This window comes from Halomonas fontilapidosi, assembly GCF_014192285.1.
Taxonomy (GTDB): Bacteria; Pseudomonadota; Gammaproteobacteria; order Pseudomonadales; family Halomonadaceae; genus Halomonas; species Halomonas fontilapidosi.
On the sequence record NZ_JACHXQ010000007.1, the window covers coordinates 112381 to 205808 of the forward strand.

The following is a 93428-nucleotide window of genomic DNA, read 5'->3' on the forward strand; positions in this document are numbered from 1 at the left end:
ATCCCAGGCGCGACATCATCATTGCCATCGATGCCGGCCATGGCGGCGAGGACCCCGGGGCGATCGGTCCCTCGGGCACCCGTGAGAAGGATGTCGTGTTGGAGATGGCGCGGCGCATGGCGCGGCTGGTCAACGCGGCAGAGGGGTTCCGGGCGGTGATGATCCGCGATGGCGACTACTACGTCGGGCTGCGCCAGCGGACCCGCATCGCCCGCGAGCAGAAGGCCGACTTCTTCGTGTCGATTCATGCCGATGCCTTCAATAGCCCGCGGCCCAACGGCAGCTCGGTGTATGCGCTGTCTCAGCGGGGTGCCACCTCCGAGACCGCCCAGTGGCTGGCTGCCAGCGAGAACCAGGCCGACCTGATCGGCGGCGTCGATGGCAGCCTGTCGCTGGACGATAAGGACGAGGTGCTGCGCGGGGTGCTGCTCGACCTGACCATGACGGCGACCCTCAATGACTCCCTGACCATCGGCGGGCAGGTGCTCGACCAGCTCGGACGAGTCAACCGGCTGCACAAGTCGCGGGTCGAGCAGGCCGGCTTCATGGTGCTCAAGTCGCCGGACATTCCCTCGCTGCTGGTCGAGACCGGTTTCATCTCCAATCCCGACGAGGAGCGCCGGCTGCGCGATGGGGCCTATCAGCAGCGGATGGTCGAAGCCGTGTTCGGCGGGATCCGCAGCCACTTCCAGCGCAACCCGCCGCCGGCCAGCCTGCTGGCCTGGCGGCGCGACCGCAATCGCAGCCCCGAAGGCAACGAGTATCGTATTCAGCCCGGCGACACCCTCTCCGAGATCGCGGCCCGTCACGGTGTCCCGGTGGCCCAGCTCAAGCAGGCCAACGAGATCAACGGCGACGTGATCCGGGTCGGCCAGGTGCTGCGCATCCCCCGCTCATGACCCCTTCGGGGAGCTGTAATCTTTAAGCTGTAAGAAAAACCTTGTTGCGAGTTTGGGTGGCAACAGACTCACTTACGGCTTACGGCTTACGGCTTACGGCTTACGGCTTAATTTTGGAGTCCCATGTCAGTGAAGCGACACATCCAGATCCTCGATCCCCGCCTGGCCAACCAGATCGCCGCCGGCGAAGTGGTCGAGCGGCCGGCCTCGGTGGTCAAGGAGCTGGTGGAGAACGCCATCGATGCCGACAGCCGGCGCATCGAAGTTGAGCTGGAAAACGGCGGCGCCCGCACGATCCGGGTCAGGGACGACGGCAGCGGGATCGGCGAGGAGGACCTGCCGCTGGCGCTGTCGCGCCATGCCACCAGCAAGATCATCTCCCTGGAGGAGCTCGAGGGCGTGGCCAGCCTGGGATTTCGCGGCGAGGCGCTGGCCTCGATCAGCTCGGTGGCGCGCCTCGAGCTGACGTCCAATACCGACCAGGACCCGCGCAGCGGCTGGCGCGTGGTGGCCGAGGGGCGGCGCATGGAGCCCCGCGTGACTCCGGCGCCGCATCCTCGCGGCACCTCGGTGACGGTGCGGGATCTCTTCTTCAACACCCCGGCACGCCGCAAGTTCCTGCGCACCGAGAAGACCGAGTTCGGCCACGTCGAGGAGGCCTTCCGACGCCAGGCGCTGTCGCGCTTCGATATCGGCTGGGTACTGCGCCACAACCACAAGACGCTCCACCAGCTGCCGCCCGGCGATGAGCCGGTGGCTCGTGAGCGACGTCTTCAGTCGCTGCTCGGCAAGGCGTTCCTGGAGAATGCCCTGCACCTGGATCTGGAGGTAGGCGGTCTGCGGCTATGGGGCTGGGTAGGGCTGCCGACCCACTCCCGGGCCCAGGCCGACCAGCAGTACTTCTTCGTCAACGGTCGCGTGGTGCGCGACCGGCTGGTGGCGCATGCCATTCGCCAGGCCTACCGCGACGTGCTCTTCCATGGCCGCCACCCGGTCTTTGTGCTTTACCTGGAGGTCGATCCTCGGGTAGTGGACGTTAACGTCCATCCCACCAAGCACGAAGTGCGCTTCCGCGACGGGCGCATGGTCCACGATTTCCTGTTCTCGAGCCTGCATCGCGCGCTGGGTGATGCTCGGCCCGGCGAAGGGAGCGAGCGCGAGAGTCAAGCCGAGGCGTCCGAGGCCGCCCAAGGGGTTCAAGAGGCGGCGCCGGTCTGGCAACAGCAGCCGATGTCGTTGCCCGGCCGTCAAGATGCGGGTGGCGGGGCCGATGATGGCGGTCGCGATCGCGTGACGCCCGACCGGGTGCGCGCCTTTATGGAAGGCTACCGGGCGCTGCATCCCGAGCACGAGGAGAGCCTGCTCACCCCGCAGCCGGCCGCCCCGCCCCCGGGTGGCAGCGCTGCGGGCGTGGCCCTCGAGGAGCGTCGCGCCACGCAGGCGGCTCGGGCTCCGCGCCCGGCAATGGCCGAGGAGGACGCCACCCGTGCGCCGCCGCTGGGTTATGCCGTGGCTCAGCTGCATGGGGTCTACATCCTCGCGCAGACCGAGCGCGGCCTGGTGGTAGTGGACATGCACGCCGCCCATGAGCGCATCGTCTACGAGCGGATGAAGACCCAGGTCCACGGTGACACCGGAGCCGAAAGGGGGCTACAGGCCCAGCCGCTGCTGGTGCCGGTGTCGCTGGCCGCGAGTCCCGCCGAGGTCGCCACCGCCGAGGCCGAACATGACGCCTTCGCGCGCCTCGGCGTGGAGCTCGACGTGGCCGGCCCTGAGACCCTGCTGGTGCGCCAGGTGCCGGTACTGCTGGCCGATGCTGATGTCGAGCCGCTGGTGCGTGACATGCTCGCCGACCTGGAGCGCTACGGCCGCTCGGATCGGCTCGAGGCGCGCATCAACGAGCTGCTGGCGACCATGGCCTGTCACGGCAGCGTGCGGGCCAATCGCCAGCTGGGGCTCGAGGAGATGAATGCTCTGCTGCGCGACATGGAACGCACTGAGCGCAGTGGCCAGTGCAACCATGGCCGTCCCACCTGGACCGAAATGAGCATGAAGGAGTTGGACCGCCTCTTCCTGAGGGGACAGTAGCCCCATGATCGATTCGCGACCCCCCGCCATCCTGCTGATGGGGCCTACCGCCGCCGGCAAGACCGACCTGGCCATCGAGCTCCACGAACGGTTGGGCTGCGAGCTGGTCAGCGTCGATTCGGCGATGGTCTACCGCGGCATGGACATCGGCAGCGCCAAGCCCTCGCCCGAGGAGCTGGGCCGGGCGCCGCACCGGCTGATCGACATCCGTGACCCGGTCGATCCCTACTCTGCCGCCGACTTTCGCGAGGATGCCCTGCGCGAGATGCGGCGGATCAGCGCGGCCGGCCGGGTGCCGCTGCTGGTGGGGGGCACGATGCTGTACTTCAAGCACCTGCTCGAGGGGGTGGCCAACCTGCCCGCGTCGGACCCCATCGTGCGCGCTGAGCTGGAGCGCACGATGGCAGAGCAGGGGCTGGCGGCGCTGCACGAGGCGCTGGCCCGGGTCGATCCGGCCTCGGCAGCGCGCATCCATCCCAACGACCCCCAACGCCTGGTGCGGGCGCTGGAAGTCTATCGGCTGACCGGGCGGCCGCTCAGTGAGCTGTGGGGCGAGCAGCGCCGCGAAACCTTTTCCTGGCGCACGCTGTCGATAGGCCTCGCACCGGCGGATCGCGGGGTGCTGCATGCGCGGATTGCTCAGCGCTTTACGGCGATGCTCGATGCCGGGTTCATCGACGAGGTGGCAGCCCTCAAGGCGCGTGACGATCTCGCCGCGTCCCTGCCCGCCATGAAGAGTGTGGGCTATCGTCAGGTCTGGGCCTACCTTGAGGGGGCGTTCGAGCGTGGCGAACTCGAACAGCGCGGTATCATCGCCACGCGCCAGCTGGCCAAGCGCCAGCTGACTTGGATGCGCCGCTGGCCGGGACTGCAGTGGGTCGACAGTCTGGGCGCTGCTCCCCTCGGGGAGGTGCTGAAACTGGTGCGTGAATTCGGCACTTAGCGTAAGATGGGCCTTTCGGTGGCCGGGTGAAAAGGCCCCTCCGGGTATCCAGCGTTGCCCCCTGGCGGGCGCGACCAAGACCGACATAACATCAACCCCAAGAGACACTTCAGGGAGAGCAACATGTCCAAAGGGCAGTCCCTTCAAGACCCGTACCTGAACATCCTGCGCAAGGAGCGCATTCCGGTATCGATTTTCCTGGTCAACGGCATCAAGCTGCAGGGCCAGATCGAATCCTTCGACCAGTTTGTCATCCTGCTGCGCAACACCGTCAGCCAGATGGTCTACAAGCACGCCATCTCCACCGTGGTGCCGTCGCGCAATGTGCGTCTTCCGGCCCCGGATGCGGCGGCGCAGCCGGAACATGACGCGTGAGGTATTGATTGTTTTTTGAACGACCCGACGCCGGCGAAACGGCGGTCCTCGTCCATGTCGACTTCCAGGACGAGCAGGAGCGCGAGGATGCGGGAGAGTTCCTCGAACTCGTGCGCTCGGCTGGCGCTGAGCCGGCGACGCTGATCACCGGCAGTCGCAAGCGCCCCGATTCTCGCACCTTCGTGGGCTCGGGCAAGCTCGAGGAGCTGCGCGAGGCGAAGGCGGTGCACCAGGCCGAGCTGGTGATCTTCAATCATGGCTTGAGCCCCTCTCAGGAGCGTAACCTGGAGCGCGAGCTCAAGTGCCGTGTGATCGACCGCACCGGCCTGATCCTCGACATCTTCGCCCAGCGTGCCCGAACCCATGAGGGCAAGCTGCAAGTCGAGCTCGCCCAGCTCGAGTACATGTCGACCCGACTGGTGCGCGGCTGGACCCACCTGGAGCGCCAGAAGGGCGGCATCGGGTTGCGCGGACCGGGCGAGACCCAGCTCGAGACCGACCGCCGCCTGCTGCGGGCACGCATCAAGGCGATTCACAAGCGGCTCGACAAGGTGCGCAGCCAGCGCAGCCAGAACCGTCGAGCCCGCTCCCGGGCAGAGATTCCCAGCGTCTCGCTGGTGGGCTATACCAACGCCGGCAAGTCCACGCTCTTCAACGCCCTGACGTCCGCCAAGGTCTATGCGGCCGACCAGCTGTTCGCTACCCTCGACCCCACGCTGCGTCGCCTCGAGATCGAGGACGTGGGGCCGGTGGTAGTGGCCGATACCGTGGGCTTCATCCGTCACCTGCCCCACAAGCTCGTCGAGGCCTTTCGCGCCACGCTGCAGGAGGCCGCCGAGGCGTCGTTGCTGGTGCACGTGATCGATGCCGCCGACCCTGACCGCGAGCTCAACGTCGCTCAGGTCGAGGCGGTGCTCGACGAGATCGGCGCTCTCGAGGTGCCCAGCCTCAAGGTCATGAACAAGATCGACCTGCTCGACAGCGCACCGCGCATCGAACGCGACGGTGAGGGTCGGCCCGAGGTTGTCTGGCTGTCGGCCCGCGACGGCAAGGGCCTCGACCTGCTGGAGCAGGCGCTATCGGAGCGCTTGGCCGATGACATCATCGACTTCGAGCTCAGTCTGGCGCCGGAGCAGGGTAAGCTGCGTGCTGCCCTGCATGAGCTGGGCGCCGTGCGCGAAGAACGTTTCGATGACGAGGGACATACGCTGCTGGAAGTGCGCCTGCCACGGCGCGACTTCCTGCAACTGATGGCGCGACTGGGCGAGCACGCCGACGACTATCTGCCCGCGACGCTACAGGCGCCGCCGGTGTGGGAGGCGTGAGGCCAGTAGCCACAACACGATGACAGGGGCGCCGGGCCACGCCGGGCGATACCCGCAGGTTCGCAACCGATGTCCGTCGCCGGCACGTCCGGTAGAGGGATGCAACGCATAGTGGAGACGACGTATGGCCTGGAATGAGCCTGGTGGTGGCAACCAGCACGACCCCTGGAGTGGGGGCGGCCGCGGTGGCAGTGGCGGCGGAGGCAAGGGCGGTGGCAATCAGGGGCCGCCCGACCTCGATGAGGCCCTGAAGAAGTTTCAGGACAAACTCAACAACATGCTGGGCGGTCGCGGCGGCAAACGCGGTGGCTCCGGCGGTGGCAAGGGGGGCGGCAGCAAGCCGCGTAATCCCTTCACGCTGCCGGGCCTGCTGGTGGTGGTCGCCCTGGCCATCTGGGCGGCTTCGGGCTTCTATCTGGTCGATCAGTCTGAGCGCGGGGTGGTGTTGCGCTTCGGCGAATTCCAGGAAGTCGTCACGCCCGGTCTGCAGTGGAATCCGCCGCTGGTCGATGACGTGCGCATGGTCAACGTGACCCGCGTTCGCTCGGTCACCCAGACACAGTCGATGCTGACCCAGGACGAGAACATCGTTTCTGTCGAGATCTCGGCGCAGTTCCAGGTGGCCGATCCGCGCAACTACGTGCTCAACGTTCGCAATCCCGAACTCAGCCTCGAGAACGCCCTCGACAGCGCGCTGCGCCACGTGGTCGGCGGGACCGACATGATCGACATCCTGACCTCCGGGCGCGAGATTCTCGGCAGCTCGGTGGCCAGCCGCCTGCAGTCCTACCTGGATAATTACGGTACCGGTATTCTGCTGCAGACGCTCAACGTCGAGTCCACCGCGCCACCCGATGCGGTTCAGGACGCCTTCGATGACGTCATCCGGGCCCGTGAGGACCGCCAGCGTACCATCAACCAGGGCATCGCCTACGCCAACGCCATCATTCCCGAGGCTCAGGGTCAGGCCCAGCGTCTCGTCGAGCAGGGGCAGGGCTATCGCGAATCGGTGGTCGCCGAGGCCGAAGGTCAGGCCAGCCGCTTCAACGCGCTACTCGGGCAGTATGAACAGTCTCCGTCGATCATGCGCGAGCGCCTCTACCTCGATGCTCTCAGCGAGGTGTTCGGCAATACCGCCAAGGTGATGGTCGATGTTTCCGAGAACAGTCCGCTGATGGTCCTGCCGCTGGATCGCCTCAATGGCGCCGGCACGGCCGGTGGTGCTGCCCAGTCGGGTAGCAACGAGGGGCTGGATCCCCGCGTGCTCGAACGCATGCGCTCAAGCCAGTCGAACAGCAGTAACAGCAGTAACAGCAACAGTGGTATCAGCAGGGAGGGCCGCTAAATGATCAATAATCGTTCCCTGCTCATCGTCGGTGGCCTGGCCGCCGTGGCGTGGCTGGCCAGCAATAGCCTCTACGTGGTGGACGAGACCGAGCGCGCCGTCAAGCTGCGCTTTGGCGAGATCGTCCAGGAGAACATCCAGCCCGGTCTGCACGTCAAGGTGCCGATCACGCAGACGGTACGCACCTTCGATACGCGCCTGTTGACGCTGGATACCGACCCCAGCCGCTACCTGACGCTGGAGCAGAAGGCGGTGATCGTCGACTCCTACGTCCAGTGGCAGGTGGTCAACCCGACCCAGTACTATGAGGCCACGGCCGGTGATGAGCTGATGGCCAGCCGACTCATCCAGCCGCGGGTCGACGAAAGCCTGCGTAACGAGTTCGGCCGTCTGAACCTGCAGCAGATCATCGCCGAGCGTCGCGATGACCTGATGACGGGCCCCACCGAAGACCTCGACCAGCTGATGCGGGAGGAACTGGGTGTGGCGGTGCGCGACATCCGCGTCAAGCGCATCGACCTGCCGGACAATGTCTCGTCGGCGGTGTACGAGCGCATGCGCTCCGAACGTGAGCGCCAGGCGCGCGAATGGCGTGCCCAGGGTCAGGAAGAGGCCGAACGCATTCGCGCCAACGCTGAACGCCGTCGCCAGGTGCTTCTGGCCCAGGCCCGCGCTCGCTCGGAGACCCTGCGCGGTGAAGGTGACGCCGAAGCCGCCGCAATCTTCGCCGATGCCTACGGCAAGGACGAGGAGTTCTTCAGCTTCTGGCGCAGCCTCAATGCCTATCGCGAGAGCTTCGAGGCTGATGACAACATGCTGGTGCTGGATCCCTCCAGCGAGTTCTTCCAGTATCTCAAGAGCCCGCAGGGCGCCGACGAGTGACCCACTCGGCGGGCGGTGCGCCGCCCGCCGGTCGGGGTTCAACCCGCCAGTAAACGTGGTAGAATCCTTCAACCGGGCGTGGCCCGGTTTTTTTGTGGCCTCTCCATCCCCGGCGCTCCCGTTCGCCAGCACGCCTCGCGCGACTCGGGCATCGTCGCAGGCCAACCATCGTCTTGCAGGATGAACGACATGACCATCGCTGACCGCTGGCTGCTTCCCGACGGCATGGACGAGGTACTGCCGCCTCAGGCCAGCCGCATGGAGGAGCTGCGCCGTGCGCTGCTCGACCTCTATCACCGCTGGGGCTATGACCAGGTGATGCCACCGCCGGTGGAGTTCCTGGACTCCCTGCTCACCGGCACCGGCACCGACCTCGATCTGCAGACCTTCAAGCTGACCGACCAGATGACCGGCCGCATGATGGGCGTCAGCGCCGACGTCACGCCCCAGGTGGCGCGCATGGATGCCCACTCCCTGCGTCGCCAGGGTCCGGTGCGGCTCTGCTACTGCACCAACGTGCTGCGCGCCAAGGCCGATCAGCATCAGGGCGGGCGCAGTCCGGTTCAGGTTGGCGTGGAGCTGTTTGGCCATGCCGGACTGGAGGCCGACCTCGAGATCCTGCGCCTGGCACTGGCCAGCCTCGAGACCGCCGGGGCGACGGAGATCCACCTGGCGCTGGGCCATATCGGCATCTACCGCAGCCTGGTGCAGGTCGCGGGACTCGACGCCGACCAGGAGCGCGCGCTGTTCGACGCCCTGGCCCTCAAGTCGCCGGGCGAGCTTGCCGCACGCGTGGAGGAGAGCGTGCGCGACCCGGGGCTCGCGGCGATGTTCCGCGCCCTGGGAGACCTGCACGGCGGGCTTGAGGTGCTGGAGGCGGCCCGTGAAGTCTTCGAGGAGGCCCCACAGCCCGTGGGGGCCGCGCTGGACCAGCTTCGCGCCCTGGTCGATGGGGTGCTCGCCGAGTACCCCGGGATCGCGCCCTACTTCGACCTGGCCGAGCTGCGCGGCTACCAGTATCACACCGGCATGATGTTCGCCGCCTATGTGCCGCGCTACGGCCAGGCGCTGGCCAAGGGCGGGCGCTACGACGATACCGGCCGCGCCTTCGGCCGCGCCCGGCCCGCCACCGGCTTCTCCATGGACCTCAAGCTGTTGGCCACCCTGGCCCCTGCGGAGCCCGCAGCGGATGGTATCTGGGCCCCGGCCGACGGCGAGGGGCTGACGGAGGCCCTGCAGGCGCTGCGCCAGCAGGGCGAGCGGGTCGTGCAGGCGCTGCCCGGGCAGCGTACCGGGCCGGCGGAACACCGCTGCGATCGCCAGATGGAACGTATCGACGGTCGCTGGGAGCCGCGCCTCCTGGGGACGCTACACAACCGGGCCTGAAGGCCCGCGGTCAATGACCTCGGCCCTGGGCCTTTTCACGGGCGCGGTGCCGCAACGAGAGACGAGAGACCAATGGGCAAGAACGTAGTCGTACTGGGCACCCAGTGGGGTGATGAAGGCAAGGGCAAGGTGGTTGACCTGCTCACCGAGTCCGCGTCGGCGGTGGTGCGCTTCCAGGGCGGGCACAATGCCGGCCATACCCTGGTCATCGACGGCGAGAAGACCGTCCTGCATCTGATCCCCTCGGGGATCCTGCGCAATGACAAGACCTGCGTGATCGGCAACGGCGTGGTGTTGTCGCCCGAGGCGCTGATGGAGGAGATCCGCGAGCTGGAGAGCAAGGGCGTGCCGGTGCGCGAGCGCCTGCGCCTGTCGCCCGCCTGCCCGCTGATCCTGCCCTATCACGTGCGCCTTGATAAGGCCCGCGAGAAGGCTCGCGGAGAGGCCAAGATCGGCACCACCGGCCGCGGCATCGGCCCGGCCTATGAGGACAAGGTGGCGCGCCGTGGCCTGCGTCTCGGCGACATGCTGCACCGCGAGCGTTTCGCCTCCAAACTCGGCGAGCTGCTTGACTATCACAACTTCGTGCTGACCAAGTATCACCGCGAGGAAGAGCCGGTGGACTTCCAGCAGGTCCTAGACCAGGCGATGGCCATGGCCGAGGAACTGCGCCCCATGGTCTGCGATACTGTCTCCCTGGTGCACGAGTATCGCCGTGCCGGTGAGAACATCCTCTTCGAGGGGGCCCAGGGCTCGCTGCTGGACATCGACCACGGCACCTACCCCTTCGTGACCAGTTCCAACACCACCGCCGGCGGCACCGCGACCGGCTCCGGCGTCGGCCCGCTTTACCTGGACTACGTGCTGGGCATCACCAAGGCCTACACCACTCGGGTCGGCTCCGGCCCCTTCCCGACCGAGCTGTTTGACGATCACGGCCGCCACTTGGCCGAGAAAGGGCACGAGTTCGGCGCGACCACCGGCCGCGCGCGCCGCTGTGGCTGGTTCGATGCCGTGGCCCTGCGTCACGCGGTGCAGATCAACTCGGTCTCCGGCATCTGCCTGACCAAGCTCGACGTGCTCGACGGCCTGGAGAATATCCGCGTCTGCGTGGGCTATCGCGGCAAGGATGGCGAAGTACTCGATACTCCCGTGGACTCCGAGGGCTACGCCGCCATCGAGCCCGTGTACGAGGATCTGCCGGGCTGGAGCGAGTCTACCCTGGGGGCGCGTCGCATCGAGGACCTGCCGGCCAATGCGCGCTCCTACATCAGCTTCCTTGAGGAGCGAGTGGGCACCTCAATCGACATCATCTCGACCGGCCCGGACCGCAACGAGACCATCGTGCTGCGCAATCCCTTCGAGGGCTGACCGACGGCGCGGCGGCTCGCGAAGTCGCAGATACAGGAAGGCCCCACCTCAGGTGGGGCCTTCCTGCGTTCGGGTGGCGGTTGCTCAGAAATCGATGCCGCGGCGGGCCTGGAGGCCGTTGTTGAAGGCGTGGCGCACTTCCTGCATCTCGGTGACGGTATCGGCCATGCCGGTAAGCTCCCGGTGGGCATTGCGCCCGGTAATGATCACCGTCTGCTCGGCGGGACGCTCGGCCAGCGCCTGCTTCACGGTGGCGATGTCCAGATAGCCGAACTTGAGCATGTAGGTGATCTCGTCGAGTACCACCAGATAGACGCCCGGGTCAGCGAGCATCCGCTCGGCCTCGGCCCACACCTCGCGGCAGGCTTGGGTATCCGCTTCGCGGTTCTGGGTGTCCCAGGTGAAGCCGGTGGCCATGATGGCGACTTCGAGGTTGGGATCCTCGACCAGCCGCTCGCGCTCGCCGCACTCCCACAGGCCCTTGATGAACTGCACCACGCCGACCTTGTAGCCGTAGCCCAGGGCGCGGGTCACGGTGCCCCAGGCGGCAGTGGTCTTGCCCTTGCCGTTGCCGGTGAAGACCAGCATCAGCCCGCGCTGCTCGGTGGCCTCGGCGACTTTCTCATCGACGCGAGACTTGAGCTTCTGCATGGCCTGCTGGTGGCGGGTATCGCGATCGCTCATCGGAGCTCCCTTCTTTGTACAAGGCTTGTCGAGGAAAGCGATAGCATACGTCACAATCGCACGGGCGTCAGCCTCCGCGGCTTACGTCCGTTCGCCTACGCGGGCCTCCATGCGCGCCAGGAAGACCCGCATGATGCGCTCGTAGAGGGCACGGCCGAGCACGGCATCCTCGATGCCGGCATCCACGTTGGGGTTGTCGTTGACCTCGATTACCACCACCCGCTCCCCGGCCTGCTTGAGGTCCACGCCGTAGAAGCCGTCGCCGATCAGCCGAGTGGCCTTGAGCGCCGCCTTGATCACGGCCGCGGGGACCTCGTCGGGGGCATGGGTGGTGAAGCCGCCGCTCTTCACCCGGGCGCCGGAATGATCGTAGATCTGCCAGTGGCCGCGGGCCATGTAATAGCGGCTGGCGAAGAGCACCTGGCCGTCGAGTACGCCGATTCGCCAGTCGTACTCGGTCGGCAGCCACTCCTGGAGCAGCAGCAGGGCCGAGGTGGCGAACAGACGCTCGGCCTCGTGTTCGAGCTGCTGTATGGATTCGACCTTGACGATGCCTCGTGAGAAGGCGCCGTCGGGAATCTTGAGGACCAGCGGAAAGCCCAGGTTGGCGATCTGTTCGTCGAGCGGGCGGCGGTCGCCGCGCTTGAGCAGGATGCCTCTCGGCGCCGGCACGCCGCGCGCGCGCAGCAGGGCGTGCAGGTAGACCTTGTTGGTGCAGCGTAGGATGTCGCGGGGCGCATCGATTACCACCAGCCCCTCGTGCTCCGCCCGCCGCGCCATGCGATAGGTGTGGTGGTCGAGGGCCGTGGTCTCACGGAGGAACAGGCCGTCGAATTCGGCGAGCCGACCGGCATCCTTGCGGGTGATCAGCGAGACATCGATGCCGAGCTTGCGTCCGGCGCGGATGAAGGCCTTCAGCGCCCCGCGGTTGCTGGGCGGCAGGGCCTCCTGCGGGTCGATCAGGACCGCCAAGTCGAAGCGGTAGCGGCGCCGCGCCTTGGGGGTGCGCCAGACCTTGCGCGAGTGGCGGTTGAGGGCCGTGGCGAACAGGTCCTGCTCCTCGCGCGCCAGGTCGCGCAGTCGCAGTGGCTTGAGACGCGCCAGGCGCCATACCTGGTGGCGACGCACCAGGCGTGCCTCGAGCAAGGGGCAGGGCAGACGCTCGAAGAGCCGTCGCGCCAGCGGTGCCAGGGCCGGCTCTCGGCACTCGCCGAACAGGACCCGCAGCGTCAGCTGGTCGCCAGGCAACGAGCCTCGGCGGGCCAGGTCACCCAGCAGCGGGACCAGGCCATCCAGCTGCAGGTCGACCAGCGCCTTGCGCCCCAGGGCGTTGAGGGTCTCGACCGCGGGCAGGACTCGCTGTCCCCGCGCTTGCGCCAGTAGCGAGACATAGTAGCCCGTGCCAAGGTAGTCGAGTTCGCCGCACAGGTTGATCACGTGGGTGGTGCGATCCTGCTCCTCGCCGCTGCGGTGTTGTCGGTCCTGGGCGAGGAAGTCGTCGGCGGTGACCAGGTCTTCGGAGGGGTAGTAGGGTCGCCAATCTTCTGGTCGGTCGACGACGATGCGCAGCGGGCACATGGTTGGGGGTCCGATTGGGGCGGCGACGTGCCGCCGGAATGCGGCCAGCATGCGCCTGAGCCCGCGCCCGGACAAGCCGGAATTCGAGTGAAAAGATTTCATCTTCAACGCCGGTGACAGCGATATTGGCCATGATCACAATCGTCTCGAACTTGCTGGAGAGTCGCGATGACCGCCACCCTGCGCCGTGCCCTCGGCCATGATCTGGATGCCCTCTACCGCCTGGAGCAGGTGGCCTTCAGCGGCGATCGCTTCAGTCGCCGCCAGCTATGGCATCTGCTCAACCGCGCGCATGCCCTGACGCTGGTAGTCGAGCAGCGGCCACCCGATGGCGGGCTTCCGAGGCTGCTGGGTTACGCTACCCTGCTGTTCCGTCGCGGCACCCGCCGTGCCCGGCTCTACTCCTTCTGCGTGCACCCCGATGCGCGCGGCAGCGGCCTGGGCCGGCGGCTGCTTGAGGCGTTGGAGGCCGAGGCGTTGACGCGTGATGTCGAGGTGCTGGGCCTCGAGGTACGCGTCGACAACCGCGTGGCGCTGGGACTCTACCGGCGGATGGGGTTTCGCCCCGAGCGCTGGTTGAGCGACTACTACGAGGACGGCTGTGCGGGCTGGCAGATGGCCAAGCCGCTGGGCGTCGTTCAGGAGGCCGCGCGGGCACTTGAGGGCTGATAGAATCATGCCTGAGCGTCTTCCTTTACCCGTCACCTTCTACCAGGATATTCCATGCCCTCGTTCGACATCGTTTCCGAATTCGACAAGCACGAAGCCAGCAACGCCGTGGATCAGGCCAACCGGGAGATTCAGACCCGTTTCGATTTCAAGGGCGTGACCGCGAGCTTCGAGCTCAATGGCGAGACCGTCTCGCTGGAGGCCGAGGTCGACTTCCAGCTCAAGCAGATGCTCGACGTGTTGCGCAACAAGCTCATCGCGCGCGGCATCGATGCCCGCTGCATGGACGTCCAGGAACCGCAGCTCTCCGGGGTTCGGGCCCGCCAGGAGGTGATCCTCAAGCAGGGGCTCGACCAGAAGGAGGCCAAGGACGTCGTCAAGCGCATCAAGGAGAGCAAGCTGAAGGTCCAGGCCCAGATCCAGGGCGAGAAGGTCCGGGTCACCGGCAAGAAGCGTGACGATCTCCAGGCCGTCATGGCCTTGCTGCGCGGGGAGGGCGGTCCGGATCTGCCGCTGCAGTTCGACAATTTCCGCGATTGAGCGTCGCCTTGGATTCCCTGATCCAGGTCAGTCCGATGGCGTCCATAGCCGACTGCGATTGGCATTGCGTGGCAGAATGCTCTTCAATGTGAGTGATAACCGACTATCGGGAGTAAGCCCCTGATGCCCGTCGTTCGTCGTGTCGCCTTCCTTGCCTTGGCCTGGGTCAGCTTCGGGCTGGGCGTAGTGGGTGCCTTCCTGCCGCTGCTGCCGACCACCTGCTTCATGCTGCTGGCGGTCTGGGCGGCTTCCAAGGGCTCGCCGCGTTTCGCCGCCTGGATCCGCGAACATCCGCGCTTTGGTCCTGCGGTGGTGGCCTGGGAGTGTGAACGGGCCATTCCCCGCCATGCCAAGTGGCTCGCCTCCGCCATGCTGATCGTCTCGATGCTGGTGCTGGCGCTTACCGTGAGCCTCTGGTGGCTAAAGCTGTCGCTTATCGCCGGGTTATGCCTGGTCGGCGTCTGGATCCTGTCGCGCCCTGAGCCGGTCGTGGCGCGCTGATCGCGACGACGCATCGCATTGCTTTGAGCTACTGGCGCGGGGCGCCGTACAATGGATGGCAATCACCGACAGGAGCCATCCTTGATGTCCGAACCGCAGCCGATCTATCTGAGTGACTATCGCCCTCCCGCCTACCGTGTCACTCGCACCGAACTGACCTTTGATCTCGACCCGAGCGCGACCCGAGTGAAGGCGCGCCTGCACCTCGAGCGTCATCCGGATCGTGAGGCAGAAAGCCCCCTGGAGCTCGACGGCGAGCAGCTTGCGCTCAAGGCCATCGCCATCGATGGCCAGCCGCTGGCGCCGGGCGAGTACGAGGTCGGTGAGGCCGGCTTGGTCGTGCATCGGGTGCCGGCAGCCTTCCTGCTCGACACCGAGGTCGAGATCGCCCCCGACGCCAACACGGCGCTGTCGGGGCTCTATCGCTCCAGCGGCATGTTCTGCACCCAGTGCGAGGCCGAGGGCTTCCGCCGCATCACCTTCTATCCCGATCGTCCCGACGTCATGGCGACCTTCTCTACCACGCTGATCGGACGCGCGGAGCAGGAGCCGGTATTGCTCTCCAACGGCAATCCGGTGGAGCGCGGCGAGCTTCCCGACGGCCGTCACTTCGTCACCTGGGAAGACCCTCATCCCAAGCCCAGCTACCTCTTCGCGCTGGTGGCCGGGGACCTGAAGAACGTCGAGGATAGCTTCACCACCATGAGTGGGCGCGACGTCACGCTGCAGATCTGGGTCGAGGAAGAGAACCTGGACAAGACCGAACATGCCATGGCCTCGCTCAAGCGCGCCATGCGCTGGGACGAGGAAGCCTACGGGCGCGAGTACGACCTGGATCGCTTCATGATCGTGGCGGTCAACGACTTCAACATGGGGGCCATGGAAAACAAGGGGCTCAACATCTTCAACTCGGCCGCGGTGCTGACCCATCCGCAGACCGCTACCGACGCGGCCTTTCAGCGCGTCGAGGGGATTGTCGCCCACGAGTACTTTCACAACTGGTCCGGCAATCGGGTCACCTGCCGCGACTGGTTCCAACTCTCCCTGAAGGAAGGCTTCACGGTATTTCGTGACCAGTGCTTCACGGCGGATATCAACTCGGCGCCCGTCAAGCGCATCGAGGATGTTTCCTTCTTCCGCACCGCCCAGTTCGCTGAGGACGCCGGCCCCACGGCCCACCCGGTGCGACCCGACCACTACATCGAGATCGGCAACTTCTACACCCTGACGATCTACGAGAAGGGCGCCGAGATCGTGCGCATGCTCTCGAACCTGGTGGGGCAGGAGGCCTTTCGCCGCGGCAGCGATCTCTACTTCGCGCGCTTCGATGGCCAGGCGGTGACCATCGAAGACTTCGTGGACTGCATGGCCGAAGCCTCGGGCCAGGACCTTTCGCAGTTCATGCGCTGGTACGCCCAGGCGGGAACCCCGGAGATCGATGCCCACGGCGAGTACGATTACGCCAACGCCGAGTATCGTCTGATCCTGCGCCAGCGGACGCCGGCGACACCGGGGCAGCCGGATAAGCAGCCCCTGCATATCCCGGTGCGCCTGGGCCTGGTGGGCACCAAGTCCGGTCGTGATCTGCCGCTGACCCTAGAGGGTGAGAGCCTGGGCAGCGATACGGTGATTCACCTGCGCGAGGAAGAGCAGGAGTTTCTCTTCACCGATGTCAGCGAGGCCCCCGTACCGTCGTTGCTGCGCGGCTTCTCGGCGCCGGTCAAGCTGCACTTTCCCTTTAGCCGCGAGGATCTGGCCTTCCTTCAGGCCCATGATTCCGACGGCTTCAATCGCTGGGATGCCGGGCAGCGCCTTGCCCTGTTGGCCCTGGACGACCTGATCGCAGCCCACCGCAACGGCGTCGAGAAGGTGATGGATGCGCGAGTGGTCGAGGCGTTTCGCGCGCTGCTGGCGGCGGATATCGACGACAAGGCGGTGCTGGCCCAGATGCTGACGCTGCCCTCCGAGGCCTATATCGCCGAGCAGCAGCCGCTGGTCGACGTGGATGCCATTCATGCCGCTCGCACCTTCGTCAAGCAGAGCCTGGCCCTGGCGCTGCGTGATGACTTCCTGCGCCTCTACGAGGAGAACCGCCTCGATGCCCCCTATGCGCCGGAACCCGAGCAGATCGCCGCACGCAGCTTGAAGAACGTGGCGCTCTCCTACCTCATGGCCATCGAGGACGAGACAGGCCTGGAGCTTGCCCGCGCGCAGTTCGAGGCCGACGACAACATGACCGATGTGCGCCATGCGCTGACCCTGATGGTGCACGGCTCGCGCGGTGATATTGCCGACCCGGCGCTCAAGGTCTTCGGCGAGAAGTGGGCCCACGACCCGCTGGTGATGGATCAGTGGTTCGCCATCCAGGTGACCCGTCCGCAGCCGGACGTGCTTGACCGCGTCGCCTTCCTGATGGAGCACCCGGCCTTCTCGTTGAAGAACCCCAACAAGGTGCGGGCGCTGATCGGCACCTTCGCCAATCAGAACCCGGTGAATTTCCACCGTATTGACGGGTCAGGCTATCGCCTGCTGGCCGATACCGTGATCGAGCTCAACCGCCTCAATCCGGAGATCGCTGCTCGTCTGGTCACTCCCTTGACGCGCTGGGCGCGCTTCGACGAGACGCGCCAGGAGCTGATGAAGGCTGAGCTCGAGCGTATCCGTGCCGAGGAGGATCTCTCGCCGAACGTGTATGAGGTCGTCGAGAAGGCCCTCGCCTGAGAAAGGGCGATAGCCTGCCCGACCGCAAGGCGCCGCCTCAATGGGCGGCGCCTTGCGGTCAGTGAGCGGCGACGCTCATCGGATCAGCCAGCTGAGCACGGTCACCCCCAGCAGCCACCAGATCAGGGTGGCGACGAAGGCGCGACGCATCAGGGCGGCCAACCCCTTCCACAGCAACCACAGGCCGACCACCAGCACGACCAGGTTGATCAGGGTCAGCGGAATGCCCAGCGACTCGGAAAGGCCCTGCATGAAGCTGCGCGCGGCGCCACCGATATTGGCAAAGAAGCCGGTCAGGCCATCGACGATAAAGCGGATGAATTCCCCGAAGGCGGAGCCGATAAAGGCGAAGGCGTCGTCCATGGGTGGCGAGTTCCAGTCTGAGAGCGAACGGTCGTGTTGGAGCCCCTGCGGCATGCTTCATGCTTGAGGGGATGGGCGGGGGTATCTCCGGTACCGAGTATCGCGAGAAGGGCCACGGCGAGGCAAGTCATTCACCCCAGTTGACTGGCGCGGGAAACGATCCCGGCCTCTTCGGCGGCGCTGTCCGCCAGCGCTCGGCCCGCCTCGTCGTAGACGTGGAAGACGGCATTGGCACCCAGCTCACGGATTGGCTCGATCTCCTCGGGGTATTCCACCACGGCGGTGATACGACCGGGAAACTTCCTGGAGCGCAGCTGCTTTAACGCGAAGAGGTTGCCGGCATGGTGGGGCATGGCGAGTACCACCATCTTGACGCCGGTGGACATCAGTAGCTTGTCCCAGAAGTCCGAGTCGACGGCATCGCCCTCGAGGATATTGAAGCCCCGTGCCCCCAGCTTCTTGACGCTCTGTGGGTTGCTGTCGATGCCCAGTACGCGAAGGCCATACTCCTTCTGCAGCCGACGATAGACGCTGCGGCCGATACGGCCCATGCCCAGCACGACGGCCTCGGCGCTGCCTACCTCGATCGGGCGGTCACTCGGCGATAACTCTTCAATGTCGATCGGCGGGAGGCGGGGTTCAAGCCAGCGATAGACCCGCTCGCTAAAGCCGTTGAGTACCGACGAGAAGCCGAAACTCAGTGCCACCGCCAGTGAAATGACCACCAGCCACTCAGCCGTGAGCCATCCGCTGGAGACCGCGATAGCGCTCACGATAAGACCGAACTCCGAGTAGTTGGTCAGGCTGAGGGTGGCCAGCAGCGAGGTGCGGTGCCGCATCCGGAAACGCATGAAGACGAGCTGGTAGGCCAGGCTCTTGATCGGCAGGATCAGTACCAGCAGCATGGCGATTCCCAGCATCTCGATGCTGGGCATTGCCGTCAGCCCGATACTCAGGAAGAAGCCCACCAGCAGCAGTTCCTTGAGGCTGAACATCGAGCGTGCCAGGGTCTGCGCCGCCGGATGGGGGGCCAGCAATAGCCCGATGATCAGGGCTCCCAGGTCCCCCTTCACGCCGACCGCTTCGAACAGCGCGTAGCCCAGCACCAGCGCCAGCAGCACGCCGAACAGCATCTGCATCTCGCCGTGGCCAAGCCGGTCGAGCAGGGCACGCAGGGCTGGCGCCAGGGGAATCAGCAGCAACAGGCCCAAGGCCCAGGGGATGGGTAATTTCCCGGTTGAGGCGGTGATGAAAATGACCGCAAAGATGTCCTGCATGATCAGCACGCCGATGGCCAGGCGACCATAGGCGGTCTGGGTCTCGCTGCGCTTCTCCAGAACCTTGACCACAAAGACGGTACTGGAAAACGATAGCGCAAAGCCGAGCAGGCCCAGCGTTTGCCAGCCCGCGCCCTCCAGCAACCCCAGGCCCAGCCACTTGAGCAGCGAGAGCAATGCCACCATCAGCAGCGTCGAGGTCAGCATGTGCAGGGAGGCACCTCCCCATACGTCTCCCCGGAGCAGGGTGCGCACATCGAGTTTCAACCCGATGGTGAATAGCAACAAGGTCACGCCGATGTCGGAGATCACCCCGAGTAGCGGTGTTACATGGAAGCCCAGGGCGTTGAGCACAAAGCCGCCAACCAGAAAGCCCACCATGGGGGGCAGACGCAGCACCATGGCGACCAGGCCGCCCAGAAAGGCGGCAAGCAGAAAAGCCGGTTCGATCATGCACACTCCCTGTTCGGCACGCGTCGACGAGACAGATAGTGTAGGGAAGTCGTAAGGTGATTGGCATTGAAGATTGGGCGTATGCCGTTATCCATTGACGGTCCCAGGGTCGGGACAGGACGAAGCGGGCGAGAGGAGCGTGAATGGCCAGGCTGATCCTCAATGGTAAATCGGCGCAGCTGCCGTCGGTGAGAGAGGCCGTCTTGGCATGCCGCGAGTGCGGGAACGAGATCGAGGTTCGCGTCACCTGGGAGCGAGGCGATGCCGCCCGCCTGGCGGAACAGGCCGGGCACGACGGAGTCGAGCGAGTGATCGCCGGGGGTGGGGATGGCACGGTCAACGAGGTGGTCAATGGCCTGATGGGGCTGACGCCCGAGCGGCGCCCCGGGCTGGGGATCCTGCCGCTGGGCAGCGCCAACGACCTGGCCACCTCGCTGGGCCTGCCGCTGGAGAGTGAGCCGGCGCTGGCCTCGGCTCTGGATCTCCCGCTGAGGCGTATCGACGTGCCGCGAGTCGACGACTGGCACTTCCTCAACATGGCTACCTGCGGGTTCGGCGCCGAGATCTCGTCCGCCACGCCCAAGACCCTCAAGCGGCTGCTTGGCGGCGGCGCCTACTCGCTGATCGGCGCCGTCAAGGCATGGAACTTCCAGCTCTACCCCGGGGTGCTTCACTGGGAGGGGGGTGAGCGTCGCGTCGAGGTCTTCATGTTGGCCATCGGCAACGGACGTCAGTCGGGCGGTGGCCAGGCGCTGACGCCACAGGCCACCCTCGATGATGGCCTGCTCGATGTGCTGCTGCTGCACGATGTTGCCTCCGTGGCGGGGCTTCGCGCGATGCGCCGTGAGCTTGCGACGCGCCCTGCTCGGGGCCACTACGTTGATGTCTTCCGCACCGAGGGCCTCGCCTTCGAGGCAGAGGAGAGGCTACCGGTGACCCTGGATGGTGAACCCTTGCATCGGCACGGGTTGCAGGTGGGCATCAGCCCCGGCGCCCTGATGCTGGCGGCGCCGCGGGATTGCGCGCTTTTCTCGCGCCCGCCATGAGGCAAGGGGGCGCGGTCAGACCTAAGGTTAACGGCAGCGAACTCTTCCCCTATCGACAAGGAATCACCACACCATGGACCTCTCGCTGATCATTCCCCTCGTGTTGCTGGGCGCCCTGCTGGTCTACGGCGTCTCTATCTACAATCGCTTGGTGACGCTGAAGAATCGCTTCCAGAATGCCTTCGCCCAGATCGAGGTTCAGCTCAAGCGTCGCCATGACCTGATTCCCAATCTGGTCGAGACCGCGCGGGCCTACATGAGTCACGAACGCGAGACCCTGCAGGCGGTGACCGAGGCGCGCAATGCCGCGGAGGTCGGCCTGCAGCGGGCAGCAGCGCATCCCGGCGAGCCTGGCGCCATGGCCGAGCTGGCTGGCGCCGAAGGCGCACTGGGTTCGGCCCTCGGGCGCCTCAACGTGGTCATGGAGGCCTACCCCGATCTCAAGGCCTCCGACAACATGCAGCAACTCTCCGAGACCCTCACCAGTACCGAGAACCGCGTGGCGTTCGCCCGTCAGGCCTTCAACGATGCGGTGATGCAGTACAACACCTACCGGCAGAGCTTTCCGCCCGTGCTGCTGGCCGGCTCCTTCGGCCACAAGCAGGATGCGGCCCTGCTGGAATTTGCCGACAGCGCCGAGATCCAGACGGCGCCTCGGGTGAGCTTCTGAGCCGGCCCGCATGGATTTCTTCACGGCTCAGGATCGCGCCAGACGCCTGACCGGACGGCTGATTCTGCTGCTGGCCCTGGCGATCGTGGTGTTGATCGGCATTACCTCCCTAGTGGTGGCGCTGGCCGTGGTGTTCCTCGACGGCGCTTCCTTCACCGGCGAGACGCTGGCGCGGGCGCTGCAGCCGCAACTGCTCGCCGGCGTGGCGATGGTGGTGATCCTGGTGGTGGGGCTGGGTAGCCTCATTCGCCACCTTCAGCTGAGGGCCGGTGGCAGCGCGGTCGCCGAGGCCCTGGGGGGCCGCTCGCTCAACCTGGAAACCCGCGATGCCAACGAACGCCGCTTGCTCAATGTGGTGGAGGAGATGGCCATCGCCTCCGGCATGCCGGTCCCGCTGGTCTATCTGCTCGAGGATCCGGCCATCAATGCCTTTGCGGCCGGGCACGAGCTCGACGACGTGGCCATCGGGGTGACGCGAGGCGCCATCGAGACGCTCGACCGCGACCAGCTGCAGGGGGTCATCGCCCATGAGTTCAGCCACATCCTGCACGGCGACATGCGTCTCAACCTGCGGCTGGTGGCACTGCTCCATGGCATTGTGGTGATCGGCCTTATCGGTCGCATGCTGCTGCATGCCTCGACGAGCGGGCGTCGTACTCGCTCTCGCAAGGGTGGCGGACATGTCGCGGTGCTGGGGCTGGGCGCGGGGCTGATGGTGGTGGGCTATGCCGGTACGCTGTGCGGTAACCTGATCAAGGCGGCAGTGAGTCGCCAGCGCGAATTTCTTGCCGATGCCAGCGCCGTACAGTATACCCGCAACCCCGAGGGTATCGGCGGGGCGCTGAAGCTGCTGGCCGCCCATCGCCTGGGCTCGCGTCTGCTCGCCAGCCAGGCGGCAGAATTCAGCCACCTCTACTTCGGCAGCGGTGTCCGTTCCCTGTCGCGCTTGACCGCGACCCACCCCCCGGTGACGGCACGGATTCAACGAGTGCTGCCTCACTGGGACGGCAGCCTGCCGCCAGCGCCCCCGGTCCGGTCGACGCGACGCCAGGCCGAGCCCGCCTCATCCGATGGGGGGCAAGGCGGCGAGCGCCTGGCCGCCGGGGCGCTCGCCGCTGCGGTGGTGGCAAGTGTCGGGCGGCCGAGTAGCGAGGATATCGCCCGTGCCCGTCGCCGTCTCGGCGAGATCGATGCGCGCCTGTTCGAGTCGGCCCATGAGCCCTTTGCCGCCCGGGCACTGGTCTATGGCATCCTGATGGGTGCCGATCCCCGCAGCCGCGAGGCGCAGCGTGATGCCCTGCAAGGCCAGGCGCTGCCGGAGGTGCTGGCCGAGCTCAAGACGCTCGAGGCTCCACTGTCCAGATTGACCCCCGGTCAGCGTCTGCCGCTGATCGAACTGGCCCTTCCAGCACTTCGCCAACTCTCCACGGCGCAGCATGCTCGCTTCCAGGCCTGCCTGCGCCGGCTGATGGCCCTGGAAGTGCACGCCGGTGCCTTGCAGTGGGCTCTGCACCGGCTTGTCGTGCAGGGCATCGAGGGAGCGCGGCGAGCGCGCCGCGATCGTCATCTGGCGGACCTGGGCGGGCCTTTGTCACTGTTGCTCTCGACGCTGGCGCGGGCCGGCCAGCAGGACGAGGGGCAGGCCCGGGCCGCCGTCGAGCGGCTCGGCTCGGTGCTGGGCGTGCCGCTGGACTTCGTGGGTGAACCTGCCCTGGCCTCGGACCTCGACTGGGCGATGGCACGGCTGGTGCGCCTGGTTCAGGCCGAGCGTGCCCCCTTGCTGGCGGCCATGACCTGTTGCGTGGAACATGACGGTCGGATCGCGCCCGAGGAGGGGGAGCTGTTGAGTGCCGTGGCCTGGACCCTGGGGTGCCCGCTGCCGTCCACGCAGGGAGCGGCTGGCCAGACGGGAGTCGGGTCGGCATGATGAAGCATTCCGATACTCAGACCCACCGGAGGACTCCGTGATGCTTACCCCCTTTCATCTGGCCGTGCAGGTCCGCGACCTGGCCGAGGCACGCCGCTTCTATGGTGAACTGCTGGGTTGCCCGCAAGGGCGTTCCAGCGATACCTGGGTCGACTTCAACCTCTATGGCCATCAGTTTGTCTGTCACCTGAATCCCGCCCTGGGGGAGAAGGGCATCGACGATCATCGCAATCCGGTGGATGGCCATGGTGTACCGGTGCCCCACTTCGGCGTCGTGCTGGAGATGGCTGACTGGGAAGCCCTGGTCGACCGGCTCACGGCCTCCGGCGTGCGCTTCGAGATCGAGCCCTATATCCGCTTTCGTGGCGAACCCGGCGAGCAGGCCACCATGTTCTTCCGCGACCCCAGCGGCAACGCCATCGAATTCAAGGCGTTCCGTGACATCGCCGGCCAGCTGTTTGCCACCTGAGTGGTGACGCCGCCTTGCGAGCGGGTAGGGGCTCTGGTGCAATGGCTTCCTTTTCGTCAGGAGCAAGACAATGGCAATGAAACCCTGGATGCCGCTGGTGGCGGCCATGGCGTTGGCCACGGGGCTCGCCGGTTGCGGCAACGGTGATGACGAGCCAGCGCCGGCCGAGGTCGAGGAGACGCAGGAAGCGGCCGCGCAGCCGGCCGAGGTAGCGGAGAGTCAGCAAGAGACGGATCAGCCGGCCGCCGAGCCCGATGAGGCGGACGTCAGCGACGATCAGAGCTCATCCGCCGAGGCATCCGAGGAGGGGCAAGCGTCCGCAGCGGATCAAGCAGGCGGCGATCTTGAGGAACCTGGCGAGCTAGATATCGGCACGCAAGGCGAGGTTGACGCCGAAGCCGAGACCCTCGGCGAAACGCCGGCCGATACCCTGGAAGAGGGCGCAGCGCTGCCCGGCGAGACAACCCGCTCCGATGTCGATGCCATCATCGAGGAGACCGAGCGGCGCTTCCAGGAAGCGAGTCGCCGGATCGACGAGCAGTTCGAGAGCGCCGAGGAAACGGCACCCGGGGTCGAGCCGATGGAATCCTCACCGGCGCTCGAGCCGATGGAAACGCCCGAGCTTGAGCCCATGGAATCGTCCGATCTCGAGTCGGAGATCGGCCTTGATACTTCGCCGGGAAGCGAGATGGCCGAAGGCGATGCGATGCCGGGGGAAAGCACCCGCTCGGATATCGACGCGATTCTCGAGCAGACCGAAAAGCGCTTCGAGGAGGCGAGTCGCCAGATCGACGAGCAGTTCGAGGAGGCCGAGCGGCAGGCACCCGGCGCCTCGTCGGAGCTCGATTCGCTTGAACTCGACGGCACCGGCAGCGCTGGCGAGTGACGCGCTGCCTGCCGATGCTGGAATGAAAAAGGCCCGCCGGATGGCGGGCCTTTCTCTGCGGCGACCGGACAGCAAGGCCGGTGGGTCGCCTCCGTGTCAGCCGAGGATCAGTCGGCGGCGCGGATGTTGGAGGCCTGAAGGCCTTTCTTGCCCTGGGTCACTTCGAAAGTGACTTTCTGGCCGTCCTGCAGGGACTTGAAGCCTTCAGCCTGAATCTCGGAGAAGTGAGCGAACAGGTCATCACCGCCGTCGTCCGGAGAGATGAAGCCGTAGCCCTTGGTATCGTTGAACCACTTGACAGTGCCAGTTGCCATCGTCGATTTCCTTTACTAACTAAATATATGGTGCTGGGTCAGGCAGGTGATGCCCTCGCCATAGACCCGTAATGCGTGGGCAAGGCAAGAAGGAAGTGCGCACCGGGTGTATCGAAGAAATCGAAGTACAACAGACGACTTTTCTGCTTGCTGACCAACGCAGCGGATAGTGCAACAGCGCCAGAGTTGCGTCAACCGAGTGTCACAGGGAGACTGGCGCTATGCCCGCAAAGTCACTGTAGATGCAAAGCCGGTAAGCGTCCAGCCTCCACCCTGGCTGTTTCCCCAAGAAAGAGAGACCCATGACCCACACCCGTATCGCCTCCCGAGACACCCACAGCAAGCTGATCGGCTACCTGCTTTGGTTGTTCGGTTTTCTCGGTGCTCATCGCTTCTACTACGGCAAGCCGGTGACCGGCACGATCTGGTTCTTTACGCTGGGGCTGCTGGGCATCGGCTGGCTGATCGACCTCTTCCTGATCCCGTCCATGGACCGTCAGGCTGACCTGCGTTTCCAGGCTGGCCCGACCAACTACTCCCTAGCCTGGCTGCTGCTCACCTTCTTGGGCGTATTCGGCATTCATCGCTTCTACCTCGGCAAGTGGCTGACCGGGTTGCTCTACTTGCTGACTTTCGGTCTCTTCGGCCTCGGCGTGCTCTACGATTTCTGGACCCTCAACGACCAGATCTCCATGCGCCATGCCCGTCGCGGCATCTTCAACGACTGAGAGGGCCCCATGTTCTTCGATGCGCAGTTCTGGCCCTTCCTCGTGGCCATCACCCTGCTGAGCATGAGCCCGGGGGTCGACACCCTGCTGGTGATTCGTAATACCGCTCGCGGGGGCTGGCGCGACGGTGTGACGACCAGCCTGGCCATCTGCTGCGGGCTTTTTGTTCACGCGGCGGTGTCGGCGCTGGGCATTTCGTTGATCCTGCTGCAGTCGGCCTGGGCGTTTGGCCTGCTCAAGCTGGCCGGTGCCGCCTACCTGGTGTGGCTGGGCATCAATGGCTTGCGTGCGGCTCGACGGGGCCAGGGGCTTCCCGTGGGCGGCGTGCAGGCCGAGCGGCAGGTCGTGCCGCTGTGGCGACCCCTGCGCGAGGGGCTGCTCTCCAACGTGCTCAATCCCAAGACGGTGATCTTCTACATGGCCTTTCTGCCCCAGTTCATTGCGCCCGGTGACCCGGCGCTGGCCAAGTCGCTGTGGCTTGCCGGGGTGCACTTCGTGGTGGCCAACCTCTGGCAGATCGCCATCGTGCTGATGGTGGGAAGCGCCGGCCGCTGGCTGGCGAGTCCGGCGTTCTCGCGCTGGCTCAATGGCATCACCGGCGCGGTGCTGGTCGGCTTCGGCATCAAGCTGGCACTGACGCGTCAACCGGGCTGAGGAGTTGCCGCAACGCAAGCGGCCCTGGCATCACCAGGGCCGCTTGCGCGGGAGGCGCTGCAGGGGCTCAGTTTCTGGCGAGCAGCGAGCGGTCGTAACGCACCGTCTTCTCCGCGGGGCTCAGCATGCTGACGCCCTCGCTCTCGCCGTCTCTGGAGAGGCTCTCGAAGATCACCCGATAGGCCAGCACCGCCTGCACGTAGTTGCGGGTCTCGCGGAAGGGGATGCTCTCGACGAAGAGGTCGAACGCTTCCGGTGCGTCACGCAGCCAGCGGTCGACCCGACTGGGGCCGGCATTGTAGGCGGCCGCCGCCGCCAGGCGATTACCGCTGTAGCGGTCGATCAGCTCGCCCAGGTAGGTGCTGCCCAGGCGGATGTTCACCTCGGGGTCGAGGACACCGTAGGGACCGGGGTCACCGATGCCCAGACGCCGGCCAAGCTGGGCCGCGGTGGCCGGCATCAGCTGCATCAGTCCTCGCGCGCCGGCGGGGGAGAGGGCCACGGGATTGTAGGCGCTCTCGCGCCGGGCGATCCCCATCAGCAGGTAGGGGTCGACGTCCATCTCACCGCCCCAATGCAGGAAGTCATCACGATAGGCTTCAGGGAAGCGCCACGCCAAGGCGTCCCACATCTGGCCGACGATGGTGGTCTGCACCAGTTCCGCGAGCCAGCCCTGCTGCGCGGCATAGTCGGCTAGCGCGCGTGCCTCGTCGGGCGTTGCCCGGGCCACGGCCCGGTACCACTCGCTATTGGCCAGGCCAGGTTCGTCGATTCGCCGCAGTGCCTCGGTGCGCTGCACCACCGGCCAGTCGGCGATGCGCTGTCGAGTGGCCGCATCGACGACGTTGCGCTCCAGGTTCAGCGCATAGGGGCGGCCCAGCCGGTCGGCGGCGGCAAAACCGAAGAAGTTTCGCTCATCGGCGGCCGCCGCGTAGGCCTTTTCCGCCGTGGCCGGGTCGCCGAGCTGCTCCAGGGCACGACCCAGCCAGTACTGCCAGCGCGCTTCCTGACGGGTCGCGTCGGGCATGCGATGGACCCAGTCGATGACCCCTGACCAGTCCCGTTCGGCCAGCGCCGAGCGTACGCGAAGCTCCAGCAGATCGGTATCCCCGAGCCGCGCCACAACGTCGTCACGCCAGGCGCCATGCTGGTCGATGTCGCGCACCATCGCGTAGAAGGCCAGGTCATGCTCGATGGCGTCACGCTGATCCGATTCCAGTGCGAGGTGCGGCGCGACCTTGCGCCAGGCCTCGAGCGCCGCCTCGGTGTTGGTGCGAGTGAAGCCGTGCATGGTCGCGGCGAACAGCGGACCGCTGCCCTGGCAGCCGGGGCCGATGCAGGCCGGCACCCGGGTCACCGCCGAGTAATCCTTGCGTAGCCGCGCCAGGCTGGCCCTGGCGGACTGCCAGTCAGTGCTCAGCTGCCGGCCCAGGTAGCTCATCAGCCCGGTCTCGCCGGCCTGCCAGGCGAGCATCATGCGTTCCCAGATATGGGCCTGGCCGATCTCGCCTCGGGCGCGCAGGGTGTCGAAGAGGGTATCGCAGGCATCCGGCTGGGAGTGGCCGACGCGCCAGAGCTCTCGTCCGCCTTGGGCGGCATCCTCCGGCACGCGATCGAGCAGCGCGGTGTAGTAGTAACACTGGCGGGCAGTGCCCTCGGGCACGCTATCGGCGACCGCCAACAGGCTAGCCGGCCGCCCCGCCTGGCCATACTGGGCGATGGCCTGTCCGCGCATCCAGTCGCTGAGCGGGGAGTCCGCATGGCGTTCTATGAAGGCCAGCACCCGCTCGGGCTCCACGTCCGGCAGGCGCTGGCGCAGGCGGTGGTAGTCGACGTAGCCGGCGAGCACATGCGTTTCGACGGCCTCCCGGTCGATCTCTTCCCACTGTGCGTTGCGGGCCGCCTCCAGGGCATCTCGCATGGCGCGGTCGTCGGCCAGGCCGGCCAGCGGCAGGCAGCACAGGGCCGCGGCGATCAGGGCCTTACAGCGACCCAATGACAGGGACATATCGTGACCTCTTGCGGTTCGCGCTCGTCAATCTGCCATGGTGGCCGATGGCGGCTCTCTTGAGTAGTGTCGTCGCCGCCCGACAGGCAGCGATTGTTCGTCAGGGTGGGGATACCCTATCGTTTAGCGGTATTCTCGTCTGTCGGCAAGGAGATCGAGATGGCCAGATTCCGCGGCGGCTTCCTGGTGGCGCGACTGCGGCGTCGCGCCCGCGTACTGGGCCATATCGGCCGCGCCCTGAAGCTGTTCCTGCCCATGACCCGCGATGTGCTGCTGGGACGCTACCGCCCGGTGCCATGGGGCGCCTTCCTGTGGATGCTGACGGCCCTCGCGTATCTGGTCTCGCCGCTCGACCTGATTCCCGACATGCTGGTACTGCTGGGGCTGGTGGATGATGCGGTGATCGTTGGCTGGCTGCTGACTCGGGTGGATCGGCATCTGGCGGGCTATCGTGCCTGGCGCGAGCCTGGTGAGGAAAAGAGTCCAGCCTCCGGCAAAGGTCGAGGCGACGACCTGCCACCGTCCTGATACGATCGTTTGAAATCTTCCTTTTGCCGCTGCCTGCGAGACCCGAATGATCCACGGCCAGACTCCCGGTGACGCTGATTGGCGTCGTGCCCTGACGCGCTTCGTCACCGTGATCCCGCACACTCGAGAGCTGGGCCTCGAGGTGCTCGAGGTCACCCCCGAGGTGACCACCATGCGCCTGCCCTGGAGTGACGACCTGCTCGGTGACACCGCCCGTGGTCTGGTGCACGGCGGGGTGTTGACCATGCTGCTGGATACCGTCTGCGGCTCGGCCGTATTGCCGGCCCTGCCGGCGCCGGAGGTCTGTCCGACGCTGGACCTTCGGGTTGACCACTTTCGGCCGGGCGTGGCAGGCCTGGCCATTCTCGCCGAGGCGCGCGTGGTCCGGGTCACCGAATCGGTCGTCTTCACCGAGGGCAGCCTCTGGCAGGAAACGGGCCGCCCGCTGGCGCGGGGTATCGGCAACTTCGTGCGCCTGGGGCCCCGCAACACGCCCCCGGGCTTCGCCGAGGCGCTCTTCGCCGATGTGGCGATCGATGAGGAGGGCGACCATGCGTGAAGGTTTCGAGAATGTCGACTGGCTGGAGAGAACCCGCGCCGAGGGCGACGTCGATGCCTGGCTGGCCCTGATACCCTACGCGCGGCGCATCGGGGTCTCGACGCTCCCGGATCCGCAGGGCGAGGGGCTGCTGTTTCGCCTCGATCCCCGCGAGGGCAATGTCGGCAATGTCCTGCTGCCGGCGCTGCATGGCGGCGTGGTAGCCGCCTTCATGGAGACCGCGGCGACCCTGGACCTGATGCTCGCGACCCGCATGCCGCGCCTGCCGCGCATCGTCGACATCTCCATCGACTATCTGCGCACGGCGCGGCTGGCGCCGACGCTGGCCCGCTGCAGCCTGCAGCGCGAGGGGCGGCGCATGGGCAACGTGCGGGTCTGCGCCTGGCAGGAGAGCGAGACGACGCCGGTTGCTACCGCACGGCTGCATTTCGTGCTGGGCGATCCTGGCGATGCAGGCGCTTGAAAATCCGTCAGCGGGCCCCATATCGACGTCAATCCTGAACCGGTGGCCAGGCCACCATTGTCACGTCGAAAGAGGGGTCCCAGCCAGATGACGACCGCGACTCATGAGGAAACCCTCGGCTTCCAGACCGAGGTCAAGCAGCTACTGCACCTGATGATCAACTCGCTGTACTCCAACCGCGAGATCTTCCTGCGCGAGTTGATTTCCAACGGCGCCGATGCCTGCGACAAGCTGCGCTACGCGGCCCTGGACAACGACGCGCTCTATGAAGGCGACAGCGAACTGCGCATCGAGATCGATCACGACGCCGAAGCGGGTACCGTGACCGTGCGTGATAACGGCATCGGCATGAGCCGCGATGACGTGATCGAGAACCTCGGCACCATCGCGCGCAGCGGTACCGCCGAGTTTCTCAAGCAGCTCTCCGGCGAGCAGCAGAAGGATGCCCGGCTGATCGGGCAGTTTGGGGTTGGCTTCTACTCCGGCTTCATCGTCGCCGACGAGATCACCGTGCGTACCCGCAAGGCCGGCAGCGACAAGTCGCAAGGGGTCGAGTGGCGCTCCAAGGGCGAGGGCGAGTTCACCGTCGCCGATATCGAGCGCGAGGCGCACGGCACCGAGATCGTGCTGCACCTCAAGGAGGACGCCCGAGAGTTCGCCGACGATTTCCGCCTCAAGAGTCTGGTGCGCAAGTACTCCGACCATATCGAGGTACCGGTATGCATGCCGAAGGTCGAGACCGCCAAGGACGAGGACGGCAACGACATCGAGGGCAGCGAGACCGTGACGTGGGAGACCGTCAACGAGGCCACCGCCCTCTGGGTGCGGCCCAAGAGCGAGATCTCCGACGACGAGTACAAGGCCTTCTACAAGCATGTGGCCCACGACTTCAACGACCCGCTGACCTGGAGTCACAACAAGGTCGAGGGCAAGCTCGAGTACACCAGCCTGCTCTATGTGCCCGGTCGGGCGCCCTTCGACCTTTACGAGCGCGACGGCGCCCGTGGCGTAAAGCTCTACGTCCAGCGCGTGTTCATCATGGACGACGCCGAGCAGTTCCTGCCGCTCTACCTGCGCTTCATCAAGGGCGTGCTGGATACGCGCGACCTCTCGCTCAACGTCTCACGCGAAATCCTCCAGCAGGACCCCAAAGTCGACAAGATCAAGTCGGCACTGACCAAGCGCGCGCTGGACATGCTCAAGAAGCTGGCCAAGGACAATGAGGCCTATCAGACCTTCTGGAACACCTTCGGTAGCGTGCTCAAGGAAGGTCCGGCTGAGGACCACGCCAATCGCGAGAAGATTGCCGGCCTGCTGCGCTTCTCCACCACCCATACCGACAGCGCCATCCAAGACCAGTCGCTGGCCGACTACGTCTCGCGCATGAAGGAAGGGCAGGAGAAGATCTACTACATTGTCGCCGACGGCTTCAATGCGGCCAAGTCGAGCCCTCACCTGGAGATCTTCCGCAAGAAGGGTATCGAGGTGCTGCTGCTGCACGACCGCATCGACGAGTGGCTGATGAGCCATCTCGACGAGTTCGAGGGCAAGCACTTCGTCGATGTGGCCAAGGGCGAGCTCGACCTCGGCGATGTCGAGGATGAGGAAGAGAAGAAGGCCCAGGAGGAGACCGCCAAGGCCAAGGAAGACCTGGTCAAGCGTGTACAGGCGGCGTTGGGTGACGAGGTCCAGGAAGTCAAGGTGACGCATCGCCTTACCGACTCGCCGGCCTGCGTGGTGCTGCCCGAGCACGAGATGGGCTTCCAGATGCGCCGTATCATGGAGGCCGCCGGTCAGAAGATGCCCGAGGTCAAGCCGATCCTCGAGCTCAACCCCGACCATGCGCTGGTCGCGCGCCTCGAGAGCGTCGAGGGTGAGGGCTTCGATGATCTAGCGCGGATCCTGCTCGACCAGGCGATCATCGCCGAGGGCGGTCATCTCGATGACCCCGCTGCCTACGTCAAGCGGCTCAACGCCCTGCTGAGCGCCTGATATACTCGGCGCCCAGGCGTTCTTTAAGTGAGTCGCCACTAACCCCACCGGCCCTAGAGGCCGGTGGGGTTTTTGATTGCTTCAAACCGGTAGTCGCGTCAACGGGATCGACGAAACCTTTCCAGGGCGCCATTCAAATGGCTGGTCATCGCCGCTTTAGCCCATTCCTCATTGCCAGCCTGGAGAGCCGCGATGATTTCCTGGTGCTGGCGGACGCTCTCATCCATTTCCTCGCGGCTGTAAATGAAGAAACCGCTTACCATGGGAAGGTGCAGCAGGGTGCGCGCGAACATGCGCAGATAACCCTGGCCTGACGCATCAAGCAGGCCTTCGTGGAAGCTCTGATTCGCCCGAGCAATTCGTTCGATGCGGTCGCTGCGGTTGCCCGCGATAGCTTCCCGCATCTGGTCGTTGGCGGCGACGACGTCGGCAAACTGCTCTGAGGTGATCTGGTGTGCGGCAAGTGCCGCGGCATGCCCTTCCAGCAGGATGCGCAGCTTGAAGATGTCCTCGGTGTCCGACTTCCGCCAGCCGGTAACGATCGCTCCACGTGTCTTTTCGTGGCTCAGAAGTCCCTCGGAGATAAGCCGCTGAAAGGCATTGCGCACCGGGGTCCGGCTCACCCCTAGCTGCTCTGCCACGACCTCCTCACGAAGATGTGCGCCGGGTTCGTAATGATTGACCATGAGCTGACGCCGAAGCGTCTGATAGACCCGTTCACCGATTTTCATTGCAGGCTCGACGCATAAGGGAAAAATGGAAGCCGGAGTGAAAGCGGCCAGCCCAAGATGGTAACTGACCTGTCGCCGCCGGGCACCTTGACCGATGTGTCCACTGAGGCTCTCACTCCCTCATCGGCGTCACTCCTGATCGCCACGGGAGGGCTTAAGCCTGCGAAATCGCTTCCACATCGGCACGATAAGCGTCATCGCCGTCATGGCGATGATGATCCATGAGATCCAGCTCTGTACCAGGTAGTCGAAGGAGCCGCCGGAGATCAGTAATGCCCGGCGCAGTGACTCTTCTGCCATGGGGCCGAGAATGACGGCCAGTACGGCGGGTGCGGTCGGTATATTCAGGCGCTCCATGCCATAGCCGAGCAGGCCGAAGAAGAGCATCAGCCAGACTTCGAACATGCTGTTATGAATCGAGTAGATGCCAACCACCGCAAGGGCAATGATCATCGGCGCCAGAAGCATCGTCGGTGCCTTGAGCACATGAACGAAGGCTCGGGCGCCCACACGGCCGATCACGAACATCAGGATTGCCGTGACAAACATGGTCAGCATGAAGCCGAAGACGATTTCCGGATCATCCCGAAAGAGTTGAGGGCCGGGGCGAAGGCCGTGCACCAGCAGGGCGCCGAGGATCACGGCGGCAACGGCACTTCCCGGGATGCCAAGCGTGAGCGCAGGGATCAGCGTAGCCGCCGTATCAGCGTTGTTTGCGCACTCCGGGGCTGCAACCCCCTTGGGCTCGCCTTTGCCGTATTGATCGTTATCGGGGTCTGAGCGGCGCTGCTCATTCCATGCCAGGACAGCGGCGATATTGCCGCCCAGCGCTGGAATGATGCCGATCACGACACCCATGATGGAAGACTTGATCCAGACCGGGATGAAGGGGCGCCACCGAATGCGGGCCTTCTTGTTCTCGATCGGGGCCTCTTTCTGCTGGGATAAGTGCTGCACCGCCAGGTCAATAGCCGGTGGTATGGCGAAAAGGCCTGTCAGCAAGACAATGATGTTGATGCCGCTCAGAAGATCCATGCTACCAAAGGCGAATCGTTCCGCTCCCGTCATGGCGTCGATTCCGACAATGCCGACCACCAGGCCCAGGCAGGTGCTGAGCAGTCCCTTGACGGGGTTGCTGCTGAGCAGAACCGCTATCGTCGTCATGCCGAAGAGGGCGAGCCAGAAGTAGTCGGCTGGGCTGAACTTCAGGGCGATAGCTGCCAGGGGAGGTGCCAGAGCTAGAAGAGCGATAGCGCTGACGGCACTGCCGATGGCGGAAGAGATAAGCGATATCTTCAGCGCCAGAGGCGCTTGGCCTTTCTGCGCCATGGGATAACCGTCAAAAACGGTGGCGATGCCTGCTGGCGTGCCGGGAATGCGCAGGAGAATGGCAGGAATGGAACCCCCGTACATGGCCCCATTATAAATACCGGCGACCATGCCGAGCGCCACCAAGGGCTCCATGCTGAAGGTCAGGGGGATCAGCACGGCAATTCCCATCGTCGCCGATAGGCCTGGCAAGGCGCCTACCGTAATGCCGACGGCCGTGCCGATGATCATGGCGATGATGACGTCGATGGAAAATATCAGCGGCAAAGCCGACAGGATATGATTGAGTATGTCCATTAGCGAATACCGATAAGTTGCAGCAGTGGCTCGTCAGGCAGCTGAACCTGCAAGATGAGACTGAACAGGATGTACAAGGCGAGCACGAAAATTATGGGGGCTCCCAGCAAGATGCGAAGCTTTCGGTAGCCTAGGGCACTCGAGACGGCGGGTATGAATACCAGCGTGGTCGTGAAATAGCCGATGAAGGGAATCGTCACGACATAAGCAAGGGAGGCACCTGTGAACACGGCTATTCTCGACAAGCTTGCCGAGTCCGCAGTGGATTCGCTCTCGCTCTTTCGCAGCCACAAGACGCTCTGGAGTGCCCAGATCAACGAAAGAAGTAGCGCTAGAAGCATGACAGCCTTCGGCAGGTATCCCGAAGGTCCCATATATTTCGTGGCTTCCACGAATCCCGCAATACACAGTCCGCTTACGAGAAGCGCGCATATCAGCTCAATCAAGGGCCTTGGCATAGTGGTTTCCAGGTTTCCAGAGGGGGGGGTGAACGCAGGCCGATATCTCGGCATGCGCTCACCTTTCAGACTTAGTTGGTTTGCGCCCAGGGTTGCTCTTTCCAGAGCTCCTGCAGTTCTGTATTTAGCGTTTCCAGCTGAGCGGCGAACTCGGCCGGCCCCTGATAGGCGATAGGCAGGCCCTGCTCCAGTGACTTTTCCTGGAACTCGGGGTCGGCTACGGCTTGTTCCACGGCGTTACTCAGCGTGGTGAATACCTCCTCCGGCAGTCCCGCCGGGGCACCGATACCACGGTGTGAGCCCATGACGAGGTCGTAGCCCAGCTCCTGGAACGTTGGCACATCGGGAGCTGCTTCCCAGCGTTCTTCCGCCATCTGGCCAAGAATTCTCAGGTTCCCGGCTTCCATATCGTCGACGGACTCGCTCATGTTCATGCTGGCCATGGTGATGTGCCCCCCCAGAGTGGCAGCACGCAGGTCGGCTGCCCCGGGGAAGGGGATATGGCGAAGCTTGATACCGGCCTTTCGCTCGAAGGAAAGCACTGCCAGATGGTCGTCAGATCCAATGCCGGTGGTGCCATAGGTGACGGCACCCGGGTTCTCTTTCGCTTCTGCGACCAGCTCCGCGAGCGAATCGATCTCGCTGTCCGTGCGCACACTCAGGGCACCGGCGTCGTAGACGATCTGGGCGATCGGATCGATATCCGCCATGGAATAGCGGGCATCCCGCTGAATGGGAATGGCCAGCATATTGGGAATGTTGATAAAGCCAAACGTGTAACCGTCCGGCTCTGCCTGTGCGAGGCCGGTGAATCCGATTTCCCCGCCGGCTCCCGGCTTGTTGAGCACCGTGATGGACTGGCCGAGATTCTCCTCGATGTAGGGGGCCAGGGTGCGAGCGGCAACGTCCGTTCCGCCACCGGCGCTGTAGGCAACGATCATGGTGACCGGACGTTCAGGGTAGTCAGCCAAGGCGCTGCTCATGCCTGCCATTCCTAGCAGACCTGCTGTGAGGAGGGTAATGGGCATCTGGGCTTTCATTGGAGTTATACCTTAGTAGCGAGAGATTGGGCATCCAGTCTTTGGATACAGAGAACAGTGATTCTATGGTGCTTCCTCGTCAAGCGGAAAAGCTTCTCGGAGCGGTGTCTAGGTGTTTTTTAATAAAAAAATAATAAAAAACAGTAATTTAAACGTTTATATTCTTTAGTATTATTCATGAATAATGGCTTATGTACAAAAATACTCTTGTCGCCCGCCCGTTCTGTATGTATTTTTTCTGTACTCATTCAGGTGGTTTTTTGATCGCCATCCCGTACCGAACGGTCAGTGTTCGGTGCCGCTCGCGCCTGACGCGAAGCCAATGGAGATTGATCAACCATGCCCGATGATCTGCAGAGGTTCGGCAGGCCGCGAGACGGCCTCGCCCCAGCCTCTCCCCTCGAGCACGACAGGAGACCATTAGATGAATGGCCCCGATAAGGCGGGAAAACCCACCGTTTACGTATTGGAGCCCATCCACGAAGAGGCTGTGGAGGGGTTGCGTGCAAAGGTAAATCTGGTCACATGGGAGGAGAAAGAGGTCTCCCGGTGGCACGAGGGTGCAGACGCGATCATTGTTCGCAGCCACCCGGTGAGTGCTGCTGACATTTCTTTGGCAAGCCGATTGCAAGTGGTCGGGAAGCATGGGGCAGGAACGGACACCATCGATGTGGAGGCGGCAGCGAGACAAGGTGTTGCAGTGATCTCTACCCCAGGGGTCAATGCGCCCTCGGTCGCCGATCTTGCTCTTGCTATGGCGCTATCGCTGTCACGGAACCTGGTCGGACATACCGAGGCTTTGCGGCATGGTGTTCCACTCACCGGACGACAGCGAGTGGGATATGAGTTAGCGGAACTGCCGGCCGGCATTATCGGGCTTGGTGCTATTGGAAAGGCGGTCGCCTCGCGATTGCGATGTGGCTTCGGCGCCACGGTGAAAGCCTATGATCCAGGCATTGCCGATGCGGATTGGCCGGAAAATATCGGGCGTGCCGACAGCTTGCACGAGATTCTTGCCGCCAGTCGGCTGCTTTTCCTGCACGTCGGCCTTAATGATGCCACTCGAGGCATGATTAGCGCCGCAGAGCTGGCGATGCTTCCCGAGGGTGCTTTCCTCATCAACTGCGCAAGGGGAGGGGTCGTTAATGAGTCCGACTTGGCTAATGCGTTAGCGAACGGCCATCTCGGCGGAGCAGCTTCCGATGTGTTCGAGCAGGAGCCTCCTTCGCCGGATCTTCCCCTACTTCAGCATCCCGGATTCATCGCCACTCCCCATATCGGGGGGTCGACCCATGAAGGGTTGCGAAGAACGGGATTGGAGGTCGTCAGCAAGGTGCTGGCACAACTCGGTGTCGAATGACATGGGCCTTTTGGTCCCCGGATCTCGGCGCCCGGCGCCAGACAGTAAAACAAGGTGATAAAGTGATGAGCATAGGATTTCGCGTACTGGCGCGCACAGCTGCAGTAGCCCCCGAACTGGCCAAAGCCTTTGATGAGGTTCCGGTTGCCAATGTCAGTGATTCGATGTTTCGGATGACGTCTGCAGGCACCCGACTGCGTCCCTATCATGGAGGAGGGAGGCGTCTCTCCGGTGCGGCGTTGACGGTCAAGACACGGCCGGGTGACAACCTGATGTTCCACAAAGCGCTGGACATGGCCGTTCCTGGTGATGTCATTGTCGTGGACGCTGGCGGAGATCTGACCAACGCCATGATGGGCGAGCTGATGGCCCACCATGCAGCAGCACTGGGTCTTGCAGGCATCGTCATCAATGGCGCTATCCGAGACCTGGACGAGATTCGTCAGCTCGGTCTTCCCGTATATGCGGCCGGCGTGACACACCGGGGGCCTTACAAGGACGGACCCGGCGAGATCAACGTACCGGTTTCCGTCGATGGCATGGTGGTGATGCCCGGTGATCTGATCATTGGTGATGAGGACGGTGTGCTCTGTGTCCCTCAAGCTCAGGCGGAGGAGCTCCTCGAGGCGGCGCAGGCCAAGCAGCGTGCCGAGCTAGAAGAACTAGGGCAGATCCGCGCGGGCAACAGCGATCGTAACTGGATCGACCGGGTGCTGGCGCAGAAAAATTGCAGTTTCGAACCCTAATGCGCATTGCTTGATGGGGCCAGGGTCATCTGGCCTCGATCAAGTCAAGGGTGAGGGCTTCGATTATCCGCCGACACGTCAAGCGGCTCAACGCCCTGCTGAGCGCCTGACCGTCTCTGCGGCTACGCCTATTGACGCCACCTTCGGGTGGCGTCGTTGTGTCGGGTCCGGCCTCTGGCGAACCGCAGCGGGTACGATGCCGCCCGGGCTGCTGTCATGCACAAATGTTCTTTCCGGGTATAACAGCGGCTTGTTTCGTGCTGCGATGCAGCAAAAACCTGGGCTCGGGCCTTGTGTCGGGAGGCCGCAAAAGGTAACACTGATGAGCTTGATCAAAACCTCACTCTGACAATCAATCGTAACAAACGTTGGCCACATGGGGGATCCATTGTGAAGATAGGCGCACCGAAGGAGAGTGCCCGGGGGGAAGCGCGCGTCGCGCTGACCCCCGAGAGCGCGAAACAGATCCAGAAGCTGGGGCATGAATGCCTGATCGAGGCCGGGGCCGGGGTGGCTGCGGGCTTCAACGATGAGGCCTATCGCCAGGCGGGGGTGACCGTCGTCGATGGGGCAGAGGCGCTCTGGCACGAGGCCGAGATGGTCATCAAGGTCCGCGAGCCCTCCGAGGAGGAGGCCCACCTGCTGCGCGAGGGGCAGACCCTGATTGCCTTCTTCTGGCCGGCCCAGAACGAGGCCATGCTCGAACTGTGCAAGGCCCAGGGTGCCACCGTGATCGCCATGGATATGGTGCCGCGTATCTCGCGGGCGCAGAAGATGGATGCGCTGTCGTCGATGGCCAACATTGCCGGCTACCGGGCGGTCATCGAGGCGGGTAACAACTTCGGACGCTTCTTTACCGGCCAGGTGACGGCCGCGGGCAAGGTGCCGCCGGCCAAGGTGCTGGTGATCGGCGCCGGTGTGGCGGGGCTCTCCGCCATCGGTACCGCCACCAGCCTGGGTGCGGTGGTGCGCGCCTTCGACGTGCGTCCCGAGGTGGCCGAACAGATCGAGTCGATGGGGGCCGAATTCCTGTTCCTCGACTTCGACGAGAGCCAGGACGGGTCGGAGAGCGGCGGCTATGCCGCGCCTTCCAGTCCCGAATTCCGTGAGAAGCAGCTCGAGTGTTTCCGCGAGCAGGCTCCGGACGTCGACATCGTCATCACCACGGCGCTGATTCCCGGCAAGCCGGCGCCCAAGCTGTGGCTGGAGGACATGGTCGAGGCCATGAAGCCCGGCTCGGTGATTGTCGACCTGGCCGCCGAGAAGGGCGGCAACTGTGACCTGACCAAGCCCGACGAGAAGGTGGTGACCGACAATGGCGTGACGGTCGTCGGCTACACCGACTTCCCCTCGCGCATGGCCACCCAGGCCTCGATGCTCTATTCCACCAACGTGCGCCACATGCTCACCGATCTTACGCCCGAGAAGGACGGCAAGGTCGTGCACAACATGGAAGACGATGTGATCCGCGGCGCCACGGTGACCCACGAGGGCGAGATCACCTTCCCGCCGCCGCCGCCCAAGGTCAAGGCGATCGGCGCGGCCAAGGCCAAGCCCAAGGAGAAGGAGCCGACGCCGGAGGAGAAGAAGGCCGCGGAGCATGCCGCCTTCAAGGCGCAGACCAAGCGCCAGGTGACCCTGCTCGCCGTGGGCGGCGCACTGATGCTGTTGCTCGGGCAGGTGGCCCCGGCCTCCTTCATGCAGCACTTCATCGTCTTCGTGTTGGCCTGCTTCGTCGGCTTCCAGGTGATCTGGGGCGTCAGCCACTCGTTGCACACGCCGCTGATGGCGGTGACCAATGCGATCTCCGGCATCATCATTCTCGGGGCGATCCTGCAGATCGGTACCGGCAGCGTCGTGGTCGGCGTGCTCGCGGCGATCTCGGTGCTGATTGCGTCCATCAATATCGTGGGTGGCTTCCTGGTGACACGCCGGATGCTGGCCATGTTCCAGAAATCCTGAGCGGCGGAGACACGACATGTTGGGTCAAGGATTCGTATCTGCCGCGGCGATCGCGGCAAGTGTATTATTCATCCTCTCGCTGGGGGGGCTGAGCAACCAGGAGAAGGCCAAGCGGGCCGTCTGGTACGGCATCGTGGGCATGGCCGTGGCGGTCTTCTTCACCGCCTTCGGACCGGGCATTGGCGGCTACTGGTGGATGATCCCGATGATGCTCATCGGGGCAGGCGTGGGTGTCTATGTGGCCGGCAAGGTCGATATGACCGAGATGCCCCAGCTGGTCGCCGCGCTGCACAGTTTCGTCGGCCTTGCGGCGGTCTTCGTAGCCTGGAGCGCGGACCTGGAGCGCCGTCGTGTCGCGGCGGCGCGGGCCATGGATGCCTCCATGGAAGAGTTCTCGGCGTTCGCCGCCCTGGTGGCCGAGAAGACGCCCGCCGAACTGACGTTCCTGCAGGTTGAGGTAGTGCTGGGCATCTTCATCGGCGCGGTGACCTTCACCGGCTCGGTGATCGCCTTCGGCAAGCTGGCCGGCAAGGTCGACGGCAAGCCCAAGCAGCTGCCCGGCGGGCATATGCTCAATGCCGGGGCGGCGGCCCTGTCGCTGCTGCTGGCCATCCTCTATCTCAACGGGGCCGGCTTCTGGACCTTGCTGGTACTGGCGGCGCTGGCCTTCTTCATCGGCTATCACCTGATCATGGGCATCGGCGGTGCCGACATGCCGGTGGTGGTCTCGATGCTTAACAGCTACTCCGGCTGGGCCGCGGCGGCCATCGGCTTCACGCTCTCCAACGACCTGCTGATCGTCACCGGTGCGCTGGTGGGCTCCTCCGGTGCCATCCTGTCGTACATCATGTGCAAGGCGATGAACCGCAACTTCATCAACGTCATCCTCGGCGGCTTTGGCGGCAGCCAGGGCCCCGCGGCGGAGATCGAGGGCGAGCAGGTGGCCATCGATGCCGGCGGTGTGGCCAGCGCACTCAACGATGCCGACAGCGTGATCATCGTGCCGGGCTACGGCATGGCGGTGGCCCAGGCCCAGAATGCGGTCAGCGAGCTGACGCGCAAGCTGCGCGCCGCCGGCAAGAACGTGCGCTTCGGCATCCACCCGGTGGCGGGTCGCCTGCCGGGGCACATGAACGTGCTGCTCGCCGAGGCCAAGGTGCCCTACGATATCGTGCTGGAGATGGACGAGATCAATGACGACTTCCCCACTACCGACGTGGTGATCGTCATCGGCTCCAACGATATCGTCAACCCGGCCGCCCAGGAGGACCCCAACAGCCCGATTGCCGGCATGCCGGTGCTCAAGGTCTGGGAGTCCAAGCAGGTCTTCGTCTGCAAGCGTGGCCAGGGTACCGGCTACTCCGGTATCGAGAATCCGCTGTTCTTCAAGGAGAACACGCGGATGTTCTACGGCGATGCTAGGTCGAGCATCGACTCGCTGCTGCACCTGATCGACTGACCCGGTCGCGCCCGGGCCGATTGTTGGCCCGGGCCTCTGCCTACCCTGATACGTCCCTTCATGGGGCGTTTTTTCGTTACACTCTCTCTCATTCATTCACTTTTTCCGGGGCGACCATGTCAGATCAATCCCTGCGCGTGGCGGTGCTCGGTGGCGGCAGTTTCGGTACTGCCCTGGCCAGCATCGCGGCCGACAACGGCGCCGAGGTGCGCCAATGGATGCGCGATCCCGAACTGGCCGCACAGATCACTAACGAGCATCGTAACGGCCGCTACCTGCCCGACTACGCCATCAATGCCGCGGTGGTGGCCTCCACCCAGATGGCCGAGGTCCTCGAGGGCGCAGAGCTGGTGCTGGTGGCCATTCCCTCCAAGGCCTTTCGCGAGGTGGTGCGTCAGGCGCGGCCCCTCCTCCATGAGGCACAGATCCTGGTCAGTACCACCAAGGGCATCCAGGAGGAGGGCTTCAAGCTGATGAGCCAGATCCTCGAGGAGGAGACCGGTTTTGCCCATATCGGCGTGATCTCGGGCCCGAATCTGGCCTCGGAGATTGCCGACAAGCAGCTGACCGCCACAGTGATCGCCAGCGACGACCCGCAGACCCGGACACGCGTGCAGACCGCACTGGGCTGCGACTACTTCCGGGTCTATGCCAGCAACGACCGCTATGGTGTGGAGCTGGGCGGAGCACTGAAGAACATCTACGCCATCGCCGCCGGCATGGCAGCGGCGCTGGGCATGGGCGAGAACACCCGCAGCATGCTGATGACCCGCGCGCTGGCTGAGATGAGCCGCTTTGCGGTGGACCAGGGCGCCAACCCCATGACCTTCCTGGGGCTCGCCGGAGTGGGCGACCTGATCGTCACCTGCTCCTCGGCGCTGTCACGCAACTACCGTGTGGGGCAGGCGCTGGGCGAGGGCAAGAGCCTGGAAGAGGCCGTCGAGGCCCTGGGCCAGGTTGCCGAGGGGGTCAATACCGTGCGCCTGGTGCGCGACAAGGCCCACGAGGACGGTGTCTACATGCCGCTGGCCGAGGGCCTCTACCAGGTGCTGTTCAAGGGCGTGCCGGCCCGGGACATGGCGCGCTTGCTGATGCTCGGTGAGCAGAGCAGCGACGTGGAGTTCGTGCTGCCCCGTAAGGACGTGCAGCAGGATCGTCGCGAGGGGGGGGAGCCTCATGGCTGAACGGCTGCTGATCATGCGACATGGCGAGGCCGGCCAGGGGATGCCTGATGCCGCCCGGACCCTCACGGCGCGGGGCGAGCAGGAGGCGGCCCGCATGGGGCGCTGGCTTGCCGAGCGACGTGACCTGGATCTCACGCATCTGCGCCTGTTGGCCAGCCCCTATGTGCGGGCACGGCAGACGGCGGTGCGCATCGCCGAGCCACTGGGCGTGGAAATCGAGCCCCTGCCGCTGATTACCCCCGACGATCCTCCCGAGGCGGTGGTCGAGTGGCTGCTCGGCGAGGCCAATGGCCGGCCCATGATGCTGGTCAGCCACATGCCGCTGGTCGCAGCGCTGACCGGTCTGCTGGTGGAAGGGCGCGGCGATCGCGGCCCCGGCTTCCCAACGGCCGCCTTGGCCGAACTCGACGCCGAGGTGTGGGCAGCGGGCTGCGCTCGGCTGCACGGGCTCATCAGTCCGGCTGATGAGCTTAGATAAGCCCGGCTGCCCTGAGACCGAAGACGCCCAGGGTGATCGTCAGGCTGGCCATCAGCGTGGTCAGGGCGACGATGTTGGCGGTGAGGGCGGCATTGCCGCCCATCGCCTTGGCCATCACGAAGGCCGCGGCAGCGGTGGGGCTGGCAAAGAACAGGAACATCACGCCGAGTTCGCGGCCCTCGAAGCCGACCAGCCAGGCGGTGCCGGTGGCCAGGGCCGGCAGGATGACCATTTTCATCAGGCTGGCGCTGATCGCCAGCCGTCCCGAGTCGCGAATCTCGCCCAGCGACAGGGTGGCGCCGATGCAGATCAGCGCCAACGGCAGGGTCAGCGAGGCGAAGTAGTCACCTGAGGTCATCAGCCAGCTGGGCAGGGGCAACCCCACAGCGGCGACGGGCACGGCGGCGACCACGGCGAGGATCAGCGGGTTGGTGGCGATATGCCCGAGCATGCTGCGCCAGTCAGTGTGCTGGCCCTCCTGGTAGCTGGCCAGGGCGATCACCGAGAAGGCATTGTAGGTGAGGATCACCACCCCCAGCAGCAGGCCACCGGCGGAGAGCCCATAGTCGCCGTACATGCCGGCGGCGAGCGCCAGGCCGACGATGCCGCAGTTGCCGCGAAAGGCGCCCTGGACATAGACACCGCGCTCCTCGCGGGGCACCCGCAGGATCGCCCAGCCCCAGCTGAACAGGAAAGTGGCCAGCGTCGCTAGGGCAAAGGTGGCGAGAAGGGCTGGATTCAGGGTGGCAGCAAGGTCGGCACGGATGATGCTAAGAAAGATCAGCGTCGGCAGGGTGGCCTTGAAGACCAGCAGCGAGGCGGTGGCGACGAAGGCCCGGTCGATCCAGCCGGCGCGCTTCAGGCCAAGGCCGATGAACACCATGGCGAAGACCGGCAGGGTGGTCTCCAGGGTCTGCAGGAAGAGGGCGGAGAGCTCCATGGGCGGCCTGACCTAACGCGCCAGCCAGAAGCCGACGAGTATGGCCGCCACGACGGTCACCAGGAACACGCGGTTGCGGGTTCGCGTATCACGCACGGGCTTGCGAGGGTCTGCCATGAGGAGCTCCGGTTGGTTGGCTTGCCGCCGACGGGCGACTTGGCGGATCATGGTAATCCCGTTAGCCTGCTATCGCCAGAAGGGTGCCGGCTGGGCGCCCGCCAGCCGCAAGAGTCCAAGAGCATGACCGACCACGCCTCACGCATTCCTCTCGTCTTTGCCCACGCCAACGGCTTTCCGGGGCACAGCTACCGTAGCTTCCTGGCGCCGCTGGCCGAGCATTTCGATGTTCACCCGCTGGACCGTCTGGGCCATCATCCTGACTTTCCCGTCGGGCACAACTGGCTGGCGCTGCGCGATGAGCTACTCGAACACCTGGCCCGCTTCCCGGAGCCAGTGGTCGGCGTCGGCCACTCGATGGGCGGTGTGCTGATGGCCATGGCCGCTGAGCACTCACCCGACTACTTTCGTTGTGTGGTGATGCTCGACCCGCCGCTGATGCTGGGCCTGGACGCCCAGTTCATGAAGCTGGCCAAGCGCCTGGGCCTGGCCGACCGGGTGACCCCGGCAGGCAGAAGCCTGGGGCGTCGCGACAGCTGGCCCGATCGCCAGGCCATGGTCCACTACCTGCGCCGACGGGGGCTCTTTCGGCGCTTCACCGAGGCCGCCCTGCACGACTACGTGGATGGTGGCACCCGTGAGCTGGATGACGGGAGTGTGGTACTGCTCTATGACCCCGACATCGAGGTGCAGATCTTTCGCCACCTGCCGGATCACCTGGGGGAGTTGCCCGGCCGGGTCAGGGTGCCTCTGGGGGTGCTGGCCGGTGACGAGTCCGACCTGCTCACCCGGCGCCGACGTCGCCGTCTGACGCAGCGCGGCGTGAGCCTGGCAGAGGTTCCGGGCGGGCACATGTTCCCCATGGAGTATCCCGACCAGGCCCGCTCGGCCCTGCTGGCCATGCTCGACGGCCTGCTGGAGCGCCCGGCATGACGGAGCCTCGCTCCCTCCAGCTGGCCGCCGGGCGCCTGGCCGCACTGGTCTGGGGCGATGATCAGGCGCCTACCTGGCTGGCACTCCACGGCTGGCTGGACAATGCCGCCAGCTTTTCTCGCCTCGCTCCTCGGCTGGTCGACGCCCTCGGCATCCGGGTGGTGGCCATCGACTTTGCCGGCCATGGCCTGTCTCGTCATCGTCACGGCGACTATGCGCTGTGGGACTACTGTCACGACATCCTCGACGCCTGCGACGCGCTGGACATTTCGCGGGTGCCCTTGCTGGCCCACTCCATGGGGGCCGGAGTGGCCTGTCTGACGGCCGCCGCCCTGCCGGAGCGGGTCGAGAGGCTGGTGCTGCTCGACGGCCTGGGGGCCCTGACGACCGAGACCGACAAGGCACCCGAACAGTTGCGCAAGGGCCTGCTCGCCGATCGACGTCCTGTCTCGCGAGCACCGCGCTACCCTGATAGTGAGGCCGCAGTGGCGGCACGGGTCGCCGGCGGGGCGACGCCCATCGATGCCGAGACAGCGCGTCCGGTGGTGTCACGCAACCTGGAGGCACTGCCCGATGGCCATGTGCGGTTGCGTACCGATGCCCGCCTGTTGCGCCCCTCGCTGGTGCGGTTCGCTCCCGAGCAGGTGGTGGCCATGCTGACGGCGCTGCGGTGTCCGATACTGCTGGTGGAGGGAGAAACCGGCATTCTCGGTGAGCGGCCGCGGGCGCGCCAGGCCCGGGCAGCGGTGACGCAGCTGACCCGCCGCGTGCTGCCGGGCGGCCATCACCTGCACCTTGAGCCGTCGGCCGTCGCTGAGGTCGCCGAGGCCATCGTTGATTGGCATGACCATTGACGCTTAGATGAGAGAGGGAGGCGCGGGATGAGCCAGCAGCAGGAACCCGATCATTCACGGGACAAGAGTGTGTCGTTGGTGCTGGGCAGCGGAGGCGCCCGTGGCTACGCCCATATCGGGGTCATCGAGGAGCTCGAGGCGCGCAGCTACAAGGTGGTGGCGATCTCCGGCTGTTCCATGGGGGCCTTGGTGGGCGGCGTCTACGCGGCGGGGAAGCTGGCCGCCTATCGCGACTGGGTCTGTCGGCTGGACTACGTCGACGTGCTCAGGCTGGTCGATGTCACCTGGAGCCCCATGGGCGCGATGCGCGCCAACAAGATCATGGGCAAGCTCGAGAGCCTGATCGGCGATACCCGCATCGAGGACCTGACGATTCCCGTGACCACGGTGGCGACCGACATGACCCGTCAGCGCGAGGTGTGGTTCCAGAGCGGCTCGCTGCTCGAGGCGATCCGTGCCTCCATCGCCGTGCCCGGGGTGATCACCCCGGTCCATCGCGGCGACCAGGTGCTGGTGGATGGCGGGCTGCTCAATCCGTTGCCCATCATTCCCACGGTGTCGGCACAGGCCGACTTCGTGCTGGCGGTCAACGTGACCGCGCATAGCCCGCGCCCGGTGAGCCTGGAGGAGTTGCTGCCCCCCGAGGAGGTGGCCGAAGAGCAGGCGCGCGAGCAGTCCCGGGACGCCGATGGCGTCGACTTCGCCAGCTGGATCCATGGGGTCCGTGGGGCGGCCCGACGGCTGATCGATGGCCTGGGCAACAGCGATGCCGACACCCAGAGGGGCAACAGCGAGGAGGAGGCGCTGGAGCGTGACCGCCGCGAGTGGGGGCGCCTGGATATGGTGCTGGCTTCCTTCGACATCACGCAGGCGGCCCTGGCCAAATACAAGGTGGCAGGGTACCCGCCGGACGTGTTGATCGAGGTGCCCAAGACGGTGTGCGGTGCCTACGAGTTTTACCGTGCCGAAGCGCTGATCAGCCTCGGCAGGCATCTGGCCGTGGAGGCCCTGGACCGCTTCGAGGGGCGCACCCACCCGGGCTGGGGCAGCTCTTCCATCGTCGTGGAGGCGCCGACCCAGCAAGGCCAGCAAGGCGAGGACGTGTCCTGACCTGACCTGACCGGTGTCAGGCGTGGCTGCCCCGGCGCTTGAGCAATACGTAGACCGCCCCAGTACCGCCGTCGATCGTAGTCGCCGAGCAGAAGGCCAGTACGCTGGGCCATTCCCGCAGCCAGGCATTCACGTGGCTCTTTATCACCGGATAGTCGCTGGTCGTGCCCCACGCCTTGCCGTGCACGACCAGTACGCAGCGTCGTCGCAGGGCCGTGGCGTCGCGCAGGAAAGCCTCCAGCTCCGAGCGGGCTTCCTCGAGGGTATGGCCATGCAGGTCGAGCCCTTCCTCCCAGCCGATGCGGCCGCGCTTGAGCTGCTGACGGGTGCGCCAGGGCAGGTCGGGCAGCGCGAAGTCGAGAAACTCGGAAGGCCTCACCGGCTCGACCCGGCCGTCCGATGTGCGACCGCTGGCCGCGAGATCGTCACTGGCCGACGTTGCCGCGGCCCGACGCTCGGCCGCGGCGAGGTCACGGCGGCGCCTGCGACCGGGGTCGGCCCGGTTGCGGGCGATCGGGCGCACGCCGGCCTCGCGCAGGGCCTGGCGAAAGGCGCTGATCTCGTCCTCGTCCGGTGGCTGGCGATCTCGACTCATGGGGTATTCGGCTTATGACGCAAAGCGCCAGTATACCGCCCCTGCCGTGGCTGTGAAGCGCGGGCCCGGGTACAATCGGCCTTTGTTTTCCTCCGAATTCTCCGACTCCAGGATGCCCCGTGGCTGAATCTCTCCCTGATGCGTCTTCCTCCACCCTGGTGCTGAGCGACGAGGCCCTCGCCGAGGGCCTGATCACCCTGCGTGATTGCCTGCGCTGGGCCGCCAGCGAGTTCCACCTGGCGGGCCTGTTCTACGGTCATGGCACCGGTTCTGCCTGGGATGAGGCCGTGGCGCTGACGCTGGGCGCCCTGCACCTGCCCTGGAACGTCGACCCGGCGGTGCTCGAGGCGCGGCTACTGCCCATGGAGCGCGCCCGCATCGTGGCACTTGTGCGCGCCCGCATCGAGACGCGACGTCCGCTGCCCTACCTGCTGGGCGAGGCCTTCTTCGCCGGTTTCCCCTTCAGCGTCGACGAGCGGGTGCTGATTCCCCGCTCACCCATCGCCGAGCTGATCGAACATGGCTTCGCCGCCTGGTTCCCCGACGAGCCGCCAGCACGGGTGCTCGACCTCTGCGCCGGTTCGGGCTGCATCGGCATTGCCACGGCACTGTATCTGCCCGGCTGCGAGGTCGACCTGGCCGACATCAGTGGCGAGGCCCTGGCCGTGGCCCGTGAGAATATCACCCGTCACGATGTGGGCGAGCGGGTGCGTGCCGTCGAGTCCGACCTCTTCAATGGGCTTGCCGGCCAGCGTTATGACCTGATCGTCTGCAACCCGCCCTATGTAGATACTCGCGACCTGACCACCATGCCCGCCGAGTTTCGCCATGAGCCGTCTCTGGCGCTGGGCGCCGGCGCCGATGGCCTGGATATCGTGCGGCGCATCCTGCGCGAGGCCCGCGACTACCTCACCGATGAGGGCGTGCTGATTGTCGAGGTCGGCAACTCCGACCACCATCTGGAGGCTGCCTTCCCCGAGGTACCCTTCCTCTGGCTTGAATTCGAGCGCGGCGGACAGGGCGTGTTTGCCCTTGGTGCCGCTGAACTCGACGCCCATGCGGCGTCCTTCGCCTGATTCCCATCCCCCGACCCAGGAGGAGCGCCCATGTCTGGCAACACCTTCGGCAAGCTGTTCACCGTTACTACCTTCGGCGAAAGCCATGGCCCCGCACTAGGCGCCATCGTCGATGGCTGCCCGCCGGGACTGTCGCTCAGTGAGGAAGATCTGCAGCACGACCTGGATCGCCGTCGCCCCGGCAGCTCCCGCCATACCACTCAGCGGCGCGAGGCCGATCGGGTGCGGATCCTCTCCGGCGTCTTCGAGGGGGTGACCACCGGCACGACCATCGGCCTGATGATCGAGAACACTGATCAGCGCTCCAAGGACTACTCGAAGATCAAGGATCAGTTCCGCCCGGCCCATGCCGACTACAGCTACCACCACAAGTACGGCATCCGTGACTATCGCGGCGGGGGGCGCTCCAGTGCCCGCGAGACCGCCATGCGCGTGGCCGCCGGTGCCATCGCCAAGAAGTACCTTGCTGCCCGGGGGATTACCGTTCGAGGCTACATGAGCCAGCTCGGTCCGATCGGCATCGATTTCAAGCAGTGGGAGGCGGTGGATGACAACCCCTTCTTCTGCCCCGACCCGGACCGCGTGCCGGAGCTCGAGGCCTACATGGACCAGCTGCGGCGCGACCAGGATTCGGTGGGGGCACGCATCAGCGTGGTGGCCGAGGGTGTGCCGCCGGGGCTGGGTGAGCCGGTGTTCGACCGCCTCGACGCCGAACTGGCCCATGGGTTGATGAGCATCAATGCCGTCAAGGGCGTCGAGATTGGCGACGGCTTTGCCTGCGTGGCCAGCCGCGGCAGCGAGCATCGCGACGAGATGACCCCGCAGGGCTTTCTTTCCAACCATGCCGGCGGCGTGCTTGGTGGCATCTCCAGCGGCCAGGCGATCATCGCCCACCTGGCGCTCAAGCCCACCTCCAGTATCACCACGCCGGGACGCGGGATCGACGTCCACGGTGAGCCGGTCGAGGTGGTCACCAAGGGACGCCATGATCCCTGTGTGGGTATCCGGGCCACCCCCATCGCCGAGGCGATGATGGCGCTGACGCTGATGGACCACCTGCTGCGTCACCGCGGCCAGAATGCCGACGTTCGGGTGTCGACTCCCCGGCTGCGCTGAACCGCGCGCGCTGGAATGGCTGCTACACTTTCCCTGACCATCGACAAGAGTAACGCCATGAAGATCAACGTCGAGTTTGACCTGACCCCCGAGGAGTTTCGCCAGGCGCTTGGCCTGCCCGACGTGGAGGCTTTTCAGAAGGACCTGCTCAACCGTATCTACAAGCAGATGGAGTCGGGTACGGAGGGGTACGACCCGATGAGCCTGATGCAGCCTTTCCTGCAGCAGCCCGGTCTGTCGCAGAATCTCTCGCAGGGGTTGTCCAGTTTTGGCAACTATCAGCAGATGATGCTCGACATGCTGACCAAGGCGGCCAGCTCCGTGGGAAGTGGCGGCGGAGCAGCGAGCAAGGCTCAGGAGAGCAAAGAGGAGGGGACCTCCAACTCGGGAACGTCATCTTCTGGTTCCGCTGACAAGTCTGGCTCCGGCGGCAGTTCCCGAAAGTCCACGGCGACGGCCCGTTCTCGCAGCAAGCGCGACAGCTGATCGCGGCAGGGCCCTGTGTCAACGGCCGTGTTCGACCTTCGCCGGGGGAAAGGGTAATACGTTTGCAATGGGAAAGGTGGCAGACTAGGCTTTGTGCAGTGCAACAAATTGTGCATCACCGATTCTCGAGGAGGGATTTGACATGCAGGACAAGATGACCGAGGCATTGAACGAGCAGACCCGTCAGTTCTTTGAGCCGATGCGCAAGCTCAACTCCATGATGTTGAAGAACATGGAGAAGATGACGCAGTACCAGATGGAGTCCATGAAGCGCTACAGCCAGATGGGCACCGAGCGCATGCGGGACGCCAGCGAGGTTACCGATGCCGAGAGCATGCGTGACTTTGGCACTCGCCAGGCCGAGATGATGAACGAGCTCTCTAAGCAGATGCTCGAGGATGCCAAGGCGATGAGCGAGATGAGCCTGGAGTTCAAGGCCGAGCTCGAGAAGCTCTACGCCGAATCCGGCCAGCAGCTCGCCGAGCAGGCTGAAAAGGCCGGCCAGGCAGCCAAGGGCGAGGCAGCGAAGTCCGACGAGCCCGCCAAGGCGACCAGCCAGTCCACGTCGCGCAAGCGCTGAAATCACGTTATTCTCATTGCGCCTGTCCGGTGCCCGGTTCCCGGGGGCCGGGCAGTGCTGTTGTTGGCCATGCCCTGGCCGGCGCAAGGTGGCGTGGCAGTTGCCGGATCCAACCCTGGCTCGGTGCCGATGTCCGGCCGTCAGGATGTCCGGCCGTCAGGATTAATAGGAGGGGTCAATGCAGTCAGGGGTGCAAGCACCGACACAGGTCGAGCTCGAGGCGTGGAACGCCCAGCTGGCCGCCATCAGCGAGGAATACAAGGCCTTGATGCAGGATCTGCTGGAGCGCATGGTGCCCAGCGATGCTGCGGAATCGGTCTATGACGACATGCACCGGAGCTTCCAGGCCGGTGCCCAGTCGCTGATGCAGAACCCGCCTCTGCTGTGGCAGACCCAGTCGCGGCTGCTTCAGGACCAGTTCCAGCTTTGGCAGCAATCCCTGCGCAGCGCCGCCGGTGAGGACGTCGAGCCGTTGATCACCCCGCACAAGGGAGATCGCCGTTTCAAGGACGATGCCTGGCGCGATGACCCCTACTACCTGGCGATCATGCAGCAGTACCTGCTGTTCTCGCGCATGGTGGAAGAGCTGATCGAGAACCTCGAGGGCCTTTCGGAGGACCAGAAGCGAAACCTGGGCTTCTACGCGCGCCAGCTGGTCAATGCCATGGCACCGAGCAACTTTGTCACCACCAACCCCGAGGTGATGCGCAAGACCATGGAAACCCGCGGTCAGAATCTGGTCGAGGGGCTGGCGCGTTTGCGCGAGGACCTGGCCAACTCCGCCGAGGGCCTCAATGTCACCATGACCGATCGCAGCGCCTTCGAGATCGGCGATAACATCGCCGTGACCCCGGGAGCGGTGGTCTACGAGAATGAGCTGATCCAGCTGATCCAGTACACGCCGGCCACCGAAGAGGTCTACAAGACGCCGCTGCTGGTGGTGCCCCCCTGGATCAACAAGTACTACATTCTCGACCTGCGCAAGGACAACTCCCTGGTGCGTTGGCTGGTCGAGCAGGGGCATACCGTCTTCCTGATCTCCTGGCGCAACCCTGGCCCCGAGCAGCGTGACCTGACCTGGGCCGACTACATGCAGATGGGCCCCATTGCGGCCATGGAGGCCATCGAGCAGGCGACCGGCGAGAAGTCGGTCAACCTGATGAGCTACTGCATCGGCGGGACCCTGGCCGCCTCGACCATGGCCTACCTGACCAGCACCCGGCGCGGGCGCAAGGTCAAGTCGGTGACCTACATGGCCACCCTGCAGGACTTCCGTGACCCCGGCGAGATCGGCGTCTTCCTCTCGGAGCCGGTGCTCGAGGGGATCGAGGCCAAGCTCGAACGTGACGGCTATCTCGACGGCCGCGTCATGGCCTACTCCTTCAACCTGTTGCGCGAGAACGACCTCTTCTGGTCCTTCTACATCAACAACTACCTGAAGGCCAATGCGCCGGCGCCCTTCGACCTGCTCTACTGGAACACCGACGGTACCAACCTGCCGGCCGGGACTCACGCCTGGTACCTGCGGCACATGTACATGGAAAACCGTCTGGTCCAGCCAGGTGGCATCGAGCTCGACGGGGTCAAGATCGACCTGCGCAAGATCTCCACGCCTAGCTACTTCATCTCCACGCGCGAGGACCACATCGCCAAGTGGAACAGCACCTACTACGGCGCGCTCCTGCCCAAGGGTCCCGTGAAGTTCGTGCTGGGTGGTTCCGGCCATATCGCCGGCATCGTCAACCCGCCGAGCAAGAACAAGTACGGTTTCTGGACCAATGACGCACTTCCCGATACTGCTGATGAGTGGCTGGAGGGTGCCGAGCCCCATGAGGGTTCCTGGTGGCCGCACTGGCAGCAGTGGATTACCGAGAACGGCTATGTGGACACCGAGAAGCTGGTGCCGGCGCGACAGCCGGGGGATGGCGAACTCGATATCCTCGAGCCGGCGCCGGGTCGCTATGTGCGCATGACCATTCCCGAGGTGCTGGGCGAAGCCCCGGCTTCGCCGGACGCTTGAAGCGATAAGCTGTAAACCGTAAGAAGAACGCCCCCGTCGTCATCCCGGCGGGGGCGTTTGCGTAGACAGTTTTCGGTTTACGCTGGCTTCGAGGTTCGAGGTTCGAGGTTCGAGGTTCGAGGTTCGAGGTTCGAGGTTCGAGGTTCGAGGTTCGCGCTTACGTCTCTCGCCGCAGGTGCAGCCCTGGCACCACCAGCAGGGCGGCCAGCAGCCAGCTCGGCCAACTGCCGGTGCGGGTAAAGGGCGTCAGGCCTTTCATGGGTGTGATCTCCCCGGTGAGAACCGTGGTCTCGAATTGCGGTGCCCGGGCAGTGATCCTGCCCCGGGGGTCAATGAGGGCGGTGACGCCATTGCTGGTGGCGCGCACCACCGGACGTCCGTTCTCCAGGGCGCGCAGCCGGGCCATCTGCAGGTGCTGCAGCGGCCCGATGGAGGCACCGAACCAGGTGTCGTTGGAGACCGTGAGCAGCGCATCGGCCTCGCGGGCGCGTGATGCCACCAGGTCGGCATAGATGATTTCGTAGCAGATGGCGTTACCGAGCACCAGTTCACCGGCGCGGATCGGTGACTGATTCGCGGGTCCCGGCGTCATGGTCGGCGCCGGCAGGTCGAAGAAGGCGATGGCCCCACGCAATAGGCTTTCCAGCGGCAGGTACTCGCCGAAGGGCACCAGATGGGCCTTGCGATATTCGCCGTTGACGTCGCCTCGGCCAACGACGCTATTGAAGTAGAGGCCGCTGTCATCACGCTGCAGGATGCCGGTGAGCAGTTCGGTGCCCGCCGGCAGGCTGGCCCGGGCGCGGTCGAGGTAGGGGGCGGCCTGGTCCTCGAACATGGGCAGGGCCGCCTCGGGCCAGACCACCAGGTCGACCTCCGCCTCCAGCGTGCGCGTCATCGAGAGGTAGGTGTCGACCGCGCGTCGCTGGCCCTCCGGGGTCCACTTGATCAGCTGAGGCAAGTTGCCCTGCAGCAGGGCGACACGCACCGGTTCGCCGGCGGGCAGGGTCCACTGGGCAGGCAGTAGCTGCGGTACCAGCCACAGCAGGGCGATGGGTGCGGCGGCCCACCAGCGACGGCGCAGGAGCTCGACGCCCAGGCTGCCCGTCAGGGCGGTGATCAGGCTCAGCAGATAGACGCCGCCTACCGGCGCCCAGGGGGCGAGGGGGGAGTCGATCTGGGCGGTGCCCAGCAGTAGCCAGGGGAAGCCGGTGAACAGCCAGGTGCGTAGCCACTCGCCCAGTACCCAGGCGCCCGCAAAGCTCAGCGCCGCCAGATGCGATCCGCACAGCCGCCGATAGAGCCATAGCGTGGCAGCGAAGAAGAGTGCCAGGCCGGCAACGAACAGCGCCGTCAGAAACAGTGCCAGGGGGACGCCGGTATAGCCGTAGTCGTGGATCGAGACGTAGACCCACGAGGCCCCCGAGCCGAACAGTCCCAGCCCGTAGCACCAGCCGCGCAGTGCCGCCTGGGCGGGTGTCAGCGCAGGCAATCCGACATAGACGAGACCGGCAGCCACCGGGCCCAGCCACCAGAGCGAGAAAGGCGCGGCGCTGAGGGTGGTCAGGCCGCCGGCAAGCAGGGCGGCCAGGCAGCCCAGCGTCGCGGTCAGCCGGGCGTCAGCCATGGTGTCCATCCGTGGTCATGGGGCCGCGTCACTCCTCGCTAGTCTCCTCGCAGGGTTCGGCTTCGAGCAGGCGGATGCGACGGTTGTCGGCATTGAGCACCGTGAAGCGCCAGCCGCCGATCTCGGTGTGCTCGCCGCGGCCCGGCAAGTGGCCGAAGCGCTGCATCACCAGGCCACCGAGAGTATCGAACTCGTCGTCCGAGAAGCGGGTGCCGAAGCGGTCGTTGAAGTCCTCGATGGTGGTCAGGGCGCGAATCGCATAGCGCTCGTCGCCCAGTTCGCGGATATCGATCTCTTCGTCGATATCGTGCTCGTCCTCGATCTCGCCGACGATCTCCTCGAGGATATCCTCGATGGTGACGATGCCTGCCGTGCCACCGTATTCGTCCACCACCACCGCCATGTGGTTATGGGTGTCCTGAAACTCCTTCAGCAGGCTGTTCAGACGCTTGGATTCCGGCACGAACATCACCGGGCGCAGAACTTCGTCGAGTTGGAAGGGCGCGCCATTCCCCTGATCGGCACGTAGCAGCGGCAGCAGGTCCTTGGCCAGCAGGATACCCTTGACCTCGTCGAGGTTCTCGCCGATCACCGGATAGCGGGAGTGACCGGTCTCCAGTATCACCGGCAAGTATTCCTCGAGTGGCTGGTCGAGGGCGATGGCGGTGATCTGGGAACGCGGGATGAGGACCTCGCGTACCTGCTGATCACTGATGTTGAGGGCGCCCTCGATGATCATCATGGCGTCCTGGTCGAGCTTGAGACGGGAGCCTGCCTGACGCAGGAACTCCAGCAGTTCGTCGCGGGAACTGGGTTCATCGCTGTCGCTGGACAGGGCGCTGAACAGCTTGTCGAGCCAGGACTTGCTGGCCTGGCTGCTCGATCGGTCTTCGCTCATGCGTCGGCTCTCTCGTCCTCGGTATCGGAATCACGGTATGCCGGACTGGGGGGGAGATACGGATCGTCGATGCCCAGGCCTGCCAGGATGTCACGCTCGAGGGCCTCCATGGCCTCGGCCTCGCTCTCCTCCAGGTGGTCATGGCCCAGCAGGTGGAGCGTGCCGTGCACCACCATGTGAGCGTAGTGAGCGCGCAGCGATTTTGCCTGTTCGGCAGCTTCGCGAGTCACCACCGGGTGGCAGACGACCAGGTCGCCGAGTAACGCTAGATCGATGCCGGGTGGGCTCTCGAAGGGAAAGGAGAGCACGTTGGTGGGCCTGTCCCTGCCGCGATAGTCGCGATTGAGGGCCTGGCTTTCGGCGTCATCGACGAAGCGGATGGTCAGCTCCTGGCGCGTTTCATTGGCGTGGTGCGACAGCACGGCGGCCACCCAGGTCTCCAGATCGGCCTGAGTGGGCAGGTCGTGAGCCTCGAGCGCAACCTGGCGGTCGATGAGAGGAGAGCTCATGACTCGGTGCTTCCCGGGTCGTCGTGACGCGGCTTGTCATGCCGCGCGCGCTCCAGGCGTTCCTGGCGCAGTGTTTCGCGCTCTTCGCGACGGGCGCGCTCGGACGCCTCCTGTTCGGCCTCGAAGTGGTCGTAGGCCTCGATAATGCGCTGCACCAGGGGGTGGCGTACCACGTCCTTGGCGGCGAAGTGGGTCACGCCGATGCCCGGCGTTTCCTTCAGCACCTCGAGCACCTGGATCAGTCCCGAGGTCTGGCCGCGGGGCAGGTCGACCTGGGTGACGTCACCGGTGATCACCGCCGTGGAGCCGAAACCGATGCGGGTCAGGAACATCTTCATCTGCTCTCGGGTGGTGTTCTGACTTTCATCGAGGATGATGAAGGCATTGTTGAGCGTGCGCCCGCGCATGTAGGCCAGCGGGGCGATCTCGATCACCTGGCGCTCGATCAGCTTGGCCACCTGCTCGAAACCGATCATCTCGTACAGGGCGTCGTAGAGCGGGCGCAGGTAGGGGTCGATCTTCTGGGCCAGGTCGCCGGGCAGGAAGCCGAGCTTCTCGCCGGCTTCCACGGCCGGGCGCACCAGCAGGATGCGGCGCACCTCCTGCTGGTTGAGCGCCTCCACCGCCGCCGCCACGGCCAGATAGGTCTTGCCGGTACCCGCCGGGCCGATGCCGAAATTGATGTCGTGGGCGCGGATGCTCTGCACGTAGCCCTGCTGGTTGAGGCCGCGAGGCTTGATCAGCGTGCGTGGGGTGCGCAGCAGCACCTCATCGTCCGGCTCGCCACCCTCTTCCTCGTCCAGTGCCTCGAGGCCGGACTCCTGCAGGAAGAGGTGAACGGTGTCCGGTTCCAGGTCGCTGGCCTCGGTCTCACGGTAGAGGTGTTCCAGCACATTGGCGGCCGCCTTGACGCGGGGTGTCGGGCCGGCAAGCTGGAAGATGTTGCCGCGATTGCGAAGCGTGATGCCCAGGCGCGACTCGACCAGCTTGAGATGCTCGTCACGCTGGCCGCAGAGGTTGGCCAGGCGACGCGGGTCGTTGGGCTCGAGGTTCAGGGTGACGATACGATTGGCCGTGGAAGATGGCTGGCTCAAGTCAGGGAAATCCGTGCTGAGTGAATGTGGGTTCAGCTTACTGCCCCGGCACTGGCCGGGGCAATCGTGGCACTCAGAAGCGTGCGGGCGAGGCCAGCTCGCCACGCAGCGAGTTGGGCAGCGCCTCGCTGATCTCGACGTCGACGAAGTAGCCGATCAGCTCGACCGGATTGGCGGCCCGGAAGTTGACCACGCGGTTGTTCTCGGTGCGCCCGGAGAGCTGGCCCGGATCCTTTGGCGAGAAGCCGGTGACCAGGATGCGCTGGGTGGTGCCCACCATGCGCCGGCTGATCTGCATGGCCTGTTGGTTGATGCGCTCCTGGAGAATCGCCAGGCGCTGCTTCTTGGTCGCTTCCGGCGTGTCATCCTCGAGGTTGGCGGCCGGCGTGCCGGGACGTGCCGAGTAGACAAAGCTGAAGGAGTGATCGAAGCCGATGCGGTGGATCAGGTCCATGGTGGCCTCGAAGTCCGCCTCGGTCTCGCCCGGGAAGCCGATGATGAAGTCCGAAGAGAAGCTGATGTCCGGGCGCAGGGCACGGATACGTTCCATCTTTTCCACATACGCCTCGACGGTGTGGCCACGCTTCATGGCGGCGAGCACGCGATCCGAGCCGGCCTGCACCGGCAGATGCAGGTGGCTGACCAGCTCGGGGATCTCGCCGTAGGCTTCGATCAGGCTGTCGGAGAACTCCACCGGGTGGGAGGTGGTGAAGCGGATCCGGTCGATGCCTTCCACGGCCGCCACGCAGCTGATCAGCTCGGCCAGATCGATCTCGTCCCCCAGCTGGTTTTCGCCTCGGTAGGCGTTGACGTTCTGGCCCAGCAGGTTGATCTCGCGCACGCCCTGGTCGGCGAGATGGATCACCTCGTCCATCACCGCCTCGAAGGGGCGTGAGACCTCTTCGCCGCGGGTATACGGCACCACGCAGAAGGTGCAGTACTTGGAGCAACCCTCCATCACCGAGACAAAGGCAGTGGCGCCGTCGGAGCTCGGTTTGGGGAGGTGATCGAACTTCTCGATCTCGGGAAAGGTGACGTCGACCACCGAGATCTGGTCCTGGCGTCGCGAGTCGAGCATTGAGGGCACCCGGTGCAGCGTCTGGGGCCCGAATACCATGTCGACATGCGGGGCGCGCTTGCGCAGCGCCTCGCCCTCCTGGCTGGCCACGCAGCCCCCTACGCCGATCACCAGGTCGGGGTTGGCCTCCTTGAGCTTCTTCCAGCGCCCCAGCTGATGGAACACTTTCTCCTGGGCCTTCTCGCGGATAGAACAGGTGTTGAGCAGGATGACATCGGCATCGCGCTCGTCGTCGGTGAGCTCGAGCTGGTGGGATTCGCCGAGCAGATCCGCCATGCGCGCGGAGTCGTACTCGTTCATCTGGCAGCCGTGTGTCTTGATGAAGAGTTTCTTCGCCATAAGAATAGGTCGCGGCAGATGGCGCGACGATGCACCGGTGGATGGACGTTGGCAGGTGACCGAACGGCCACCTGGGACAGGACCAATAATTATACGCCCCGGCCGCCACCGGGGCCAGCGGTCGTCCGGCCCGTCTATGGTACGCTTGTGCCTTCAAGCAGCGGGCGCGGCGGCGCGCCCTGGTCAGAAAGTGACCGGCAGCGGCCAGGGGCGGTTGGCATGCCGGTTGCCGATGGCTTTCCAGCGGTTTTCCCGATGGTTGTCCACAGACGCTGTGGGTAACCCGAGACCATGAATCACTGCACCGCTGCCGCGGCCGGCAGGGACGGCCGCAGGTGGCATGCCTCCCGCCACAGAGCCGCGACATGCGGGCATTGCACAGCCAGGACAACGGCATGACGATACACAGACTCAAGATTCTGACAGTGGGTGTGGCACTCGCGACGCTCCCGACCCTGTTGCCCGCTCAGCAGGCGCCTGACGGCGCCGCCTGGGTGTCGGACGAACTGACGACATACGTGCGCAGCGGCCCCACCGATGGTTACCGGATCATTGGCACCCTGACGGCCGGCGAGCCGGTGACGGTACTGGAGACCAGCGGCGACTACAGCCGGGTGGAGGATGCCGACGGTGATGTCGTCTGGGTGCTCACCCGCGAGTTGCAGGAGGATCCCAGCGCCCAGGAGCAATTGCCGTTGCTGGAAGCCCGGGTGGAAGCGCTGACCGAGGAGCTTTCCGGCATCAACGCCACCTGGGAGAAACGCACCGCATCGATGACCGAGACTCTCGAGCTCCGTGAGCAGCGCATCGCCGAACTCGAGTCGCGCAATGCCGCGCTGGCCAGGGAGACCGATCAGTCGCGTGCCACCATTCGTGAGCTCCAGGCCCGCCTGGATACCCAGGAGGAGGACCTGCTGATGCGCTACTTCATGTATGGTGGCGGCGTCGCCGGTGCCGGCCTGCTGGTGGGGCTGATCGTCCCGCACCTGCCGCGTCGTCGGCGCAAGCGCGATCGCTGGTTCTGATGCCGCTAGGGCAGGGGGCATGATGGCCAACGAATGGCTTGAGCGCTGGCGCGAGGGGCGCATCGGCTTTCACCGTGACCAACCGCATCCGGCGCTGGTTCGCCATTGGCCTGGCCTGGGCGTGCGGGCCGGCAGCAAGGTGCTGGTGCCGCTGTGTGGCAAGAGCCTGGACATGCGCTGGCTGGCGCGCCATGACCATCCTGTGCTGGGCATCGAGCTGGCCGGGCAGGCCATCGAGGCGTTCGTCGCCGAGGGCATGGGAGAGGTGGCCCGCTACCGCCAGGCTGGCTTCGACATCTGCCGCCAGGGCAGTGTGGAGCTATGGCACGGTGACTTCTTTCACTTCCATATCGAGCAGGCGGCGGAGGTCGGCGCCTTCTATGACCGTGCCGCCTTGATCGCCCTGCCGGCAGCCACCCGACAGCGCTATGCCTTCCACCTGGCCCAGCTGATTCCCCCCGGCGTTCGAGGGCTGCTGATCAGCCTGACGCGTGGCCCTGGTGGACCACCCTTCCATGTGTCGGCCGACGAGGTGCGCGAGCTGTTCGCCCCGAACTTTCGCGTGACCCACCTGGGGGACGGCGAGCCGGAACCCAATGGATTTCGCGAGAGCGCCTGGGCGCTGGAGCGCCGCGGCCCGCTGGCCTCCTAGCGCGCCAGCAGGCGCCCCAGCTCCGGGTCGCGGAAGGCGCGGTCGAGACCGTCAGCGAGCAGCCCATTGACCATGCGGGTATTGGCCTCCTTGTCGGGGCGCACGGCATAGCTCTGGGTGCGGCGCGAGGTATAGGTGCCGGAATAGGTATCACCGTCGTTGATGGCTTCGGCGATCAGCACCGCCTCGAGCCTCGCCTCGTCGATGAGCGGGCGGCTCTCGCCACGCTCGTAGCCCAGGTGATCGAGGGTAAGCGTCAGGCTGGGGCGGTCCTCTGCGTGTTCGGTGGTGGGCGTAAAGCCCATCTCGCGCACGGCACGTTCCGCTTCTGCCTGCAGCCGCGGTACCAGTTGGTGGGCCTCGACGGTGATCACGGCCGTGGACATGGCACTGCCGGTGCGGGTGCCGATCACCTCGCTGTCGCGACCATCCACGGCCGTCACAGTGACCGCCTGACCGCTGCCGGTCTGTGGCACCGGCGCAGTGCGCTTGGGGTCGAGCTGCAGGTAGTGGGGGCTGGCACAGCCGGCCAGCCAGCCGCTGGCGAGAAGCAGGGCACAGGCGCCCAGAACGTGACGACGCTGCATGGAAGGTCTCCCGAGGGTGGCAGGGCCCAGAGTATATCCCCCGGTCCTGGTGGCGGGAACCGATGGCGGGAACCGGTGGCGCTCCCGCCCCTTCGAGAGGTTACACTTCAGGGAGTGCCACAGGAGTCGCCCATGATCCGAACCGCCACCCGTGAGGAGTTTCCGCAGCTTGTCGATATCTGGCTGCGTGCCTCGCAGCGCGCCCATCCCTTCATCGCCGAGGCCTTCTGGAACGCACGGGCCGATGACATGGCGCGTCGCCGCCTGCCGGCTTGCAAGGTGCAGGTGCTGGAGGCCGGGCGACGCGTGATCGGCTTTTGTGCCATGCGCGGGGAGCACCTCGAGGCGCTGTTCATCGACCCCGAGGTGCAGAGCTTCGGGCATGGCTCTGGCCTCATGGCCCACGCCATGGCAGGTCATCGGCACATCACCCTGTGGGTCTATTCCCGTAACGTGCGCGCCGTCTCCTTCTACCGACGCCTGGGCTTCAGCGTCGTCGATGAGCGGGAGGACGCGGAGACCGGGGAGCAGGAGTCGTTCATGGCCTGGTCTCGCTGACGACAGGGGGCATGGTCGCGAACGCGTATCCGTCTGCGCTGTGGGGTGGCGCGAACCGGCATGAGGGGTGAGGTCCTGACCCTCGCAGCGCTCTGGTAGAATGCCTCGCGATCGTGCCACTGCCTCCATACCCTGATGACGGATGACCCCATGAACGACACGACCCGCGACTTCCTCATCGCGCCTTCCATCCTCTCCGCCGATTTCGCCCGGCTGGGCGCGGAAGTGGATGATGTCCTGGCCTCGGGCGCCGACATTGTCCACTTCGACGTGATGGACAACCATTACGTTCCGAACCTCACGATCGGGCCGATGGTCTGCGAAGCCCTGCGCAAGCACGGCGTGACGGCGCCCATCGACGCCCACCTGATGGTCAGGCCGGTGGACCGGCTGATCGGCGACTTCGCCGACGCGGGGGCCAGCTACATCACCTTCCACCCTGAGGCCTCTGACCATATCGACCGTTCGCTGCAGCTGATCCGTGACGCGGGCTGCCAGTCGGGCCTGGTCTTCAACCCGGCCACGCCGCTCTCCTACCTCGACTACGTGATGGACAAGGTCGACATGATCCTGCTGATGAGCGTCAACCCGGGTTTCGGGGGGCAGTCGTTCATCCCCGGGACCCTGGACAAGCTGCACGAAGTGCGCCGCCGAATCGACGCGTCGGGTCGCCCGATCCGCCTGGAGATCGACGGCGGGGTCAAGGTGGATAATATCGCCGAGATCGCCCGGGCCGGCGCCGATACCTTCGTGGCCGGCTCGGCGGTATTCAAGGCGAGAAACGACGCGGATCCGAACCGCTACGACAGCGTGATGCGCGAGTTCCGCGATCGCCTGGCCCGGGCATAGGCGCCGTGGAAGAGGCGGCTGCCGCTCCCCGTTGGCATCTCTATGTGGTGGAGACGGCGGGCGGTGCCCTGTATACCGGGATTACCACTGACGTGGCCCGACGCCTGGCCGAGCATCGTGCCGGTCGAGGGGCCAAGGCGCTGCGCGGCAAGGGGCCGCTTAGCCTGTGCCATCACGAGCCGGTGGGCAGCCAGAGCGAGGCGCTGCGCCTCGAGGCCGAGATCAAGCGGCTTTCCGCCGCACGCAAGCGGGCCTGGCTGGCAGGCCGACAGGCCGGACGCGACGAGTGAGCAGCACAAGGAGAATACATGCACCCCATTCTTGACGGCATCGAGCTCGTCACCTTCGACCTGGACGGCACCCTGGTCGACTCCGTGCCGGACCTGGCCATGGCGGTGGATGCCGCCCTGACCGACCTCGGTCTGCCGCCCCCGGGCGAGGCGAGGGTGCGTGACTGGGTGGGCAATGGCTCACTCAAGCTGATGGAGCGCGCCCTTGAAGACGCCCTTGGCCGGGTGTCCTCGGACGCCCTGCTGACCCGGGCCCATCAGGGCTTCCTCGACCACTATGCCCGCGACCCTAGCGCCCATACCCGGCTCTATGGCGGCGTGCGTGAAGCGCTGGACGCGCTGCGCGACTGGGGCCTGCCCCTGGCGCTGGTGACCAACAAGCCGAGTGCCTTCATCGCACCGATCCTCGAGGCCCTGGGCCTGCAGGGGCATTTCGGCCTCTGCCTGGGGGGCGATAGCCTGGCGCAGAAGAAGCCCGATCCTGCGCCGCTGCGCCATGTAGCGGCCCACTTCGGCGTCTTGCCCGCGGCCTGCCTGATGGTCGGTGATTCGCGCCATGACATCGAGGCCGGACGCGCCGCGGGGTTCCGGACGCTGGCCGTGCCCTACGGCTACAATCACGGCGAGCCGGTGCTCCTGAGCCGCCCCGACGCCGTGGTTGAATCGCTGTGGGAACTCGTTTAGTGTGATTCAATCCCTGCTATGACCATGGCGAAACCGATAAGTTTTCGCTATTTCCCGGTGGCAGATCGTTTCGTCTTCGTTGGACCCGCCTCGATGGACAGTCGCATGACGCTGGTTGCTTCTCCATGCCCCGCCGCCGGCCGCTGCCAGGCTCGCGTCGGTTCTCGTTCGCCCCGCGGCCTACGCGGCGACTGGCGATGGTGACGCTCGCTCCCTGACGCGGCTTCCCGGCCGTGATGCCTTTCACCATCGTCGTTCTTCCCTTAACGAGGACCCGGGCATGATGACTCCCGAACGCTTCCGCCAGCTGGCCGACGCCGGCTACAACCGCATCCCGGTCACCCGCGAGGTGCTGGCCGATCTCGATACACCGCTCTCCACCTATCTCAAGCTGGCCGACGAACCCTGGACCTTCCTGCTCGAGTCCGTCCAGGGCGGCGAGAAGTGGGGCCGCTACTCGATCATCGGACTGCCCTGTCGCGAGCGTCTCGAAATTCGCGGTTTCACCGTCAGCCATTTCGTCGATGACGCGCTACATGGCGCCGCGGACGTCGAGGATCCGCTGGCCTGGATCGAGCAGTTCCAGACCCGCTTCAAGGTGCCGCGCCTCGATGACCAGCCGCGCTTCGACGGCGGCCTGGTGGGGTACTTCGGCTACGACACCATCCGCTATATCGAGCCGCGCCTGCGGAGCATCAAGAAGCCCGACCCGATCGGTGTACCGGACATCCTGCTGATGGTCTGCAACGACCTGGTGGTGTTCGACAATCTGTCCGGGCGCCTGACGCTCTGGACGCATGCCGACCCCGCCGAGCCGGAGGCCTACGCGCGCGCCCTGGACCGGCTGGAACGGCTGGAGATCCGCCTGCGCAGTGCCACTCTCAATACCATCAGTCCCGGCACCGGTCGCGCGGCGGTGGAGGAGGGGCACTTCACCTCGGGTTTCACCGAAGAGGGCTTCAAGGCGGCCGTGGAGACGATCAAGGAGTATGTGCTGGCCGGCGACGTCATGCAGTGCGTTCCCTCCCAGCGCATGTCGATCCCCTACCAGGCGCCGCCGCTGGACCTCTACCGCGCCCTGCGCAGCCTCAACCCCTCGCCCTACATGTTCTACCTGAACCTGGGTGATCATCAGGTGGCGGGCTCCTCGCCGGAGATCCTCACGCGGCTGGAAGACGGCGAAGTCACGGTGCGGCCCATCGCCGGCACGCGCAAGCGCGGCCACAGCGAGCAGGAGGACCGCGCCCTGGAGGCCGATCTGCTGGCCGATCCCAAGGAACTCGCCGAGCACCTGATGCTGATTGACCTGGGACGCAACGACGTCGGCCGCATCAGCGAGACCGGCTCGGTGGAGGTGACCAACCGGATGGTGGTCGAGCGCTACTCCCATGTGATGCACATCGTCTCCAACGTGGCGGGGCGCCTCAAGCCGGGCCTCTCCGCGATGGACGTGCTGCGCGCCACCTTTCCGGCGGGCACCGTGTCCGGCGCGCCCAAGTTCCGGGCACTCGAGATCATCGACGAGGTGGAGCCGGTCAAGCGTGGCGTCTACTCCGGCGCGGTGGGCTATCTCTCCTGGCACGGCAACATGGACACCGCCATCGCCATCCGCACGGCGGTGATCAAGGATGGCCAGCTGCACGTCCAGGCCGGGGCGGGCATCGTCGCCGACTCCGTGCCCGAGATGGAGTGGCAGGAGACGCTCAATAAGGGCCGCGCCCTGTTTCGTGCCGTGGCCATGGCCGAACGTGGCCTGGATAACCTCGAGTGACCCCTGATTCCTGTCGTCCGGCGCTGGCCGGGCGCGTGCCGGAGAGCCTGCCATGTCCGTGCTGATGATCGACAATTACGACAGCTTCACCTTCAACGTGGTGCAGTACCTGGGGGAGTTGGGCGCCGAGGTGGTCACCCACCGTAACGACACCATCACCCTGGAGGAGATCGAGGCCCTGGCGCCGAGCCATCTGGTGATCTCGCCGGGGCCCTGCACGCCCGACCAGGCCGGCATCTCCATGGCGGCCATCCATCGTTTCGCCGGGCGGATTCCCGTGTTGGGCATCTGCCTGGGACACCAGGCCATCGGCCAGGTGTATGGTGGCAAGGTGGTCCGCGCGCCCCAGGTGATGCATGGCAAGACGTCGCGCATCCGCCATCTCGGCCAGGGCGTCTTCGCGGGCCTCGAGGACCCGCTGGAGGTGACGCGCTACCACTCGCTGGTGGTGGAGCGCGAGAGCCTGCCGGACTGCCTCGAGGTCACCGCCTGGTGTGACGACGATGATGTCACCCCGGGGCTGATCATGGGGTTGCGCCACCGGGAACTGGATGTCGAGGGGGTGCAGTTTCACCCGGAGTCGATCCTGACCCGCCAGGGCCACGAGCTGCTGGCCAACTTCCTGAAACGTCGCTGAACCGTGCCCATGCCAGAGGAGAGCAACGTCATGCAGATGCGAGAGGCCATCGGTGCGGTGATGCGCCGTGAGAATCTGAACTTCGCCGAGACCCACGAGGTGATGCGCCAGATCATGACCGGCGAGGCCAGCGATCCCCAGATTGCCGCCTTCCTGGTCGGCATGGCCATGAAGGGCGAGACCGCCGAGGAGATCAGTGCCGCCGCCCAGGTGATGCGCGAACTGATGAACCCGGTCCGGCTGCAGGCCGACAACGTGGTCGACATCGTCGGTACCGGCGGTGATGGCGCCAACCTCTTCAACGTCTCCACCGCGGCGAGCTTCGTGGTGGCCGCGGGTGGGGCTCATGTCGCCAAGCACGGCAACCGCGGGGTCTCCTCGTCGTCGGGCAGTGCCGACCTCTTCGCGGTCGCCGGCATCAACCTGAACCTGGACGCCGAGCAGGTAGGACGCTGCATCGAGCGGGTGGGGGTGGGCTTCATGTTCGCCCCTAACCATCATCCGGCGATGCGCTACGCCGTGGGCCCGCGTCGCGAGATGGGGGTGCGCACCCTGTTCAATATCCTGGGACCGCTGACCAACCCCGCCGGCGCCCCCAATCAGGTGCTGGGGGTCTATGCGCCGGAACTGGTGCCGCTGATGGCCGAGGTACTCAAGCGCCTGGGCAGCGAGCACGTGCTGGTGGTGCATGCCGAGGACGGCCTCGACGAGATCTCGCTGGCGCAGCCGACGCTGGTGGCCGAGCTGAAGGACGGTGAGATCCGCGAGTACACCATCGCGCCCGAGGACTTCGGCATTGCTCGCCAGTCGCTGGACCCGCTGCGGGTGAAGACCGCCGAGGACAGCCTGCGCCTGGTCGAGCAGGCCCTGGTGGGCGAAGGCCCGGCGGCGGACATTGTCGCGCTCAACGCCGGGGCGGCCCTCTATGCCTCGGGCGTGGCTGACAGCCTCAAAGAGGGCGTGGCCATGGCCCAGGACGCCCAGGGATCCAAGCTGCCCCTCGAGAAGCTCAAGGAACTCGCCAATTTCACTCGCGTGTTTAACCTGTGAGGCCCGACATGTCCGAGACTCGTTCCCTGCCCACCATCCTCGAGCGCATCCTGGCCCGCAAGGAGGAGGAGGTCGCCGAGCGGCGCCGCGTCGTCTCCGAGCAGGAGCTGCTGCGACTGGGCGCCGAGCAGCCCGAACCGCGAGGCTTCATCGCCGCCCTCGAGCGCGCCATTCAGGCCGGAGATCCGGCAGTGATCGCCGAGATCAAGAAGGCCTCTCCCTCCAAGGGAGTGATCCGCGAGGACTTTCGCCCCGGCGAGATCGCCGCGAGCTACGCCGAGGGCGGTGCGGCCTGCTTGTCGGTACTTACCGATGCCGACTTCTTCCAGGGCCACGAGGACTTCCTGATCGAGGCCCGCGAGGCCTGTACGTTGCCGGTGATCCGCAAGGACTTCATCACCCACGGCTACCAGGTCAGCGAGGCGCGCGCCCTGGGCGCCGACTGCATCCTGCTGATCGTCGCCGCCCTGGACGATGCCCGAATGGCGGACCTGCATCGCCAGGCCGCGGCGCTGGGCATGGACGTGCTGGTGGAGGTGCACGACGCCCTGGAACTCGAGCGGGCCCTCAAGCTCGACCTCGCCCTGGTGGGGATCAACAACCGCGACCTGCACACCTTCGACACCCGGCTCGAGACCACCCTTGAGCTGCTGCCGCGGATTCCCGCTGGCGTCAGCGTGGTCACCGAGTCCGGCATCCATACCCGCGACGACGTGCTGCGCATGCGCGAGCATGACGTCAACAGCTTCCTGGTCGGCGAGGTCTTCATGCGCGAGGAAGACCCCGGCCAGGCCCTGCGGCGACTGTTCTTCTGATCATTCCGCGCCAACGATAACGGGCAGCCTGCGGGCTGCCCGTCTTGTCAGCGCGCGCCTTGGCAATGGCTCAGAAGCCGAGCTCGAGCCCGGCGTACCAGGTGGTGCCGGGTGCCGGTTCGAAGTAGCGCCCCCCGAAGGCATTGATCCGCACGTTCTCGATGTAATCCTCGTCCAGCAGGTTGCGGACACCGACGTGCAGCCCGAGTCGCGTGCTGCCGCCGCCCAGGCTCCAGGCGTCGCCGGCGCGCAGGTTGACCAGCCAGTGGCCGGGAATACGAACCTCGTTGGCGTTGTCGGCGTAGAACGAGCCGGTGTAGTGAGCTTCCAGGGTGGTGAAGCGCTCGCCGCTGCCGTACCAGGTCAGGCGGTTCATCCACAGTCGGCTGGGCAGCCCGGGAAGGTCATTGCCGTCGTAGCGGCCATTCTCGTCGCGAAAGCGCTCGAACGCATAGTCGGCGAGCGTCAGCGCGCTGGTCAGGCGCCAGTCCAGGCTGGGATTCCACTCCAGCCCCAGCTCGATGCCTTCCCGGCGCGTCTCCCCGGCATTCTCGAAGTAGTCGCGGCCATCCGAGGCCTGGAACTGGATCAGCTCGTCGTCGACGAGCACCGAGAAGGCCGCCAGATGATAGCTCAGCTCGCCGCCTAGCCGACCACGCAGCCCGAGTTCGCGGTTCAGCGAGGTCTGCGGTTCGATGTCGGGGTTGAAGCCGCCGCTGCCGTCCGACGGGGCAAACTCGGTGAAGGTCGGCGTCTCGAAGGCGCTACCCAGGGTGGCATAGAGCTGGTGGTCAGGATGGAAGCGGACGCTCAGCCCCAGGCTCCCGGTCCACTCGCGAAAGGTTCGGCTGCCGCTTTCGTCCGGGTCATCGGCAGCCACCAGGCGGTCGTCGATGGTCATGCGCACGCTGTCGTGGCGGACGCCGGCGCTCAGGTCGAGTCGCTCGGTCAGCCCCAGTTCGGCCTGCAGGAAGGCCCCCGATGCGGTGGCGTTCTGCTGCTCGTCTCCGGTAATCCCTGTCACCTCGCCTGATCCATCGACGCTGCGGCGGCCGCGGTCGTCTTCCTGACGAGCCAGGTCGAGCCCCACTACGGTGCGCAGCGGGCGCGCCGCCAGGGTCAGCGGCAGGGTATAGTCGAGACTGCCGCCATAGTAGGTGCGCTCGTAGTCGATCCGGCTACTGCCGGGGAAAGGCAGCTGCTGGAAGAAGTCGCGCCAGCTGACGAAGGTTCGGGCGTTGAACTCGCCATCGCCCAGGGCGAGGTCCTGGTAATGCAGCCCGAGGAACTGCTGCTCGACCTCCTGGCGCGAGTCGAGGTCAATCGCGAGATCGCGCGCCTGGCTGGGGTCCTCGGCAACCTCCTCGGCGGTCAGCGCGCTGGGATCCTCGGCGCGCGGATTGTCGAGCACATTGATCAGCGCCGAGAGCGTCCGGTCATCATCGAACCGGTAACCCAGGTGGCCATTGAGCAGGCGTTTCTGCACGGCGCTCTGTTCACGATAGCCGTCGAAATCCAGTGCCGAGACGCTGACGCTGTGCGTCCACCGGCCGTTCTCGCCGCCCTGGCGCACGCCGAGCTTATAGAAATCGTGGCTGCCGCCCTGCAGGCTGAGCTGGGGGGAGCGCACCAGCTCGCTGCCGTCGCCCGTTTGGATGTCCACCACGCCGCCGGCCGCGTTGCCGTAGAGCACCGATGAGGGGCCGCGAATGACCTCAATGCGCTCGGCGCTGTCCAGATCCACGGCATCGACCTGGGCCTGGCCGTCGGGCAGGGTAAAGGGGAAGCCGTCGACCCGTACGTGGATGCCGCGGATGCCGAAGGGCGCCCGGGCACCGAAGCCGCGGATGGCGATACGCTGGCCCTGGGCGAAGTTGTTGCGGTTCTGGAGGAAGACGCCGGGCACCGTCACCAGGGACTCATCCAGCCGCACGCCCTGCTGGCCGCGCTGGATATCCTCGCGCGTCAGTGCCGTGACGGCGGCCGGTGTGTCGTAGAGGTCTCGGGCGAGACGCGGGGCGGTCACCGTAATGGTGGGCAGGGTGTCGCTGGCCGAGGGGCGACGCGCATCCTGCGCATTGTCGCGCCCTTCGGCTGCCTGTGCCCAGACGAGTGGGCTCCAACAGGCCAGCAGCAGAAGCGTGATGCGGTATGGCATTGGGCTCATCCCGATCTTGGGTCCGGCTTCAGCTTAGCGCTGAAACAGCCACAGGATAGCCGAGATCACCACGCTGACCAGAATCATGGTGGTGATAGGGAAGAAGAACGAGACGTTCTCCTTGCGGATGATGATGTCGCCGGGCAGCTGGCCCAGTGGCAATCGCGAGAGCCACGGCCACAGCAGGCCGATGGCGACGATGACCAGGCCGATCAGGATCAGGGCGCGAGACATTGGGCGGGTCTCCTCTTCCAGGTCTGTCTAGGTCCGACCTGCCATGCTCAGGCGGTTTTCGAGTGACCGAGCTCGCCTCGGCCAGTTCCCGACAGCACGCTCACGGTCAGCGCCGGCAGGAAGGTGACCGTCACGCAGGCGGTGCCGAGCAGGCCGAACAGCACGATGGCGCCCACGCCGCGGTAGAGCTCGGTGCCTTCGCCGGGCAGGAAGACCAGCGGCGAGAGACCGCCCAGCGTGGTCAGGGTGGTCATGGCAATCGGGCGCAGGCGGCTGGCCACGGCGTCGCGCACGGCCTGGCGCACGTCACCAGGGGCGTGACGCAGGTTCTCGCGGGCCTGGTGCACGACCAGGATGGGGTTGTTGACGACGGTGCCCATCAGGATCAGAAAGCCCAGCATGGTGATCATGTCGAAGGGCTGGTGGATCTCGGCGAGCCCCAGGCGCGGCAGCCAGCCGCCTACCAGGTTCATCAGGGCGAGACCGACAATGCCGCCGGCGGCCCCCAGCGGGATGGTGGCAAGCACCAGCAGCGGATAGCCCCAGTGGGCGAAGATCGCGACCAGCAGCAGATAGACGATGATGCCGGCGATTACGCCGTTGTCCAGCAGCGAGTCGCGCGTGGCATCCAGTTGATCGCCGGCGCCGGTGAGCGTGACGTCGATGTACCCCGGCAGGTCGCCGCTGGCGCGCAGGTGCTCTACCACCTCGCGGTTGACCCGCGCGATGCCCGCCTCGAGGGGGACGTCGCCCGGCGGAATGATGTCGAGGGTCACGCTGCGGCGGCCGTCGACGCGACGCAACGTGGCCGTCGCCACCGTCTCGCGAATCTCCGCGAGTTCCCCCAGTGGCAGCGTGATGCCGAGCGGCGTGTGAACCGGCAGATCAACCAGGTCGTTCAGGTCGGTGTTGCCGACGCCGGGTCCGTAGCCGTAGAGGTCGATCTTCTGGTCATCGAGATAGAAGTCGTCCAGGTAGGTGCCGTTGGTCAACGCCGCCACGGTGGTGCCCAGGGCGTCGGCATCCAGACCGACTTCGGCGGCGCGCTCCCAGTCGGGAAGAACCTCGATCAGCGGCTGGCCGAGATCCAGCGCCGCGGGGCGCGACTGGATACGCGGGTTGTCGAAGACCTGTTCGGCGCGGTCATAGAGTCGGTTGGCGGCGGCATAGAGTTCAGCGAGGTCGTTGCCGGCAATGTCCAGGGTGATGCTGCGCGTGCCGCCGTCGTTGCTGGAGATGATCGAGCCGCGCGCGGCGAAGGCGCGCATGTCGGGGTAGGCCTCGTAGCGTTCGGTCAGGGCGTCCATCAGCGCGTCGATATGATCCGGGTCGCGGGTCTCGGCGATGATGCGCAGACCCTGCGCCTCGACCTGCATGCCCAGGGTGCGCATCGCGGGAACCTCGCTTCGGCCTTCCTCGAAGTCGCTGGGGTCGGCGCCCACGTGAGGCAGCAGCTCGGCCTTGAGCTCATCGGCGATGGCCGTCATGGTCGAGAGGTTGTAGCTTGCCGGGGCGTTCATGCTGGCGAAGGTCTTGGCCTCTTCACCCTCCGGCAGATAGGCCGCCGGCGGCGTCAGCCAGAGAAAGATCGCCAGCCCGCCGCCGATCGTCAGCGCCATGGCGGCAACGCGTCGCGCTGGGGAGGCGATCAGCCTGTCGACCAGGCCCAGGGTGGCCCGCATCCAGCGCGGTGCCTCCTGGTCATTGGCCCCAGATCCGTGGAAGTCGAGGTGAGCGCCCAGCGTGGGTATCACGGTAATGGCAACGACCAGCGAGGCAAGGATCGCCGTGGCGATGGCCACGGCGATATCGGAGTAGAGCTGGCCAGCCTCCTCCTCGATGAAGAAGATGGGCACGAAGACCAGCACGGTCGTCAGGGTCGACGCCAGCACCGCCGGCCACACCTGCTGCACGCCGGTCACGGCGGCCTCGAAGCGCTTCCGGCCGCGACGCCGCTGCGTCTCGATGCTCTCCAGCACCACGATGGTGTTGTCGATGGTCATGCCGATGGCGAAGGCGACGCCGGCCAGCGAGATGACGTTGAGGGTGCGCCCGGCGAGCAGCAGGCCCAGGAAGGCGGCGATGGTGCAGATGGGGATGCCGATGACGCCGGCCAGGGTAGCGCGCGGCGAGCGCAGGAAGGCGAACATCACCAGGGTGGCGAACAGCGCCCCCAGGCCGAGGTTGGTCCAGACGTTGGCGATCGACGCCTCGACATAGCGCGCGTCGTCGCTGGAGAGGCTCATGTGCAGCCCCTGGTCGCCGAGCAGCCCGTTGTTGAGCGACTCGACCTCGGCCAGCATTCGCCGCTTGATCTCGATGACGTTGGAGCCGGGCTCGCGGCGTACCTGAACGCTGAGCACGGGGTCGCCGTCGCCATTGTAGGAGCGCGAGGTCAGCTCGGCGTGGGAGAGGCGCACCTCGGCGACATCGGCCAGGCGCACGACCGCGTCGCCTCGGCGCGTCAGAATCAGCGCCTCGAGCTCGGCGATATCCCGGAAGCGACCCACGGTGCGCAGCAGGTAGCGCCGCTTGCCACTCTCCAGGTCGCCGCCGGAGACATCCTGATTGCGGGCCTGCAGGGCGTCGCGAATGTCCTCGATGCCTAGCGCATGGTCGGCCAGGGCATCGGGGTCGATGAGCAGCTGCATCTGCCGCGCCGCGCCGCCCGATACCGTGACCTCCGAGACACCCTCGACGCTCTCCAGGCGTGGGCGGGCATTGTCCTCCAGGTAATCGCGCAGCGCGGCCATGTCGAGATCGCGGGGATTTCCCTCGTGGGGCGCCACGTTGAAATACATGAAGGCGTTGGCCGAGAAGGATGTGGCAACGATGCGTGGCTGGTCGACGTTGGCCGGATAGGAGGGCACCTGGCTCAAGGCGTTGTTGATGCGAATCAGCGTTTCGGTGAGGTCGATGCCGAACGGGAAGTCGAGCTCGACCTCGGCCGCGCCGCTGGTGGCGGTGGACTCCATGCGCACCAGGTTGGGCACATTGCGCAGGTACTCCTCCTGCTCGATCAGGATATCCTTCTCGATGTCCTGGGGCGTGGCGCCGGGCCAGCGGGTCTCGACACCGATGGTGCGGACCTCCAGGTCGGGGATCATCTGCACCGGAATCCGCCAGATGGCGGCGACACCCAGCACCAGCAGGATCAATACCGCGACGCTGACCAGAACACCGTGACGAATGATGGCCGCAAACATGCGATCAGCGCTCCTTCACTCGTCGCCCAGCGTGAGCCGCTGGCCTTCTTCCAGGCGCTCGTTACCCCTTACGACGACGCGCTCACCGGCATCGATGCCCTGGATGGCGACTCGGCCCTCGTGGCTGGCGCCGGGGGTGACCTGTCGCTCGCGGGCACGCCATTCCTCCTCTTCCTGGCGGGCCAGCCACAGGCTGACGCTGCCGTCCGGGCGGCGAATGAGGGCGTCGCGTGGCACCACCGGGCCCTTGTCATCCTTGAGCAGTAGTCGTCCCTGCACGGCCATGCCCGGCAGCAGGTCGGGGGCGTCGTCGAGCACGGCGCGTAACAGAAACTGGCGAGAGCGCGTCTCGTCGAGAGGGACATCGGTGAGCGGGCGAGCGGGCAGCCAGTCATCGTGTCCCGACGGGCGGACCTCCAGGTCGGCACCGTCCAGGCGATGGTGCACCGCCAGGGGTACGTTGAAGTCCAGGGTCAGCTGCGTCAGGTCGATCAGCGTCAACAGCGGGGTGCCCGGCGTTGCCCACTCGCCGAGTTCCACGTCGCGGTGGGTGAGCCGACCGGCAAAGGGTGCGCGCAGACTGTGACGCGCCAGGCGTGCCTCGAGGCGGTCGCGCTCGGCACGCCGGCGCTCGAGAACGGCCTCGGCGATGGCGACATCGGTCTCACGCTGGCTGAGCTCGCTGCTGGCGATGTTGCGACCCTCGCGCAGGCGCCTGCCTTCCTGCAATCGACGGCGGGCGTTGTCGAGGGTGGCCCGCGCTTCGCTGACATCGGCAGCGGCGCTGCGTGCCTGGAGCGCTACGTCCTGGTCATCGACGCGCAACAGCAGCGCATCGGCCTGCACGCGGTCGCCGAGCGACACCGACAGCTCGGTCACACGTCCCTCGACATCGCTGGAGAGGCGCGCGGATCGCGGCGCCTCCACGCTGCCGTTGAGAGATAGCGTCTCGACGATAATGCGCTCTTCGACCCTGGCAAGGGTGACGAGGGCATCCTGGGCCGACAGCGGGACGGTGAGCCCGAGCAGCAGGACGATGGCGAGGAAGCATTGCGTGGCGCGGTTGATGGTGTCGGCTCTCCTTGTGCAGTCGGGCGGCTACCTGCCTCTCCCCACCGGGAATTAACGAGTGGTTGGTCCCGAGGCACCATCTCGAGTTCCCTCGGCCTCGACACGCTGCGTTCAACGCTGTGCGAGGCGCAGCTGCTGCAAGAGTCCCTGTAGCGGGTGGGGCAGGGCGGTCGCAGAGAATCGCTTGGCCTGGCTGCGGCAGGAGTAGCCGGTGGCCAGCAGCCTGCCCGAATGCGTCTCATCGTCTACCACCGGCTGCCACGACTGGGCGTAGATGGTCCGCGAGGTCTCGCGGTTGCGTGCCTCGTGACCGTAGGTGCCGGACATGCCGCAGCAGCCGGTGCTGAGCAGCTCGAGCTCCAGGCCGAAGGCGGCGAATACCTGCTGCCATGCTCTGGGACTGCCCGGCGCGTTGGTCTTCTCGGTGCAGTGGGAAAGCAGCTTGTAGCCGGGGTCGTCTAGCCTGGGGCTGCGGGGTGCCAGGGTGGTAGCATGCGTGACAAGCCACTCCTGCAGCATCAGAACCTCGGGCACGGCGTCCGGCCCCAGCGCCTTCAGGTACTCCTGGCGATAGGTCAGGGTCATCGCCGGGTCGATACCCACCAGCGGCACGCCAAAGTCGGCGAGGGTCGTTAGATGACGGGCCTGCTTGGCAGCGGTGCGCTCGAAGGCGCCCAGAAAGCCCTGGACATCGAGCGGCTTGCCGTTGGGCGCATAAGGTGCCACGAACACCTTGATATCGAGACGAGACAGCAACTCGACGATATCCATCACCAGCCTGGCCTCGAAGTGGCTGGTGAAAGCGTCCTGGATGAGCACCACGCTGCGCGCTTGCTGTGCTTCGGTGAGCAAGCCGAGCGCTGTCGGCGTTGCTTCCGCCACGCCCCAGGCGGCGAGCTGCTTCTTCAGGCTGGCGCGCGAGAGACGCGGGCTGTCCACCAGGCCGAGCGGGCCGGCCAGCAGCCGGTCGACGAGGCGGTTGCCCAGCGCGGCGTTATAGAGCGGTGCGATGCGCGACAGGGTCGGCACCAGGAACTCCATGCCGCCCACCAGATAGTCGCGCGGCGGGCGCAGGTAGCGGCCGTGGTAGACCTCGAGAAAGCGCGAGCGGGAGTCCGGGATATTGACCTTCACCGGGCACTGGCCGGCGCAGGACTTACAGGCCAGACATCCCGCCATGGCGTCGTATACCTCATGGGAGAAGTCAGTCTCGCCGCGCCGCTTGGCGAGGGTGTTTCTGAGCCGCAGCGGGAAATCCTTGACGAAGCCCCAGGCGCCCTCGGCCTTCTTCTTCCTCGACTCCTCGACCAGGTCGACGCCGGACGCGCCTTGCAGCCGCAGCCATTCGCGAATCAGGCTGGCGCGCCCCTTGGGCGAGTGAACCCGGTCGCGGGTGGCCTTCCAGGAGGGGCACATGGCATCGTCGGGGTCGTAGTTGTAGCAGGCGCCATTGCCGTTGCAGTAGACCGTGGCCGCATGGGCCCGCCAGACTCGCTCGTCGATCTGGCGGTCGAACTGGCCCCGGGTGGGCACGCCGTCGATGGTCAGCAGGTTCGGATCGACCCACTTGATCGACTGCTCCTCGGCTTCCCCCGCGGCCTCGGGCGGGGTAGACAGCGGCGTGGCGATCTTGCCGGGATTGAGCTGGTTGTGAGGGTCGAAGGCCGCCTTGACCCGCTGCAGGCTGGGGTAGAGCTCACCGAAGAAGGTCGGGGAATACTCCGAGCGCACGCCCTTGCCATGCTCGCCCCACAGCAGGCCATGGTATTTCCTGGTCAGCGCGGCCACCTCGTCGGAGACCTCGCGGATCAGCACCTCCTGTTCGGGGTCCTTCATGTCGATGGCCGGTCGCACGTGCAGCACGCCGGCATCCACGTGGCCGAACATGCCGTACGCGAGGCCGCGGGCATCCAGGGCGGTTCGGAACTCAGCGATATAGTCCGCCAGGTGCTCGGGCGGGACGGCGGTGTCCTCGACGAAGGGGATCGGTCGCTTCTCGCCCTTGGCGTTGCCGAGCAGGCCCACGGCGCGCTTGCGCATGCCGTAGACCCGCTGGATCTGTGCGCGCCCCTCGGCCAGCGTATAGCCCAGGCGGGGCACGCTGGCATCGGCCTCCAGGTGGCGGCAGAAGGCGTCGACGCGCTCGGCCAACCGCTCGGGGTCGTCGTCATTGAACTCGATCAGGTTGATGCCGCGCACCGGCGTCTCGCCCGAGGGAAAGAACTCGGCGACGCTGTCCCAGACGAAGTCCTCCATGGCCAGCATCAACACGGTGTCGTCCACCGTCTCGATGGAGGTGGGCCGCGCCTGCGGCTTGGCTTGTGAAGAGTCACTGCTTGCCATCAGCGCCTTGGCGTCGCGCAGGGCGTCCATGAAGCCGGCGTAGCGCACGTTGACCAGGGTCGAGTGCTTGGGGATCGGCAGCACGTTGAGCACCGCCTCATCGAGCAGGCCCAGCGAACCCTCGGCACCGCACAGCAGGCTGTTGACGTCGAGGCGACCCTTGGCATCACGCAGGTGTGCCAGGTCATAGCCGGTCAGACAACGGTTGAGCGGGGGGAACTTGGCCTCGATCAGCGCACCCTGGGTATCGATGATGTCCCGTGCGGTGCGATAGACCTCCCCGATGACGTCCTGGCGTTCGCACTGGCGGGCGAGCTCCGCCTCCTCCAGCGGCCGGCTCACCAGCCGTTCACCGCCCAGCAGCAGGGTCTCGAGCTCGAGCACATGATCGCGGGTCTTGCCGTACTCGCAGCTGCCCTGGCCGCTGGCATCGGTGGCGATCATGCCGCCGATGGTGGCGCGGTTGGAGGTGGAGAGGTCCGGGGCGAAGAACAGACCGTGCGGCTTGAGCGCCGCGTTGAGCTGGTCCTTCACCACGCCGGCCTGGACGCGTACCCGACGATTCTCCACGTCGATGTCGAGGATCGCATTCATGTGTCGCGAGACGTCCACCACCAGGCCATCAGTGAGCGACTGGCCGTTGGTGCCGGTTCCACCGCCGCGCGGGGCAAGAGCCACCTGGCGGTGTTCGTCGCGGCCGGCCAGCCGGGCGATAAGCTCGAGGTCAGCGCCGTGCCGGGGGTAGAGCACCGCCTGGGGCAGGCGCTGATAGATCGAGTTGTCGGTGGCGAGCACCGTGCGGGCGGCATAGTCCGGGGCGATCTCGCCCTCGAATCCTGCCTCGCGCAGGGCGTCCAGAAAGCGCAGATAGTGGGCGTCGAGGCCCTCGAGCCGGCGCGAGTCGGCGGTATCCAGTCGTGCGATCATGGCGCTCTTGTCTGGGGAGGAGAGAGTGTCACTACTTTACCGTGAGAGGGCGGTATCGTGCATCCTACCCCCGGGGGCCAACGTCTGGTGGCGTCGGCTGGGTGGCGCGTGGCGCCGCTGTAGCCTTTTGCCTACAATAGGCGCCCTGTTTGCCGATGCCATCGCCGGGACGCCCGGCGCTGGCGGTTCCCGATTTCACGACTGCAACGGACCGGATTCCATGCTCGACCCCAAACTGCTGCGCAGCGACCTCGATGCGGTCGCCCAACGACTGGCCAAGCGGGGCTTCGCCCTCGACACCGACCGTCTCGAGGCGCTGGAGTCCCGGCGGCGCGAGCTGCAGGCACAGACCGAGTCTCTGCAGAACGAGCGCAACACCCGCTCCAAGGCGATCGGCAAGGCCAAGGCTCAGGGCGAGGACATCCAGCCGCTGCTCGATGAGGTCTCCGATCTGGGCGAGCGTCTGGACGCCGCCAAGGCACGCCTCGCCGAGATACAGAGCGAGTGGGATGAACTCGTCAGCGGTCTGCCCAACCTGCCCCAGGAGAGTGTGCCGGTGGGCGAGAGCGAGGACGACAACGTCGAGCTCCACCGCTGGGGGACGCCACGAGCGTTCGACTTCGCCGTGCGCGATCATGTCGACCTGGGGGCGCTCAGGGGCGATCTGGACTTCGATCTGGCGGCCAAGCTGACCGGTGCCCGCTTCGCGGTGATGCGTGGCCCCATCGCGCGGCTGCACCGGGCGCTGACCCAGTTCATGCTCGACAAGCAGACCCTCGAGCATGGCTATGAAGAGTGCTATGTCCCCTACATGGTCAACGAGACCTCCCTGTTCGGTACCGGCCAGCTGCCCAAGTTCGGTGAGGATCTGTTTCGTCTCGACGACGAGCGTGGCTACCATCTGATTCCGACTGCCGAGGTGCCGCTGACCAACTTCGCCCGCGACGAAATCATCGATCACAGCGCACTGCCGGTGAAGCTCACCGCCCACACCCCCTGCTTTCGCAGCGAGGCGGGTTCTCACGGTCGCGATACCCGCGGCATGATCCGTCAGCACCAGTTCGACAAGGTCGAGATGGTGCAGCTGGTCGACCCGACGACCAGCGATGACGCCCTCGAGGAGATGCGCGGCCACGCCGAGGCGATCCTCCAGGCGCTGGCGCTGCCCTATCGCGTGGTGACGCTGTGTACCGGCGACATGGGCTTCGGAGCGGCCAAGACCTATGACCTGGAGGTGTGGTTGCCCAGCCAGGAGACCTACCGCGAGATCTCCTCGGTCTCCAACTGCGAGGCGTTCCAGGCACGGCGCATGCAGGCGCGTTTCCGCCATCCCGAGCAGAAGAAGCCGCAGCTGCTGCACACCCTCAATGGCTCCGGTCTGGCGGTAGGGCGCTGCCTGCTGGCGGTGATGGAGAACCACCAGCAGGCTGATGGCTCGATCCGCATTCCCGACGCGCTGCGCCCCTACATGGGTGGCGTCGATACCATTAACGTCTGACCTGGCTTACGGCGCTATTTTCCAGCTGACGCTGACGCCTGCCTCGATGGTGACGGTGCCGGGACGGTACTCGGCCTGGGGCCGGCTCTCCTGGGCTTCGGCACTCATGGCCATCATCCGCGGCTGGAAGACCGGTGAGCGGGTCTCGCTGACATTGATGACTTTACCCAGGTCGATGCCCAGCGTTTCGGCCATCAGGGTGGCCTTGTGTCGCGCCTTCTCCAGTGCCTTGACCAGTGCCTGGTCGGTTGCGGCAGCGCGGTCGGACAGGTCGTAGCTCACCCCGTCGAGGGCATCCACCTCGGCCTCGGTTAGCGCGTCGAGCACCGCAGGCAGCTGCTCGAGGTCGTCGAGCTGAAGGCGAACGGGGCGCTCGAGTCGGGTGCGGACCAGCGTCTCGCGCTCGGCCGTGTCGCGCTGCTCTCCGGGCAGGTGTTCGGGGTGCACGTTCAGGGAACCGGCGCGAATCGCCTCTCGCTCGAGCCCTGCGGCTTCCAGGGTCCGAATCAGGCTGGCGGCCCGCGCTTCCAGTCGGTCCCGAGCCTCGCGCAGGGCATCCGGATCGCTCTCGGGCGAGTCGCCTCGGGCGATGGCCGGCGTGTGTTCCCATAGGCGGGCACTGAGCGTGGCACGATCCGGCACTACCTGCAGCTCGGCTTCGGCCTGGACATCCACGCGGCCGGGCGTGTCCGCGGCCAGAGCGCGGGGTAACATCGGCAACGATGCTATGGCCATCAATGCGGCCAGGGCCGGCAAGCATAGCGGTCTTAGTGCGCGGGCAATCGGCATGGCGCTCTCCTTGTCGCATGGCGAGTGTTCCGGCTTGGAGCGTGCGTGCCGGGGATGGTTCCGTGCTATGCAATTGCCTTGCGCCCCGGCATCATGAGCGAACTTTCAATGGCCGTGAGTCCGTGCATGCTGCACTCCAACGACAGTGAGCCGAGTACTATCCCTCTGAATCTGACCCTGACACTGGCTGCCCTGGTGGTCATCGTCGCGGGAATGCGGGTGGGCTCCAGCCTACTGGTGCCGCTTCTGTTGGCGCTGTTCATCGCAGTCGTCTGTACCGCGCCCGTGGAGTGGCTGCACCGCCTGGGGCTTAGCCGACGGCTGGCCGTGTGGCTGACGCTGGTGGTAATCGGTGTCTTCCTTTCCCTGCTTGGTCTGCTGCTGGTCAACAGTTTCGATACCTTCGTCGATGCCCTTCCGGGCATCGAGCAGAAGCTCTATCAGTATTACCTGGGGCTTCTCGACGGGCTGGCCGGGATGGGGCTGGCGATCGATACTGACCGACTGGCCGACCTGCTGGATGCGGAACAGTTGGGCAACTGGATTCCCGCGGTGCTCGGCGAAGTGGGCAACATGATGATGCAGAGCATCGTGGTGGCGTTGCTGGTGATGTTTCTGCTGTTTGAAACCCTGAATTTTCGCGACAAGCTATCCCGTGCCCTGGTCAACCCGGCACCCAGTCTGCGCCGCTTCAGCGAGTTCAGTCTCACGTTGAAGCGTTATCTGGCGGTAAAGACACTGATCAGTCTGGTGACCGGTGCATTCATCTGGGTGGCCTGCAAACTGGTGGGCGTCGAGTTCCCCCTGCTGTGGGCGGTACTGGCCTTTGCCCTGAACTACATTCCCAATATCGGTTCTGCCATCGCGGCCTTGCCGCCGGTCATGTTGCTGCTGGTGTCCCCGGAAGGCGGTCTGTTCGAGGCCCTGATACTTTCCGCGGCGTATCTGGGGATCAATTTCGTGATGGGCAATCTCGTCGAGCCGCGTGTGATGGGCAAGGCGCTGGGGCTTTCGACCTTCGTGGCCTTCCTTTCGCTGGTGGTCTGGGGCTGGATCTTCGGCGCGGCGGGGATGCTGCTCTCGGTGGTGCTGACGATGACCTTGAAGATCGCTCTGGACAGTCACCCCGAGACCCGCTGGATCGCCCACCTGTTGGGGCCGGGCGACGGTGCGCCCATCGACCAGGCCGACCGCCCGCCGTCGAAGCGCGAGGAAGAGTAGGGCGTGAAACGACATCGCCCCGGCCGGGGCCGAGGCGATGAAGCGTCAGGGCGTCGCGGCGCGATCAGGCGTTCTGGTCGATGAACTGGCTGAGCTGCGACTTGGACTGCGCGCCGACCAGCGAGGCGACCTTGGTGCCGGACTTGAACAGCATCACGGTCGGGACCCCGCGCACCCCCTGCTCGGCGGCGATCTCGGGGGCATCGTCTACATTGATGCTGACGACCTTGAGGTTGCCGTTACGTTCCTCGGCGACCTCGTCGACCACCGGTGCCATCACCTTGCAGGGACCACACCAGGGGGCCCAGAACTTCAGCAGGACCGGCGCGTCGGCCTTGAGGACTTCCTGCTCGAAGTTGGCATTGGTGACATCGACGTTATTGGCCATGTGATTCTCCAGTTTCGTTGCGCTGCATCGAGCGGATGGGGGGGCATGCGAGCCATGCCCGGTCGGACGATGTTAGCGGCCGACCGGAGTGCTGGCAAATCCCCTCGGTAGGGGAGGGCGCAGGGAAAGCGGTTGCACCGCGCTGGGCAGGCTATGCTATAAAGTGATCATGAATAATTTTCTTATGTCTTGCAGGTATTTAAAAGCGCCCACGACATGCGAGGGAGGGCAGTCATGAAGCTTCAGCAGCTTCGCTACATCTGGGAGGTTTCGCGTCACAACCTCAACGTCTCGGCGACGGCTCAAAGCCTCTTTACCTCTCAGCCGGGCATTTCAAAGCAGATTCGCCTGCTCGAGGACGAACTCGGTGTCGAGATTTTCGCCCGCAGCGGCAAGCACCTCACCCGCGTAACGCCGGCAGGTCAGGCGATCATCGAACTGGCTGGTCAGGTGCTGAGGCTTGCCGAGAACATCAAGGAGGTCGCTCAGGAGCACAGCGACGAGCGTCGCGGCAGCTTGGCGATCGCTACCACTCACACCCAGGCGCGTTATGCGCTGCCGCCGGTAATCAGCGACTTTACCCGGAAGTATCCCGACGTGGCGCTGCACATGCAGCAGGGTACCCCGAAACAGATCGCTCAGATGGTCAGCGATGGCCAGGCCGATTTCGCTATCGCCACCGAGTCTCTGGAGCTCTTCAACGACCTCGTCTTGCTGCCTTGCTATCGATGGAACCGCTGCATCCTGGTGCCTCAGGGCCATCCACTCGCCCAGTTGGAGGCGCTGACGCTCGAGGACCTGGCGGACTATCCACTGGTCACCTATGTCTTCGGCTTCACCGGGCGCTCCCAGCTCGACGATGCCTTCCGCGCCCGTGGCCTGACGCCCAACGTGGTGCTCACCGCGGCCGATGCCGATGTCATCAAGACCTACGTGCGTCTGGGGATGGGGGTGGGCATCGTCGCCCACATGGCCGTGGATGCCGAGCACGACACCGACCTGGTGGCGGTGGAGGCTGGCCACCTCTTCGCGAGTTCTACCACCAAGATCGGCATTCGCCGCGGCACTTTCATGCGCGGCTACATGTATGACTTCCTGGAAGGCTTTGCCAGTCACCTGACACGGGATCTGGTCGACGCGGCCCTGGTCGCCGGCCCGCGTCACGAGGAGATGCTCTTCAAGGATATCGAGCTGCCGTCTCGCTGAGCGACGGCTCGATATCCTGCCGTTGCTTTTCTCCCGGCCGTCGCGATCGTCAGTGCTGGAGGTGCAGGCCGCACTCGCGCTTCTCCTCCACCTTGGTGGGATCGAAGTAGTCGAAATTGTTGGGCAAGTCGTGGGTCTGCAGGTAGTGATAGAGATCACGTGCCGTCCAGTGCAGGAGCGGCGAGACCTTGAGCAGGCCGTCGCTGCTGCGGTTCACCGGTGTCATTTGGGCACGCTCGGGGGTGTCCTCGGCCCGCAGGGCGGTGAACCACACATCGGGTGACATCTCGTGCAGGGCTCGCTCGAAGGGTTCGAGTTTCACTTCTCGGGTGAAGGCGGTATGGCCTGGTTCCTCGATCCCCGGGGCCGGGCCTTCGAGTGCTTCGCGATGCGCTCGCGAGCGGCGTGGCAGGTAGCTCACCAGATTGAGGTTCAGGCGCTGTATCAACTCGTCGGCAAACCGGTAGGTGGCGTCGGTGTTGTAGCCACTGTCCATCCAGACGACCGGGATATGCGGCTGCTGGCGAGTGACCATGTGCAGAATAACGGCCTCGAAAGGGCGGAAGTTGGTCGTGCAGATTGGCCGTTGTCCCTGTTCCAGCGCCCAGCGGATCAAGGCCTCGGGGTCGTTGCCAAGCTCCCGGTTGATGACGTCGAGTTGCGGCTCCATGAGGGGCTCCCGGACAGGTGGTCGTGTGTCTGGCGTACCCTAGCAGAGCCGGTGAGCGCTTCCCCAATACCGATTCATTGGATATCTATTCTTTATTGAATTAAAGAAAGCCTTTCTTTATTCCATGACGGATCGTCGCTGGCGGCCATCAGGGCGTGCATCAGGTGGCGGATCTTGTCCAGCGTCTCGGTGTATTCGTCTTCGCCGCGCGAGTCGGCGACCAGACCGCCCCCACCCCAGAGGTGCAGCGCTCCCCCCTCGGCCACCACGCTGCGAATGGCGATGGAGGTGTCCATCTGGCCGCGCACATCCACGTAGCCGAGACTGCCGCAGTAGGCGCTGCGACGGCTAGGCTCCAACTCGTCGATGATCTGCATGGCCCGCACCTTGGGGGCGCCGGTAATGGAGCCGCCGGGAAAGGCAGCGGCCAGCAGGTCCAGCGGCGAGGCGCCTCGGGCCAGCTCGCCGGTTATCACGCTGACCAGGTGATGCACGTTGGCATAGCTTTCCAGGCCGCAGAGCTGCGGGACCTTTACGCTGCCGGGTCGGCATACCCGGCCCAGGTCATTGCGCAGCAGGTCGACGATCATCACATTCTCGGCACGGTCCTTGAGACTTGCGGTCAGCGTCCGGGCCAGCCGGCGATCCTCTTCGGGCGTCGCGCCGCGGGGTCGCGTGCCCTTGATCGGCCGGGTCTCCACCCGACCTTCCCGGCAGAGCAGGAAGCGCTCCGGTGAGAGTGAGAGGATCGCCTTGTCCTCCCAGGCCAGGTAGCCGGCAAAGGGCGTGGGCGTGGTGGCGCGCAGTCGACGGTAGGCGGTCCAGAGATCACCCTCGAACGGGGCGCTGAAGCGCTGTGCCAGGTTGATCTGGTAGCAGTCGCCGGCGCGGATGTAGTCCTGCACGGTGTCAAAGCGTGTCAGGTAATCGTCACGACTCATCTCGGCGCTAAAAGGGGCGGTCAGGCGGAAGTCAGCCGCTGGTCGCGGTGACCTTTCCAGCCACTTGAGCACCTGGCGACGTCGTGAGGCACTTGCCACCAGCCAGCTTTGCTGACACTCATGGTCCTGGATCAATGCCCAGTCATAGAGGCCGACCCGGCTGGCCGGCAGCTTGACCGCCTGTTGTGCCTGTCCGCTCACCGGCTCGAGTCGCTGCCCGAGGTCGTAGCTCCAGTAGCCGATGAGTCCGCCGAGGAAGGGCAGTTGGCTATCCGGCACGTTGCTCGGCAGCCGCTCGAGCAGTGCTTGCTGGGCGGCGAAGGGGGAGAGTGCCGACAATGCCGGGTCGCCTTGTACCTGGCCGTCGGCATCAACCTCGAGCAGCGCGAGCGGATCGCAGCTGAGAATGTCGTAGCGGCCACCCGGGGCCGATGGCCGACCGGTATCGAGCAGCACGGCACCGGGCCTGTCGCGCAGTGCCGCAAAATAGCACAGCGGATCCACGTGATAGGGCAGGGGGGCGATCTCGATCGGTGGTGTCATCGCGGCATCTTTCCGAAACTGGCGCTCCATTCTAGGACTCGAGAGCCGACTTGTCCCATCCGCTGCCAACTCTCTTCCCGTTAATGGCCATTCAAGCGCCTTATCATTGTCGACACTGGTGAGTTTTGCGCCGTGGTTGTCTACAACCAAAGGTTAAGCTCTTCGCTGGGCTGGCCTGTTGACCCCAAGTGAGGCAATGTCTACAGTTCACCCATCACATGATTGTCGACAATTACCATGAATTCAGCCGCACCTGAACAGGTCACGACCCCCGAAGTCCGCACGCTGGCGGAGCGTGTCTTCCAGCAGTTGCAGGACGCCATCGTCAGGGGCGAACTGGCGCCGGGCAGCAAGATCACCGAGCCGGGACTTTCCCGGTCCTTCGGGATCTCTCGCGGACCGCTGAGAGAAGCCATGCGTCGCCTCGAGGCGCATCGCTTGATCGAGCGAGTTCCCCATGTGGGAGCCCGTGTCGTCAAGCTTTCCATGAAAGAGCTGCTCGAGCTCTTTGATGTGCGCGAGGCCCTGGAGAGCATGGCGGCCCGGCTCGCCGCCGAGAACATGACGGCTGCCGAGATCGCCGGGCTGCGTGACGTGCTGGCCTTGCATGAGCGGCAGGCCGACCTGCGCCGCGGTGAGGCGTATTACCAGCGCGAGGGGGATCTGGATTTTCACTTCCGCATCGTCCAGGGCAGCCATAACAAGATGTTGACGGGCATGCTCTGTGATGACCTCTACTATCTGGTGCGACTCTATCGCACCCAGTTCAGTGCCAGCGGAACGCGTCCCCAGCGCGCCTTCGTCGAACACCACCGCATCGTCGATGCCATCGAGGCCGGTGACGCGGAGCTGGCGGAGCTGCTGATGCGCCGCCACGTCAGCGCGTCCCGGGCCAATGTCGTCGAGCGTTATGCCGCCACTCTCACGCCGCACGTCACGTCCACCACCCAAGGCTAGCCGATCAACCAAGGAGCACTGTCATGACCCAAGCCACGCCTGGCGCCCGCTTTCGCGCCGCACTGGAGGCCAACCGGCCGCTGTCCATTGTAGGCACCATCAATGCCTATACCGCCATGATGGCCGAGAAGGTGGGCCACCCGGCGATTTACCTCTCCGGCGGCGGCGTGGCCAATGCCTCCTTCGGCCTGCCCGACCTCGGCATGACCACCATGAACGACGTGGTGCAGGACGCCCATCGCATCTGCGGCGCGACCGATGTGCCGCTGCTGGTGGATATCGACACTGGCTGGGGCGGTGCCTTCAATATCGCCCGCACCGTCAAGGAGATGCAGCGCGCCGGCGTGGCTGCCGTGCACCTGGAGGACCAGGTGGCGCAGAAACGCTGCGGCCACCGTCCCAACAAGGCGATCGTTTCACAGCAGGAAATGGTCGACCGCGTCAAAGCCGCCGCCGATGCCCGGATCGATCCGGATTTCTACCTGATCGCGCGTACCGATGCCTTCCAGAAGGATGGCCTGGATGCCGCCATCGATCGGGCCAATGCCTGTATCGAAGCCGGCGCCGACGCTATCTTCGCCGAGGCAGTACATACGCTGGACGATTACACGGCGTTCTGTGAGCGCGTTGATGCACCGATCCTGGCCAACATTACCGAGTTTGGCGCCACGCCGCTGTTCAGCCAGCAGGAGCTGGGCGAAGTGGGCTGTCGCATGGTGCTCTACCCGCTGTCCGCCTTCCGTGCCATGAATGCCGCAGCGCTCAAGGTTTACCAGAGCATTCATGACAAGGGCCATCAGCGCGATGTGGTCGACCTCATGCAGACCCGTGACGAGCTCTACGACTTCCTCAACTATCACGACTTCGAACGCAAGCTCGACGCGCTGTTTGCCGAGAAGGGCGACGACGCCTGAGCCCAGCGCGCTTGGCGAAACCGGAACACGAGACAGCAAAGGAGATACGACATGGCAGAGAAGACCAACAGCAGCGCCGGCCTGCGCGGCCAGAGTGCAGGCACTACCGCGCTGTGTACCGTCGGCAAGACTGGCTCAGGCCTGACCTACCGCGGCTTCGACATCAAGGAGCTGGCCGAGAAGGCCAAGTTCGAGGAAGTCGCCTACCTTCTGCTCAAGGGCAAGCTGCCCAACCAAGGCGAGCTGGATGCCTATATCACCAAGCTCAAGGGGTTGCGCAGTCTGCCTGATGCGCTCAAGACCGTGCTCGAGCAGATCCCCAAGGACGCCCACCCCATGGACGTGATGCGCACCGGCGCGTCCATGCTGGGTAATCTGGAAACCGAGCAGAGCTTCGATGAGCAGCAGGATGTCTCCGACCGCCTGCTGGCGGTGCTGCCCTCGATCATCTGCTATTGGTACCGCTTCAGCCACGACGGCGTGCGCATCGAGACCGAGACCGACGATGCCTCCGTGGGCGGCCATTTCCTGCACATGCTGCGCGGCGAGCCGGCCTCCGAGCTCCACGCCGGGGTGATGAACGTCTCGTTGATCCTCTACGCCGAGCACGAGTTCAATGCCTCCACCTTCAACGCGCGGGTGTGTGCATCCACGCTCTCTGACATGCACTCCTGTGTGACCGGCGCTATCGGTACCCTGCGTGGCCCGCTGCACGGTGGTGCCAACGAGGCGGCCATGGCGATGATCGAGAACTGGACCTCGCCGGAAGAGGCCGAGCGCGAAATCATGGGCATGCTCGAGCGCAAGGACAAGATCATGGGCTTCGGTCATGCGATCTACCGCGACTCCGACCCGCGCAATGCCATCATCAAGCACTGGTCGAAGAAGCTGGCCGAGGACGTGGGCGACAGCGTGCTGTATCCGGTCTCCGAGCGGGTCGAGGAGGTCATGTGGCGCGAGAAGAAGCTGTTCTGCAACGCGGATTTCTTCCACGCCAGCGCCTACCACTTCATGGACATTCCCACCAAGCTGTTCACGCCGATCTTCGTCTGCTCGCGCCTCACCGGCTGGGCGGCGCATGTCTTCGAGCAGCGCGCCAATAACCGCATCATTCGTCCGAGCGCCGACTACGTGGGCCCGGAGAAGAGCGAGTGGGTGCCCATCGAACAGCGCGACTGATCGCCTGCTGTCATCTGGACGGCTCCATGGGGCCGTCCTGCTTTGCCTCTATCCCCGCGCCCCGCGCCAGTCGTCAGTGAGAGACCCCCAGACGCCATGAACACCGATTATCGTAAACCGCTTCCCGGTACCGAGCTGGACTACTTCGACGTGCGTGCGGCCGTCGAGGATATCGAGCCTGGTGCCTATGACACCCTGCCCTATACCTCCCGGGTGCTCGCCGAGCAGCTGGTTCGCCGCTGCGAACCCGAACTGCTCACCGACGCCCTCAAACAGCTGATCGAGCGCCGCCGAGACCTGGACTTTCCCTGGTATCCGGCGCGGGTGGTGTGCCACGACATTCTTGGCCAGACGGCGCTGGTCGACCTGGCCGGCCTGCGCGACGCCATTGCCGAGCAGGGCGGTGACCCTGCCAAGGTCAACCCGGTGGTCCCGACGCAGTTGATCGTCGATCACTCGCTGGCCGTGGAACATGCTGGCTTTGATCCGGATGCCTTCGACAAGAACCGCGCCGTCGAGGATCGTCGCAACGAGGATCGCTTCCACTTCATCGAGTGGACCAAGACCGCGTTCGAGAACGTCGATGTGATCCCCGCCGGCAACGGCATCATGCACCAGATCAACCTGGAGAAGATGTCGCCGGTGGTGCAGGCACGTGACGGCGTGGCCTACCCCGATACCTGTGTAGGCACCGACAGTCACACCCCGCATATCGATTGCCTGGGCGTGATCGCTGTTGGGGTGGGTGGCCTGGAGGCCGAGACGGTGATGCTGGGTCGCCCCTCGATGATGCGCCTGCCCGACATCGTCGGCGTGGAGTTGACCGGCAAACCCAAGCCGGGCATTACTGCCACCGATATCGTGCTGGCGATCACCGAGTTCCTGCGCAAGCAGCGCGTGGTTGGCGCTTACCTCGAGTTCTTCGGCGAAGGTGCCAAGAGCCTGACCATCGGCGACCGCGCCACCATCTCCAACATGACCCCGGAGTATGGCGCCTCCGCGGCGATGTTCTACATCGACGAGCAGACCATCGACTACCTGACGCTCACCGGCCGCGAGCCGGAGCAGGTCGAGCTGGTCGAGACCTATGCCAAACAGACCGGCCTGTGGGCCGACAGCCTGGCCGAGGCCAAGTATGAGCGGGTGCTGACCTTCGACCTCTCCAGCGTCGAGCGGAACTTGGCTGGCCCCTCCAATCCGCATCGCCGCCTGCCCACCAGCGCCCTGCATGAGCGTGGCGTCGCCGTGGATTACGATCAGGCTCAGGCGCAAGAGAAGGCGGGCAAGATGCCCGATGGCGCGGTGATCATCGCCGCCATCACCAGCTGCACCAACACCTCCAATCCGCGCAACGTGGTGGGCGCTGCTCTCCTGGCCAAGAAGGCCAATGAGCTCGGGCTTACGCGCAAACCCTGGGTGAAGTCTTCCTTCGCGCCGGGGTCCAAGGTGGCGCGCCTCTATCTGGAAGAGGCCGGTCTGCTCTCCGAGCTAGAAAAGCTTGGTTTCGGCATCGTTGCCTATGCCTGCACCACCTGTAACGGCATGTCCGGTGCCCTGGATCCCCAGATCCAGCAGGAGATCATCGACCGAGATCTCTACTCCACCGCGGTGCTCTCGGGCAACCGCAACTTCGATGGACGCATTCATCCCCATGCCAAGCAGGCCTTCCTGGCCTCGCCGGCGCTGGTGGTCGCCTATGCCATCGCCGGAACGGTGCGGTTCGACATCGAGAAGGACGTGCTGGGCACCGATCCGCAGGGCAATCCGGTGACCCTCAAGGATCTCTGGCCCTCCGACGAAGAGATCGATGCCATCGTCGGCGAGTTCGTCAAGCCGGAGCAGTTCAAGCAGGTCTACATTCCGATGTTCGACCTGGATGCCGTCGAGAAGGCCGAGAGCCCGCTCTACGACTGGCGCCCCCAGAGCACCTACATTCGCCGGCCCCCCTACTGGGAAGGCAACATGGCGTCGGTGCGGGCGCTCAAGGGGATGCGGCCGCTGGCGATCCTGCCCGACAACATCACCACCGACCACCTGTCGCCGTCCAACGCCATCATGATGGACAGTGCAGCAGGTGAATACCTGCACAAGATGGGCCTCCCGGAGGAGGACTTCAATTCCTACGCCACGCACCGCGGTGACCACCTCACCGCCCTGCGGGCGACCCTGGCCAACCCCAAGCTGTTCAACGAGATGGTGCGGGACGACAACGGCGAGGTGCGGCAGGGATCGCTGGCGCGGGTCGAGCCGGAAGGCGAGGTGACGCGCATGTGGGAAGCCATCGAGACCTACATGGAGCGCAAGCAGCCGCTGATCGTCATCGCCGGTGCCGATTACGGCCAGGGCTCATCGCGTGACTGGGCGGCCAAAGGCGTGGCGCTGGCCGGGGTCGAGGCGATCGTTGCCGAGGGCTTCGAGCGTATCCATCGTACCAACCTGATCGGCATGGGCGTGATGCCGCTGCAGTTCCTGGAGGGCACAACTCGACACACCCTGCAGCTCGATGGCACCGAGACCTATGATGTCGAAGGCAAGCCGGCGCCGGGCGCCAAGCTGGAATTGGTGATTCACCGCAAGACCGGTGAGGTCGATCGCGTACCGGTGATCTGCCGCCTGGATACCGCCGAGGAGGTGACCGTCTACTCCGCTGGCGGCGTGTTGCAGCGCTTTGCCAAGGACTTCCTGGAGTCCGAGGTCGAAGCGGTTAGCTAAGCCCCCGGCGCCCTTCTCTGTGGGCAGCTGCATCCTTCCTTTCTGCCGCGCCTCCAGGCGCGGCAGCTTTCCCTTCGGAGTCGATTTCCATGGCACATGTATCCCAGATTCGCGTTCCTGCTACCTATATGCGTGGCGGGACCAGCAAGGGTGTGTTCTTCAAGCTCAGCGACCTGCCGGAGGCCGCGCAGGTACCGGGCGAGGCCCGTGATCGTCTGCTGATGCGAGTCATCGGCAGCCCCGATCCCTACCAGAAACAGATCGATGGCATGGGGGGAGCGACCTCCAGCACCAGCAAGACCGTGATCCTGTCGAAAAGCGAGAGCGCTGAGCATGATGTGGACTATCTGTTCGGTCAGGTCTCCATCGACAAGCCCTTTGTCGACTGGAGCGGCAACTGCGGTAACCTCTCAGCGGCGGTGGGGCCCTTCGCGATCAGCAACGGCCTGATAGACCCGTCGCGTATCCCGGAGAACGGTGAAGTCGAGGTACGCATCTGGCAGGCCAATATCGGCAAGACCATCGTCTCGCGGGTGCCCATCAGCGGCGGCGAGGTCCAGGAGACCGGCGACTTCGAGCTGGATGGGGTGACCTTCCCGGCCGCCGAAGTGCCGGTGGCCTTCAAGGACCCGGCGGACGGCGAGGGCGCGATCTTCCCCACGGGGAATCTGGTCGACGACCTGGAGGTGCCCGCTGAGGTGGTGCCGGGCGGTACACTCAAGGCGACCATGATCAATGCCGGTATCCCGACCGTCTTCGTCAATGCCGCCGACATCGGCTATACCGGCACCGAGCTGCAGGAAGCCATCAACGGCGATCCCCAGGCGCTGGCGATGTTCGAGGCCATCCGCGCCCACGGTGCGGTCCGCATGGGATTGATCGCTGACGTCAGCGAGGCGGCGGCCCGCCAGCATACCCCCAAGGTGGCCTTTGTCGCCCCGCCCGCCGACTACCTCTCCTCCAGTGGCAAGCAGGTCACCAGTGGCGAGGTCGATCTGGTGGTGAGGGCGCTCTCCATGGGCAAGCTTCACCATGCCATGATGGGCACAGCGGCGGTGGCCATCGCCTCCGCAGCGGCTATCGAGGGTACCCTGGTCAACCTGGCCGCCGGTGGCGGCAAGCGTAATGCGGTGACCTTCGGCCATCCCTCCGGCTCGCTGGGCGTTGGCGCCGAGGCGAGCCTGGTGGACGGTCGCTGGGTGATCGACCAGGCGGTCATGAGTCGCAGTGCCCGCGTGCTGATGGAAGGCTGGGTCCGCATCCCCGGTGACAGCTTCTGAGCACAAGCCGGCCGAGCGGAAGGAGCGCCCCGGGTTCGCAGGACTCGGGGCGTTTTTTATATAGTGTGGGTAATCCCATGAAGGTGTGACCGGAGGCGAACATGAGCACAGTGGAAGCCAATGTGCGGCCCGACTATGACAGCGAGCTGCAGAAGATTGCCGATTATGTCCTCGGCTTCACGATCAACAGCAGCGAGGCGTTCGACACCGCCCGTTATTGCCTGATGGACACGCTGGGGTGTGGCCTTCTGGCGCTGCGCTTTCCCGAGTGTACCAAGCACCTGGGTCCCCTGGCTGAAGGCACCGTAGTGCCCAACGGGGCTCGCGTGCCGGGGACCTCGTTTCGGCTGGACCCGGTCAAGGCCGCCTGGGATATCGGGGCCACCATTCGTTGGCTCGACTACAACGACACCTGGCTGGCTGCCGAGTGGGGCCATCCCTCCGACAATCTGGGGGGGATCCTGGCCATCGCCGACCACCTCTCCCAGAAGCGTCTGGCCCTGGGCGAATCGCCGTTGATGATGCGCGAGGTGCTCGAGGCCATGATCATGGCCCATGAGATCCAGGGCGTCCTGGCCCTCGACAACTCCTTCAACCGCGTCGGCCTCGATCACGTGGTACTGGTCAAGGTGGCGTCGACCGCCGTGGTGGCCAAGCTGATGGGCGCCGATCGCGAGCAGCTGCTCTCGGCACTGTCACATGCCTGGGTCGACGGGCAGAGCTTGCGCACCTATCGTCACGCCCCTAATGCCGGCTCTCGCAAGAGCTGGGCCGCCGGGGATGCTACCTCGCGTGCCGTGCGTCTGGCCGATATCGCCATGCGCGGCGAGATGGGCATTCCCGGTGTCCTTTCGGCGCCGCAGTGGGGGTTCTACGACATCCTCTTCAGCCATACCAACCGGGATTTGGCTCTCAAGCCGGCCGAGGAGCGCAAGTTCAGCTTCCAGCGCGACTTCGGCACCTACGTGATGGAGAACATCCTCTTCAAGATCTCCTTCCCGGCCGAGTTTCATTCCCAGACGGCGTGCGAGGCTGCCGTCACCCTCCACCCTGAGGTCAAGGACCGCCTGCAGGAGATCGACCGAATTGTCTTGACCACCCATGACTCGGCGATACGCATCATTTCCAAGGAGGGCAGCCTGGCCAACCCGGCGGATCGCGACCACTGCCTGCAGTACATGACCGCCGTCCCCCTGATATTCGGCAGCCTCACCGCCGAGCATTACGAGGACGAATTCCACGCGGCCAATCCGCTGATCGATGAGCTTCGCGCCAAGATGGAAGTGGTCGAGGACGAGACCTACTCCAGGGATTACTACGACCCCGAGAAACGCTCCATCGCCAACGCTATCCAGGTCTTGTTCAAGGACGGTAGCGCCACGGAGAAGGTCGAAGTCGAATACCCGGTGGGGCATCGCCGCCGTCGAGCTGAGGGGATTCCGCTGCTGGTTGACAAGTTCCGGCGTAACCTCGCAACGCGGTTCCCGGCAGGTCGCTGCGACGAGATCCTGACGCTATGCGAGGAGCCGGTGCGCCTGGAGAGCACTCCGGTCAATCGCTTCGTCGATCTCTTTGTCATCTAAGCGTTACCCGTTCCGCCCCTTTCTTTTTCGTGCGCCGGGGCGGGGCTGCAACAACGCCGTGATGTCATGTGGCGATCGTTATGGCGTGCTGTGGAATGCTGAGCTATATTTTTCTGCGGGCAGGGGTTGCGTGCTTCGGCTTCAGGCCGTAAAGTGCGCATCCGCTGCCGGCGACGGGAAAACGTTGCAGGCGGTGATAGTGGCAGAAGTGCTTGTTTCCATTTGGGTTTTTCGAAACGCTTGGAAAATTCCCGCTTGACGAACTCGCCGCATTCGGTAGAATGCTCGCCACTCGTGACAGAGACCCGCTGACGGCTTTTCCTGGATCAGCTGAGGGCTCTGGATCGGCACTCACGTCGCTTCGGCGAGGTGAGAGTTCGGTCACCCGCTTTGCTTCTTCGGAGCGCCACACAGGGTTGACATCGAGCGCCGATCACGTAGAATACGCCTTCCTCGCAGGGCGCCGGCGAGACCGCCGCATCATTGATGCAGCTGGCACGACGGCAACAGCGAGACGCTCCTCTCTCTTACGAGAGTCCGGAGCCGCTCTTTAACAATCGATCAGGTAATTCATGTGGGCGCTTGTCGGGATGTCGGTGACCAGTCACTGAAACATTCAAGGCAAGCGACTCG

The 93428-nt window shown here is 65.4% G+C and carries 84 protein-coding genes (1 of these 84 running past the window's edge); 57 read left to right on the forward strand and 27 right to left on the reverse strand.

Translation table 11 applies throughout. The features are described 5' to 3' along the window. From FHR95_RS11435 to FHR95_RS11475, 9 genes are all read left to right on the forward strand, one after another. Positions 1 to 899: the 3' portion of an N-acetylmuramoyl-L-alanine amidase gene (locus FHR95_RS11435; RefSeq protein ID WP_183314475.1), read on the forward strand. It extends 553 nt beyond the left edge of the window; only the last 899 of its 1452 coding nucleotides appear in the window; its start codon lies beyond the left edge, outside the window; its stop codon occupies positions 897 to 899. Between the two features lie 123 nt (positions 900 to 1022). Then, complete coding sequence (mutL, locus tag FHR95_RS11440) at positions 1023 to 2987, forward strand: DNA mismatch repair endonuclease MutL (protein WP_183314476.1); 1965 nt, start codon at positions 1023 to 1025, stop codon at positions 2985 to 2987. A 4-nt stretch (positions 2988 to 2991) separates the two neighbouring features. Further along, a complete protein-coding gene (gene miaA / locus FHR95_RS11445; protein WP_183314477.1) occupies positions 2992 to 3930 on the forward strand; it encodes a tRNA (adenosine(37)-N6)-dimethylallyltransferase MiaA in 939 nt (312 codons plus the stop codon). A gap of 123 nt (positions 3931 to 4053) precedes the next feature. Next, positions 4054 to 4305, forward strand: coding sequence for an RNA chaperone Hfq (hfq, locus tag FHR95_RS11450; RefSeq protein WP_040187880.1), 252 nt, complete (start codon positions 4054 to 4056; stop codon positions 4303 to 4305). 8 nt (positions 4306 to 4313) lie between these two features. Beyond that, positions 4314 to 5630: a ribosome rescue GTPase HflX gene (gene hflX / locus FHR95_RS11455; RefSeq protein ID WP_040187879.1), complete on the forward strand. Its 1317-nt coding sequence runs from the start codon at positions 4314 to 4316 to the stop codon at positions 5628 to 5630. A 124-nt stretch (positions 5631 to 5754) separates the two neighbouring features. Further along, a complete protein-coding gene (gene hflK / locus FHR95_RS11460; protein WP_040187878.1) occupies positions 5755 to 6975 on the forward strand; it encodes an FtsH protease activity modulator HflK in 1221 nt (406 codons plus the stop codon). After that, positions 6976 to 7857: a protease modulator HflC gene (gene hflC / locus FHR95_RS11465; RefSeq protein ID WP_183314478.1), complete on the forward strand. Its 882-nt coding sequence runs from the start codon at positions 6976 to 6978 to the stop codon at positions 7855 to 7857. Positions 7858 to 8046: 189 nt separating this feature from the next. Continuing rightward, entirely contained in the window at positions 8047 to 9243 is a 1197-nt protein-coding gene (locus FHR95_RS11470) for an ATP phosphoribosyltransferase regulatory subunit (protein ID WP_183314479.1), read from the forward strand. A 72-nt stretch (positions 9244 to 9315) separates the two neighbouring features. Continuing rightward, positions 9316 to 10614 carry an adenylosuccinate synthase gene (locus FHR95_RS11475; protein ID WP_040187875.1) on the forward strand — a complete coding sequence of 433 codons (1299 nt, stop codon included), beginning with the start codon at positions 9316 to 9318 and terminating at the stop codon, positions 10612 to 10614. 84 nt (positions 10615 to 10698) lie between these two features. Here FHR95_RS11475 and cobO read toward each other — a convergent pair whose 3' ends face one another. Next, complete coding sequence (cobO, locus tag FHR95_RS11480) at positions 10699 to 11298, reverse strand: cob(I)yrinic acid a,c-diamide adenosyltransferase (RefSeq protein ID WP_183314480.1); 600 nt, start codon at positions 11296 to 11298, stop codon at positions 10699 to 10701. Positions 11299 to 11379: 81 nt separating this feature from the next. Continuing rightward, the gene (locus tag FHR95_RS11485; RefSeq protein ID WP_183314481.1) at positions 11380 to 12876 is read right to left on the reverse strand and encodes a RimK family protein; all 1497 of its coding nucleotides are present in this window, start codon (positions 12874 to 12876) and stop codon (positions 11380 to 11382) included. Positions 12877 to 13044: 168 nt separating this feature from the next. On the opposite strand from FHR95_RS11485, the gene FHR95_RS11490 reads away from it, so the two are divergent. From FHR95_RS11490 to pepN, 4 genes are all read left to right on the forward strand, one after another. Then, positions 13045 to 13545, forward strand: coding sequence for a GNAT family N-acetyltransferase (locus FHR95_RS11490; protein WP_183314482.1), 501 nt, complete (start codon positions 13045 to 13047; stop codon positions 13543 to 13545). 54 nt (positions 13546 to 13599) lie between these two features. Further along, positions 13600 to 14085 carry a YajQ family cyclic di-GMP-binding protein gene (locus FHR95_RS11495; protein WP_040187871.1) on the forward strand — a complete coding sequence of 162 codons (486 nt, stop codon included), beginning with the start codon at positions 13600 to 13602 and terminating at the stop codon, positions 14083 to 14085. 123 nt (positions 14086 to 14208) lie between these two features. After that, positions 14209 to 14586, forward strand: a complete 378-nt coding sequence (locus tag FHR95_RS11500; RefSeq protein WP_040187870.1) for a YbaN family protein — start codon at positions 14209 to 14211, stop codon at positions 14584 to 14586. Between the two features lie 84 nt (positions 14587 to 14670). Further along, positions 14671 to 17307, forward strand: coding sequence for an aminopeptidase N (gene pepN, locus FHR95_RS11505; RefSeq protein ID WP_183314483.1), 2637 nt, complete (start codon positions 14671 to 14673; stop codon positions 17305 to 17307). A gap of 75 nt (positions 17308 to 17382) precedes the next feature. Here pepN and FHR95_RS11510 read toward each other — a convergent pair whose 3' ends face one another. Both FHR95_RS11510 and FHR95_RS11515 read right to left on the reverse strand, forming a co-directional pair. Then, positions 17383 to 17670: a hypothetical protein gene (locus FHR95_RS11510; RefSeq protein WP_040187868.1), complete on the reverse strand. Its 288-nt coding sequence runs from the start codon at positions 17668 to 17670 to the stop codon at positions 17383 to 17385. 131 nt (positions 17671 to 17801) lie between these two features. Further along, positions 17802 to 19400 carry a cation:proton antiporter family protein gene (locus FHR95_RS11515; RefSeq protein ID WP_183314484.1) on the reverse strand — a complete coding sequence of 533 codons (1599 nt, stop codon included), beginning with the start codon at positions 19398 to 19400 and terminating at the stop codon, positions 17802 to 17804. A gap of 143 nt (positions 19401 to 19543) precedes the next feature. On the opposite strand from FHR95_RS11515, the gene yegS reads away from it, so the two are divergent. From yegS to FHR95_RS11540, 5 genes are all read left to right on the forward strand, one after another. Beyond that, entirely contained in the window at positions 19544 to 20446 is a 903-nt protein-coding gene (yegS, locus tag FHR95_RS11520) for a lipid kinase YegS (protein ID WP_183314485.1), read from the forward strand. Positions 20447 to 20519: 73 nt separating this feature from the next. After that, the gene (locus tag FHR95_RS11525) at positions 20520 to 21116 is read left to right on the forward strand and encodes a LemA family protein (protein WP_183314486.1); all 597 of its coding nucleotides are present in this window, start codon (positions 20520 to 20522) and stop codon (positions 21114 to 21116) included. 10 nt (positions 21117 to 21126) lie between these two features. Further along, positions 21127 to 23043 (forward strand): M48 family metallopeptidase, encoded by a 1917-nt coding sequence (locus tag FHR95_RS11530; protein WP_183314487.1) that lies wholly within the window; start codon positions 21127 to 21129, stop codon positions 23041 to 23043. A 40-nt stretch (positions 23044 to 23083) separates the two neighbouring features. Further along, a complete protein-coding gene (locus FHR95_RS11535) occupies positions 23084 to 23512 on the forward strand; it encodes a VOC family protein (protein WP_183314533.1) in 429 nt (142 codons plus the stop codon). A gap of 70 nt (positions 23513 to 23582) precedes the next feature. Next, on the forward strand, positions 23583 to 24398 hold the full coding sequence (locus FHR95_RS11540; protein WP_183314488.1) for a hypothetical protein: 816 nt from the start codon (positions 23583 to 23585) through the stop codon (positions 24396 to 24398). A 107-nt stretch (positions 24399 to 24505) separates the two neighbouring features. Here FHR95_RS11540 and FHR95_RS11545 read toward each other — a convergent pair whose 3' ends face one another. Then, positions 24506 to 24712 carry a cold-shock protein gene (locus FHR95_RS11545; RefSeq protein WP_040187864.1) on the reverse strand — a complete coding sequence of 69 codons (207 nt, stop codon included), beginning with the start codon at positions 24710 to 24712 and terminating at the stop codon, positions 24506 to 24508. 302 nt (positions 24713 to 25014) lie between these two features. Here FHR95_RS11545 and FHR95_RS11550 point away from each other — a divergent pair, with 302 nt between their 5' ends. Further along, positions 25015 to 25440, forward strand: a complete 426-nt coding sequence (locus FHR95_RS11550) for an NINE protein (protein WP_183314489.1) — start codon at positions 25015 to 25017, stop codon at positions 25438 to 25440. Positions 25441 to 25449: 9 nt separating this feature from the next. Then, on the forward strand, positions 25450 to 26094 hold the full coding sequence (locus FHR95_RS11555; protein ID WP_183314490.1) for a LysE family translocator: 645 nt from the start codon (positions 25450 to 25452) through the stop codon (positions 26092 to 26094). Between the two features lie 67 nt (positions 26095 to 26161). Here FHR95_RS11555 and FHR95_RS11560 read toward each other — a convergent pair whose 3' ends face one another. Then, positions 26162 to 28102: a transglycosylase SLT domain-containing protein gene (locus FHR95_RS11560; protein ID WP_183314491.1), complete on the reverse strand. Its 1941-nt coding sequence runs from the start codon at positions 28100 to 28102 to the stop codon at positions 26162 to 26164. A 159-nt stretch (positions 28103 to 28261) separates the two neighbouring features. On the opposite strand from FHR95_RS11560, the gene FHR95_RS11565 reads away from it, so the two are divergent. The 4 genes from FHR95_RS11565 (at position 28262) to htpG (ending at position 31644) form a co-directional block, all read left to right on the forward strand. Then, a complete protein-coding gene (locus tag FHR95_RS11565) occupies positions 28262 to 28630 on the forward strand; it encodes a YkvA family protein (RefSeq protein ID WP_183314492.1) in 369 nt (122 codons plus the stop codon). Positions 28631 to 28676: 46 nt separating this feature from the next. Beyond that, entirely contained in the window at positions 28677 to 29189 is a 513-nt protein-coding gene (locus FHR95_RS11570; protein WP_183314493.1) for a PaaI family thioesterase, read from the forward strand. Then, on the forward strand, positions 29182 to 29652 hold the full coding sequence (locus tag FHR95_RS11575; protein ID WP_183314494.1) for a PaaI family thioesterase: 471 nt from the start codon (positions 29182 to 29184) through the stop codon (positions 29650 to 29652). The genes FHR95_RS11570 and FHR95_RS11575 overlap by 8 nt, the downstream gene beginning before the upstream one ends. Before the next feature lie 87 nt (positions 29653 to 29739). Beyond that, positions 29740 to 31644, forward strand: coding sequence for a molecular chaperone HtpG (gene htpG / locus FHR95_RS11580; protein ID WP_183314495.1), 1905 nt, complete (start codon positions 29740 to 29742; stop codon positions 31642 to 31644). Between the two features lie 98 nt (positions 31645 to 31742). Here the strand turns inward: htpG and FHR95_RS11585 are convergent, their stop codons facing one another. The 4 genes from FHR95_RS11585 to FHR95_RS11600 form a co-directional block, all read right to left on the reverse strand. Next, positions 31743 to 32375, reverse strand: coding sequence for a GntR family transcriptional regulator (locus FHR95_RS11585; protein WP_040187857.1), 633 nt, complete (start codon positions 32373 to 32375; stop codon positions 31743 to 31745). 129 nt (positions 32376 to 32504) lie between these two features. After that, positions 32505 to 34001, reverse strand: coding sequence for a tripartite tricarboxylate transporter permease (locus tag FHR95_RS11590; protein WP_183314496.1), 1497 nt, complete (start codon positions 33999 to 34001; stop codon positions 32505 to 32507). Then, positions 34001 to 34513: a tripartite tricarboxylate transporter TctB family protein gene (locus FHR95_RS17430; protein WP_425485292.1), complete on the reverse strand. Its 513-nt coding sequence runs from the start codon at positions 34511 to 34513 to the stop codon at positions 34001 to 34003. The genes FHR95_RS11590 and FHR95_RS17430 overlap by 1 nt, the downstream gene beginning before the upstream one ends. Before the next feature lie 17 nt (positions 34514 to 34530). Next, the gene (locus FHR95_RS11600) at positions 34531 to 35442 is read right to left on the reverse strand and encodes a tripartite tricarboxylate transporter substrate binding protein (protein ID WP_221199306.1); all 912 of its coding nucleotides are present in this window, start codon (positions 35440 to 35442) and stop codon (positions 34531 to 34533) included. A 481-nt stretch (positions 35443 to 35923) separates the two neighbouring features. Between FHR95_RS11600 and FHR95_RS11605 the strand changes: the two genes are divergently transcribed. From FHR95_RS11605 to FHR95_RS11630, 6 genes are all read left to right on the forward strand, one after another. Beyond that, on the forward strand, positions 35924 to 36859 hold the full coding sequence (locus FHR95_RS11605) for an NAD(P)-dependent oxidoreductase (RefSeq protein WP_183314499.1): 936 nt from the start codon (positions 35924 to 35926) through the stop codon (positions 36857 to 36859). A 65-nt stretch (positions 36860 to 36924) separates the two neighbouring features. Further along, complete coding sequence (locus FHR95_RS11610) at positions 36925 to 37605, forward strand: RraA family protein (protein ID WP_183314500.1); 681 nt, start codon at positions 36925 to 36927, stop codon at positions 37603 to 37605. Between the two features lie 390 nt (positions 37606 to 37995). Further along, positions 37996 to 39567, forward strand: coding sequence for a Re/Si-specific NAD(P)(+) transhydrogenase subunit alpha (locus FHR95_RS11615; protein ID WP_040187851.1), 1572 nt, complete (start codon positions 37996 to 37998; stop codon positions 39565 to 39567). 16 nt (positions 39568 to 39583) lie between these two features. After that, positions 39584 to 41026 carry an NAD(P)(+) transhydrogenase (Re/Si-specific) subunit beta gene (locus FHR95_RS11620; RefSeq protein ID WP_183314501.1) on the forward strand — a complete coding sequence of 481 codons (1443 nt, stop codon included), beginning with the start codon at positions 39584 to 39586 and terminating at the stop codon, positions 41024 to 41026. Between the two features lie 116 nt (positions 41027 to 41142). Further along, positions 41143 to 42210: an NAD(P)H-dependent glycerol-3-phosphate dehydrogenase gene (locus tag FHR95_RS11625; RefSeq protein ID WP_040187849.1), complete on the forward strand. Its 1068-nt coding sequence runs from the start codon at positions 41143 to 41145 to the stop codon at positions 42208 to 42210. Further along, positions 42203 to 42688 carry a SixA phosphatase family protein gene (locus tag FHR95_RS11630; RefSeq protein WP_183314502.1) on the forward strand — a complete coding sequence of 162 codons (486 nt, stop codon included), beginning with the start codon at positions 42203 to 42205 and terminating at the stop codon, positions 42686 to 42688. Before FHR95_RS11625 ends, FHR95_RS11630 begins: the two co-directional genes overlap by 8 nt. Here the strand turns inward: FHR95_RS11630 and FHR95_RS11635 are convergent. Continuing rightward, on the reverse strand, positions 42681 to 43628 hold the full coding sequence (locus FHR95_RS11635; protein WP_040187847.1) for an AEC family transporter: 948 nt from the start codon (positions 43626 to 43628) through the stop codon (positions 42681 to 42683). The genes FHR95_RS11630 and FHR95_RS11635 overlap by 8 nt on opposite strands. Positions 43629 to 43868: 240 nt before the next feature. Between FHR95_RS11635 and FHR95_RS11640 the strand changes: the two genes are divergently transcribed. The 3 genes from FHR95_RS11640 to FHR95_RS11650 are packed head-to-tail and all read left to right on the forward strand — an operon-like array spanning position 43869 to position 46642. Further along, positions 43869 to 44678 carry an alpha/beta fold hydrolase gene (locus tag FHR95_RS11640; protein ID WP_183314503.1) on the forward strand — a complete coding sequence of 270 codons (810 nt, stop codon included), beginning with the start codon at positions 43869 to 43871 and terminating at the stop codon, positions 44676 to 44678. Next, a complete protein-coding gene (locus FHR95_RS11645; RefSeq protein WP_183314504.1) occupies positions 44675 to 45532 on the forward strand; it encodes an alpha/beta fold hydrolase in 858 nt (285 codons plus the stop codon). The genes FHR95_RS11640 and FHR95_RS11645 overlap by 4 nt, the downstream gene beginning before the upstream one ends. A gap of 27 nt (positions 45533 to 45559) precedes the next feature. Beyond that, positions 45560 to 46642 carry a patatin-like phospholipase family protein gene (locus tag FHR95_RS11650; protein WP_183314505.1) on the forward strand — a complete coding sequence of 361 codons (1083 nt, stop codon included), beginning with the start codon at positions 45560 to 45562 and terminating at the stop codon, positions 46640 to 46642. A gap of 16 nt (positions 46643 to 46658) precedes the next feature. Here the strand turns inward: FHR95_RS11650 and FHR95_RS11655 are convergent, their stop codons facing one another. Continuing rightward, the gene (locus tag FHR95_RS11655) at positions 46659 to 47237 is read right to left on the reverse strand and encodes a Smr/MutS family protein (RefSeq protein WP_183314506.1); all 579 of its coding nucleotides are present in this window, start codon (positions 47235 to 47237) and stop codon (positions 46659 to 46661) included. A gap of 119 nt (positions 47238 to 47356) precedes the next feature. Here FHR95_RS11655 and prmB point away from each other — a divergent pair, with 119 nt between their 5' ends. The 5 genes from prmB (at position 47357) to phaC (ending at position 52515) form a co-directional block, all read left to right on the forward strand. Beyond that, on the forward strand, positions 47357 to 48313 hold the full coding sequence (prmB, locus tag FHR95_RS11660) for a 50S ribosomal protein L3 N(5)-glutamine methyltransferase (RefSeq protein WP_183314507.1): 957 nt from the start codon (positions 47357 to 47359) through the stop codon (positions 48311 to 48313). A gap of 30 nt (positions 48314 to 48343) precedes the next feature. Next, on the forward strand, positions 48344 to 49429 hold the full coding sequence (gene aroC / locus FHR95_RS11665) for a chorismate synthase (RefSeq protein ID WP_040187829.1): 1086 nt from the start codon (positions 48344 to 48346) through the stop codon (positions 49427 to 49429). A gap of 57 nt (positions 49430 to 49486) precedes the next feature. Then, on the forward strand, positions 49487 to 49915 hold the full coding sequence (locus FHR95_RS11670; protein WP_040187828.1) for a hypothetical protein: 429 nt from the start codon (positions 49487 to 49489) through the stop codon (positions 49913 to 49915). A gap of 142 nt (positions 49916 to 50057) precedes the next feature. Then, a complete protein-coding gene (locus FHR95_RS11675; protein WP_040187827.1) occupies positions 50058 to 50495 on the forward strand; it encodes a phasin family protein in 438 nt (145 codons plus the stop codon). A gap of 178 nt (positions 50496 to 50673) precedes the next feature. Continuing rightward, positions 50674 to 52515 carry a class I poly(R)-hydroxyalkanoic acid synthase gene (gene phaC / locus FHR95_RS11680; RefSeq protein ID WP_183314508.1) on the forward strand — a complete coding sequence of 614 codons (1842 nt, stop codon included), beginning with the start codon at positions 50674 to 50676 and terminating at the stop codon, positions 52513 to 52515. 157 nt (positions 52516 to 52672) lie between these two features. Here phaC and lnt read toward each other — a convergent pair whose 3' ends face one another. The 5 genes from lnt to miaB form a co-directional block, all read right to left on the reverse strand. Then, the gene (lnt, locus tag FHR95_RS11685; protein WP_183314509.1) at positions 52673 to 54148 is read right to left on the reverse strand and encodes an apolipoprotein N-acyltransferase; all 1476 of its coding nucleotides are present in this window, start codon (positions 54146 to 54148) and stop codon (positions 52673 to 52675) included. Positions 54149 to 54167: 19 nt separating this feature from the next. Beyond that, the gene (locus FHR95_RS11690) at positions 54168 to 55037 is read right to left on the reverse strand and encodes a CorC family transporter (RefSeq protein ID WP_040187825.1); all 870 of its coding nucleotides are present in this window, start codon (positions 55035 to 55037) and stop codon (positions 54168 to 54170) included. Further along, positions 55034 to 55546 carry an rRNA maturation RNase YbeY gene (ybeY, locus tag FHR95_RS11695; protein ID WP_183314510.1) on the reverse strand — a complete coding sequence of 171 codons (513 nt, stop codon included), beginning with the start codon at positions 55544 to 55546 and terminating at the stop codon, positions 55034 to 55036. The genes FHR95_RS11690 and ybeY overlap by 4 nt, the downstream gene beginning before the upstream one ends. Next, positions 55543 to 56640 (reverse strand): PhoH family protein, encoded by a 1098-nt coding sequence (locus tag FHR95_RS11700; protein WP_183314511.1) that lies wholly within the window; start codon positions 56638 to 56640, stop codon positions 55543 to 55545. Before FHR95_RS11700 ends, ybeY begins: the two co-directional genes overlap by 4 nt. Before the next feature lie 73 nt (positions 56641 to 56713). Further along, positions 56714 to 58057, reverse strand: coding sequence for a tRNA (N6-isopentenyl adenosine(37)-C2)-methylthiotransferase MiaB (gene miaB / locus FHR95_RS11705; RefSeq protein ID WP_040187822.1), 1344 nt, complete (start codon positions 58055 to 58057; stop codon positions 56714 to 56716). Between the two features lie 395 nt (positions 58058 to 58452). Between miaB and FHR95_RS11710 the strand changes: the two genes are divergently transcribed. Then, positions 58453 to 59082, forward strand: coding sequence for a TIGR04211 family SH3 domain-containing protein (locus FHR95_RS11710; RefSeq protein ID WP_040187821.1), 630 nt, complete (start codon positions 58453 to 58455; stop codon positions 59080 to 59082). A 22-nt stretch (positions 59083 to 59104) separates the two neighbouring features. Next, positions 59105 to 59734 carry a class I SAM-dependent methyltransferase gene (locus tag FHR95_RS11715; protein WP_183314534.1) on the forward strand — a complete coding sequence of 210 codons (630 nt, stop codon included), beginning with the start codon at positions 59105 to 59107 and terminating at the stop codon, positions 59732 to 59734. Here FHR95_RS11715 and FHR95_RS11720 read toward each other — a convergent pair. Beyond that, complete coding sequence (locus FHR95_RS11720; protein ID WP_183314512.1) at positions 59731 to 60321, reverse strand: YajG family lipoprotein; 591 nt, start codon at positions 60319 to 60321, stop codon at positions 59731 to 59733. The genes FHR95_RS11715 and FHR95_RS11720 overlap by 4 nt on opposite strands. 132 nt (positions 60322 to 60453) lie before the next feature. On the opposite strand from FHR95_RS11720, the gene FHR95_RS11725 reads away from it, so the two are divergent. The 8 genes from FHR95_RS11725 to trpC all read left to right on the forward strand — a co-directional run bounded on the left by FHR95_RS11725 (position 60454) and on the right by trpC (position 66975). After that, the gene (locus FHR95_RS11725) at positions 60454 to 60879 is read left to right on the forward strand and encodes a GNAT family N-acetyltransferase (protein WP_183314513.1); all 426 of its coding nucleotides are present in this window, start codon (positions 60454 to 60456) and stop codon (positions 60877 to 60879) included. A 150-nt stretch (positions 60880 to 61029) separates the two neighbouring features. Next, a complete protein-coding gene (gene rpe / locus FHR95_RS11730) occupies positions 61030 to 61728 on the forward strand; it encodes a ribulose-phosphate 3-epimerase (protein ID WP_183314514.1) in 699 nt (232 codons plus the stop codon). A gap of 5 nt (positions 61729 to 61733) precedes the next feature. Beyond that, entirely contained in the window at positions 61734 to 62018 is a 285-nt protein-coding gene (locus tag FHR95_RS11735) for a GIY-YIG nuclease family protein (RefSeq protein WP_343065211.1), read from the forward strand. A gap of 18 nt (positions 62019 to 62036) precedes the next feature. Further along, positions 62037 to 62702, forward strand: a complete 666-nt coding sequence (locus FHR95_RS11740; RefSeq protein WP_183314515.1) for a phosphoglycolate phosphatase — start codon at positions 62037 to 62039, stop codon at positions 62700 to 62702. A gap of 283 nt (positions 62703 to 62985) precedes the next feature. Further along, entirely contained in the window at positions 62986 to 64473 is a 1488-nt protein-coding gene (gene trpE / locus FHR95_RS11745) for an anthranilate synthase component I (protein ID WP_183314536.1), read from the forward strand. A gap of 52 nt (positions 64474 to 64525) precedes the next feature. After that, entirely contained in the window at positions 64526 to 65110 is a 585-nt protein-coding gene (locus FHR95_RS11750) for an anthranilate synthase component II (RefSeq protein ID WP_040187815.1), read from the forward strand. Positions 65111 to 65140: 30 nt separating this feature from the next. Further along, a complete protein-coding gene (gene trpD, locus FHR95_RS11755; protein WP_040187814.1) occupies positions 65141 to 66160 on the forward strand; it encodes an anthranilate phosphoribosyltransferase in 1020 nt (339 codons plus the stop codon). A gap of 8 nt (positions 66161 to 66168) precedes the next feature. After that, positions 66169 to 66975 carry an indole-3-glycerol phosphate synthase TrpC gene (trpC, locus tag FHR95_RS11760; RefSeq protein ID WP_183314516.1) on the forward strand — a complete coding sequence of 269 codons (807 nt, stop codon included), beginning with the start codon at positions 66169 to 66171 and terminating at the stop codon, positions 66973 to 66975. A gap of 70 nt (positions 66976 to 67045) precedes the next feature. Here trpC and FHR95_RS11765 read toward each other — a convergent pair whose 3' ends face one another. The 5 genes from FHR95_RS11765 to ydiJ all read right to left on the reverse strand — a co-directional run bounded on the left by FHR95_RS11765 (position 67046) and on the right by ydiJ (position 76914). Beyond that, on the reverse strand, positions 67046 to 69133 hold the full coding sequence (locus FHR95_RS11765; protein ID WP_183314517.1) for a TonB-dependent receptor family protein: 2088 nt from the start codon (positions 69131 to 69133) through the stop codon (positions 67046 to 67048). A 33-nt stretch (positions 69134 to 69166) separates the two neighbouring features. Next, a complete protein-coding gene (locus tag FHR95_RS11770) occupies positions 69167 to 69367 on the reverse strand; it encodes a DUF2905 domain-containing protein (protein WP_183314518.1) in 201 nt (66 codons plus the stop codon). Positions 69368 to 69414: 47 nt separating this feature from the next. Next, positions 69415 to 72573 (reverse strand): efflux RND transporter permease subunit, encoded by a 3159-nt coding sequence (locus FHR95_RS11775; protein ID WP_183314519.1) that lies wholly within the window; start codon positions 72571 to 72573, stop codon positions 69415 to 69417. Between the two features lie 15 nt (positions 72574 to 72588). Then, positions 72589 to 73641 (reverse strand): efflux RND transporter periplasmic adaptor subunit, encoded by a 1053-nt coding sequence (locus FHR95_RS11780; RefSeq protein ID WP_183314537.1) that lies wholly within the window; start codon positions 73639 to 73641, stop codon positions 72589 to 72591. A gap of 114 nt (positions 73642 to 73755) precedes the next feature. Continuing rightward, on the reverse strand, positions 73756 to 76914 hold the full coding sequence (gene ydiJ / locus FHR95_RS11785; RefSeq protein ID WP_183314520.1) for a D-2-hydroxyglutarate dehydrogenase YdiJ: 3159 nt from the start codon (positions 76912 to 76914) through the stop codon (positions 73756 to 73758). A 220-nt stretch (positions 76915 to 77134) separates the two neighbouring features. Here ydiJ and serS point away from each other — a divergent pair, with 220 nt between their 5' ends. Further along, entirely contained in the window at positions 77135 to 78412 is a 1278-nt protein-coding gene (gene serS / locus FHR95_RS11790; RefSeq protein ID WP_183314521.1) for a serine--tRNA ligase, read from the forward strand. Positions 78413 to 78418: 6 nt separating this feature from the next. On the opposite strand, the gene FHR95_RS11795 is transcribed toward serS, so the two are convergent. Then, a complete protein-coding gene (locus FHR95_RS11795; protein WP_183314522.1) occupies positions 78419 to 79201 on the reverse strand; it encodes an SIMPL domain-containing protein in 783 nt (260 codons plus the stop codon). A 126-nt stretch (positions 79202 to 79327) separates the two neighbouring features. On the opposite strand from FHR95_RS11795, the gene FHR95_RS11800 reads away from it, so the two are divergent. Next, on the forward strand, positions 79328 to 80422 hold the full coding sequence (locus tag FHR95_RS11800) for an AI-2E family transporter (protein WP_040187803.1): 1095 nt from the start codon (positions 79328 to 79330) through the stop codon (positions 80420 to 80422). A gap of 64 nt (positions 80423 to 80486) precedes the next feature. On the opposite strand, the gene trxA is transcribed toward FHR95_RS11800, so the two are convergent. After that, a complete protein-coding gene (gene trxA / locus FHR95_RS11805; RefSeq protein WP_040187802.1) occupies positions 80487 to 80810 on the reverse strand; it encodes a thioredoxin in 324 nt (107 codons plus the stop codon). Between the two features lie 234 nt (positions 80811 to 81044). On the opposite strand from trxA, the gene cysB reads away from it, so the two are divergent. Continuing rightward, on the forward strand, positions 81045 to 82016 hold the full coding sequence (gene cysB, locus FHR95_RS11810) for an HTH-type transcriptional regulator CysB (protein WP_183314523.1): 972 nt from the start codon (positions 81045 to 81047) through the stop codon (positions 82014 to 82016). 49 nt (positions 82017 to 82065) lie between these two features. Here cysB and FHR95_RS11815 read toward each other — a convergent pair whose 3' ends face one another. Both FHR95_RS11815 and pabB read right to left on the reverse strand, forming a co-directional pair. Further along, positions 82066 to 82686: a phosphoadenosine phosphosulfate reductase domain-containing protein gene (locus tag FHR95_RS11815; protein ID WP_183314524.1), complete on the reverse strand. Its 621-nt coding sequence runs from the start codon at positions 82684 to 82686 to the stop codon at positions 82066 to 82068. A 92-nt stretch (positions 82687 to 82778) separates the two neighbouring features. Then, positions 82779 to 84170 (reverse strand): aminodeoxychorismate synthase component I, encoded by a 1392-nt coding sequence (gene pabB / locus FHR95_RS11820; RefSeq protein ID WP_183314525.1) that lies wholly within the window; start codon positions 84168 to 84170, stop codon positions 82779 to 82781. A gap of 237 nt (positions 84171 to 84407) precedes the next feature. On the opposite strand from pabB, the gene FHR95_RS11825 reads away from it, so the two are divergent. From FHR95_RS11825 to prpD, 6 genes are all read left to right on the forward strand, one after another. After that, complete coding sequence (locus FHR95_RS11825; protein ID WP_040187799.1) at positions 84408 to 85127, forward strand: GntR family transcriptional regulator; 720 nt, start codon at positions 84408 to 84410, stop codon at positions 85125 to 85127. Positions 85128 to 85150: 23 nt separating this feature from the next. Continuing rightward, complete coding sequence (gene prpB / locus FHR95_RS11830; RefSeq protein WP_040187798.1) at positions 85151 to 86041, forward strand: methylisocitrate lyase; 891 nt, start codon at positions 85151 to 85153, stop codon at positions 86039 to 86041. A 51-nt stretch (positions 86042 to 86092) separates the two neighbouring features. After that, on the forward strand, positions 86093 to 87220 hold the full coding sequence (gene prpC, locus FHR95_RS11835) for a bifunctional 2-methylcitrate synthase/citrate synthase (protein WP_040187796.1): 1128 nt from the start codon (positions 86093 to 86095) through the stop codon (positions 87218 to 87220). Between the two features lie 96 nt (positions 87221 to 87316). Further along, positions 87317 to 89932 carry a Fe/S-dependent 2-methylisocitrate dehydratase AcnD gene (acnD, locus tag FHR95_RS11840; protein WP_040187795.1) on the forward strand — a complete coding sequence of 872 codons (2616 nt, stop codon included), beginning with the start codon at positions 87317 to 87319 and terminating at the stop codon, positions 89930 to 89932. Between the two features lie 89 nt (positions 89933 to 90021). After that, on the forward strand, positions 90022 to 91212 hold the full coding sequence (gene prpF, locus FHR95_RS11845; protein ID WP_183314526.1) for a 2-methylaconitate cis-trans isomerase PrpF: 1191 nt from the start codon (positions 90022 to 90024) through the stop codon (positions 91210 to 91212). A gap of 101 nt (positions 91213 to 91313) precedes the next feature. After that, on the forward strand, positions 91314 to 92795 hold the full coding sequence (gene prpD, locus FHR95_RS11850) for a 2-methylcitrate dehydratase (RefSeq protein ID WP_183314527.1): 1482 nt from the start codon (positions 91314 to 91316) through the stop codon (positions 92793 to 92795). Positions 92796 to 93428 lie beyond the last annotated feature (633 nt).

Coding starts and splice junctions, on each gene's coding strand:
- trpE (WP_183314536.1), top strand. CDS start 62,986: ATGACTCCCGAACGCTTCCGCCAGCTGGCCGACGCCGGCTACAACCGC.
- FHR95_RS11740 (WP_183314515.1), top strand. CDS start 62,037: ATGCACCCCATTCTTGACGGCATCGAGCTCGTCACCTTCGACCTGGAC.
- miaB (WP_040187822.1), bottom strand. CDS start 58,057: ATGGCGAAGAAACTCTTCATCAAGACACACGGCTGCCAGATGAACGAG.
- serS (WP_183314521.1), top strand. CDS start 77,135: ATGCTCGACCCCAAACTGCTGCGCAGCGACCTCGATGCGGTCGCCCAA.
- FHR95_RS11640 (WP_183314503.1), top strand. CDS start 43,869: ATGACCGACCACGCCTCACGCATTCCTCTCGTCTTTGCCCACGCCAAC.
- FHR95_RS11630 (WP_183314502.1), top strand. CDS start 42,203: ATGGCTGAACGGCTGCTGATCATGCGACATGGCGAGGCCGGCCAGGGG.
- FHR95_RS11610 (WP_183314500.1), top strand. CDS start 36,925: ATGAGCATAGGATTTCGCGTACTGGCGCGCACAGCTGCAGTAGCCCCC.
- FHR95_RS11625 (WP_040187849.1), top strand. CDS start 41,143: ATGTCAGATCAATCCCTGCGCGTGGCGGTGCTCGGTGGCGGCAGTTTC.
- miaA (WP_183314477.1), top strand. CDS start 2,992: ATGATCGATTCGCGACCCCCCGCCATCCTGCTGATGGGGCCTACCGCC.
- lnt (WP_183314509.1), bottom strand. CDS start 54,148: ATGGACACCATGGCTGACGCCCGGCTGACCGCGACGCTGGGCTGCCTG.
- FHR95_RS11620 (WP_183314501.1), top strand. CDS start 39,584: ATGTTGGGTCAAGGATTCGTATCTGCCGCGGCGATCGCGGCAAGTGTA.
- FHR95_RS11475 (WP_040187875.1), top strand. CDS start 9,316: ATGGGCAAGAACGTAGTCGTACTGGGCACCCAGTGGGGTGATGAAGGC.
- FHR95_RS11800 (WP_040187803.1), top strand. CDS start 79,328: ATGCTGCACTCCAACGACAGTGAGCCGAGTACTATCCCTCTGAATCTG.
- FHR95_RS11530 (WP_183314487.1), top strand. CDS start 21,127: ATGGATTTCTTCACGGCTCAGGATCGCGCCAGACGCCTGACCGGACGG.
- FHR95_RS11525 (WP_183314486.1), top strand. CDS start 20,520: ATGGACCTCTCGCTGATCATTCCCCTCGTGTTGCTGGGCGCCCTGCTG.
- FHR95_RS11720 (WP_183314512.1), bottom strand. CDS start 60,321: ATGCAGCGTCGTCACGTTCTGGGCGCCTGTGCCCTGCTTCTCGCCAGC.
- FHR95_RS11675 (WP_040187827.1), top strand. CDS start 50,058: ATGCAGGACAAGATGACCGAGGCATTGAACGAGCAGACCCGTCAGTTC.
- FHR95_RS11670 (WP_040187828.1), top strand. CDS start 49,487: ATGAAGATCAACGTCGAGTTTGACCTGACCCCCGAGGAGTTTCGCCAG.
- cobO (WP_183314480.1), bottom strand. CDS start 11,298: ATGAGCGATCGCGATACCCGCCACCAGCAGGCCATGCAGAAGCTCAAG.
- FHR95_RS11635 (WP_040187847.1), bottom strand. CDS start 43,628: ATGGAGCTCTCCGCCCTCTTCCTGCAGACCCTGGAGACCACCCTGCCG.
- FHR95_RS11560 (WP_183314491.1), bottom strand. CDS start 28,102: ATGTCCCTGTCATTGGGTCGCTGTAAGGCCCTGATCGCCGCGGCCCTG.
- FHR95_RS11470 (WP_183314479.1), top strand. CDS start 8,047: ATGACCATCGCTGACCGCTGGCTGCTTCCCGACGGCATGGACGAGGTA.
- yegS (WP_183314485.1), top strand. CDS start 19,544: ATGGCCAGGCTGATCCTCAATGGTAAATCGGCGCAGCTGCCGTCGGTG.
- ydiJ (WP_183314520.1), bottom strand. CDS start 76,914: ATGATCGCACGACTGGATACCGCCGACTCGCGCCGGCTCGAGGGCCTC.
- acnD (WP_040187795.1), top strand. CDS start 87,317: ATGAACACCGATTATCGTAAACCGCTTCCCGGTACCGAGCTGGACTAC.
- aroC (WP_040187829.1), top strand. CDS start 48,344: ATGTCTGGCAACACCTTCGGCAAGCTGTTCACCGTTACTACCTTCGGC.
- FHR95_RS11490 (WP_183314482.1), top strand. CDS start 13,045: ATGACCGCCACCCTGCGCCGTGCCCTCGGCCATGATCTGGATGCCCTC.
- FHR95_RS11485 (WP_183314481.1), bottom strand. CDS start 12,876: ATGTGCCCGCTGCGCATCGTCGTCGACCGACCAGAAGATTGGCGACCC.
- FHR95_RS11775 (WP_183314519.1), bottom strand. CDS start 72,573: ATGTTTGCGGCCATCATTCGTCACGGTGTTCTGGTCAGCGTCGCGGTA.
- FHR95_RS11575 (WP_183314494.1), top strand. CDS start 29,182: ATGCGTGAAGGTTTCGAGAATGTCGACTGGCTGGAGAGAACCCGCGCC.
- FHR95_RS11605 (WP_183314499.1), top strand. CDS start 35,924: ATGAATGGCCCCGATAAGGCGGGAAAACCCACCGTTTACGTATTGGAG.
- FHR95_RS11715 (WP_183314534.1), top strand. CDS start 59,105: ATGGCCAACGAATGGCTTGAGCGCTGGCGCGAGGGGCGCATCGGCTTT.
- pepN (WP_183314483.1), top strand. CDS start 14,671: ATGTCCGAACCGCAGCCGATCTATCTGAGTGACTATCGCCCTCCCGCC.
- FHR95_RS11690 (WP_040187825.1), bottom strand. CDS start 55,037: ATGAGCGAAGACCGATCGAGCAGCCAGGCCAGCAAGTCCTGGCTCGAC.
- FHR95_RS11600 (WP_221199306.1), bottom strand. CDS start 35,442: ATGAGCAGCGCCTTGGCTGACTACCCTGAACGTCCGGTCACCATGATC.
- trpD (WP_040187814.1), top strand. CDS start 65,141: ATGCAGATGCGAGAGGCCATCGGTGCGGTGATGCGCCGTGAGAATCTG.
- FHR95_RS11515 (WP_183314484.1), bottom strand. CDS start 19,400: ATGATCGAACCGGCTTTTCTGCTTGCCGCCTTTCTGGGCGGCCTGGTC.
- prpB (WP_040187798.1), top strand. CDS start 85,151: ATGACCCAAGCCACGCCTGGCGCCCGCTTTCGCGCCGCACTGGAGGCC.
- hflC (WP_183314478.1), top strand. CDS start 6,976: ATGATCAATAATCGTTCCCTGCTCATCGTCGGTGGCCTGGCCGCCGTG.
- FHR95_RS17430 (WP_425485292.1), bottom strand. CDS start 34,513: ATGCCGAGATATCGGCCTGCGTTCACCCCCCCCTCTGGAAACCTGGAA.
- ybeY (WP_183314510.1), bottom strand. CDS start 55,546: ATGAGCTCTCCTCTCATCGACCGCCAGGTTGCGCTCGAGGCTCACGAC.
- FHR95_RS11725 (WP_183314513.1), top strand. CDS start 60,454: ATGATCCGAACCGCCACCCGTGAGGAGTTTCCGCAGCTTGTCGATATC.
- hfq (WP_040187880.1), top strand. CDS start 4,054: ATGTCCAAAGGGCAGTCCCTTCAAGACCCGTACCTGAACATCCTGCGC.
- FHR95_RS11645 (WP_183314504.1), top strand. CDS start 44,675: ATGACGGAGCCTCGCTCCCTCCAGCTGGCCGCCGGGCGCCTGGCCGCA.
- FHR95_RS11770 (WP_183314518.1), bottom strand. CDS start 69,367: ATGTCTCGCGCCCTGATCCTGATCGGCCTGGTCATCGTCGCCATCGGC.
- trxA (WP_040187802.1), bottom strand. CDS start 80,810: ATGGCCAATAACGTCGATGTCACCAATGCCAACTTCGAGCAGGAAGTC.
- FHR95_RS11815 (WP_183314524.1), bottom strand. CDS start 82,686: ATGGAGCCGCAACTCGACGTCATCAACCGGGAGCTTGGCAACGACCCC.
- FHR95_RS11825 (WP_040187799.1), top strand. CDS start 84,408: ATGAATTCAGCCGCACCTGAACAGGTCACGACCCCCGAAGTCCGCACG.
- FHR95_RS11545 (WP_040187864.1), bottom strand. CDS start 24,712: ATGGCAACTGGCACTGTCAAGTGGTTCAACGATACCAAGGGCTACGGC.
- hflK (WP_040187878.1), top strand. CDS start 5,755: ATGGCCTGGAATGAGCCTGGTGGTGGCAACCAGCACGACCCCTGGAGT.
- FHR95_RS11795 (WP_183314522.1), bottom strand. CDS start 79,201: ATGCCGATTGCCCGCGCACTAAGACCGCTATGCTTGCCGGCCCTGGCC.
- FHR95_RS11495 (WP_040187871.1), top strand. CDS start 13,600: ATGCCCTCGTTCGACATCGTTTCCGAATTCGACAAGCACGAAGCCAGC.
- FHR95_RS11565 (WP_183314492.1), top strand. CDS start 28,262: ATGGCCAGATTCCGCGGCGGCTTCCTGGTGGCGCGACTGCGGCGTCGC.
- cysB (WP_183314523.1), top strand. CDS start 81,045: ATGAAGCTTCAGCAGCTTCGCTACATCTGGGAGGTTTCGCGTCACAAC.
- FHR95_RS11650 (WP_183314505.1), top strand. CDS start 45,560: ATGAGCCAGCAGCAGGAACCCGATCATTCACGGGACAAGAGTGTGTCG.
- trpC (WP_183314516.1), top strand. CDS start 66,169: ATGTCCGAGACTCGTTCCCTGCCCACCATCCTCGAGCGCATCCTGGCC.
- FHR95_RS11555 (WP_183314490.1), top strand. CDS start 25,450: ATGTTCTTCGATGCGCAGTTCTGGCCCTTCCTCGTGGCCATCACCCTG.
- FHR95_RS11510 (WP_040187868.1), bottom strand. CDS start 17,670: ATGGACGACGCCTTCGCCTTTATCGGCTCCGCCTTCGGGGAATTCATC.
- mutL (WP_183314476.1), top strand. CDS start 1,023: ATGTCAGTGAAGCGACACATCCAGATCCTCGATCCCCGCCTGGCCAAC.
- prpF (WP_183314526.1), top strand. CDS start 90,022: ATGGCACATGTATCCCAGATTCGCGTTCCTGCTACCTATATGCGTGGC.
- prpC (WP_040187796.1), top strand. CDS start 86,093: ATGGCAGAGAAGACCAACAGCAGCGCCGGCCTGCGCGGCCAGAGTGCA.
- FHR95_RS11750 (WP_040187815.1), top strand. CDS start 64,526: ATGTCCGTGCTGATGATCGACAATTACGACAGCTTCACCTTCAACGTG.
- phaC (WP_183314508.1), top strand. CDS start 50,674: ATGCAGTCAGGGGTGCAAGCACCGACACAGGTCGAGCTCGAGGCGTGG.
- FHR95_RS11655 (WP_183314506.1), bottom strand. CDS start 47,237: ATGAGTCGAGATCGCCAGCCACCGGACGAGGACGAGATCAGCGCCTTT.
- FHR95_RS11585 (WP_040187857.1), bottom strand. CDS start 32,375: ATGAAAATCGGTGAACGGGTCTATCAGACGCTTCGGCGTCAGCTCATG.
- rpe (WP_183314514.1), top strand. CDS start 61,030: ATGAACGACACGACCCGCGACTTCCTCATCGCGCCTTCCATCCTCTCC.
- FHR95_RS11710 (WP_040187821.1), top strand. CDS start 58,453: ATGACGATACACAGACTCAAGATTCTGACAGTGGGTGTGGCACTCGCG.
- prpD (WP_183314527.1), top strand. CDS start 91,314: ATGAGCACAGTGGAAGCCAATGTGCGGCCCGACTATGACAGCGAGCTG.
- FHR95_RS11570 (WP_183314493.1), top strand. CDS start 28,677: ATGATCCACGGCCAGACTCCCGGTGACGCTGATTGGCGTCGTGCCCTG.
- FHR95_RS11590 (WP_183314496.1), bottom strand. CDS start 34,001: ATGGACATACTCAATCATATCCTGTCGGCTTTGCCGCTGATATTTTCC.
- FHR95_RS11535 (WP_183314533.1), top strand. CDS start 23,084: ATGCTTACCCCCTTTCATCTGGCCGTGCAGGTCCGCGACCTGGCCGAG.
- FHR95_RS11500 (WP_040187870.1), top strand. CDS start 14,209: ATGCCCGTCGTTCGTCGTGTCGCCTTCCTTGCCTTGGCCTGGGTCAGC.
- FHR95_RS11765 (WP_183314517.1), bottom strand. CDS start 69,133: ATGCCATACCGCATCACGCTTCTGCTGCTGGCCTGTTGGAGCCCACTC.
- FHR95_RS11540 (WP_183314488.1), top strand. CDS start 23,583: ATGGCAATGAAACCCTGGATGCCGCTGGTGGCGGCCATGGCGTTGGCC.
- FHR95_RS11550 (WP_183314489.1), top strand. CDS start 25,015: ATGACCCACACCCGTATCGCCTCCCGAGACACCCACAGCAAGCTGATC.
- pabB (WP_183314525.1), bottom strand. CDS start 84,170: ATGACACCACCGATCGAGATCGCCCCCCTGCCCTATCACGTGGATCCG.
- htpG (WP_183314495.1), top strand. CDS start 29,740: ATGACGACCGCGACTCATGAGGAAACCCTCGGCTTCCAGACCGAGGTC.